The sequence below is a fragment of the Wocania ichthyoenteri Th78 genome (assembly GCF_000789235.1).
GTDB classification, from domain to species: Bacteria; Bacteroidota; Bacteroidia; order Flavobacteriales; family Flavobacteriaceae; genus Wocania_A; species Wocania_A ichthyoenteri.
The window spans coordinates 657,501-772,843 of sequence record NZ_KN525716.1; the positions used below are offsets into that span (position 1 = coordinate 657,501).

Annotated in this window: 82 protein-coding genes, 3 tRNA genes, 1 rRNA gene and 1 pseudogene (1 of these 87 only partly in view); 23 read left to right on the forward strand and 64 right to left on the reverse strand. The window is 32.6% G+C overall.

Annotation, left to right across the window (positions count from 1 at the left end):
* Positions 1–175: 175 nt before the first annotated feature.
* From RG22_RS02940 to RG22_RS02950, 3 genes are all read right to left on the reverse strand, one after another.
* A tRNA-Ala gene (locus RG22_RS02940) sits at positions 176–249 on the reverse strand.
* 106 nt (positions 250–355) lie between these two features.
* A tRNA-Ile gene (locus RG22_RS02945) sits at positions 356–429 on the reverse strand.
* Positions 430–520: 91 nt separating this feature from the next.
* Positions 521–2,042: ribosomal RNA gene (locus tag RG22_RS02950) — 16S ribosomal RNA — on the reverse strand.
* Between the two features lie 859 nt (positions 2,043–2,901).
* On the opposite strand from RG22_RS02950, the gene thrS reads away from it, so the two are divergent.
* The 6 genes from thrS (at position 2,902) to RG22_RS02980 (ending at position 10,108) form a co-directional block, all read left to right on the forward strand.
* Entirely contained in the window at positions 2,902–4,836 is a 1,935-nt protein-coding gene (thrS, locus tag RG22_RS02955; protein ID WP_034040726.1) for a threonine--tRNA ligase, read from the forward strand.
* 31 nt (positions 4,837–4,867) lie between these two features.
* A complete protein-coding gene (gene infC / locus RG22_RS02960; protein ID WP_202801147.1) occupies positions 4,868–5,413 on the forward strand; it encodes a translation initiation factor IF-3 in 546 nt (181 codons plus the stop codon).
* A gap of 111 nt (positions 5,414–5,524) precedes the next feature.
* Complete coding sequence (rpmI, locus tag RG22_RS02965) at positions 5,525–5,722, forward strand: 50S ribosomal protein L35 (protein ID WP_034040729.1); 198 nt, start codon at positions 5,525–5,527, stop codon at positions 5,720–5,722.
* A 98-nt stretch (positions 5,723–5,820) separates the two neighbouring features.
* Entirely contained in the window at positions 5,821–6,165 is a 345-nt protein-coding gene (gene rplT / locus RG22_RS02970; RefSeq protein ID WP_034040731.1) for a 50S ribosomal protein L20, read from the forward strand.
* A gap of 143 nt (positions 6,166–6,308) precedes the next feature.
* Complete coding sequence (locus RG22_RS02975; protein WP_034040734.1) at positions 6,309–9,596, forward strand: amidohydrolase family protein; 3,288 nt, start codon at positions 6,309–6,311, stop codon at positions 9,594–9,596.
* A gap of 77 nt (positions 9,597–9,673) precedes the next feature.
* Positions 9,674–10,108, forward strand: coding sequence for a hypothetical protein (locus tag RG22_RS02980; RefSeq protein ID WP_034040736.1), 435 nt, complete (start codon positions 9,674–9,676; stop codon positions 10,106–10,108).
* A 223-nt stretch (positions 10,109–10,331) separates the two neighbouring features.
* On the opposite strand, the gene RG22_RS02985 is transcribed toward RG22_RS02980, so the two are convergent.
* From RG22_RS02985 to tgt, 6 genes are all read right to left on the reverse strand, one after another.
* Positions 10,332–11,516 (reverse strand): hypothetical protein, encoded by a 1,185-nt coding sequence (locus tag RG22_RS02985; RefSeq protein ID WP_034040737.1) that lies wholly within the window; start codon positions 11,514–11,516, stop codon positions 10,332–10,334.
* A 134-nt stretch (positions 11,517–11,650) separates the two neighbouring features.
* Positions 11,651–13,192: a replicative DNA helicase gene (gene dnaB, locus RG22_RS02990; protein WP_034040738.1), complete on the reverse strand. Its 1,542-nt coding sequence runs from the start codon at positions 13,190–13,192 to the stop codon at positions 11,651–11,653.
* Between the two features lie 169 nt (positions 13,193–13,361).
* Entirely contained in the window at positions 13,362–14,315 is a 954-nt protein-coding gene (locus RG22_RS02995; protein WP_034040740.1) for an acetyl-CoA carboxylase carboxyltransferase subunit alpha, read from the reverse strand.
* Positions 14,316–14,481: 166 nt separating this feature from the next.
* Positions 14,482–15,378, reverse strand: a complete 897-nt coding sequence (locus RG22_RS03000) for a DMT family transporter (RefSeq protein WP_034040743.1) — start codon at positions 15,376–15,378, stop codon at positions 14,482–14,484.
* On the reverse strand, positions 15,365–16,441 hold the full coding sequence (locus RG22_RS03005) for an LptF/LptG family permease (protein WP_081997650.1): 1,077 nt from the start codon (positions 16,439–16,441) through the stop codon (positions 15,365–15,367). Before RG22_RS03005 ends, RG22_RS03000 begins: the two co-directional genes overlap by 14 nt.
* A 96-nt stretch (positions 16,442–16,537) precedes the next feature.
* Positions 16,538–17,668, reverse strand: a complete 1,131-nt coding sequence (tgt, locus tag RG22_RS03010) for a tRNA guanosine(34) transglycosylase Tgt (protein ID WP_034040747.1) — start codon at positions 17,666–17,668, stop codon at positions 16,538–16,540.
* Positions 17,669–17,967: 299 nt separating this feature from the next.
* Between tgt and RG22_RS03015 the strand changes: the two genes are divergently transcribed.
* From RG22_RS03015 to RG22_RS03025, 3 genes are all read left to right on the forward strand, one after another.
* Positions 17,968–18,846: a transketolase gene (locus RG22_RS03015; protein WP_262507884.1), complete on the forward strand. Its 879-nt coding sequence runs from the start codon at positions 17,968–17,970 to the stop codon at positions 18,844–18,846.
* A gap of 18 nt (positions 18,847–18,864) precedes the next feature.
* Complete coding sequence (locus tag RG22_RS03020; protein WP_034040751.1) at positions 18,865–19,818, forward strand: transketolase family protein; 954 nt, start codon at positions 18,865–18,867, stop codon at positions 19,816–19,818.
* Positions 19,819–19,958: 140 nt separating this feature from the next.
* On the forward strand, positions 19,959–20,546 hold the full coding sequence (locus tag RG22_RS03025) for an outer membrane beta-barrel protein (protein WP_034040753.1): 588 nt from the start codon (positions 19,959–19,961) through the stop codon (positions 20,544–20,546).
* Between the two features lie 83 nt (positions 20,547–20,629).
* Here the strand turns inward: RG22_RS03025 and RG22_RS17200 are convergent, their stop codons facing one another.
* Complete coding sequence (locus RG22_RS17200) at positions 20,630–21,679, reverse strand: FKBP-type peptidyl-prolyl cis-trans isomerase (protein ID WP_052143601.1); 1,050 nt, start codon at positions 21,677–21,679, stop codon at positions 20,630–20,632.
* An 81-nt stretch (positions 21,680–21,760) separates the two neighbouring features.
* On the opposite strand from RG22_RS17200, the gene RG22_RS03035 reads away from it, so the two are divergent.
* The gene (locus RG22_RS03035) at positions 21,761–22,132 is read left to right on the forward strand and encodes an RNA-binding S4 domain-containing protein (protein WP_034040755.1); all 372 of its coding nucleotides are present in this window, start codon (positions 21,761–21,763) and stop codon (positions 22,130–22,132) included.
* Positions 22,133–22,162: 30 nt separating this feature from the next.
* Entirely contained in the window at positions 22,163–22,666 is a 504-nt protein-coding gene (locus RG22_RS03040; RefSeq protein ID WP_034040758.1) for a phosphoribosyltransferase family protein, read from the forward strand.
* On the opposite strand, the gene RG22_RS03045 is transcribed toward RG22_RS03040, so the two are convergent.
* Entirely contained in the window at positions 22,658–23,179 is a 522-nt protein-coding gene (locus RG22_RS03045) for a shikimate kinase (RefSeq protein ID WP_034040760.1), read from the reverse strand. The two genes, RG22_RS03040 and RG22_RS03045, sit on opposite strands and share 9 nt — an antisense overlap.
* A gap of 146 nt (positions 23,180–23,325) precedes the next feature.
* Between RG22_RS03045 and RG22_RS03050 the strand changes: the two genes are divergently transcribed.
* Together RG22_RS03050 and RG22_RS03055 are read left to right on the forward strand one after the other, a co-directional pair.
* Positions 23,326–23,398: transfer RNA gene (locus RG22_RS03050), tRNA-Lys, on the forward strand.
* Between the two features lie 332 nt (positions 23,399–23,730).
* Positions 23,731–24,816 (forward strand): Fic family protein, encoded by a 1,086-nt coding sequence (locus tag RG22_RS03055; RefSeq protein ID WP_034040762.1) that lies wholly within the window; start codon positions 23,731–23,733, stop codon positions 24,814–24,816.
* 592 nt (positions 24,817–25,408) lie between these two features.
* Here the strand turns inward: RG22_RS03055 and RG22_RS03060 are convergent.
* The 6 genes from RG22_RS03060 to RG22_RS03085 form a co-directional block, all read right to left on the reverse strand.
* Positions 25,409–25,843 (reverse strand): hypothetical protein, encoded by a 435-nt coding sequence (locus RG22_RS03060; protein ID WP_034040765.1) that lies wholly within the window; start codon positions 25,841–25,843, stop codon positions 25,409–25,411.
* Positions 25,844–25,859: 16 nt separating this feature from the next.
* Positions 25,860–27,263 (reverse strand): sulfatase-like hydrolase/transferase, encoded by a 1,404-nt coding sequence (locus RG22_RS03065; RefSeq protein ID WP_034040768.1) that lies wholly within the window; start codon positions 27,261–27,263, stop codon positions 25,860–25,862.
* Between the two features lie 288 nt (positions 27,264–27,551).
* Positions 27,552–28,820, reverse strand: a complete 1,269-nt coding sequence (locus RG22_RS03070) for a purple acid phosphatase family protein (RefSeq protein WP_081997651.1) — start codon at positions 28,818–28,820, stop codon at positions 27,552–27,554.
* Positions 28,821–28,945: 125 nt separating this feature from the next.
* Complete coding sequence (locus RG22_RS03075; protein WP_052143602.1) at positions 28,946–30,745, reverse strand: RagB/SusD family nutrient uptake outer membrane protein; 1,800 nt, start codon at positions 30,743–30,745, stop codon at positions 28,946–28,948.
* A gap of 12 nt (positions 30,746–30,757) precedes the next feature.
* A complete protein-coding gene (locus RG22_RS03080) occupies positions 30,758–33,913 on the reverse strand; it encodes a SusC/RagA family TonB-linked outer membrane protein (RefSeq protein ID WP_081997652.1) in 3,156 nt (1,051 codons plus the stop codon).
* A gap of 102 nt (positions 33,914–34,015) precedes the next feature.
* The gene (locus tag RG22_RS03085; RefSeq protein WP_034040773.1) at positions 34,016–35,383 is read right to left on the reverse strand and encodes a Gfo/Idh/MocA family protein; all 1,368 of its coding nucleotides are present in this window, start codon (positions 35,381–35,383) and stop codon (positions 34,016–34,018) included.
* A 357-nt stretch (positions 35,384–35,740) separates the two neighbouring features.
* On the opposite strand from RG22_RS03085, the gene RG22_RS03090 reads away from it, so the two are divergent.
* The 5 genes from RG22_RS03090 to RG22_RS03110 all read left to right on the forward strand — a co-directional run bounded on the left by RG22_RS03090 (position 35,741) and on the right by RG22_RS03110 (position 49,346).
* Complete coding sequence (locus tag RG22_RS03090) at positions 35,741–39,841, forward strand: ATP-binding protein (RefSeq protein WP_162183630.1); 4,101 nt, start codon at positions 35,741–35,743, stop codon at positions 39,839–39,841.
* Between the two features lie 647 nt (positions 39,842–40,488).
* Positions 40,489–43,119: an alkaline phosphatase D family protein gene (locus RG22_RS03095; RefSeq protein ID WP_052143604.1), complete on the forward strand. Its 2,631-nt coding sequence runs from the start codon at positions 40,489–40,491 to the stop codon at positions 43,117–43,119.
* Positions 43,120–43,211: 92 nt separating this feature from the next.
* Complete coding sequence (locus RG22_RS03100) at positions 43,212–44,465, forward strand: DUF3472 domain-containing protein (protein WP_162183631.1); 1,254 nt, start codon at positions 43,212–43,214, stop codon at positions 44,463–44,465.
* 7 nt (positions 44,466–44,472) lie between these two features.
* Positions 44,473–47,802 (forward strand): glycoside hydrolase family 2 TIM barrel-domain containing protein, encoded by a 3,330-nt coding sequence (locus tag RG22_RS03105; protein ID WP_034040780.1) that lies wholly within the window; start codon positions 44,473–44,475, stop codon positions 47,800–47,802.
* 14 nt (positions 47,803–47,816) lie between these two features.
* On the forward strand, positions 47,817–49,346 hold the full coding sequence (locus RG22_RS03110) for a sulfatase (RefSeq protein ID WP_081997654.1): 1,530 nt from the start codon (positions 47,817–47,819) through the stop codon (positions 49,344–49,346).
* An 18-nt stretch (positions 49,347–49,364) separates the two neighbouring features.
* Here RG22_RS03110 and RG22_RS03115 read toward each other — a convergent pair whose 3' ends face one another.
* From RG22_RS03115 to RG22_RS03245, 27 genes and pseudogenes are all read right to left on the reverse strand, one after another.
* Positions 49,365–50,078, reverse strand: a complete 714-nt coding sequence (locus RG22_RS03115; protein ID WP_162183632.1) for an endonuclease/exonuclease/phosphatase family protein — start codon at positions 50,076–50,078, stop codon at positions 49,365–49,367.
* Positions 50,079–50,368: 290 nt separating this feature from the next.
* Positions 50,369–50,676 (reverse strand): annotated as a pseudogene (locus tag RG22_RS03120) (transposase); the annotation flags it as partial.
* Between the two features lie 182 nt (positions 50,677–50,858).
* Entirely contained in the window at positions 50,859–51,593 is a 735-nt protein-coding gene (locus RG22_RS03125; protein ID WP_034040788.1) for an ankyrin repeat domain-containing protein, read from the reverse strand.
* Between the two features lie 131 nt (positions 51,594–51,724).
* Positions 51,725–51,991: a hypothetical protein gene (locus RG22_RS03130; RefSeq protein WP_034040790.1), complete on the reverse strand. Its 267-nt coding sequence runs from the start codon at positions 51,989–51,991 to the stop codon at positions 51,725–51,727.
* A gap of 23 nt (positions 51,992–52,014) precedes the next feature.
* Positions 52,015–52,917 carry a sugar phosphate isomerase/epimerase family protein gene (locus tag RG22_RS03135; RefSeq protein WP_081997655.1) on the reverse strand — a complete coding sequence of 301 codons (903 nt, stop codon included), beginning with the start codon at positions 52,915–52,917 and terminating at the stop codon, positions 52,015–52,017.
* A 109-nt stretch (positions 52,918–53,026) separates the two neighbouring features.
* On the reverse strand, positions 53,027–55,411 hold the full coding sequence (locus RG22_RS03140; protein WP_034040795.1) for a glycoside hydrolase family 95 protein: 2,385 nt from the start codon (positions 55,409–55,411) through the stop codon (positions 53,027–53,029).
* Positions 55,412–55,642: 231 nt separating this feature from the next.
* Entirely contained in the window at positions 55,643–56,716 is a 1,074-nt protein-coding gene (locus tag RG22_RS03145; RefSeq protein WP_034040797.1) for an endonuclease/exonuclease/phosphatase family protein, read from the reverse strand.
* A 235-nt stretch (positions 56,717–56,951) separates the two neighbouring features.
* The gene (locus tag RG22_RS03150; RefSeq protein ID WP_034040799.1) at positions 56,952–57,158 is read right to left on the reverse strand and encodes a hypothetical protein; all 207 of its coding nucleotides are present in this window, start codon (positions 57,156–57,158) and stop codon (positions 56,952–56,954) included.
* A 485-nt stretch (positions 57,159–57,643) separates the two neighbouring features.
* Positions 57,644–58,348 (reverse strand): IS21-like element helper ATPase IstB, encoded by a 705-nt coding sequence (gene istB, locus RG22_RS03155; RefSeq protein WP_034040801.1) that lies wholly within the window; start codon positions 58,346–58,348, stop codon positions 57,644–57,646.
* Complete coding sequence (locus tag RG22_RS03160; protein WP_034040804.1) at positions 58,345–59,421, reverse strand: ankyrin repeat domain-containing protein; 1,077 nt, start codon at positions 59,419–59,421, stop codon at positions 58,345–58,347. Before RG22_RS03160 ends, istB begins: the two co-directional genes overlap by 4 nt.
* Positions 59,422–59,911: 490 nt before the next feature.
* Positions 59,912–60,520 carry an FISUMP domain-containing protein gene (locus tag RG22_RS03165; RefSeq protein WP_081997656.1) on the reverse strand — a complete coding sequence of 203 codons (609 nt, stop codon included), beginning with the start codon at positions 60,518–60,520 and terminating at the stop codon, positions 59,912–59,914.
* Between the two features lie 66 nt (positions 60,521–60,586).
* Positions 60,587–61,762 carry a serine hydrolase domain-containing protein gene (locus RG22_RS03170; protein ID WP_034040808.1) on the reverse strand — a complete coding sequence of 392 codons (1,176 nt, stop codon included), beginning with the start codon at positions 61,760–61,762 and terminating at the stop codon, positions 60,587–60,589.
* A 3-nt stretch (positions 61,763–61,765) separates the two neighbouring features.
* Positions 61,766–62,332: a hypothetical protein gene (locus tag RG22_RS03175; RefSeq protein ID WP_034040811.1), complete on the reverse strand. Its 567-nt coding sequence runs from the start codon at positions 62,330–62,332 to the stop codon at positions 61,766–61,768.
* Between the two features lie 89 nt (positions 62,333–62,421).
* A complete protein-coding gene (locus RG22_RS03180; protein ID WP_034040813.1) occupies positions 62,422–65,334 on the reverse strand; it encodes an FAD-binding and (Fe-S)-binding domain-containing protein in 2,913 nt (970 codons plus the stop codon).
* Between the two features lie 87 nt (positions 65,335–65,421).
* On the reverse strand, positions 65,422–65,805 hold the full coding sequence (locus RG22_RS03185; RefSeq protein ID WP_034040815.1) for a RidA family protein: 384 nt from the start codon (positions 65,803–65,805) through the stop codon (positions 65,422–65,424).
* A gap of 48 nt (positions 65,806–65,853) precedes the next feature.
* Complete coding sequence (locus tag RG22_RS03190; RefSeq protein WP_034040817.1) at positions 65,854–66,729, reverse strand: phosphodiester glycosidase family protein; 876 nt, start codon at positions 66,727–66,729, stop codon at positions 65,854–65,856.
* Positions 66,726–68,375, reverse strand: a complete 1,650-nt coding sequence (locus RG22_RS03195; protein ID WP_244462110.1) for an N-acyl-D-amino-acid deacylase family protein — start codon at positions 68,373–68,375, stop codon at positions 66,726–66,728. The genes RG22_RS03190 and RG22_RS03195 overlap by 4 nt, the downstream gene beginning before the upstream one ends.
* A 10-nt stretch (positions 68,376–68,385) precedes the next feature.
* A complete protein-coding gene (locus RG22_RS03200) occupies positions 68,386–69,513 on the reverse strand; it encodes a C40 family peptidase (RefSeq protein WP_162183633.1) in 1,128 nt (375 codons plus the stop codon).
* A gap of 105 nt (positions 69,514–69,618) precedes the next feature.
* The gene (locus RG22_RS03205; protein ID WP_034040822.1) at positions 69,619–70,635 is read right to left on the reverse strand and encodes a dipeptide epimerase; all 1,017 of its coding nucleotides are present in this window, start codon (positions 70,633–70,635) and stop codon (positions 69,619–69,621) included.
* A 1-nt stretch (position 70,636) separates the two neighbouring features.
* Positions 70,637–71,893, reverse strand: a complete 1,257-nt coding sequence (locus RG22_RS03210; protein WP_034040825.1) for an NAD(P)/FAD-dependent oxidoreductase — start codon at positions 71,891–71,893, stop codon at positions 70,637–70,639.
* 89 nt (positions 71,894–71,982) lie between these two features.
* Complete coding sequence (locus RG22_RS03215) at positions 71,983–73,437, reverse strand: SusD/RagB family nutrient-binding outer membrane lipoprotein (protein WP_162183634.1); 1,455 nt, start codon at positions 73,435–73,437, stop codon at positions 71,983–71,985.
* A 10-nt stretch (positions 73,438–73,447) separates the two neighbouring features.
* Positions 73,448–76,882: a SusC/RagA family TonB-linked outer membrane protein gene (locus tag RG22_RS03220; protein WP_162183635.1), complete on the reverse strand. Its 3,435-nt coding sequence runs from the start codon at positions 76,880–76,882 to the stop codon at positions 73,448–73,450.
* Positions 76,883–77,016: 134 nt separating this feature from the next.
* Positions 77,017–77,979: a FecR family protein gene (locus RG22_RS17205; protein ID WP_052143607.1), complete on the reverse strand. Its 963-nt coding sequence runs from the start codon at positions 77,977–77,979 to the stop codon at positions 77,017–77,019.
* A gap of 100 nt (positions 77,980–78,079) precedes the next feature.
* On the reverse strand, positions 78,080–78,655 hold the full coding sequence (locus tag RG22_RS03230) for an RNA polymerase sigma-70 factor (protein ID WP_052143608.1): 576 nt from the start codon (positions 78,653–78,655) through the stop codon (positions 78,080–78,082).
* Positions 78,656–78,686: 31 nt separating this feature from the next.
* Positions 78,687–79,496, reverse strand: coding sequence for an N-acetylmuramic acid 6-phosphate etherase (murQ, locus tag RG22_RS03235; RefSeq protein WP_034040830.1), 810 nt, complete (start codon positions 79,494–79,496; stop codon positions 78,687–78,689).
* Between the two features lie 135 nt (positions 79,497–79,631).
* The gene (locus tag RG22_RS03240; RefSeq protein ID WP_034040832.1) at positions 79,632–81,107 is read right to left on the reverse strand and encodes a sodium:solute symporter; all 1,476 of its coding nucleotides are present in this window, start codon (positions 81,105–81,107) and stop codon (positions 79,632–79,634) included.
* A gap of 217 nt (positions 81,108–81,324) precedes the next feature.
* Complete coding sequence (locus tag RG22_RS03245) at positions 81,325–81,810, reverse strand: Lrp/AsnC family transcriptional regulator (RefSeq protein ID WP_034040834.1); 486 nt, start codon at positions 81,808–81,810, stop codon at positions 81,325–81,327.
* Between the two features lie 662 nt (positions 81,811–82,472).
* On the opposite strand from RG22_RS03245, the gene RG22_RS03250 reads away from it, so the two are divergent.
* From RG22_RS03250 to RG22_RS03265, 4 genes are all read left to right on the forward strand, one after another.
* Complete coding sequence (locus RG22_RS03250) at positions 82,473–84,146, forward strand: amidohydrolase (RefSeq protein ID WP_081997776.1); 1,674 nt, start codon at positions 82,473–82,475, stop codon at positions 84,144–84,146.
* Positions 84,147–84,257: 111 nt separating this feature from the next.
* A complete protein-coding gene (locus RG22_RS03255) occupies positions 84,258–85,376 on the forward strand; it encodes a Zn-dependent alcohol dehydrogenase (protein ID WP_034040836.1) in 1,119 nt (372 codons plus the stop codon).
* A 9-nt stretch (positions 85,377–85,385) separates the two neighbouring features.
* A complete protein-coding gene (locus tag RG22_RS03260; protein ID WP_034040838.1) occupies positions 85,386–86,192 on the forward strand; it encodes an alpha/beta hydrolase in 807 nt (268 codons plus the stop codon).
* 12 nt (positions 86,193–86,204) lie between these two features.
* Positions 86,205–87,095, forward strand: a complete 891-nt coding sequence (locus RG22_RS03265) for a phytanoyl-CoA dioxygenase family protein (RefSeq protein ID WP_034040840.1) — start codon at positions 86,205–86,207, stop codon at positions 87,093–87,095.
* Positions 87,096–87,172: 77 nt separating this feature from the next.
* Here the strand turns inward: RG22_RS03265 and RG22_RS03270 are convergent, their stop codons facing one another.
* The 3 genes from RG22_RS03270 to RG22_RS03280 all read right to left on the reverse strand — a co-directional run bounded on the left by RG22_RS03270 (position 87,173) and on the right by RG22_RS03280 (position 92,520).
* The gene (locus RG22_RS03270; protein WP_081997658.1) at positions 87,173–89,215 is read right to left on the reverse strand and encodes a T9SS type A sorting domain-containing protein; all 2,043 of its coding nucleotides are present in this window, start codon (positions 89,213–89,215) and stop codon (positions 87,173–87,175) included.
* 183 nt (positions 89,216–89,398) lie between these two features.
* Positions 89,399–90,649, reverse strand: coding sequence for a serine hydrolase (locus tag RG22_RS03275; protein ID WP_052143609.1), 1,251 nt, complete (start codon positions 90,647–90,649; stop codon positions 89,399–89,401).
* A gap of 131 nt (positions 90,650–90,780) precedes the next feature.
* Positions 90,781–92,520 carry a glycoside hydrolase family 3 protein gene (locus RG22_RS03280; protein ID WP_052143610.1) on the reverse strand — a complete coding sequence of 580 codons (1,740 nt, stop codon included), beginning with the start codon at positions 92,518–92,520 and terminating at the stop codon, positions 90,781–90,783.
* Positions 92,521–93,850: 1,330 nt separating this feature from the next.
* Between RG22_RS03280 and RG22_RS03285 the strand changes: the two genes are divergently transcribed.
* The gene (locus RG22_RS03285; protein ID WP_034040762.1) at positions 93,851–94,936 is read left to right on the forward strand and encodes a Fic family protein; all 1,086 of its coding nucleotides are present in this window, start codon (positions 93,851–93,853) and stop codon (positions 94,934–94,936) included.
* A gap of 187 nt (positions 94,937–95,123) precedes the next feature.
* Here RG22_RS03285 and RG22_RS03290 read toward each other — a convergent pair whose 3' ends face one another.
* From RG22_RS03290 to gndA, 17 genes are all read right to left on the reverse strand, one after another.
* Entirely contained in the window at positions 95,124–95,792 is a 669-nt protein-coding gene (locus RG22_RS03290) for a bifunctional 4-hydroxy-2-oxoglutarate aldolase/2-dehydro-3-deoxy-phosphogluconate aldolase (RefSeq protein ID WP_034040845.1), read from the reverse strand.
* Between the two features lie 17 nt (positions 95,793–95,809).
* Positions 95,810–97,027: a 6-phosphofructokinase gene (locus RG22_RS03295; RefSeq protein WP_034040847.1), complete on the reverse strand. Its 1,218-nt coding sequence runs from the start codon at positions 97,025–97,027 to the stop codon at positions 95,810–95,812.
* Between the two features lie 54 nt (positions 97,028–97,081).
* On the reverse strand, positions 97,082–98,122 hold the full coding sequence (locus RG22_RS03300; RefSeq protein WP_034040849.1) for a sugar kinase: 1,041 nt from the start codon (positions 98,120–98,122) through the stop codon (positions 97,082–97,084).
* Between the two features lie 28 nt (positions 98,123–98,150).
* Positions 98,151–98,915: an SDR family NAD(P)-dependent oxidoreductase gene (locus tag RG22_RS03305; protein ID WP_034040851.1), complete on the reverse strand. Its 765-nt coding sequence runs from the start codon at positions 98,913–98,915 to the stop codon at positions 98,151–98,153.
* Between the two features lie 42 nt (positions 98,916–98,957).
* A complete protein-coding gene (locus RG22_RS03310) occupies positions 98,958–100,241 on the reverse strand; it encodes an MFS transporter (RefSeq protein ID WP_034045664.1) in 1,284 nt (427 codons plus the stop codon).
* A gap of 188 nt (positions 100,242–100,429) precedes the next feature.
* Positions 100,430–101,128 carry a FadR/GntR family transcriptional regulator gene (locus tag RG22_RS03315; RefSeq protein WP_034040853.1) on the reverse strand — a complete coding sequence of 233 codons (699 nt, stop codon included), beginning with the start codon at positions 101,126–101,128 and terminating at the stop codon, positions 100,430–100,432.
* A 121-nt stretch (positions 101,129–101,249) separates the two neighbouring features.
* Complete coding sequence (locus RG22_RS03320) at positions 101,250–102,170, reverse strand: polysaccharide lyase family 7 protein (protein WP_052143611.1); 921 nt, start codon at positions 102,168–102,170, stop codon at positions 101,250–101,252.
* A gap of 7 nt (positions 102,171–102,177) precedes the next feature.
* Positions 102,178–103,095, reverse strand: a complete 918-nt coding sequence (locus RG22_RS03325) for a polysaccharide lyase family 7 protein (protein WP_034040855.1) — start codon at positions 103,093–103,095, stop codon at positions 102,178–102,180.
* Positions 103,096–103,105: 10 nt separating this feature from the next.
* Positions 103,106–104,119, reverse strand: a complete 1,014-nt coding sequence (locus RG22_RS03330) for a PKD domain-containing protein (protein ID WP_244462111.1) — start codon at positions 104,117–104,119, stop codon at positions 103,106–103,108.
* A gap of 27 nt (positions 104,120–104,146) precedes the next feature.
* Positions 104,147–105,574: a RagB/SusD family nutrient uptake outer membrane protein gene (locus RG22_RS03335; RefSeq protein ID WP_034040858.1), complete on the reverse strand. Its 1,428-nt coding sequence runs from the start codon at positions 105,572–105,574 to the stop codon at positions 104,147–104,149.
* 31 nt (positions 105,575–105,605) lie between these two features.
* Positions 105,606–108,716: a SusC/RagA family TonB-linked outer membrane protein gene (locus RG22_RS03340; RefSeq protein WP_034040860.1), complete on the reverse strand. Its 3,111-nt coding sequence runs from the start codon at positions 108,714–108,716 to the stop codon at positions 105,606–105,608.
* A 527-nt stretch (positions 108,717–109,243) separates the two neighbouring features.
* The gene (locus RG22_RS03345; RefSeq protein WP_034040862.1) at positions 109,244–109,618 is read right to left on the reverse strand and encodes a cupin domain-containing protein; all 375 of its coding nucleotides are present in this window, start codon (positions 109,616–109,618) and stop codon (positions 109,244–109,246) included.
* A gap of 18 nt (positions 109,619–109,636) precedes the next feature.
* The gene (locus tag RG22_RS03350; RefSeq protein WP_034040864.1) at positions 109,637–111,898 is read right to left on the reverse strand and encodes an alginate lyase family protein; all 2,262 of its coding nucleotides are present in this window, start codon (positions 111,896–111,898) and stop codon (positions 109,637–109,639) included.
* Between the two features lie 90 nt (positions 111,899–111,988).
* Positions 111,989–112,759 carry an SDR family NAD(P)-dependent oxidoreductase gene (locus tag RG22_RS03355; protein WP_034040866.1) on the reverse strand — a complete coding sequence of 257 codons (771 nt, stop codon included), beginning with the start codon at positions 112,757–112,759 and terminating at the stop codon, positions 111,989–111,991.
* A 16-nt stretch (positions 112,760–112,775) separates the two neighbouring features.
* Positions 112,776–113,840, reverse strand: a complete 1,065-nt coding sequence (locus RG22_RS03360; RefSeq protein ID WP_034045669.1) for a polysaccharide lyase family 7 protein — start codon at positions 113,838–113,840, stop codon at positions 112,776–112,778.
* Between the two features lie 43 nt (positions 113,841–113,883).
* Positions 113,884–115,158, reverse strand: coding sequence for an Nramp family divalent metal transporter (locus RG22_RS03365; RefSeq protein WP_052143612.1), 1,275 nt, complete (start codon positions 115,156–115,158; stop codon positions 113,884–113,886).
* A 17-nt stretch (positions 115,159–115,175) separates the two neighbouring features.
* On the reverse strand, positions 115,176–115,343 hold the 3' portion of the coding sequence (gndA, locus tag RG22_RS03370; RefSeq protein WP_244462112.1) for an NADP-dependent phosphogluconate dehydrogenase. It continues 1,716 nt past the right edge of the window; only the last 168 of its 1,884 coding nucleotides appear in the window; its start codon lies off the right edge, out of view; its stop codon occupies positions 115,176–115,178.

Below are 115,343 nucleotides of genomic sequence, written 5' to 3' on the forward strand. Positions count from 1 at the left end.
CAAATCTTGTTTCTTACACCCCATAAACCAAACAATGTGATTAATTAGATATCGCTCGTGGTGATTCTAATTAATCCATAAATATTATTTTAAAATTAGATAAATCTAATCTTATTTTTATGTATCTTTTTTCAATATGTCAATGAACTTTCTAATTATCAATTGATAATTGTTGTGGAGAATATCGGAGTCGAACCGATGACCTCCTGCGTGCAAGGCAGGCGCTCTAGCCAGCTGAGCTAATCCCCCGTTTCTTTAAGTTAACAGTCCACAGTCTGCAGTATGCAGTCGCTTGTTGCCGACTTTTTGGTGGATAGTTCTCTTCTAGAATTTCCTTTGTTATTATAGTAGTTAGTAGTCTCAGGCAGACTCGAACTGCCGACCTCTACATTATCAGTGTAGCGCTCTAACCAGCTGAGCTATGAGACTCTACTATATTTATATTTTAAATTAACAGCAATGAGAATAAACTATTTATTGTCTTAGTTTTATTTACTTCCTTTTAGTCGTCTTTCTCTAGAAAGGAGGTGTTCCAGCCGCACCTTCCGGTACGGCTACCTTGTTACGACTTAGCCCTAGTTACCAATTTTACCCTAGGCCGCTCCTTACGGTGACGGACTTCAGGCACTCCCAGCTTCCATGGCTTGACGGGCGGTGTGTACAAGGCCCGGGAACGTATTCACCGCATCATGGCTGATATGCGATTACTAGCGATTCCAGCTTCACGGAGTCGAGTTGCAGACTCCGATCCGAACTGTGATAGGGTTTATAGATTCGCTCCTGGTCGCCCAGTGGCTGCTCTCTGTCCCTACCATTGTAGCACGTGTGTAGCCCAGGACGTAAGGGCCGTGATGATTTGACGTCATCCCCACCTTCCTCACAGTTTGCACTGGCAGTCTTGTTAGAGTTCCCGACTTGACTCGCTGGCAACTAACAACAGGGGTTGCGCTCGTTATAGGACTTAACCTGACACCTCACGGCACGAGCTGACGACAACCATGCAGCACCTTGTAGATAGTCCGAAGAAATAGCTATCTCTAGCTAATGCAATCTACATTTAAGCCCTGGTAAGGTTCCTCGCGTATCATCGAATTAAACCACATGCTCCACCGCTTGTGCGGGCCCCCGTCAATTCCTTTGAGTTTCATTCTTGCGAACGTACTCCCCAGGTGGGATACTTATCACTTTCGCTTAGCCACTCAGTCCGAAAACCGAACAGCTAGTATCCATCGTTTACGGCGTGGACTACCAGGGTATCTAATCCTGTTCGCTCCCCACGCTTTCGTCCATCAGTGTCAGTTGATTATTAGTAATCTGCCTTCGCAATTGGTATTCTATGTAATATCTATGCATTTCACCGCTACACTACATATTCTAACTACTTCATAATAACTCAAGATAACCAGTATCAAAGGCAATTTTACAGTTGAGCTGCAAGATTTCACCTCTGACTTAATTATCCACCTACGGACCCTTTAAACCCAATGATTCCGGATAACGCTTGGATCCTCCGTATTACCGCGGCTGCTGGCACGGAGTTAGCCGATCCTTATTCTTACGGTACCGTCAAGCCACTACACGTAGTGGTGTTTCTTCCCGTATAAAAGCAGTTTACAACCCATAGGGCAGTCTTCCTGCACGCGGCATGGCTGGATCAGAGTTGCCTCCATTGTCCAATATTCCTCACTGCTGCCTCCCGTAGGAGTCTGGTCCGTGTCTCAGTACCAGTGTGGGGGATCCCCCTCTCAGGGCCCCTATCTATCGTTGCCATGGTGTGCCGTTACCACACCATCTAGCTAATAGAACGCATACTCATCTTTTGCCGTAACCTTTAATATAGTCTCCATGCGAAGTCTGCATACTATGAGGCATTAATCCAAATTTCTCTGGGCTATTCCTCAGCAAAAGGTAGATTGTATACGCGTTACGCACCCGTGCGCCGGTCGTCAGCAAGTAGCAAGCTACCTCTGTTACCCCTCGACTTGCATGTGTTAGGCCTGCCGCTAGCGTTCATCCTGAGCCAGGATCAAACTCTTCATCGTTAATTTTTGTGTGACACGCTTAAATAAATAAGGCATCAACTTTTAACAACTAATAGGAATTTCTAGTACTCAAAATGGTCTATTCTCTTTGTTTAAATCGTATCGTTTCCAATACGATTCTTACGCTGTCAATTCAATATGTTTATGAACTTTTTTTATCTTTTCTAATCTCGTTTCCTCGTTTAGCGGGTGCAAATATAAAACCCTTTTTTTAACTCCACAATACTTTTTTAATCTTTTTTTGAAAAAAGTTTTTAATCCCTTTTCTTTTTATTAAATCCGTACTTTGAATGAACTCTCGCCTTACAAACTACTGCCCGTTTTAGCGGCTGCAAACATACAACACATTTTCCGTTTCAAACAACCTTTTTTAATCTTTTTTTTATTCTTTTTTTACACTCCCTTTAACTTCCTTATTTACCGTTATTTACAATACGACCTTTTATTAAACAGTTAGAAAATTCGAGGTAAGATTGAAGCTTTTTGGAATAATGCTCGCGGGTTTTTGGTGCTAAAACATAAAGTACTGATGCTAATGTAATGGAATTGTCTATTCTTTCGTTTTGAAATTTTTGCTTTGTATCTGAAAAATTACATCCTACATAATTATAAAGATTCTTATTCTTTTATTGTGTTAATAGTCTTTGCGCGTAGATTGAATGGTTATTTATATAATGTCTGACCGATATGCAACCGTTAGGGATTGTAATAGATAGCACACAGCAAGGTATGAGCGAGAATTTGAAACAGAAAACCAGAACCAAAAGGGGAACGCCCATGAAAAAAAATTATACCTATATATATATTGTGTGGATTTATTTATACTAGTATCTTTGCAAACTGAATTTAATTTATTTTAATGATACATATAACATTACCTGATGGCAGTGTGAAAACGTTTGAAGAAAACGTTACACCAATGGATGTTGCTAAAAGCATAAGTGAAGGATTTGCTCGAAATGTGATTTCGGCTAATTTTAATGGTACAACTATAGAAACCGTGACACCATTAACCACTAATGGCTCTCTGATTTTATACACTTGGAGAGAGGACGCAGGTAAAACAGCTTTTTGGCACAGTAGCGCGCATGTTTTGGCTCAGGCTATTGAGGAATTATATCCTGATGCAAAACTTACTATTGGCCCAGCTATTGAAAGTGGGTTTTATTATGATGTAGATTTTGGTGAGCATGCGATATCTGAAAAAGATTTTAAAGCCATTGAAAACAAAATGTTGGAAATTGCTAGAGGAAAACACGATTTTAAAATGCGATCTGCAACTAAAGCAGAAGCATTAGCATTATATAAAGGCAATCCATTTAAAACGGAATTGATTGAAAACCTTGAAGATGGTACTATTACGTTTTGCGATCACTCTACATTTACTGATTTATGTCGTGGTGGACATATACCAAATACTGGCATTATAAAAGCAGTTAAAGTTTTAAGTGTAGCTGGTGCTTATTGGAGAGGCGATGAAAACAAGCCACAGTTAACTCGTGTTTATGGTATTTCGTTCCCTAAGCAAAAGGATCTTACCGAATATTTAGAAATGTTGGAAGAGGCTAAAAAGCGGGATCACAGAAAGCTTGGTAAAGAGTTGGAGTTATTTACATTTTCGCAAAAAGTAGGACAAGGCTTACCGCTTTGGTTACCAAAAGGCGCTGCATTACGTGAGCGTCTAGAGAATTTTTTAAAGGCTGCTCAAAAGAAAGCTGGCTACGAAATGGTAGTTACACCACATATTGGACAAAAAGAACTATATGTTACTTCTGGACACTATGAAAAATACGGTGCCGATAGTTTTCAGCCCATTAAGACTCCAAAAGAAGATGAAGAGTTTTTATTAAAACCAATGAATTGCCCACATCACTGTGAAATTTACAAGAGTTCTCAGTGGTCTTATAAAGATTTACCAAAGCGATTTGCAGAATTTGGCACCGTATATCGTTACGAACAAAGTGGCGAATTACATGGTTTAACTCGTGTGCGCGGTTTTACTCAAGATGATGCGCACTTGTTTTGTACTCCTAACCAATTGGATAAAGAATTTAAAGATGTTATAGACTTAGTGCTTTATGTTTTTGGTTCTTTAGGGTTTGAAAACTTTACAGCACAAGTTTCTGTAAGGGATCCAGAAAATCCAGACAAATATATTGGTGATGTTAAAAACTGGGAAAAAGCAGAACAAGCCATTATAAATGCAGCTACTGATAAAGGATTAGATTTTGTAATTGAAACTGGCGAGGCTGCCTTTTATGGTCCGAAGTTAGATTTTATGGTAAAAGATGCTTTAGGAAGACGTTGGCAACTTGGTACAATTCAAGTAGATTATAACTTACCAGAACGTTTTGAGTTAACTTACAAAGGCAGTGATAACGAATTACATAGACCCATCATGATTCACCGTGCACCATTTGGAAGTATGGAGCGTTTTGTAGCATTATTACTAGAACATACAGGTGGAAATTTTCCACTTTGGTTGATACCAATTCAAACAATTATATTATCTATTAGTGAGAAATATGAAAAATACTCTGAAAAAGTTTTAAATTTGCTAGAAAATAACGAAATTCGCGCCCTCGTAGACCATAGAAATGAAACTATAGGGAAAAAAATTCGTGAAGCCGAAATGCAGAAACACCCGTATATGATTATTATAGGGGAGCAAGAAGAACAAGAAGGCAAAATTACTGTGCGTCAGCATGGTGGAGAAGATTTAGGCATGATTTCTGTTGAAGCTTTCACTGAAATAATAAATGAGGATATTAAAAAAACATTAAAATCATTTTAAAAAAATAAGTTTAATTTAAAACCATAAAGCCATAGCAATTAGAAGAAGACAGCAACCTAGAAGGGTTTCACAAGAGGATAAACATAAGATTAACTCTAAGATTACAGCGCAAAAAGTACGCCTCGTTGGAGACAATGTAGAAATTGGTATTTATACCAAAGGTGATGCTATGAGAATAGCAAACGAGCAAGAATTAGATCTTGTAGAGATTTCACCAAATGCTGATCCTCCTGTTTGTAAGGTTATGGATTATAAAAAGTTTCTTTATGAGCAAAAGAAACGTGATAAGGCTTTAAAATCTAAAGCAACAAAAGTTATCATTAAAGAAATCCGCTTTGGTCCGCAAACTGATGATCATGATTATGATTTTAAAAAGAAGCATGCTGAAAAGTTCTTAAAAGAAGGTGCTAAATTAAAAGCCTTTGTGTTCTTTAAAGGACGATCAATCATATTTAAAGAACAAGGTCAGATTTTATTATTAAGATTAGCACAAGACCTTGAAGAATTTGGCAAAGTAGAGCAAATGCCTCGTTTAGAAGGTAAACGTATGACTATGTTTATTGCTCCAAAGAAATAATGCTTCGACTGCGCTCAGCGACCCAGAAGCACTATTGAAATAAAAAAAGATGCTGAAATAAGTTCAGTATTAAAGATAATTAAGCGAAATAATTAAAAACTAGGAGAAAAAATGCCTAAAATGAAAACAAAATCTAGTGCCAAAAAGCGTTTCAAGCTTACAGGTACTGGTAAGATTAAAAGAAAGCACGCTTTTAAGAGTCATATCTTAACAAAGAAATCTAAAAAGCGTAAGCTAGCGTTAACCCATGATACTTTAGTACATAAGGCTGACGAAAACAATGTTAAAACCATGTTACGTTTAAAGTAATACCGTTTTAACCGGTTAAAACAATTTATAAACCCTGGAGTTAGGCATATTTAAAGCGTCGATTTTTCGTCCGCCTACTACAAAAAACAATTAAAATTATGCCAAGATCAGTAAATTCTGTAGCAAAAAGAGCCAGAAGAAAAAAGGTGCTTAAGCAAGCAAAAGGTTACTTTGGAAGACGTAAAAACGTTTGGACAGTAGCAAAAAATGCGGTTGACAAAGCGATGCAATATTCGTATAGAGACCGTAGAAACAAAAAAAGAACATTCCGTGCATTATGGATTACGCGTATTAACGCAGGAGCTAGAGAACATGGTTTGTCTTATTCTCAATTTATGGGAAAATTAAAAGCTAATGATATTGAATTAAACCGTAAGGTTTTAGCAGATTTAGCTATGAATAACCCTGAAGCTTTTAAAGCTGTAGTAGAGAAAATTAAATAAGGCGTTTCGCCTATTGTAAAACATATTATTCGCTTAATAAAAATCCGATTCTTAATTGAATCGGATTTTTTTTTGTTTCTAATTTGCTAAAGCTCCCATTCAAAAAATAACTATCTTTAAAAATCAATTTAAACTATCAACCAATGCATCATTTTAAATTAATTTTATTATCCCTCCTTTTATCTAATTTAAATCTTCAAGCTCAGAAAAAAGAAAAAGAAAAATGGGATGTAAATAACCCTAAAGGCAATTGGGGTTTTAAAGAATTAAAACTTTCTACCAATGAAGGTACTTGGATGAATTTAGACATAAGTCCAGATGGAAAAAAAATAGCCTTTGATTTATTAGGCGATATTTATATTATGCCTATTGAAGGCGGTGATGCCAAATTACTTAGAGAAGGTTTGCCTTTTGAAATTCAACCGCGTTTTAATCCTGATGGTACAAAACTTTCTTTTACAAGTGACGCTGGTGGTGGCGACAACATTTGGACCATGAATATTGATGGTACTGATGCCAAACAGATAACTAAAGAAACTTTTAAATTATTAAATAATGCGATTTGGACACCAGATGGTAATTACTTAATTGCGCGTAAACATTTTACATCGCAACGTTCTGTTGGTGCGGGAGAAATGTGGATGTATCATATTACTGGTGGCGTTGGTTTACAATTAACCAAACGTAAAAACGATCAACAAGATGTAAATGAACCATCCATATCACCAAATGGCAAGCATTTATACTACAGTGAAGATGTTTACCCTGGTGGATTTTTTCAATATAATAAAGATCCTAATAGTCAGATTTACATAGTTAACCGCTACGATTTTAAAACTGGGAAAACAGAAAAAGTAATAGGTGGAGCTGGTGGAGCTGCAAGACCTCAAGTTTCTAGGGATGGTGAAAAACTAGCTTTTGTAAAACGTGTTAGAACAAAATCTGTTCTTTATATCCATGATTTAGAAACTAGTGAAGAATGGCCAATTTATGATGCTTTAGACAAAGATCAGCAAGAAGCATGGGCTATTTTTGGAGTATATCCTAATTTTAGTTGGATGCCTAACAACGAAGAACTTGTTTTCTGGTCTGGCGGAAAAATTAATAAGATAAATATTAATTCATTAGATGTTACAAACATCCCTTTTAAGGCTGAAGCATCAATAAAAATTGCAAAAGCTTTAGAGTTTGATACCCCTGTTGCTCCTGAGAATTTCACAGCAAAAACAATACGCAATACAGTAACATCTCCTGATGGTAAAACTATTATTTTTAGCGCTTTAGGACATCTTTGGACAAAAAAACTTCCAAACGGTAAACCCAAAAGACTTACTAATACTTCAAATTTTGAGTTTGAACCATCATTTTCTCCTAACGGAAAAGAAGTTGTTTATGTAACTTGGAATGATGAGCAACTTGGAAGTATCTATAAAACGAACATTAATAATGGTTCGTCATTAAAACTCACAAATACAAAAGGCATTTATAGAACACCTTCGTTTTCTAACGACGGAAATAAAATAGTGTATCGAAAGGAATCTGGAAATAGCGATCAAGGCTTTACATATACTAAAAAATCTGGTATTTATGTTATGGATTCTAACGGAGAAAATCCTCAATTCATTTTAAAAGAAGGAGCAAATCCTGTTTTTAATCTTGAGGGAAACAGAATTATTTATCAAACTGGAGGCACGTATTTTGGTAGTTTAACTAAAATGCTAAAAAGTGTTGATTTGAATGGAAAAGATGAAAAAACATTAGTATCGTCAAAATATGCAAATCAATTAGTCGTAAGTCCAGATAATAAATGGTTAGCATTTTCAAATTTACATAAAGCTTATATTGCTCCTTTGCCAAAATCTGGAAAAACGTTAAACTTCGATTTAAAGAAAGGTGCTAAATCATTCGTTCCTATCTCACAAGTATCAAAAGACGCTGGTGTAAGCATTCATTGGTCTAAAAATAGTGATAAAATTCATTGGACTTTAGGCGATGAATATTTTACAAACCATGTTTATGAACGTTTTACATTCTTAAAAAATTCACCAGATAGCATTCCGCCTATTACAGAAAAAGGTGTCAAAATTAATTTAGTTTCAAAAACCGATAAACCAAAAGGTGTTATTGCATTTACTGGAGCTAACATTATTACAATGGAGGACAGTAAAGTTATAAAAAATGGAACTATTATTATTCGAGAAAACAAAATTGAAGCTATTGGGGGTTCAGGAATTACTATTCCTTCAGAAGCTAAAATATATGATGTAAAAGGCAAAACCATAATGCCAGGTATTGTAGATGTACACGCTCATGTTGGCGGTTTTAGAGCTGGTATAACCACACAAAAACATTGGCAATTATATGCTAATTTAGCTTACGGTGTTACTACTTCACATGACCCTTCGGCGAATACTGAATCTATATTTACTTTATCAGAACTTATAAAAAATGGGCAAATGGTTGGTCCTAGACTATACTCTACTGGTGCCATTTTATACGGAGCAGATGGTGATTTTAAAGCTGTAATAAATAATTTAGATGATGCCCGATCTGCTATTCGTCGTACCAAAGCATTTGGTGCTTTGTCGGTAAAAAGTTATAATCAACCAAGAAGAAACCAACGACAACAAGTTATTCAAGCGGCTAGAGAAGAAGAAGTTTTTGTTGTACCAGAAGGGGGGTCTAATTTTTATCATAACATGAGTATGATTATGGATGGACATACAGGAATTGAACACAACATTCCGGTAACTAAAGTTTATAAAGATGTTTTAGAGTTATGGGGAACTAGTAGTACAGGGTACACACCTACACTTATTGTAAACTACGGTGGGTTAAATGGTGAATTTTATTTTTACGAACATGATAATGTTTGGAAAAATGAAAAACTACTTAAATATACACCTAGAAGTATTATTGATTCTCGTTCTCGCCATCGGATGAAAATACCACAAGAAGAATATGAAAACGGACATATTTTGGTTTCTAAAACTTGTAAAGCATTAACAGACGCAGGGGTTAAAGTTAACTTAGGTGCGCATGGGCAATTACAAGGTCTTGGAGCGCATTGGGAATTATGGATGCTTTCCCAAGGCGGCATGACCAATATGGAAGCCTTAAAAGCTGCCACAATAAATGGTGCAGATTATATTGGTGCGAGTAAAAATATAGGTTCTTTAGAGGTTGGTAAATTAGCAGATTTAATTGTAATGGATAAAAACCCTTTGGATAACATCCGAAATACTGAAAGTATTATTTACACTATGGTAAACGGAAGGTTATATGACACTGAAACGATGAATGAAATTGGAAATGAACCAAAAGAACGCTCAAAATTCTATTGGGAGAATAACAAATATAACAGCTCATTTCCGTGGCATGAAAACACAGAAACTATTGGTCATTGTAGTTGTAATTCTAAAAGCCACTAAAATATTTTTTATAAAGTTTACGCAACCATTAGCCTTTTTTTTCATCTATATATAAAATCCTAAAATATTTAAAATAAATGAAAAAGAGTGTAGTTCTAATTTTAAGTTGTTTTTTTATTTTTTCAAGTTGTTCTAATGATGGAGACCCTATAGATCCTCAAAAAATAAAATACTTGTGGCACTTAGTAAAAGTAACCGGTGGTGTTGCTGGAATAGATGAAGAATTTAATCTTGAAACTATTGTATGGGCTTTTAACGATGCAAACAAAACCCTTGTTGTTGAAAATAATAATGATGATGATACTATTGAAGATGGTTTAGATTCAGGAACTTATGAATACTCTGTTTTAGATGTAGATGGAAAAAACTATCTTACAGTAAATGATAATGAACTTGGAAGTTTTGAAATTTCTCAAAGTACATTAGTTATTAATCAAAATATAATGTCGACAGGCAACGGTGCTGATGGTTTTATTTACACATTCCAAAGAACCATTTTATTAGTGGATTAAGTTGTTTTTAAAATCAACTAACTTTTATTTATTTCATCGATAACAATACCACGGATGAAACTACTTATCTCTAGTGTCTTAAACAGTTTAACTATTTCTTTTTTGATAGTTTTTTATTCCTACTTTTATCAAAAAGATTAGTTATTACAATTTGAATTTTCTTGAGTATTTGTTTTTTGAAGCCATAATTAAACTCTTGTATTTTCTAAAACTTACAAAAAAATTATGTTTTCTGCTTTTTCTTTCTAGCAGCAGGAAACAAGACATTATTTAATATAAGCCGGTATCCTGGAGAAGTTGAGTGCAAATCTAATTCGGTTTTGGAGTCTCCTACTCTATGCTGATAATCTTCTGGGTCGTGACCACCATAAAAAGTAAAAAAACCTTTTCCTTTTATACCGTGAATATATTTTGCTTCTCCATTAGATTTATTTTCACCCATTACTAATACATTAGATTTTATTTCATCTCTTGTAAACGATGTTGTTTGCCCCATAAATCCTTTTACTAAAGCCGTGTGATTTTGACATAACATAGTTGGAATGGGGTCCCACTTAGCTGAGAATTCCATAAGCGAAAAATAATCCGTTGTTTTAGGAATCATCCGTTTTCTGGTCATATCTATTGAAGAAAATTCATAAATGTTCGGGCTTCTTTCTAAAGTATAATCTGTAAAAGCAAAGGTTTTATTATAGTCTATTTTATTTTGATACCCAGGCGTACTTCCATCGCCATCAAACATAGGCTCGCAAATATCGATACCTTCGGCAGACAATGCAATATCAAAACTATCAGTCGCACTGCACATAGCAAACATAAAACCACCTCCAATAACATAATCTCTAATTTTTAAAGCAACATCTAATTTTTCGTCCGAAACTTTACTATAGCCTAACTTTACAGCCAATGCTTCGGCTTCCTTTTTTTCTTGAATATACCAATTTGTAGCTCTATACGCGCCATAAAATTTACCAAACTGTCCCGTAAAATCTTCGTGGTGCAAATGCAACCAATCAAACAATAGCAAACCATCGTTTAAAACTTCTTCATCGTAAACGGTTTCATAAGGAATCTCTGCATATTGCAAAACCATAGTTACGGCATCGTCCCATGGTTGTTTTCCATAAGGTGTATAAACGGCTATTTTTGGTGCTTTTTCTAAAACTACAGCTTCCATATTTTTACTTGGACTGCTAATATCTTCTAGAATGCTTTCTGCTTTTGAATTAGAAATAACTTCAAACGACACCCCACGAATTTGACATTCACGCTGGATCTCCTCTGTGTCAGGCAATAAAAAAGAACCGCCACGATAATTAAGTAACCATTTTACTTTAAGCTGTTTATCAAGTGTCCAATAAGTTATTCCGTAAGCTTTTAAATGATTTTTTTGAGTTTCAGCATCCATCGGAACGAGAATGTAGGATGCAAATACATTAAATGAAATGAATAGGAATATAATGATTAACAGGGGCTTTTTCATAGACCGAAAGATAATCAAAATTTATTTTTAATATGAATAGTTTAACAGGAGTTTAATTCTTAAAACGGCACATCACTCTCATCATCATCATTAAAAGAACTACCAAATGCTTGATCTGGACTTGCTTTAAAATTGTCTGCTTTAAAGGTATCATCGTTTGCTGCAGCATTCATTTTAGAATGAAATTCGAAAGGTGAATCAAAATCATCTAAATTATCAAACTTACCTAAATGTCCAACAAATTTTAATCTAATATTTTCTAAACCACCGTTACGGTGTTTAGCAATAATAAATTCTGCTTGACCTTCAGTTGGAGAACGTTCATCGTCATCCCATTCATCAATTTTATAATATTCTGGTCTGTAAATAAACGATACAATATCGGCGTCTTGCTCAATTGCACCCGATTCACGTAAATCTGATAATAACGGTCGTTTACTTCCTCCACGGGTTTCAACAGCACGCGATAACTGTGATAATGCGATCACTGGAACATTCAACTCCTTTGCTAATGCTTTTAAATTTCTTGAAATCATCGAAATTTCTTGCTCTCGATTTCCGCCATGACTGCTTCCCCCAGTCATTAATTGTAAATAATCAATCATGATTAATTTTATACCGTGTTGCGATGATAAACGTCGTGCTTTTGCACGCAAATCGAAAATAGAAAGTGATGGTGTATCATCAATAAACAATGGTGCTTTTTCTAAACCTTTTACTTTTACGTTAAGTTGTTCCCACTCGTGTTTTTCTAGTTTTCCTGTACGTAATTTTTCAGAAGACAACCCGGTTTCACTAGAAATTAAACGGGTTATTAATTGTACTGAAGCCATCTCTAATGAAAAAAAAGCCACTGGAATATTTTGATCTACAGCAATATTTCTTGCCATAGATAATGTTAAAGCTGTTTTACCCATACCAGGACGGGCAGCAACAATAATTAAATCGGATGGTTGCCAACCCGATGTTAACTTATCGAGTTTATTAAACCCAGTTGGAATACCACTGAGTCCTTCTTTATTTGAAATTTCTTCAATTTTCTTTTTGGCTTGAATTACTAAATCTTGTGCCGTTTCACTCGATTTTTTAATATTTCCTTGAGTGACTTCGTATAATTTAGCTTCGGCTTTATCTAATAAATCAAAAACGTCCTTTGTTTCATCGTAAGAATCTTCAATAATTTCACTTGAAATTTTTATTAAACTACGCTGAATAAATTTTTGTAAAATAATACGTGCATGAAACTCGATATGTGCCGAAGATGATACTTTTTGAGTTAAAGAAATCAAATAAAAATCGCCACCAGATAACTCTAGCTTTGAGTTTTTCTTTAACTGTGTTGAAACGGTTAATAAGTCGACTGGTTCGCTATTTTCAAACAAATGAAAAATAGCTTCAAAAATATGTTGATGTGCTTCTTTGTAAAATGCTTCTGGACTCAAAATATCGATAACCTCATCAACTCCTTTTTTATCAATCATCATCGCTCCTAACACAACCTCTTCTAAATCAAGTGCTTGAGGCGGTATTTTTCCTTTTTCAAGACTAATAATAGTACTTTTATCTACTTTATATCCTTGGAGTTGGTTAGGTTGCTTCATAACTACGAAAGTAATTAAATTGAATGTGTTTTATTATGAAAAATGAATCTTGATTGTTAACCTGTCGTTAACAATTTAACTGTTAATAACTTACAAATATTGTCGATAACCATAAAAAAAATCTGAAGTTGTTAACTTCAGATTTTGCTATGTTATGGTTTTAAAAGGTTTACCCTTTATAAACTCCCATTTGTGCATATTTATCCATACGCTGGGACACTAAATCTTTTGGTGATAAGTTTTTAAGTGCCTCAAAAGTTTTTAAAATTGTTGCACTAACAGTTGTAAATGTTTTTTCTCTATCTCTATGAGCCCCACCAAGTGGTTCTTTAATAATTTCATCTACTAGCTTTAATTTTTTCATATCGCTAGCGGTTAGCTTTAAAGCATCTGCAGCTTGTTCTTTAAATTCCCAACTTCTCCAAAGAATAGAAGAACATGATTCTGGAGAAATTACTGAATACCAAGTATTTTCAAGCATAAGCACCTTATCGCCTACACCTATGCCTAATGCACCACCAGACGCACCTTCACCAACAACTATAGTTATAATAGGTACTTTTAAACGGGTCATTTCTAAAATATTTCTAGCAATAGCTTCTCCTTGTCCGCGTTCTTCTGCTTCTAAGCCAGGATAAGCTCCGGGTGTATCTAAAAGTGTAACTACTGGGATTCCGAATTTTTCGGCAGATTTCATTAAACGTAATGCTTTACGATACCCCTCAGGGTTAGCCATACCAAAATTTCTATATTGGCGTGTTTTAGTATTATAGCCTTTTTGTTGACCAATAAACATAAAACTCTGATCACCAATTTTACCTAAGCCACCAATCATGGCTTTATCATCTTTAAAACTTCTATCGCCATGGAGTTCTAAAAATGTACTACCACAAATGGCATTAATATAGTCCATAGTATATGGCCTATTAGGATGTCGCGATAATTGTACACGTTGCCAAGGCGTTAGGTTTTTATAAATATCTTTTTGGGTAACTTTTAATTTCTTTTCAATTTGTGAGCAAGTTTCAGTAACATCTACTTCACTTTCTTCTCCAATTACTCTGCATTTTAGTAACTGATCTTCTAGCTCTTTTATAGGTAATTCAAATTCTAAATATTCCATAAGAATTTTTGTTTCGACTGTTAATCTTGGTTAGGATACAAAATTACATATTTTATTTTGTTTTAAAATTACAAACAAAACGAAATAAAATTTTAATTTCACGAAATCTTAATTATCAAAATAGTATGATTTGAGTAAATATAAAAACTTTAATTTTGTTACACGGCTAAGAACGTTTTCTTTTTAATGTTCTTATATTTTTTAAAATCCCATTTAACATAACTGTTGCAATAATTACAAAGGCTCCATAATAAAACTCTGGAGTCATTTTTTCTTTTTCAGGAAAAAGGATAATGGCTAGTATAATACCGTAAATGGGCTCTAAATTATAAGTTAACACTACAGTATATGGGCTAATAAGTTTCATTACATAAACAGATGCAATAAAAGCATAAGCCGTACAAATGGATGCCAAAATGAAAAGGTAACCAAAATCTGAGGTGCTTAGATTGAAAAAATCGCCTGTAAATCCTTCACCAAAAAAGAGTATATAAATTGATATAAATAATACGCCACTTAAAAACTCATAAAATGAAATAACTGTAGCCGTACTTTGTTTTAAGAAACTCCCATTAAGGACTGCAAATAATGATGAAAAAAAGGCAGACGATATACCTAAAATAATACCATTAATATATTTAAATTCACTTTGTGTAATTACTAAAACTCCAATAATAACAAGTATTCCAAAAACAATCTCGTACCAAATAACAGCTCTTTTATAAATAATAGGCTCAATAAAAGAGGCAAAAAAAGCGCCTGTTGAAAACATCGCAAGTGTGATTGAAATATTGGATGCATCGATAGCTCCAAAAAAGGTAATCCAATGCAAAGCAATAATGATACCAGCTAATGAAAATTTAATAATGGTTTTAGGTGAGGCTCTTAATTTAACCTCGGCAATTTTGATATAAACAAGCATTAAAATGGATGCCATAACCATTCTAAACCAAACTAAAGCAATCGCATTTATTGTAATTAGCTCGCCTAAAATAGCTGTAAAACCTGCAATAAAAACTAAAAAATGAAGATGTAAATAGTTTTTAAGTTTAGCGTTTGGCATTGCGTAAAAGATATATTGCTAAAATACCAAAAATGATATTAGGAAACCACACTGCAATAATAGGTGGGAAATTTGACTGTTCTGCCATTACACCAAATATTTTATCGAAGAACACAAAAACCATGGCGATACATATACCTACAGCTAAATTAACCCCCATACCTCCTCGCCTTTTTATAGACGATACTGCTACTGCAATAATGGTTAAAATAAATACTGAAACTGGTAAACTCCATTTTCTATACAGTACCAATTGGTAGCGCCCAATATTTGAAGAACCACGTTTTTCTTCTTTATCAATAAAATCTGTTAATTCGTTATAAGAAAGCGTTTCTGCAATATATATAACAGGTGTTAAATCTTCAATATCAAAAGTAAATATAGTATCCTTCTTTGGAGCTCTTTCAATAATATCATCAAATTCACCAACCGTACGTTTTACATAATTTCGTAATTGATAAGTACTGTCTTTTTCAATATATTTTATAGTACTCGCATTTATTTTATATATAAGTTTATTGTCTTTAATATGCTCTAAAGTAAAATTACTGCCTTGCTTATTTTTAAGATCGAAGCTACTTACATAAATAAAATCGTTATCGTTAATTTGTCTAAAAACATTCTGGTTTTCGGCAACCTTCCTACCTTTTTTGAAATATTTATAACTAAAATCATTAAATCCTTGGCTAGCTTTTGGTGCTAAATACAAACCTAATATAAGTGCTAAAATTGCTACAAAAAAAGCACCAATTAAGTATGGTCTTAAAAATCTTGAGAACGATACTCCAGAGCTTAAAAAAGCAATAATTTCAGTATTGTTTGCCAATTTTGAGGTAAACCAAATAACTGATAAAAACAAAAACAACGGAAATAATAGATGTGCGAAGTAAATAGTGAAGTCTAACAGGTACAACATTACGGCATCAAAAGGCACTTCGTTTTCAAGAATTTTTCCAATTTTTTCTGCAAGATGCACTGTTATACCTATTGGAATAAACAATAGCAGCATCATAAAAAATGTAAACAAATAACGCTTTAATATGTACCAGTCGAGTATTTTCAATTCAATTTCATATTTATTTTTGAGAATAAAGAAAAGAGATTTTATAAATTAAACTCATTTCTTCTTTGTTCTATCTTCTCTTATCTAAAACCTTTTTTAAAGGCGGTTATTCATTTGTTTTACCATGTTATCTTTCCAAATTCTAAAATCTCCTACTAATATATGTTTTCTGGCTTCGCGAACCAACCACAAATAAAATCCTAAATTATGAATGGTCGCTATTTGTTTTCCTAACAATTCATTAACTGTAAATAAATGTCTTAAATAGGCTTTACTATATTCTGTATCAACGAACGTAATTCCCATCTCGTCAATGGGCGAAAAATCATCTGCCCATTTTAAATTCTTAATATTCATTGATCCATGTGCTGTAAACAACATTCCATTTCTGGCATTACGTGTTGGCATTACACAATCAAACATATCTACACCTAACGCAATATTTTCTAAAATATTGATTGGCGTACCAACGCCCATTAAATATCGTGGTTTATCTTTTGGAAGAATATCGGTTACAACTTCGGTCATGGCATACATTTCTTCGGCTGGCTCACCTACAGACAAACCTCCAATAGCATTACCAACAGCTCCAGAATTTGCAATATATTCAGCAGACTGCTTACGCAAATCTTTATACGTACTGCCTTGTACTATTGGAAAAAATGCTTGATTATAATCGTATTTTAATGGCGTTTTTTCTAAATGATTTATACAGCGGTCTAACCAACGATGTGTCATGTGCATCGAGCGTTTGGCATAATTATAATCACAAGGATATGGTGTACATTCATCAAAAGCCATAATAATATCTGCTCCAATAGTACGCTGAATTTCCATAACATTTTCTGGTGTGAACGTATGATAGCTTCCGTCTATATGAGATTTAAATTTTACACCTTCTTCTTTTATTTTTCTATTTGCAGAAAGTGAATATACTTGATATCCTCCAGAATCAGTTAAAATGTTTCTATCCCAATTCATAAATTTATGTAATCCACCAGCTTTTTCAATAATATGAGTTTGCGGACGTAGATATAAATGGTAAGTATTTCCAAGAATTATATCAGGATTAATTTCTTCTTTCAACTCACGCTGATGCACCCCTTTAACCGTAGCAACCGTACCAACAGGCATAAAAATAGGTGTTTCAATAACACCGTGGTCTGTAGTAATTTTTCCTGCTCTAGCTTTACTTTGAGAATCTTTAGCTTTTAATTCAAATGTCATAATCAAAAATCTGTCGTCGGCAAACCTACATATTTTTTTAATTCTAAATTAATTTTAATGCCTAATTATTGTAGGTTAACTGATTCCTGCTTAAAATAAAATATAGAAGTAAAGATAAATAACAAAACGGCTTATGCTCTTAAACATTTAATAAATTTTATACTTATAAAACATCTTTTACTAAGCGTAAAAACATTATTCATAATGAATTTCAAAATAAAATTTTCAATTGTTAGCAAATCATCATAATTCGTTAATAAATGCATCATTTCAATTTTGTTAAGGGTATTTAAAAGATTATTTTTGTCGCGCAAAAAACTAATAATTTAAACATGCCAAACACACAACAATTAGAAGATTTAACAACGCAGGTTCGTCGAGATATTTTACGAATGGTGCATAAAGTAAATTCTGGTCACCCAGGTGGTTCATTAGGATGTGCAGAATTTTTTGTTGCACTTTACAGTGAAATTATGGATAGAAAAGACCATTTTGATATGGATGGTATTGGTGAAGACCTTTTCTTTTTATCAAACGGACATATCTCACCAGTTTATTACAGTGTGTTAGCAAGAACAGGTTATTTTTCTGTAGATGAATTAAACACATTTAGATTGATTAATTCGCGTTTACAAGGTCACCCTACTACACACGAAGGTTTAGAAGGTATTCGTATCGCTTCTGGTTCATTAGGCCAAGGCATGAGTGTAGCTTTAGGAGCAGCCCAAGCAAAAAAATTAAATGGCGATACCCATTTAGTGTATTCTTTACATGGTGATGGTGAATTGCAAGAAGGTCAGAATTGGGAAGCTATTATGTATGCATCAGCTAAAAAAGTAGACAATATAATTGCTACTGTAGATTTAAACGAAAAGCAAATTGATGGTGCTACAGATGATGTTTTACCAATGGGAAGTATTAAAGCTAAGTTTGAAGCTTTTGATTGGACTGTTATAGAAATTGAAGAAGGTAATAATATTGAGGCTATTTTAAAAGGGATGAATAAAGCTAAAGCAGAAACAGGCAAAGGAAAACCTGTATGTGTTTTATTAAAAACCATGATGGGTAATGGTGTTGATTTTATGATGCACACTCATGCGTGGCATGGTAAAGCTCCAAACGATGAGCAATTAGCTAGTGCTTTATCTCAAAATGTAGAAACTTTAGGCGACTATTAACCATCAATCCAAAGAAAAATGAAAACATATACATACACAGAAAAAAAAGATACACGAAGCGGTTTTGGTGCTGGATTAACAGAACTTGGTAGAACTAACCCTAATGTTGTAGCACTTTGTGCCGATTTAATTGGATCTTTAAAAATGGATCAATTTATTAAAGAAAACCCAGAGCGTTTCTTTCAAATTGGTATAGCAGAAGCAAATATGATGGGCATTGCAGCTGGTTTAACTATTGGAGGAAAAATTCCTTTTACTGGAACGTTTGCAAACTTTTCAACAGGTCGCGTTTACGATCAAATACGTCAATCTATTGCATATTCAGGTAAAAATGTGAAAATATGTGCATCGCATGCAGGCTTAACTTTGGGCGAAGACGGAGCAACACATCAAATTCTTGAAGATATTGGATTAATGAAAATGCTTCCGGGTATGACAGTGATTAATACCTGCGATTATAATCAAACCAAAGCTGCTACTATTGCTATTGCAGAACACGACGGACCAGTATACTTACGATTCGGACGACCTGCAGTTCCTATTTTTACTCCAGAAAATCAAAAATTTGAAATTGGTAAAGCCGTAAATCTTACTGAAGGGACAGATGTTACAATTGTAGCCACAGGTCATTTAGTTTGGGAGGCTTTAGAAGCTTCAAAAGTATTACATGAAAAAGGAATTTCTGCTGAAGTAATAAATATTCACACCATTAAACCACTAGATGAAAAAACTATTTTAGATTCTGTTGCAAAAACTGGTTGTGTAGTTACTGCCGAAGAGCATAATTTTTTAGGTGGTTTAGGAGAAAGTGTTGCAAGAACTTTAGCATTACACAAACCAACACCACAAGAGTTTGTAGCTACTAATGATACTTTTGGAGAATCAGGTACACCAGCTCAACTTATGGAAAAGTATGGTTTAAACAGTGCAACTATAATTGAAAAAGTACAGGCTGTTATTAAAAGAAAATAACAATACTATAATTTAGAAAAGGGTTCTTTTATTCAGTTAAAAGAACCCTTTTTATTTTAAAATAAATATTTATTAAAGAAATATTTTTCGTTTGGCAACGTTTTTGATATTATACTCGAAATCACAAAAAACGAACAATTATGAAGAATTCATTTTTTATTACCTTATTATTTTTAGTATTAATATCTACAGCTACTTACGCTCAAACTGCTAGTGGCTTTGGTTTTAAAGCAGGTTTAAATTACAATGCGAATGGCAATTATTTTGAGTCTGTAAGTAACAATGCCGAAAATCCTGACAGAAATATTGGGTATCACCTTGGGGTATTTGGAAAATTTGGAAAGCAAGTTTATTTTAAACCCGAGCTCGTTTACACGAGCACAAAAAGTGATTATGCAAATGATGACTTTAAAATGCAAAAAATTGATGCTCCTTTATTAGTAGGTCTAAAAGTTTTAGGTCCTATTAGTGTTTTTGGAGGGCCATCATTTCAATATATATTAGACTCTGAGTTTGATGGAATCTCTATTAACGATATTGATAACGATTTATCTGTTGGACTAAACTTTGGCATAGGTCTTAACCTAAACAAACTTGGCATAGATGTAAGATACGAAAGAGGATTTAGCAATAACGAAGCTAAATTTTTAGAAAACAATAATGTAGGAACAAGTAGATTAGACACACGTCCAGATCAGTTAATTTTAAGTTTATCACTTATTCTTTAAGCATAATAGATAATATTTTAAATAAAAAACCTCGCTAATAGCGAGGTTTTTTAGAACTAGTCAACAAAAAACTTTATATACCCTTATTCGTTGTAGTTTATCGCAATGTCTTTATCAAGATAATCATCAAGACCATCACTATTAGAATCTTTAATTGTAACAGTCTTTAAGGTTATAACACCTTCACTTTCGGATCTGCTAATTTTAAACTCTTTAGCACCGAGAACGGGTTCTTCTTCTCCCTGGTTGGTATCAATAATATATGTTTTAGACTCAAGCTCATTAATTGTTGGTACACCATCTCCATCATCATCTAAATCAAAATAATTAGGAATATTATCTGAGTCTGTATCATCTCCATCTTTAGTATCTGCATCAGTGTTTATAGTAAATTCGCCATCACCATTTAAGTCTTCAATATAAGAAGGCACACCATCATTATCATGGTCATTCTCGGCTATTTGTAACAAATCAAACTTAAAAGCAATTGATGTATATGATGGAATTCCACCTGTAGCATTACTAAAATATCCTAGCCCTGAAGGTAAAAACATGACACCTACACCATGATTCATAAAATCAACTGTTCCGTCTCCATTATTAGCAAACGTTTCAGCCCCTTTAAAATATGGCATTACTTTTCTCCATCCTGGAACTAACGATACTAAATCAAAATCTACTGGTGTTACGGCACTATCAAAAACTTTATTATCTAATGTAAAACCTTCATAGCTTACGCGAATTTGGTCTGAGAACTTAGGAGATTCTCCACCAGCACTTGGGTTTAAATCCAGAATGTAAAACTCATAAGCAGTATCAGAAAAAGTTACAGTTTTTAACTCAACTGCATCCATTAATAATTTGTTATTATCTGGATCTGGCACAACACCATCAGACGGAAGCTCGCTAATTATTAAATCTGAAGTACTTGGGTCTGGGTTAGATACAAATGCACTAGCATTATAATAATGTCCGTTTAAATATTTAACTAAAGAATCTTTGTCTTTAGCTTGTTGCTCTGTTCGGTCTCTTAACTCAACCAAAGTAATATTATCGCCTCCGTCATCTTTATTACAAGATAAAAACCCAACTACTAAACATAAAAAAGATAAAGCTATTTTTCCTTTTCTCATTATTAACTATTTTTGAGGCGCAAGATACAATTTTAATATAGTTTTGCACAACAACATTAACGTAGTTTTTAGAATAATTGTATGCGTATAGACAAGTATTTATGGTGTATTAGGTATTACAAAACCAGATCGATTGCAACAACGGCTTGTAAAAAAGGTCAGGTTAAAGTTAATAACAATGTTGTTAAACCAAGCAGAGAGGTATTTGCACAAGATATTATTGAGTTAAGAAAAAATCAAATTAATTATAAATTGAAGGTTAATGATATTCCTGAGAGTAGAATTGGCGCTAAATTGGTTGATATTTACAGAACAGATATAACACCTAAAGGACAGTTTGAAGCCCAAGAACTCTTAAAGTATGCAAAGGATTATTACAGAAAAAAAGGTGTTGGTAGGCCTACAAAAAAAGACAGAAGAGATATTGATGATTTTACTGAAGAAAATGAGTAATTTTAAGCTTTAATTTAACTTACAGAGATTATGACAGCAAAGAATAATGTGATTTTAACACACAACGAAATTAATCATAAAATAAGACGCATAGCTTTTCAGATATACGAAAGCAATGTTAACGAAACTGAGGTTATTTTAGCTGGAATTGGTAGTAATGGCTATATACTTGCAAAAAAATTAAAAACAGTACTCAGCAAAATTTCAGATATTAATCCAATACTTTGTAAAGTAAGTATTGATAAAAAAAATCCTTCAGTAGAAATAAAAACATCTATCTCTGCAAATGATTATAAAAATAAATCTTTAGTTTTAATAGATGATGTTTTAAACTCTGGCACTACACTAATTTATAGTGTAAAACATTTTTTAAATGTGCCATTAAAACAATTTAAGACTGCTGTTTTGGTAAATAGAAATCATAAAAAATATCCTGTTAAAGCAGATTTTAAAGGTATTTCATTATCTACCTCCTTACACGAACATGTAAGTGTGGTTTTAGAAGGTAAAAACTTTGAAGCTGTTTTAGAGTAGTTGAAAAAGTAAATCTTCAATAATTTCATGCCCCGTTTTATTATCTGTTGAAATAGTTTTTTTAGCTTGATTATAAAACTGTGAGCGCTCAAATAAATGCTTTCCTATAAATTCAGAAAGTAAATCGTCAGTTTTAATATGTGCAATTAAAGGACGCTTAGCTTTTTCGTTTTTCAATCTACTAACCAAAGTTGGTATTGATGCTTTTAAATAAATGCTAACTACATCATCATGTTTTAATACAACATCCATGTTATTACCATAACAAGGTGTGCCACCTCCTAAAGATAAAATAAGCTTTGCTTTGCTCTTTAAAATATCATTTAAATATTGGGTTTCCTTTTTTCTAAAATATATTTCCCCTTTCAATTTAAAGATATCACTAATCTCTGCATTCTCTTTTTCTTCAATATAATCATCTAAATCAATAAAACTATAGTTTAATGTTTTAGCTAAAATCTTACCTAAAGTAGACTTTCCAGAAGCCATATATCCAATTAAAACTATGATCATTATTTCGCTATAAATTGATTATTAAAAACATACGTTTAAGAGGTGCAAAAAAACGAAAATTTATTTAAAAAAAGTATTGTTTTATTAATTAAACATTTTATATTTGCACCCGCTAACGGTAATAAGGTTGGCACTATTTAAATAATGACCTGGTAGCTCAGTTGGTAGAGCATCTCCCTTTTAAGGAGAGGGTCCTGGGTTCGAGCCCCAGCCCGGTCACTTAAAATCAACTAAAAAGCCCCAAAACGTATGTTTATGGGCTTTTTTCATTTTAATTAATATCAATTATTAGCAGTAAATAGGTGCGTTAATCGGTGCGTCTTTTTTAAAATAAAAACACGCACCGAATAGAACTTAAAACTCTAATTTATAAGTATTTACAACTAAAATTTAATATATATCATTTCGCAGTATCTCAAAGATCAATCAATATATTTACACTAATTAATAATTACTAGTGTAATATTTACTCTTGACGTTGTAACGAGGGTAATATTTTAGTATATTTACCTTTGTTAAAGAAACGAGTGTAATTTTTACTCCTGTTAATCATGACTACTTTTAAAAAAAACAAACCTTATAATAGTTTACCTCTATTACCTCCAAAAATCGCATTGGAAACTACAAAAGTTTTACGTAAAACTATTGAAGCAAGTAGAGCATTAGCTCAACTTAATGGTAGACTAACAAATTTACCCAATCCGACACTATTTTTAGATACAATCCATTTACAGGAGGCAAAAGCAAGTTCTGAAATTGAAAACATTATTACTACCAATGATGATTTATATAAGGCAATAGTGGCTGATAAAAAGTTTGACAACCCAGCTACCAAAGAAGTTATAAGTTACAAAGAGGCTCTATGGAATGGGTTGAAAGCTATTGAAAATCGCCCTTTTATATCGACTAATTTGTGTATTGACATCGTACAAAGTATTAAGAAAAACACCGCTGGTATTAGAACGACTCCAGGAACTGCTCTTAAAAATGTTAAGGGTGAAACTATTTATACACCTCCTACCGGTGAGACTATTATTAGGGATAAATTGGAAAACCTTGAGGCCTTTATTAATGGAAAAGGTACTATTGACCCTTTAATTAAAATGGCATTGATGCATTACCAATTTGAAGCTATACATCCTTTTAGTGATGGTAATGGTAGAACAGGTCGTATTTTATTATTGCTTTATTTAAAAACGGCAAACCTTTTAGATACGCCCGCATTATTTTTAAGCGAGTTCATCATTAAAAATAAAACGGATTACTATATGAAGCTACGAAATGTTACGGAACATCAAGATTGGGAAGCATGGATATTGTATATGCTTGAAATGATTGTTTTCACTGCTAACAAAGCTCTGAAACGTTTAAACATGGTTACAGAGCTCATTCAAGTGATGTCTGAAGAAATAAAAATTTCATTACCTAAGGTGTATTCAAAGGAATTAGTAGAAATATTATTTAGATTACCTTATACCAAACGTCAATTTTTAATAGATGCTAAATTAGGTACGCCAAAAACTATTGGCAATTACTTAATTGAATTAGAAAAAGCAGGGTTTTTAATTTCTGAAAAAATAGGTAAAGAAAAACTATATCTTAATCATAGATTAATGGCTATTTTGGAGAAAAATTGATATTGGCTAAGGTGCGTGAATCGGTGCCTATATTTGTGAAGTACGTTTTATACTTTTGAATATCAATTGTTTAAAAAATAGGTTCGAACCCTGCCCAACTTAACTCTAAATCTCGCAATCTTATGTCCAAGCTACTATAGTAAGTCCACTAATGATTGTTTACACAAAATGATACACCGCTCTGTTAAACAATGCATATTACTTATTTTACTTTCTAGGGCTTTGAGATTATGCTCTAGATCTGATAACAGTTTGTAGTAGGCTTCCAAACTCCAATTTTTATGATTAATAATTTATTTATGTCATAGTGTACATTGTTTTTAAGGAGAACTATTATTGCTATTATATTCTGTCTTTACTTAGTAATACTACTTTATGTTGTTTTAAAAATTCTTTTAACAGGATTAGCGCCTATGCATTGTCCGAGATGTAAAAAGGTATAGTGATTTATTTTTTCTTGTGCTTTTTGGTTCTAATTTCTTTATTTTCGATGTCGAAACCTATATGTAAATGCTTCTTGCTTTGTTGTTAAGTTTTATACTTAATAGTGCTAGAAGTGGATTCAATAATTTATGATTCATTGATTTAAAAATCATGAATGGTTCTTTATATTTTTATTTAAAATTAATAGATACAACACTAAAGGTGCAAGCCAATTAGATCCTCTTTCTATAAATGCCCAAATAGGCTCACCTGAAATAGGTCTAATTAGTGCTGCAGAAAACGCCCATATTACTGTCCATAAAACAAGATATCTATTAGGTCTTAGCAAAATAATTAATGCTATTATAATATCTAAAGCACCAATATAAAAAATTAGCTCATCTGAAATTTCTCTAGAGAACCCAACAGTTTCAAGATAAACTAACCAATGTTCATTACCTTTTATAGCAACAATCCCATGTCCAAAAAAAGTTAAAAACACACTCGTTCTTAAAAGGAGTTCTAATAATTTACTAATGTCCTTTTTTTCTGTTTCAAACTTTTTTAATAACACCTTGCTTATTTTAAATTTTCTTAATACCATTAATACATACTAAAAATCAGTCTTCTTTTTGTTTCTTATTATACTCTTTCATCCCTTTAACATCTTTAAATTTATTAAGCATAAGATTTTTATGTATTCTATAATTGATATTCATCCAAAACCCTTCATCCCATAAAGGATCCATTAAACCAGATTCCCATGCTTCCAATTCATCTGTTAAATCGTCATAAGTTTTTGGAGCTAACTTAGACAAATCGAAAGTCTCTCCTAGGTCATTTTTTAAATTATACATTCTACTTCCAAAACTGTCTAATCTAATAAGTTTTTCATTTCCAATTCGAACTGCTGCCGTATTTAATTTTCTCCAAAATAATTTTTTATGGGGATCCCCTTTTTTATTGCCCTTCAAATAAGGCAACAAGTTTACGCCGTCCAATTCTAAATTACTATTAATGCTCGCAGCAGCAATGGCTGTAGTAAAAATATCTAATGACGAGGTTAATCCGTCAAAAGAAATGTTCTCTTTTATTTTGTTTTTCCAACTTACAACAAAAGGAACTCTATGCCCTCCTTCATATTTATTACCCTTAAAACCTTTTAAAATTCCATTATTAGATTGGTTGGTGGTTGCACCTCCATTATCACTTAAAAAGAATATAAGCGTATTCTCCAATTGCTTTGTAGTTTCTAATTTAGCAATCAATTTTCCAATATTCTCATCTAAAGACCAAGTCATAGCAGCCAATTTTTGCCTTGGATGATTTTGAAACATTTTCAGGTGTTCTGGCTTAGCTTCCATTGGAGTATGTACGGCATTATAAGCTAAGTACATAAAAAATGGCTCATATTTATTTTCTTCAATGTATGTTAAAGCTTTATTAGTTAACACATCTGTTAGATAGCCTTTAAATTTTTGCCGAACACCGTTATGTTGTAGCATATTCTTTTCAGTAGGATTATCTATCGGAAAATAAGATCTACTTCCCGATAAAAATCCATAAAAATCATCAAAACCTCTTTCATTAGGATGATCATCTTCATTATATCCTAAATGCCATTTTCCTAATGCAATAGTTCTATAATGGCTATTTTTAAAAACATTTGCTAAAGTTGGCACACCATTCGGTAGACCAATTTCTCCAGATTCTTTATTCCCTGTTCCATTCGCTTCAAAACCAAATCGTTGTTGATACCTTCCTGTTAACATACCTGCTCTTGAAGGTGCGCATACAGACGCAGAAACATGTGCATCGGTAAAGACAATTCCATTTTTGGCCAGATTATCTATATTAGGGGTTTGTAAATCTTTACATCCCATAAAGCCAAAGTCTGCATATCCGGCATCGTCAATAAGAATTACTATTATATTTGGTTGCTTTGATTCATTTATCTGTCCAAAACAATAAGATTTTGGAATTGTAAATAGTACAACTAAAAAAAAACAAATTTTTAAATTCATATAAGGTGGTTTTAATTAAGAATACAGATTTGGCTCACTATCAGTCTAGACATATAATTAAGGAACTCTATCTAATAAAAAAATCAACTTTGAATTATGTAGATTTTTTCAGGACTAAACAGGTTTGTTGGAAGTTTGATAAGCTTAGGTTTTTATCAAATTAAAAAACATTTTCCGTTGATACCTCGATGGATCTGCTTCGGACTAGTTCATTTAAATAGTCAATATTTCCAATTGATTATATTTTAAGTGTTTACCGAAATTTTACTTTCTAAAATTTATAAACGTTTATTTTTCTATAGTAAAAGTGTCAAATATTTCTCCTGTAAAAGAGTTATATGCATTAAGTTTCAATGTTTTTCCATCAATTGAAAACACACCAAAACTAGGTACGTGCTCTGCATGGGCTACTATATTTCCGTCTTTGCAATTCTTTTGATTAGTTGGATCCGCATGCCATCTTTCGTTTATTTTACCTCCAGCACCAATGGTTATTGAAATAAATCTATCTTTTAAATGGCCATAAGAAGAATGATCAATAGAAGCATTTACATCTACATTTCCATTAGCATCAAAAGGTTTTAATCTTTCATATGTATGTGCGTGACCATTTAATACTAAGTCCACATTATTACTGGTGAAAATTTGGTATAAATTCATTACATGCTCATAATCTTTTTTATAGGTACATGTTTTTCCATTGTGATGTAAATACACAATAATCCAATCGTATTTTACTTTTTGCTCTTTTAATGTTTCTTTTAACCATGCTACTTGTTCTTCTCTATTGTATAACCCCCCATTATGTGAGTCTAATCCAATAAATAGTGCGTTCGAATAAGTAAAGTAAAAATAATGTTCATTACCTGGTAATGACCACTCTTTTTCAAAATTCTTTTCTGGGTCTGATCGCCAATCATGATTTCCTACTACAGGATAAAAAGGTGTGTTTTTAAAAACCTTTTCAAAAGGTTTAAATAACTGACTGTCATACATACTACTTTCGCCCTTTGGGTATACAATATCACCAAGTCCTAAGCCAAAATCTGGTTTTATTTTTAATTCTGTAATTCTATTTGCTGGTTCTTTAGCAAAACTTTTAGGTAGTACATCACCTATATCACCTAAGGCATAAAAATTAAAGGCTGTTTTAGTATTGTTAGGTGAAGTTTTAAAATAATAATCTTTGCCACCTGCCAACAAATAGCCATTAGAATAAATGTTATAATAATATGTTGTTTTAGGATTAAGGTTTTTGATAACAACTTCATTAAATATACTTCCTTCGTGGCTAATTAAAGTACCCGTTACTAAAGATTTTTTTGCTTTATTTGCCTCGTAAAATTCGACTTGGCATTTTTCTACAATAGTGTCAGTTTTCCATGTAACTGTTACAGTTGTTGGCCTTACCATTTGCAAATAAGGTTGACGTAAAAGCGTTGGTTTTTCGCCATAGGCTTCAATTAGTATAGACCTGACTGCTTGTCGGTGTGTTACCTTACAAGATGATAGTAAAATTACTAATAGCATTGCTGAGAAAAGAGTTGATTTACTCATAATTAGTGATATATCTTCCTATTATTAGCTGTTTTAAATTATCTAGTATTTAATTAAAAGAGAATGTATGCTTAGCATACATTCTCTTTTTTAAAACTAAAACTAAAATTAAAACGTACAATTATTTAATTGTATCCTGGGTTTTCTTTTATTCTTGTATCTGCAATAATTTCAAGGCCAAATGCATAGTAATAATTTCGTTCTGTATGAGACCTTATTCTTCCTTTATCTCCATCAGCTATAGCAATAGTATAGGTGTCATTGTCAAAATCATATCTAAAATGCATTCTATGCCTAACAACCCCATCTAATTCCTGAACCGCAATTCTCCAACGTCTTAAATCCCAAAACACATGTGATTCAAAAGCCAATTCCACTCTTCTCTCATGTCTAATGGCATCTTCAGTAATTTCTCCTATTGATAAAGCCGGCATACCCGCACGATCTCTTAAATCATTTATTGTAGCAGCCATATCTCCATTAGGATCCCCTAAATAATAGGCGGCTTCAACATAGTTTAAATAAATTTCACCTAATCTAAATATGAGATAATCGCTCCCAGAAGTATCATTGGTCAAGAAACCTATTGTTTCATCCGAACGCTTTTTAACTAGTAAAGCCGTAGGGTTACTCCCTGCGCTTATATTTCTTCTTGGTCCAGCTCCTGGCCAGCCGTTAGAGCCTGGTATAATAAATGTATTACTTGTAGAAGTTTCTCTAAGACCAGAATTTGGATCTGTATAATCTGTGCTTCTATGAAAATAGACTTGCGTTCCTCTCCATTTCGTTCCAGGATAAAAAATAGAGGCCCGCATACGAGGATCTCTTTGTTCAAAATACCAATCGGGGTCTATAGGAGTAGTATCGTCATACATTGCTCTATCCACCATACCTGAGGAGCCATCAATAAAGTCAAATTGTTCCAATGTTTCCAAATAGACGGGGAAATTAGAATTCCAACCAAATCCATACCCATCTGGGTTAGCTAAATAATCCCAAGAATGTGCTTTTCCTGAATCTACATTCCACTCTTCAACAAAAATAGCTTCTGGGTTATTATTTTCATCTACAAACATTTTTTCAAAATTTAAAGATGGGTCTGCCTCTTTACGATAAAGTGAAAATGACCCTTCAAACATAATTTCTCTTGATGCAGTTAATGATTGTTGATAATAACTATTGGCATCACTATTTGGAAACCCAAGTAATCCATCCATTTGTTGCGTACCAAAATTAGCTACAGAGGCGGCATATAACATTGCTCTACTTTTTAAAGCTAATGCGGCCCATCTATTTACACGTCCTTTTATAGAGCTTGAAGGCAATATATCAACAATAGCATCCATTTCAGAACCTATAAAATCATATATTTCCTTTTCAGAATTACGAGGAATAAATAGATCTTCTTCTGGAGTATTAACAGGGAGTGCTTTTGTAGCTAGAGGAACACCTCCATAACGTTTGACCATTTCAAAATAAGTAAAAGCTCTAATAAACCTAGCCTCTGCAACTTTAATTGCTACAAAATCTGGATCTAAAACTGTAGATTCAGGCACCTTCTCAATAAATACATTCATCTCTCGTATATCATCATAAGGCCAATATTCTAAAGCTCCAGCCCCATTATTCTCATCAAAAATACGACCGACAGCACCACCAAATGGTGTTTGCCAAGGCGCAAAATTTCTAGCTTCACCGCCAAAACCATTTATTAAATTTTGATTGTTGTTAGACTGTCCACCTCGAGGTTCAAACAGAGCCTCATCATAAATCTCAGTAAGAAATGCATCTACTAAACTTTCGTCATCAAAAACAATATCTTCTGATATAATGTCTGAGGGTGTTAAGCTAAAAGGGTCTTCACAAGCAGTAAAAAAAAGTCCAAAAGCAAAGGCTAGACTAAAATAATTTATATATATTTTCATAGTATTAATTTTTTAAAAAGTTATATTCATACCCAATGTATAGCTACGTACCACTGGTAAATCACTTGAAGGATTACCTTCTGCCGATTCAGGGTCAAAAGAGTTCTTATAAATACCTAAATTACTAAATGTGAACAAGTTTTCTGCTCCCAAGTACAATTGAAGATCCTTAATTCCAACCTTATTAATAACCTCTTTTGGTAAGTTATAACTAAGGTTTAAAGATTTTAATCTTACAAAGGTTACATCCTTTCTCCAAAAATCTGAGTTCAAATTATTATTACTACTTCCTGTAGCGGTAATAGCTGGTAATTGAGCATTTGGATTAATGTTTATATCTGGGTTATTGGGATCTGGTTGCCATCTTAAATCATAATGATATGACAAAGGTATTGACGTATTTGAAAATGCTTTTCGAGCTGCTCCTGAAATGTTTATACTATATCTGGAAGCGCCTTGAAATAGCATATCAAAACTAAAATTCTTATATTTTGCACCTAAATTTAACCCAAAAATAATCTCTGGTAAATCATCTTCAAAGGCAATTACATCTTGGTCTCTAAAGTTTATTTCTCCGTCATTATTCCTATCTATATATTTAATATCTCCGGGGCGTAATGTTGAATTACCTTGTGTATCTTGGTCTACTGAATGGTTATCTATTTCTTGTTGTGACATAAAAATACCATCAGATTTGTAACCGAAATTACGATTTGCCCATTGTCCTCTTCTATCATTAATCCTTATTTGGTCCTCATCAGTAAATTCTTCCTGATCAAAAACTTTATCAAACTTCCTTCTTGTATATGTGAAATTTGGAGAGATGTTAAGTTTTAAATCACCAATGGTTTGTAAAAAGTTTAATTTAAGATCAATTCCTCTATTATTTTCTGTATTTAAATTAACTAATGGTAAGTTACCCCCAAATGTGGAAGGTATGTCTGCTGTATTTGGTCTGAGAAGATTTGTTCGTTCTCTATAATAAACATCAGCTTCTAGTTGCAATCTATTATTTAAAAAATTAGCTTCTATACCCACATTATAACTCGTAGCTTCTTCCCATGTAAGCCTTGGATTAGCCAGCCCCAGGGTACGTATAGCCTGATATGTAGTCGTGTCAAACAAATAGCTTCCAGATAAGCTATAACCTGTTAAATAATCAAAAGATCCTATACCACTAGCGCGAGCATCACCCGTTTCAGAATAAGATAATCTAAGTTTAAGATGATTGATAGCCTTACTCTCTTTTAAAAAGTTTTCTTTAGACATTACCCAACCTGCCGAAAAACTAGGAAAATACCCCCATCTTGCCGTTGGCGAAAATAGCACATCACCATCTGCTCTTAAAGTGGCCTGAAATAAATAACGGTCTTTATATCTATAATCAAATCGCCCTACTAAACTTTTTGAACCTATATTTGCTCCAGATGAGCCTCCTGTTGTTTGAAAATCTGTATTTCCAACAAAAATTTCAGGAATGGCAGTTGTAAGTAAATCTTCTCTACCTGCAGACAATGTTGAGAATTTTCTAGATCTACTTTCACCAAGTAAAAGACCTTTTACAAAATGATCACCGAATTCATTTTCATATTGTAATGATATAAGTGGGAAAATTTGATGCCTTCTGAGTTGACTTTCACTTATAGAACTAAGTCCTCCTGCAATGGCCTGCTCTATATAAGTTCCATCTATAGGGTTATACTCTACAAGTGGGTATTGTTTTCTTAAGTTTTTGGTATTTCTATTTAAAGAAATAACATTAAATTGGGTTTTCAATAGCAAACCATCAATCCCCGGAATTTTATAGTCTAATCCTATTTTACCTGAAAAGGTGTTATCAAATCTATTTGTAAACCCAAAAAAATCCTGATTGCTTTGTGTTATTGGATTCCGATCTGAAAAACCAGAATATGCCGCGCCTTGAGATGGATCGGGTAATTCAGTTGGATAAATCGGTTGTGCTGTTCTTAATTGTCCAAAAATATTATTAAGATCTGATGCTCTACTTCTAAAATCATGTCTGAAAGACAAATCTAAATTAAAACTTAAGCTTTCACTAACTTTAACATCTAAATTAGATCTTACATTATAACGAGAATAATCATGGTCTCTACTAGCAAAATAACTCTCTTGTTTTGTATATCCAGCGGACGTAAAATACTTAACATTTTCACCACCTCCAGATACGGATATACTATACTTTGTTAAAGGCGCATGATTAGAAATCAATCCATCTATCCAATTACCACCTTCAAAACCAGGAGCGCCAGACTGATAATTTGCTAGCTCCTCAGACGTAAACTGCAAAAAGCCATTACTATCTAGACTTGATAACGTTGGTAAAGGATCACCAGTTATTCTTGCTGATGCCGCTGCATCGTTAAAATCTGATTCTCTAGATAATTCTACAAATTGCCCCGCATTTACATGCTCGAAAAAAGAAGTAGCTTCTTGAAACGAAATCGAATTGCTAAAGGTTATTCTTGGCTCTCCAGAACGACCTCTTTTTGTTGTTACTAAAATTACACCATTCGCCGCACGTGATCCGTAAATTGCTGCTGCTGCATCTTTTAAAATAGAAATAGTTTCTATATCATTTGGATCTATTCTAGAGAACCCCCCATCTATCTCTACCCCATCTACTAATATATAAGGCGTACCAAAACCTCTTATACTTATATCAACTCGCTCGTCACCTGGTAGTCCTGAGTTTTGTTTTGTAACAATACCTGGTATTCTACCGGTTAAGAGTGAGGTGGAGTTGGCTACAGGTACTAAATTAAGTTCCCTACTTTTAACGGTTCCAACTGCCCCCGTAAGATTTATCTTTTTTTCTGTACCATAACCTACAACAACAACCTCGCCTAGGTTTGCCACATCAGATTGCATTTGTACATTGATTGTAGTTTGACCATTAACAGCAATTTCTTGAGTTTTATACCCTAAATACGATATCACGATGGTAGAACTAGTGCTTATATTTAGTGTGTAATTCCCATCAAAATCTGTTTGATCACCATTTGTAGTGCCTTTTTCTATAACGGAAGCCCCTGGGAGCGGTATGTTATTTTCGTCTGTTACTTTTCCTGTAACAGTTTGACTTTGAGCATGTGTAAAGTGTATGATGCTCAGCATTAAAGTCATTAAACAAATAATATGTTTTTTCATAATCTAATTAGTTTTTAAATTGGTAATTTTTTTATAATCTATTATTTTTAAGTTAGTTATTTTTTTATCATAAATCGCTGTTTTTAAGTTAGTTAATTTGTTTTAATAAGAATCTTTCATCCAATTGAATGGTTTTCTTTTAATCCAGTTTCCTCTAGTAAAATCAGGGAAATCCTGTGGTTCTCCGTTGTTTTCTATAGAGAGTTCTGATAACGGAGTCACTGCACTCCACGCCGCAGCATCGTACGCATCCATTGGTGGAGCCACATTTTCCTTGGCTGATTCCACAAACGCATTCATTACAAAGAAATCTATACCTCCATGTCCTGCCTTTTTTGCTCCTGGACCATGTTTTTTCCACAATGGATGGTCATATTTTTCTAACCAAGAATCCATATCTTCCCAACCATGGCCTTTTGTTGTACCTTCTACATGAATTCGCTTTGTATGATGATCAAATTCTGAGATACCACTTACACCTTGTACCCTAAAGCCTAATGAATATGGTCTAGGCAGATTACAGTCATGTGTCACTATTATTGTTTCGCCCATGGCCGTTTCTATGGTACTGGTGATTACATCTCCTTGTTTCCACTTAATCTTGGCATTAGGGTGCTCTTTACCTCCTTCTGGGTGATTGATTATATAATTGTGTAACCCTAATGATTTTGATGCATGAGACGTTAAGGACACTAAACGATTTCCTCTATTTACATCAGCCATTACTGCTATTGGCCCAAGACCATGAGTTGGATACACATCAGCATTTCTCAATAGCGAATGTTGTGTACGCCATGCAGCTTCTGAGATTCCTTTCTCTCCAAATTCTACTCCACCACCATAGGCCTGCTTTCCATTGTTAAATTTCACGAACCTAAGATCATGCTGATAACCACACCTAAAGTGTGAAAGCTCCCCAAAGACATTTTGCTTTACCATATTCAATACTGCTAAAACATCTCTTCTGTAATTGACATTCTCTAAAATCATTAAATGAGAACCAGTTTCTTCATGGGTATTAACGAGATCCCAGCATTCTTCTAGGGTATTTGCTGCTGAGACTTCCAATCCTGTGTATTTACCAGCTCGCATAGAATCGACTGCCATTCTAGTGTGCCATAACCATGGTGTTGAAATTACAACTGCATCAACCTCTTTCAAATCAAGTAGATTTAAGTAGTCCTTATCGTCTTTTCCAAATATTTTCGGTTTACTCTTCCGTGACTTGCTTATTTTATTGAGTGAAATTTCTATTCTGCTTGGGTCTATGTCGCAAATTGCTGTGACCAGCACATCATCTCTTTTCAATAAATTATTCAAATGATTTGTCCCCCTTAAACCAACACCTATAACTCCAACCCTTAACCTGTTCGAATTGTTTTTTGTACCTCCAAAACTCATGTTTGGTGCTAGGATTATTCCAGCTCCAGTAATTGCTGACTTCTTTATAAAATTTCTCCTTCTATTCATCTATTTTAATAGTTTATATTATTATAATTTATAGTGTTAAATTTCTAATTAATTCAAATTTAAATAGACTCAGAATTAACCTTTATTTAATAACAATCGTTAAGCTTACCGACTGGTTTTAATATGTTTACGCAGATAATGAGACAAAATTGAATGAAAAAATTCTAAACTAAGTGTACATTTTTAACATAGTATGGTTAAATTTTAAGCATAACGTTTAAAATTTAAAATTAACCTTACATCGGTGTCCAAGATTGAACAATTCTGAAAAAATAAATTAGTAATTTTGTCTGTACCACCCTTACGATCCACATCAAGTAAAATAGAGCTATGCTTATAAATCAAATTCATAACCTTATGATATTACTTAGAATAAAATCTTCCTTAAATACCTGTATTTGGATTCTTTTATGTGTGCAACTATCTGCACAAAACAGAATGAACTTTGATCATTTAGCTCCTAAGCTGGATAATCAAGTCATTCGAGTAAACAAAAGTATTCAAGATACTTTGGGCTATATTTGGTTTTCCAATAAAAAAGGTCTGTATAAATATGACGGATATAACTTAGCATTTACTCCGTTTTCTCATTATTTTGGAAAAGCCTTCTCCAATAGACAAAAAGTATATTTTAATAAAGATTTAAATGGAAATTTTTGGCTAGCTACTAATAGAGATTTACTAATGATTAATCTTGATGGAACTTATACATCTTTTAAAAAAGATATAGGAAACAAAGAAATTTCAGTTATTGAATCAAATGAAGATACCATTTATTTTGGAACAACACTTGGGGAGATCTACATTTATAATCACGATAAAAGCACATTTGAAAACCACACAACTCTACCGAAAGCAAATAAACAGCCGCAAACTATTTCAGGTTTAGTTTTCACGAAAGATGGGGAATTATGGATTAACACTGATGTAGGGAATATTTATAATTTATTAATTAAAAATAATGAGCTGATTCCGCTAAAAACTCCTTTTACCAATACTAGTACTAATACCAATCAAGTTAAACTCGTATCAGATAAAAAAGGGAAACTCTGGATTGCTACAGAATTATATGGCTTATTTCAATATGATATTCGGACAAAAGCTTTTAAAGAGTTTAGTGCCCCTAATGCTGGGAATAACTCCAAATACCCTATGTACTTATCCTTGTTTTGTGATAGAAATGGTGCTATTTGGGCCGGTACTGACGGAGATGGTCTTTTTAAAATAGATTCTGAAAAAGGTAGTATTTATACGTTCAAACATAATAAATCGAACAGGTTTTCAATAAGCGATAATTCGATTACACATATCAATGAAGATTCCTTTGGAAATTTATGGCTTATAGATAAAAAAGGGGTTGTAAATGTTTTGCCGTATAATAATTCTAAAATAAAATATTATAGTGGATCTAATAATAATACTCCGACAGTTTCATTATCTGTTTTAAAAGCTTCTGATGAATCTTTGTGGATTGGTACAGATGGTGAAGGAATTAGTAGAGTCTTTTCAGATGGAAATTCTATACAATATTCAAATTTTAGTAAAGGAAATAATTATTTTGATGGGAGATATATTTTACAGGTTACAGAAGCGACCAATAAGAATATTTGGATAGCTACTTATCAAAATGGTTTATTTGTTTATGATAATAAGTTAAATAAGTTCAATAAAGTTGAATTAAAAGATGAATTTGGAAAACCATATCTACATATCCGTTTTGTTTTTAAGGATTCGAAAAATAGAATTTGGGCAGGTCATAGGGATGGAATTCATTTGTTAGATGAAAATCAAAATATAATCACAAATTTTAATTTTAAGTCTAATGAATTATCGGGAAAAATTTTAGGAAATATTATAGAAACCAAGAATGGTGAAATTTGGTTAAGTAGTAATCAAGGAGATTTATACTTTTTTGAAGAAAATAACAGTAAAATTGAAAATTCTAATTTTAAAAAAATTAATTATCACAATGATAGCGAAAATAACGACTATAATATTACCCATATGTCTGAGGACATTGAGGGAAACATATGGCTTATTATAAAATCGGATTTTTTAATTCGTTTAAATATTAAGGACTACAGTTATGAATCATATGAAAATAAAGAAAACATAAAAGATATTGGGTTTCATAATATCATTGTTGATGATTCTAATAGATTATGGTTGGGTGGTAGTAATGGTCTGCACCAATATATACCACAAACAGAAACTATAAAATCATTTTATGAGGTTGATGGTTTACAAGGAAATGTATTTACAAGGTTAGGAGCTTATAAAGATAAAGCTGGAGTATTATATTTTGCAGGAAACAAAGGAGTGTCAAGTTTTGATCCTGATAATATTACAGAAAAAAACACCCCTTCAGCAAACTTGTTTATTAATCAAATAGATGTACTTAATAGACCTGCAAATACAATAATTCCCGATCAACTTATTGGCGGAGTGGAAAAGGTAAAGTCCCTAAAACTAAAGCCGAACCAATCCTCTTTTTCATTTCAATTCTCAGTGATTGAAAATGTCTTAAATTCTAATTTTTATTACACTTATCGCTTACAAGGGTTTGATAAGGAATGGATTGTTCCGCGTGAAGGACGGGTTGCCACATACACAAATATTCCTCCTGGTGATTATACCTTTGAAGTTAAGGCCGGTTCTAAAAAAGGGATATGGGATATTAATCCTAAAAAAATTAATATCAATATAGCTCTACCTATTTGGAAAAGACCATGGGCATATGTGATATATTCTATGATTTTAATATTATTTATTTATGCCATTTATAAATGGGTAAGCCTTAAGAAAAAATTTGTTAGAGAAGAGCTCAATCATAAAAATGAAAATGAACTTTATGCATTGAAAATGAACTTTTTTGCAAAAATGTCACACGAAATTCAAACACCTTTAACTTTAATATTGGGTCCCATTGAAAACTTACTTGAAAGTGCTATTAATAGTGGAAATACCATTCAAAAACAGCGCCTATCAATGATTTTAAATAACGCCAAAAGATTATCAAAAATTGTTTTTCAACTTACAACATTTAGAAACAAAGAACTAAGTCAACTCAGGTTGAGGGTTACTAAAGATAATATAATTACGGATTTAAAAAACATAACAGCATCATTCAAAGAACAAGCAGATTTTAGAAAAATAAATTTCAGATGCTATTATCCAGACACAGAATTAATGGTTTGGTATGACAAGGATAAAATAGAGCATATATTCTATAACTTACTTGCCAACGCTTTTAAATTTACTCCCAAAGAAGGAACTATTGATTTCGATGTTAAGATTTTAGATTCTCAAAATATTATTAAAATATCGGTAACAGATTCTGGCCCTGGCATATCAAAAGATGAATTATCTAATATTTTTAAATTATTTTATCAATCTGATATTGGTAAGAAAAATATTGGAACAGGAATAGGTTTGGCTTTGACAAAAGAGCTCGTTAAACTACATAAGGGAAGGATTGAAGTTGAATCTGCCTCTGAAAAAGGAACATGTTTTTCAGTCTACCTGTCTACCAATGAAGATGAATTTCCAGATGAACAAAAGATTTTTGATATACCAAAAAACAAAATCATAGAAAGTAGCGACTCGGAACTATTAGATAATACGGATAGTAAACTTTTAGAAAAAACTATCCTTATTGTTGAGGATAATTATGAAATGCAAATTTTTCTGGAAGATATTTTTAAAAATCAATATAACATTTTATTAGCAAATGATGGAGAAGAAGGCTTGTATCTTGCAAAAAAACACCTACCTGATCTAATTATTAGTGACATTATGATGCCTAATAAAGATGGACTAGAAATGTGTAACGCATTAATAAAAAATAAGGTGACATCACACATTCCAATTATTTTACTTACCGCAAAAGAATCACCTAAAGCAAAATTATTAGGGTTAATGTCAGGAGCCATTGAGTACATCAATAAGCCTTTTAATTCTAATGAGCTTGTTTTTAGTGTTCACAACATTATATCAAGAAGTGAAAAGCTGCTGTCAAAATACAAAACTGATTTAATTAGCACTCCAAAACAGACTAAGGCAATATCTCCAGAAGATGCTTTTTTACAAAATGTTATGGCTATTATTGAAATGGAATATAAAAATCCTAATTTTAAACTAGAAGAAATTTCGGATTCGCTAAATATGAGTTACTCAACAATATATAGAAAATTCCAATCTATTACCGGAAAAACATTGGTTGATTTTGTACGGTCTGTTCGTTTAAAAAAAGCTGCTATATTAATTATTAAATATAATTATTCAATATCTGAGGCCACATACTTGGTAGGTTTAAATGATCCAAAATATTTTACAAAATGTTTTAAAAAACAATTTAATATGACTCCTGGAAAATTTAAAAAGCAATCACAGATAAATGGAGCAGATGCACTAATAGAAAAGTATAATTTGGAACAAATGGGATTTGAAATAAATTAATTCTAATCATAATAAAACACCTTGCAGTTTATAACGATCTAACTGTTTCGTTTAAGAGGATTAACTAAAAACTGAGCAGATACATAAGGAGATACATTTGTTAATTATGCACTTCCTTTTTAATTTTTCGGATATAAAGCAGTAACTATTCTTGTTTAGACTCGCAACAAATAGTTAGACAAATTCCCTTAGACCTTTACAACATTTTTTATTTGATAAAATTCTAATTTCATTGCTTTATACATTTTTCGTAATTATTTTACCGTTAAAAAGCCTGGTTCTGGATTTTCGCAAATTATTCGAGTTGTTGATGCTCTCTATTTATAGAATAGTAACACTTGAACAAACACAGACTCGTTTGCTAATTCTTTAATATTTTTTTCCTGATAACTTAATCGGACAGTTTCTGATTTAAATTATGTGCTATAACTCGTTTTTTCATTATTCTAATGATATTTGTTTTAATAGTTTATGCCCAAGTAAATGCAATAACCCCAATTAGTTATTTGAATAAAATGAACAATGAAATCTATAAAGTTATGAAAGTGGTCAAGATTCCAAAAAAGAACACTAGTTATGCTTAAAAATTCTACTTATAATTTTAGTTATAATAGTAATATTGTGTTAGTATAAAATTTAATAAATTCATGAAGAAAAACACACTAATTAATTTACTGTCCTACTTTATTTTATTTAATATTGGAATAACCCTCTTTAATTGTACTACTAAAAAAGAACAAACTTTCAAAAGCGATTTTGGTTCAAGAAAAGCTCGAACATGGGTAGGACCAGAATACTGGACAAACCCTATGCAAGATTGGCAAATACGCAATGGTGAATTAGAATGCCTAGTAAGTAAGCCTAATAGAAATACACATATACTAACAAGAAAACTAGATAAAGTTCTAGGAAATCTAACTATGAAAGTTAGGATAAAGCTTTTTGATGCTGATACTACAATTTTAAGGGAAAACTGGGTAGGTTTTAGTATTGGTTCAAAAGGTGAATTTAATGACTATCGTGACAGTGCTGTTTTTGGAAAAGGCCTAGATATAGGGGTTACGACTAGAGGAAACTTATTTATAGATAAACTTCCAGAAGAGAATCGAGTAAATACTGAAATTCAAAAAGCATTATTTAATGGAATTATTTTAGAATTGGATCTTGTGTTTTCTAAACCTAACCTTTTATTTGAAGCAGGGGCTTATAGGTTAGTCGTATCACTTAAGGATGGCCAAACTGGAAAATTAATTTCTACCCTAACTAAAAATAATGTTTCTCCTGAAGCATTAACTGGAGACTTAGTATTAGTAAGTCATTTTAATTATAAAGGAGAAAAAGCAAATAAAAAGAGTGTGTCGTTTAAAGATTGGGAAATTTCCGGAAGTAAGGTCTCGACTCATAATAATTATGTTTTTGGACCAATTTTATTTTCTCAATACACATTAAGTAGAGGCACTATGAAATTGACTGCGCAAATGGCTCCAGTTACAGTAGATGAAGAAAAGGTAGAACTACAAATAAAAAAAGAAGGAAAAGAGTGGGAAACCATTAAAAAAGCAGACATACATAAACATGCGCGTACAGCTACATTTAAAGTTAATAACTGGGATTTTAAAGAAGATATTCCTTATCGATTAACATATAAAGTTGACAAAGGAGCTAATGTTTCTAAAGAAACGTTTTACTGGGAGGGAACTATAAGAAAAGACCCTGTAGATAAAGATCAAATTGCAGTTGCAGGTTTTACAGGTAATGATCATTTAGGATTTCCTAATACAGACATTACAGATCAAATTAAATATCAGAACCCAGATGTACTCTTCTTTTCTGGAGACCAACTATATGAAACATCAGGGGGGTTTGGAGCTCAACGTTTTCCAGATGACAAAGCCATGTTAGATTATTTACGTAAATGGTATATGTATGGATGGGCCTTTAGAGATGTTATGAAGGACAGGCCAACGGTAAGTATTACAGATGATCATGATGTGTATCATGGTAATATTTGGGGAGAAGGAGGCCGAGATATTCCAGACTCGTTAGGCCAGGGGTCTAATGCGCAAGATTATGGAGGGTATAAAATGTCTCCTAATTGGGTAAATATGGTAGAACGAACACAAACTAGTCATTTGCCAGATCCTTACGATCCAACACCTGTAGAGCAAGGTATTGGAACTTACTATACCGATATGGTTTATGGAGGGATTAGTTTTGCTATTCTTGAAGATAGAAAATTTAAATCAGCCCCAAAGGCCATGCTACCTAAAGCTGATATTTTTAATGGATGGACAAGAAATAAAGCATTCAATATAAAAAAAGAAGGTGATATAGCTGGAGCAAAAATGTTAGGAGAAAGACAATTATTGTTTTTAGAAAACTGGGTATCAAATTGGGATTATCAAGCGCAAATGAAAATGTTACTATCTCAAACTATTTTTGCAAATGTGGCAACCCTGCCTAAAGCAGCTCTTACAGATGTTGTTGTACCTACATTAAGAATTATGAATAAAGGAGATTACCCTCCAGATGATGTTTCTGTAGCAGATTTAGATTCTAACGGATGGCCGCAAGCAGGAAGAAATAAAGCTGTAAAAATAATTAGAAAAGGTTTCGTGTTTCATTTAGCAGGAGACCAACATTTAGGTTCAACCATTCAATATGGTACTGATACATGGAATGATGCTGGTTTTGCACTATGTGTTCCTTCAATTTCTAATCATTGGCCTCGTCGTTGGTACCCTTCAGTAGAAGGACAAAATAGAGACTTGGAGCAACCTAAGTATACAGGAGAATATAAAGATGGTTTTGGAAATAAAATGACAGTACATGCAGTATCTAATCCTACTTTTACAAATAAAAAGCCCTCAAAACTTCATGATAGAGCTACAGGCTACGGAATTGTAAGGTTAAATAAGAAAAGTAGAGATATTACATTAGAATGCTGGCCAAGGTTTGCAAATCCTAAAATGGGAAATACAGAACAATATGAAGGATGGCCAATTACAATAAATCAAGTAGATAATTATGGTAGAAAGCCTTTAGGGTATTTACCGGAAATAAAAATAGAAGGTTTAAAAAATCCAGTAATTCAAATCATTAATGAATCCAGTAAAGAACTTGTTTACTCGCTTCGTATTAAAGAGCAATCCTTTAAACCAAAAGTGTTCAATATTAATAGCACGTATACTGTAAAAGTAGGAGAACCAGATACAGATACATGGAAAGAAAAGAATAGTATTACAATTAGTGATGGAGAAATTAACTTTAAATTTTAATAATAATGATAAATAAAAAAAACGTTTATCAGCTTGTTATATTTTTTTCTATAACATTAGTTTTAATGGGGAGTTGTGTGAATTCACAAAAAGTGAATTCATTTACTATTGAGGATTTACATATTTCCATTCCTTTTGCAGCAAACAGCTGGATGGATAATAACCCTGATAAAATGCGTTCAAAAAAATCCAATTCCAATATTCAAAATTGGACAGATGGAACTAAAAAAATAAAATCTTACTTTAAAACAGATAAAACAGGTCAATTACATTTAGCGTTAAAAGCAAAAGTTGATCAAGGAGGCTCTAAACTAAAAGTAACATTAAATGGTGTTTCAAAAGACATAGAGCTTAAAAGTACTCATTTAGATACGGTAATAGTTGGAACATTCGATGTTAAACAAATAGGATATCAGTCTATAGAAATAGAGCGATTAAATAAAAAGAGTGAAGCATCTATCGTTATTGATCAATTAATGATAGGAGGAGATGCTACAATAGGAAATTTGTATTATATAAAGGATGATGTATATTGGGGAAGAAGAGGGCCATCTGTACATTTAAAATATCCAATACCAGAAGCAGCAAGTGATATCGAATGGTTTTATAGTGAAATTACAGTACCTAAAGACAATGATATTGTAGGGTCTTATTTTATGGCTAACGGGTTTAAAGAGGGGTATTTTGGAATGCAAGTAAACTCAGAGACTGAGAGAAGGTTTCTGTTTTCGGTATGGAGTCCATATAAAACGAATAACCCAAGCGAAATTCCAAAAGACCAGCGAATAACATTATTGAAAAAAGGAAAAGATGTGATCGCAGGAAAATTTGGGCATGAAGGATCCGGAGGGCAAAGTTATCGTAAATATCTATGGAAAGCAGATACCACATATAAGTTTTTGTTGAAAGGTGTTCCATCAATAAATAATTCTACAGATTATACTGCTTTTGTTTTTGCTCCCGAAGTAGGGAAATGGGAATTAATGGTAAGTTTCAGGCGTCCAAAGACGACGACCTATTTAAAGCGCTTTCATTCATTTTTAGAAAACTTTCAACCAGAAATGGGAGATAAAACTAGAAAAGCATTTTATACAAATCAATGGGTTTATGATACTAAAGATAGTTGGTATAGCATAACAAATACTCAGTTTGCAGCAGATGCTACTGCGAAAAAAAATGCCCGACTCGATTATTCAGGAGGGGTAGAAAACAATAAGTTTTTCTTAGAAAATTGTGGGTTTTTTAATCACACTACCGCTATTAACTCTGTTTTCAAAATAGAAACAACTAAAAAGGAAGAAGCACCAAATATAGATTTTCATTTACTGGAAGGTTTAATAGAATAATAAACTTATGAAAAATAACAAAACAATACAAAGATTAGCATGTATACTATTGATCACATTAAATAGCTTTGGTCAAGAAATTAATGTGTGGGATTATATTGAAAACGAACAAGTTATAAGCGAAAACAAAGAGCCTTCGCATGCAACGTTTACGTCTTATACAACAGTAGAAGACCTTGAGTTAAACACCCCTAACTTTAAACAATCACTAGATGGTTTGTGGAAATTTAAATGGGTTCGTGTACCTACGGACAGACCTACAATTTTTATGAACCCTGATGAAGACCTTAGTGGTTGGGACGACATTAAGGTGCCGTCAAATTGGGAAGTAGAAGGCTATGGTGTCCCTATATATGTAAACCATCAATATGAATTTGCCGATAACAGAGCACGTGTTTCAAAAGATATTGAATTTACAGATCCAGAATCAAGTAGATCAACACCAAAATATCCAGGAAAAGTTCCTCATGATTATAATCCAGTGGGGTCTTACCGAAGGGACTTTACCATAACAAAGGACTGGAATGAAAAAGAAATATTTTTGCACATTGGAGCCATGAAATCTGGAGGTTTTGTATGGCTTAATGGACAGTATGTAGGCTATTCACAAGGAAGCAAATTGCCAGCAGAGTTTAATATTAGCAAACATGTAAAACCTGGAAAAAATACAGTTGCCCTACAGATATTTAGATGGACAGATGGCTCTTACCTAGAATGCCAGGATTTTTGGAGAATAAGTGGTATTGAGAGAAGCGTATATATTTATGCGCAGCCCAAAGTTAGAATTAAAGATTTTGAAGTCGTTTCTACATTAGATAAAGCTTATACCAATGGACTATTCAATTTAGATGTAGAATTAAAAAACCATTTAAATAAAGAAGAAAAGGTTAAAGTTACTTACAAAATATTAGATAATAATAAAGTAATAAAAGAAGCAAGCCAAGATATATTAATTGACAAAAATAAATCGAATACAGTCTCATTTAAAAACCAATTAAATGATGTAAAACAATGGAATGCAGAACATCCCTATTTATACCAATTAATAATTGAAATTAGAGATAAAAAAGGACAACTGTTAGAAACAACCTCTAATTTAATAGGCTTTAGAAGTGTAGAGATTAAACAAGGCCTTTTATTAGTTAACGGGCAACGCATTACATTAAAAGGCGTAAATACCCAAGAACATAATCCAGAAACAGGTCATGTGATTTCTAAAGCACAAATAGTAACAGATATAAAACTTTGGAAAGAGAATAATATAAATGCCGTACGATTGAGCCATTATCCCCAGCCAGACATGTTCTATGAATTATGTGATTTATATGGGATCTATGTCGTAGATGAAGCGAATATAGAATCGCATGGTATGTATTATGGAAAGTATTCATTAGCAAAGAATGAAGCTTGGGAAAACCAACATGTAGATAGAATGGTTCGTATGGTAGAACGCGATAAAAATCATCCATCAATAATTATATGGTCAATGGGTAATGAGGCTGGGAATGGCGTCAATTTTTATGCAGGTTATAAAGCCATTAAAGCTGCAGATAAAACCAAGAGACCTGTGCAATACGAACGTCCCTATAAAGACCATGATGGTAATTTATTTGATATGGATTGGAATACAGATATTATTGTGCCACAATACCCCTCTCCAGCACAATTTGAAGAAGTTGGAAAAAGCAAAACAGATAGACCATATATACCAAGTGAATATGCACATGCTATGGGTAATAGTACAGGGAATTTTCAAGATTATTGGGATGTAATAGAACAGTATGATAATTTACAAGGCGGGTTTATTTGGGATTGGGTAGATCAATCTATTTGGAAAACAAATGAAAAGGGAGAACGGTTTTATGCCTATGGAGGCGATTTTGGTGAAAATATGCCTACAGAAAATAGTTTTTTGAATAACGGTATTGTTTTTCCAGATCGTACCCCCCAACCCGGACTATATGAAGTAAAAAAAGCCCATGAGTATATTAACTTTAAAGATAAGGGTATTAATAGGTATAATGAATTGAGGGTGTTAATAGAAAATCTTTATGATTTTACCAATTTAAACCAATTCGATTTTATAGCAACAATAAAAGCAGACGGAACCGTGTTAAAAACGATTCCTATTGAAACTATAAATGTAGAAACGCATACTGGAAAATTGATACGTTTATCATTAGAAAATTTAGATTATCAAACCAATACCGAGTATTTTGTTGAAATTTCTGCAATAACAAAAAGGAATTGGGGGATGTTACCTAAGGGTTTTGAGGTAGCTCACGAACAATTTAGATTAGATAATTTTTATAAATATAAAAAAGCACCAATTGATAATGGGACCAAATTAAATGTTGAAAAAAAGGGAGAAACAATTCGTGTTTTTAATGCTTCAGTAGAGCTGATATTCAGTAAAGATAAAGGACGATTAACCTCTTATAAATATAAAGGAAACGAACTAATAAAAGATGGTCAAGGGCCAAAACCAAACTTTTGGAGAGCTGTGACTGACAATGATGCTGGAAATAAAATGTATAGAAATAATATTAAATGGAAAGAAGCGTCCTTATTCTCTAAAGTCGAAACAATTACCGCAAACACCATTAACGAAAACTTAATAGAATTGAAAGTAGTATATCACTTACCAGGTGTAAACACAAAAATTTATAGTACCTATCGCATTAAAGGAAATGGAATCGTTGAAGTAGAAAACATTCTAGACAAAACGGATTATCAAGCAGATATTCCAAGAATAGGCATGCGTATGCAATTACCAAAACAGTATAATCAAATGACTTATTTTGGAAGGGGACCTTGGGAAAATTATAAAGACAGGAACGTGTCTGCATTTGTAGATCTTTATACGTCTGATGTAAAAGACCAATACGTTCCATACATAAGACCACAAGAAAATGGCTATAAAACGGATGTAAGGTGGGTTGCTTTATCTAACAAAACAGGAAACGGATTACTTATAGTATCAAAAGACATTAAAAAAGGGTTAGGGATAAGTGCTTTACATATGACAAATGAAACTTTTGACATGTCTGAGACCCTAGATTATGGAAATGCTTCAAAAAAAGAAATTGAACACCGAATAGATGGTGTTCCTGAGTTTAATAAAAGCAAACATACCATAGATGTTAAAGAACAAGACTTAGTACAATTAAATATAGATTTAGAACAAAGAGGCGTTGCAGGCAACAATAGTTGGGGAGCAAAACCAGAGGAGAGGTATCTTATTAAAGGAAATATTGCTCATAGTTATACATATTACTTGGTGCCTTTTTCCGAAAATACCACAGAAGAATTAATTGAAATTAGTAGGCGGTTTTAAAAAAATTAGATAAAATGAAATTTAAACTACCTGTTTTAATTGTGTTATTATTTGGTACGGTATCGTGCGTTGCGCATACAGTAAAAGACGGCAATCCTCCAAATATAATTGTTTTTTTGGTAGATGATATGGGATTAATGGATACTTCAGTACCATTTATGACAGATACGGAAGGTAATCTTGTAAAGTATCCGTTGAATGATTATTATCGAACACCCCATATGGAGAACCTAGCAAGACAAGGGGTGAGGTTTACAAATTTTTATGCGCATTCAGTTTGCTCTCCTACACGCGCTTCAATTTTAACAGGACAGAACTCGGCACGTCATGGTGTAACTAATTGGATTAATTCAGAAAACAATAATAGAACAGAATTTGGACCACAAAATTGGAACTGGAAGGGGTTGACGAAAGAATCTGTAACGCTGCCACGAGTATTACGGCAGAATGGTTATAAAACCATTCATGTAGGTAAAGCCCATTTTGGTCCCTTTGGTAGTGAAGGAGAAAACCCCCTTAATCTTGGCTTTGATGTTAATATTGCCGGGAGCTCCATTGGACAACCAGGTAGTTATTATGGTTTGGATGGTTTCGGGTATATTAAAGGTAATAAAAAAAGAGCAGTACCAGGTTTAGAGAAATACCATGGTAAAGATATATTTTTGACAGAAGCATTGACACTAGAAGCCAATTTAGCTATATCTAAAGCCAAGGAAGAAAAGAAACCATTTTTTCTTTATATGGCCCATTATGCCGTACATGCGCCTTTTCAGCCTGATGCTCGTTTTGCTAATCAATACAAGAATTCAGGTAAATCTGAAAAAGCACAGGCATACGCAACTTTAATTGAAGGGATTGATAAATCGTTGGGTGATATTATTCAACATGTAAAAAGTTTAGGGTTAGGAGAGAATACAATAATCTTCTTTTTGGGAGATAATGGCTCAGATGCACCCTTACCCATTATAGATGATTACAGTAGCTCATCACCACTAAAAGGAAAAAAGGGCAATCATTGGGAAGGGGGGATGCGAGTTCCGTTTATTGCTTCGTGGGTTACGCCAAATGAAAAAGAATTTTGGCAAAAGAAATTGCCTATAGCTCGTAATACAATACAACATCAGCAAGGTACAATTTTAGATGTGTTTCCTACAATTAGTAAATTACTTAGTTTACCATTTCCCAAAGACCATATTTTAGATGGATTTAACCTTGAAAATCAACTTAAAGGTCAGAAAAATATTGAAAGAAATGAGTTGTTTCTTAATCATTTTCCACATGGTAATCATCGTTCAAATTATTTTACAAGTTTAGTTAAAGCAGATTGGAAAATTATCTATCATTATCAAATTGAAGGTCCACCACATTGTGAATTGTTCAACTTGAAAGAAGATCCATTTGAAACAAATAACTTAATTAATGAAAACCCTGAACAGTTAAAAATTATGATGGAAATCCTTGCTGACGAAATAATTAAAAAGAAAGCGCTCTATCCTGAAAAAAGAAAGGAGCCTTTGAAGCTGATTATGCCAAATGTTTATTAGAAGATTCCTTCTATTAAATTATTTACTGTTTAAAGCTACATCAACAAATACAGGCAAATGATCGCTACATATTTGTTCGAATTTGGCTAGAGATTCATTATAGTGTTCTGGTCTAATAACGTATGATAATTTGTTTGCTACACGAGACCATGCAATATTAGAAGCATAAATATGATCGATATTCGAATTTCCTCGAGTAACAGTCCCCTTTTTATCAGGTTTCTTAATCAAGTACAATAATTTATTTTCATTCTTAGATTGAATGGCTGTGTGTGGATATTGACCAGGTTTACCATTCATATCACCCACTAAAAAAATAGATTTAGGATAAGTCCCATCTTTTAACATTTTTTCAACCAATTCACGATAAAAACTCCCTTGAGCCTTTCTGTGCTTATCTGCTTTTACACTATTACGTGGATAAGAATGAGTGCTTATTACAGTAAACGATTTACTATCTTTGGCATTAGGTTTAAAAATTCCTGAAAAAGGAGGTCTATTAGTATAGCGGTATCCTTCAATCCAAGCCTTATATTCTATGCAGGTTACTTTGGATGTGTTCCATATTAAGCAAGTTTCATCTTCTTGAGTGCGACCAACATCCCAACCTGCTTCTGGATTGACTTTCCATTCTGGACCAAGCAGTTTAACAAGTTGATGCATGCGTTCATTATTTTGAATCTCTTGTAAAGCAATTACCGAAGCATCCCAGTTTATAATACGCTCTGCCATAATTTTTAAGTTCAACATCTGTACGCAATGGTGTGCGACTTCCCAAAAACTGAATATTCCAAGTAACCACACGAATATGATCATTGGAAACCTCAAAGGGAATTGTACTTTTTTGAGCAGCTAATGGAAAAATTGTTATTAAAAATAAGAAAAACCAATATTTTTCATCAGGCTAATATGGAAGTCTTGAAGAATGCTAATTTTATTTGTAATCATAATGGTTAATTTTTTTGATTTAACATTTTTAATTATTGTAAAACAGTCTTTATTTAATCGCAATTTTTTCATAACCTATATTTTTCCTGTCGCTCTCGGAGAAGATGCTGATCGCCTTTTTTAAGATATCACGTTCTAACTGCATATCTTTTAATTGTTTCTTCAAGTTGGCAATCTCACGTTGTTCTTCTATTAATTTTGGCTTGCCGCGTCCTGGAAAACTGTTTTTAGCATATTCACTAAATTCTCTTCGCCAACGACTCAGTACGGAGGAAGGAATATCTAATTCTCTGTATACTTGGGCTATACTGCCTCTAGAATAACTTAATTCTATAGCTTTTTTCTTAAAGTCTGTGGTGTAATTTCTTTTGCGTTTTGACATAATTCAAAGGTAAATTATGTGCTATAATTCCCTTAACCTAATGTCCAGTCAAATATAGTATGTCCAATTTTTTTCGCCAAGATTTTTTGTCCTCAAAATTAAAACGTGTTTGACCCATCCTATCGATCAAGGTATCACACACCCTTAGGGTAGATAGGAAAACTTATGCTGGGCTTGGTGCTTTATAAAGCATTCTTTATCATGGCCTTGATTTCAGGCACCTTACTTCTTTTTGCCAATTGCCAAGTAGTTCTTCCTTCAGGATCAAGTAAATCAAGCGGTGCATTGTATTTCAAGGCAAGTTCTACCATGCGAGGATTCTTTGTTTTGATAGCCTCATGGATTACACATTTTCCATTTTTGCCAACGGCATTTACATTTGCCCCATTTTTAAAATAAAACTCGGCAATATCATATTTTCTGGCACGTAATGAAATCAACAATGGTGTTTTCATATCGTAAGGAGTAGATTCCATGTCGGCACCATAGCTAAGCAATAATTTAACCAACTCTACGGAACCTCCTTGAGAAGCATACCTTATAGGTTGCCGGTCTATCGCCCATACTACTTTTGATTTCCAATTTACATCGGCACCTTTTTCCAATAAAATCTTTACACTCTCTACTGAGTTTGTCATACAGCCCACTACTATGGCAGGCACGCCAGATCTGTTCGGTACGTTTACGTCCACGCCATTACTCAAAAGTAGGTTGACCGCAGTAGTGTCATTTTTGAATACAGCTATCCAAAGGGGTGTAAGCCCGTTTCTGGTCTGCTTTTCGATATCTAGACCGTTCTTGATTTCTTTTTCTAATCTTTGGTGGTCTTTTTTCTCAAGTAATTCAAAAATATCTTGGCCAAATAGGCTTGAACTAACAAATAGTAAGACAATAGGGATTTTAAGTATACTTCTCATTTTTATATATTTAGTTTATTAAAGCTAATATTTATACAACCGCTGGTTGAGGTTTTAATATACTCTTAATTATTATTGGATTAAGATTATGCGAAACCGATTCCAAGAGCTTTGTATTGTTTTTAAAATTGTTATGTTGCTGTAGACGGAAACAGGTCGTATTGTTTCAAAGGAAATGTGCTTCCACAAAATGTATTGTAGGCCATAACTCTAAGCTTGTCGTTTGTTGGTAAGTCAGGCTCTTTATCAAATTGGCTACCCAACAATGAGTTGGGCTGCCCAACTATATTTAAAATATCATTTTTTTGATAGTATAAACATAGCAATACGGTGATGGCAACTAAAAATAATGCATCAAAGAGCGTTTTTAAATGTTTCAGCTTTTTATTAGTGTTCATAATTTAATTCTTTTTTATAAAACTTACTTTTTTTGCTCTAAATAGCGCTTATAGTTGGCTTTTAATCCTTTCCAACATTCCGCTTTTTCCTTAAAGGTACCTGCCGACTCAAAAAGGAACGGCCCGTCATAGCCAACAGTGACCAGACCATCAATTAGCTCATTCCAATTTATAACTCCCTTTCCTGGCAACCAATGACGTTCGTTGACACGGTCATAATCTGCTGCATGCATGGTAGCTACATAAGGTCCTATCTCTTCAACAAACTGTTCATGGGTATCATGCAGTAAATGGTTTGTATCAATACATACTTGCAGGCCTTTAACTTTTAAAAGAAATAACAAATCCTGATTGGTGTTACCGAGACATTCCCTTGGCATGCACTCAATGGTGTATCTGGCGTTATATTTAGCGGCATGCTTTACCAATTTTTTAAGTGATTTTTTACAGGCTGCTAATGTTGCATCCCTATCCTCATCGGCCACATTTCCAAAACCAGGGTGCATAACAAATTTTTCAAGCTCTAATTTCTTACAGGCATCCATAATTCTAGTGACTTCTTCTATAGCTATTTTTCTTGTAGCCTCATCTGTATGGGAAACATCAATGCCATCTCCGTAAGGTATGTGTACAGACCATGCGTTGATATTGTACTTTTTTAGTATTGGCACTACAGAGTCTATTTTTGCCAATACCCTGTTAAGATCCTCATCTGTCCTTATCCTACCAATACCAAACTCGACATCGGTAAATCCTGCATCTTTCAACTCTGCTGCCGTTTTTTCGTTCATTCTCATTAAGCTCGTAGATGTAGCAAGTCGCCAACTTTCAACAATTTTGATTTTATCATTCATCGAATTAAATCCGAATGATGAAAACAACAAAATACCCACCAACAATACCTTGAATTGATTTTCTTTATTCATATTTACTATTTTTAGTTAAAATTATATTAGATATACTATTTAAATTTGCTAGAAGCCAATCGCTTTTTTTAAGGTTTTGCGCCTTTTAATTTTTTATATCGAACTTAGATTATAGAGGCAATCGATTTAAATTTCCGTCTAGTTTTATTACTTCTTTAAGTTTCATTTTAATCTGTACTGTTTTATCATTATAGCGTATTTTGCAAACACCTCCAGTATTCGATTTAATTCTAACAGATACTAATTCACCATCATTCCATTCTATATCAATAGTATAATTCCCTCTAGCTTTCAGACCTTTCACAGATCCTTTATTCCATACTTTTGGGAGAGCCGGCAATAGATGAGCTTCTTCATTTTGTGATTGCAATAACATTTCCGAAATACCTGCAGCTGTTCCAAAATTTCCATCAATTTGAAATGGTGGATGCAAACAAAATAAATTATTTGCTGTTCTATATCTTAACATATTTTCTAGTAGCTTGTGAGCTCGATCTCCATTTAAAAATCGGGCCCATAAGTTTATTTTCCAACCGATACTCCATCCTGTAGATCTATCTCCTCTAAATTCAAGTGATTTAATGGCTGCATCTGCTAATTTAGGTGTTATTATAGGGTTAATTTGTCTGCCCGGATATACTCCAAATAAATGTGAAACATGTCTATGTTGATTTTCTGGGTCATCTCTATCTTCTTTCCATTCTTGCAACTGCCCATGTTGCCCAATACGATCTGGACTAATCTTTTTGGACATATTTTTCCATTTTTTTGCAAGATCTAAATCTACTTGTAATATGGTTGCGGCTTCTGAAGCAAACTGTAATGCTTCTCTAGCCATTTGATGGTCCATAGTTGCGCCAACAGAAACTTTTCCATGTTCAGGAGACCAAGATGGGTTTGAAACTAAAGTGCCATCTTCTGGATCTTCTACTAAATAATCAGTTAGAAATTGTGCTTGGCCTTTTAAAATGGGATACCCCATTTCTTTTAGATACTTCTTATCCATTGTAAATTCATAATGACCCCATATATGTTGTGTTAACCAAGCACCACTCAATGGAAAATAAGACCAAAACATATAATTCCCATTATTAGGAGCTGTAAAGCCATAAGCATTTGTTGTAATATTTGAGTTCCAACCATCTGCATTAAAGTAAGCTTTTGCAGTTCTTCTTCCTTCTTTACTTAAATTTTCAATAAATTTAAGCATAGGTATATTACACTCACTAAGGTTTGCTTGTTCTGCATTCCAATAATTCATCTGAAGGTTTATGTTTAGATGATAATCTGCTTGCCATGCAGGAACTATTTCGTTACTCCATATGCCTTGAAGATTTGCTGGCAAATTGCCTGCTCTGGATGAGCTAATAAGCAAATATCTTCCATAATTATAGTATAATTCCTCTAATCCATTATCAGTCGCGTTTACTTTATATGCGTCTAACCTTTCATCTGTAGGTATATTGCTTTTATCTCCTCCATTTAAATTTAGCTTTACTCTGCCATACAATCTACTGTAATCTGCTATGTGGTTTTCAAATAATTTCTGGTACGTTTTTTTAGCTGTTTCGGCTATTATATTTTTTGTATTCCTAATTGGGTTTTCACCAGAATAGAAAGGAGGTTCTAATTTATAATCGGTATCAGAACTTAATAAAAAGACAACTTCGTCAGCTTGTGTTATTTGTATTTTATCACCAACACTTTTTATATTCCCTCCCTTTACTTTTACCTTTATTCTAGATACTAAAGGCATATTATTATACTCTAAGTTTCCTTCAAATAAGACCTCATTGTTTGAATAAATTGTTTTGTTCTTATGCGGGGAATTTATACAAAAAACTATATTTTGTTGCCCTGCTTTATTTGCTGAAAACTTAATAACCATTACTTGATCTGGATAAGAAACAAAATACCTACGTGAAAAAAGGGCATCATTATATTTAAAATCGACACCAGATATGCCCTTCTCCATATCAATAAATCGCTTGTAATCTACTACTTTATTATCCTCTATTCCTGTTTTGAAATAGCATTCTCCAAAAGTTTGATATTTTCCAAAATACGGGTTATCCATTTCACTATTCTCATAAGTGCCTTTTAAATGTTTAGAGGCTAAAGCTTCTGCCTCGTCGTATTTTTTTTCGAAAACCAATTTTCTTATTGCCGGTAATTGTTTCCAACCACCTGATTTATCTGAAGGATGATATCCTTTAACACGAGGACCGCCTTCCCAAACAGTTTTTTCATTAAATTGAATGCGTTCCTCTTCTATACCTCCAAATACCATGGCTCCAATAGAACCATTTCCAATAGGTAGTGCATAATTCTCCCAAGCTGGATCGGGATTACTTTTATGCCTTCTGTTAAGACTTTCTTTTAGCCAACTTTCTTTTCCTTCATTACTAGCAGGTTTATCGTACCATAATAAATTCTCTTGAGCATAACTAGAAATGAAAAAAAGAGAGACTAAGAATAATTGAAAGTGTTTCATATTAGATTTTTTCTGATAAATATCGAGACGGAGACTCGAGGAATTCTTTAGATTAAATAGTCTTAAAATTTATGTCTAAGTAAATGTATTAACTCTAATTGGTTGCTCCTTTGATAAGTCCACTTAAGTTTCAGATCGATACCACAAATTTAAACTAAGAAACTATGTTTACACAAACCCAATAATATTCGCTAGTAATTAGCAAAGATTATTGGGTTTGTATAACAATTTTTAATTTTTAATTTCGAAATCAGACACCACCGGTAAATGGTCAAAAGACACTTGGCCATCAAGTGGTTGATTTGGATTCTTAGCACTATCATTGCGTTTTAATCCAAAACGATCGAGTGTTTTTTGATCTAAAACTAGAGTATTCAATATAAAACTATTTGTCATTTCCAATGCGCCTCCAGAAAACAGCATATGATCAATTGACTCTCCTGTAATTTTTACTGAATCACCTGCGAATATTGCAGACCCACAAGTAATACGATTATTACTCTCTAATTGATAAGGTCTCTTATCTTTTAATTTTGGTTCATATGAATCGGATTCTCCAATTGATGAATTAAGAGAGCTAATAATTTTGTAAGGATGCCCATTGTATGAGGTATTATAGTCACCAGCTACCAAAACCATTGAATTTGAAGGAACCTCAGGCACTTCACCTCTCTTAACTTTATTGATAAGATCTACCACAAGTTTAGCATTCTTGGCCCGACCTTCACGAGGAGAGGATGGTAAATGCACATTGAACATTAATAAATCTTCTTTTGAAATGCTATCAGGAAGATCTATTAAAACTGCTAGAGAGAGAGATAATTTCTGAGACCATTTAATTGGGTACTTACTAAGTACAAGTTGCCTTTGAACTTTGTTTTTAGCAGAATACCATTTTTCAGAAGTCATTTTATTAACATACTCCACTATTCCTTCTTCAGTTGCCAATGTACTATCCCTGTGAACCCACGCCTCTTGTATAGACATTATATCTGGCTCAAATGCATTATATAATCTAACAAAATTAGGAATTCTATTTTTAACGTTCTGTCTTAAATTACCAACACTTGGAGCATCACCATTATCTAGAGGAAACATACTACCACAAAATGTATTGTAAGCCATTACTCTTAACTTGTCATCTTGAGATAAGTGATGTGCGTCTTCTAATGAGTTGTCCGATGAAAGATTTACTGGATCATTTTTATTGCCAGCATTATTTCTTTGATAAGAAAATAAGAACAAAGAAATTACAATTAATAATAGGAAAGGTATTCTCTTTGATTGTTTGTTGTTTTTATTCATAATAATGATTTTTTATTAGTAAAAAGTTTTTCTAATTGAATGTCTCAAAATTGATAAACAGTAAAACTGTTATAATAATTCAAAAAACATAATGACTGGGTATAATCTATTTACATAGACACAAGTGCAAAATTGAATGAATAAATCCTAAACTAAGTGCACATTTTTAGCTTTATAGGGTTAATTTTTAAGCATAAAGTTTAAAATAAAATATTACACTTACATACCTGCCCGTTTATGAATAATTCCGAAAAAATAAATTAGTGATATTGTCCATGTCATTCTTAAAATCTATATTATATCCATTTAAACTTGTTTTATCAACTTCAAATAGCCATTCATCTGGGTTTTTATTTTGGCCTCCAACCGTTTTAGCAATGCAAAGCACTATCAATGTTATATTAATTTCTTTATTTGATGTGAAATTGTTTTGTACTGGCAATTTATCATGTTAATGCCTTTAAAAGTTCTCTTTTTGCTGACACTAAACATCAACAAGACGGACCATAGAGATATTTCACTGGTTTCATTAGATAAGACTATAGCTACTTTCTCACCTGTTATATTTCCTCTAACTTTCAAAGGTTTTACAGTTTTAAGTTCAAAATCCTTTTACGGTTCTATTGCATCTATTAAAAAGACTAAAATCACTCTGTAAATATTCCAATTAGGCAGTTAATGAATAACGGCGTTAAATAATTTCTATTAAAAATAGTATATGTAAGTACATTAACTATCTTTGAATTTTGAATGCAATTGCATTCATTTAAGTTCATTTAATTTTTAAAATACAGTAAGGTGCGTTAATCGGTGCCTATATGTGCATATTCTTGTGAAGTTGACCCATGTATTCCTATTTAAATTGAGCATAGTAAACCAGGTCCAAAAAGTGTGTGTTTCAACATTTTAAAAGTATTAAATTTTCTGTTATAATTGTTGTCTTTTTTTTCTCATCGATTCCCCTTTTAAATCAATTCTATGAGCTGAGTGTACCAATCGGTCTAAAATAGCATCTGCGATGGTTTGTTCTCCAATGATTTCATGCCAGTTAATCACAGGTAATTGCGAAGCAATGACGGTTGATTTCTTCCCATGTCTATCTTCAATAATTTCCATGAATGCCTGTCTTTTAGTGTTGTCGAGTTGCTGCAACCCAAAATCATCAAGTATAATGAGGTCTTGTTTTTCTATTCTATCAATTTCTTTTAAATAAGAACCATCAGCTTTGGCACTTTTAAGCTTCCCAAAGAGTTTGTTGATATTATAATATTTAACTTTATAACCTAAAGTACACGCTTGGTATCCTAAGGCAGAAGCAATAAAACTCTTCCCTACACCTGTGCTTCCTGTAATAAGGATGTTTTCTTTATTTTTAATGAAATCACCTGATATAAATCGCATTAATTGATTTTTATCAACACTTCTTCCATTATTAAAAATAATTTCTTCCGTACTGGCTTTGTATCTAAACCTAGCTGATTTGGTTAATCGCTCGATTTTTCTGTTTTGCTTATCATCCCATTCAGCTTGTATTAAAAAAGCAATGAGTTCGTCATTGGTATAATCAACACCAGTTGTTTCTAATGTTGTTGTAAATGCGCCATGCATGCCATAAAGCCTTAAGAGCTTCATCTGTTTTTTTGCAAATCCTTTTCTTCAATTAGTTTTATTAACCTTTTATTTTTGTAATTTTTAGCCATATCATAGGCAGAATACATGTTTTGTTCCATGGCCTTTTCATGGTAATTAGCTCCATTATCAATAAGTAATTCAACAAAATCAGTATTACCATAAAATATAGCCCAATGCAATGGAGCTGCATTATTAATTACATCTTTATGGTTTATTAGAACACCATTACTAATAAGTAATTCTCCAATAGAGGCATGGCCTCCAACTGCAGCTCCAATTAATGAAGTTAATTGATATTCTTGATCTGTTTTATTAGCATCTGCTCCTTCTTTCAACAAATATTGAACAACATCAACATGACCAAAACGCGATGCCCAAGTAAGAGGCGTCTGCCCAACTCTATTAATACAGTTTATATCTGCACCATTATCAATCAAAAAACTAACCATCTCTAAATTCCCCTTTTGTGATGCTAGCTGTAACATGGGAATTCCTATTTCATCTTTTAAATTGGGAGAAACCCCTTTTTTAAATAACTTTTTAAGAGCATTATAATTTTCCTCATTAAGTGCCTTAACGAACTTTTCCTCATTTTTTGAAAGCATTTTTGCTTGTTTAATGGATCTGAACACATCAGCTACCGAATCATCATGCCACAACCTTTGAGAAACATCTAAAGCTGTTCCATGCTTGCTCTTAATGCTAAGGTCAGTACCATTTTTAATAAGCAATTTCATAACAGCAATATGACCATAAAAAGTTGCCCAGTTCAAAGCGTGATCTTTATTAACGTCCAATTGATTAATATTTTCGTTATTTTCAATCAATAGCTTACACAACTCTATATTCCCTGTAGAAGCGGCGTACATTAATGGTGTGCCCTTTAGTCCTTTTTTTTCTGCCAAATTAATATTAGCTCCTCTTTTTATAAGAGCTTTTACTTCATCTAATTTTTTACTTGAAACAGCTATTATTAATGCTGTTTTCCCGTTTTCATCAAATGTGTTTATATCTATAATAGAGTCTTGTGCTCTTGTTTGATGTATGTTTATAAGGCAAATAAGAATTAGCATGTAGCTCGTTAATTTCTTAGTTTTATGATTAAAGAATTGGAATAAAATGTAGGTTTAATGTTCAATTTTATAATGCTCATAATTATTTATTTTACTTTTTTCAGTATAATTTATTTGCCTAAGGCTAGTCCTATAATTTATTTTCAAGAAATTCGCTTAATGGCTTTATGGAATCTTCAAACGCTTCCTCTTGAACAAAATGCCCGCAATTGAATTCAATTATTTTTGCATTTTTAAGAACGTTCTTCCACCTTATAAGTTCTTCTTTTTTTATAAATTGATCTTTTGCTATTAGATAAAGCATCATTGGAATGGTAATCTATAAATCAACTAATATTAAAATAAAATGTTAGGTACATTATCATTGTCAACTAAATAGAATAATATTAATAATACCATTGGAATAATTTCAGGTATAAAGTATAGCGTTAATTTTTTAGTTAAACATTTCACTTTTAAGAATTGAACAAAAACCATAAAACACTATGCTTTAATTGCTTACGCACTTACAGTTTAAATATAATCTTGAAAAGTTTTCTTTGGCATAAACGTATGTTGGTTCTATATTAAAGGAATCTGTATCTTTTTTATTATAGATATGCAACCCAATTAGATGCCGTTGCAAACCATCTTCAGGTTTTTTGTAATATGTTTTCATAGTATCAGAACTTGTCCAGTAAAATCCAATTTGTTCATTCCAGTTTACTTTTCGGGATGCACTTGAAAGTCCACCAAGCTTAAAGCCATATTTGTCCAGCTCTTTTTTACTAACAATCTTCCCTCCTAGTTCATTATGTGTTCCTTTCATTTCCTTAACTAATAATTTGAACTCCTGTATTGTAATTGGATGGAAACCTTCAGGACAAGCATCCATTGCAGAATCATAACTATAATATGCTCCATATTTTTCAAAATAATCTTTGATTTTTAATGAGTGAGTTCGATTTGCTGAAGAATCTTCAAAAATAAATTTTAAATTTTCCTTGAGCCATGTTTTGTTTCCAACTCTAATAGTATGATAAACTACATTATCTCTGCTGTCAACAAACATATTGACTGCAAAAAATAAAGTAACTGATAGCAAAATTATTTTTTTCATTTCTATATTGTTTTGTAATTAACTTAACTTTTAATAAGCTTATTTCTCATAAGACACAAGGCTTCATTAATTAAACATTAATTGAAGAACTTCATTATAAATATTAATTCTCGCTTGGTTTTCGTATGAACCGCTATTTACAAGTAATACAAATGTTTTATCACTTTCTGGGAAATATTGTGCAATACTCAAAAACCCATCAATGCCTCCTGTGTGTCCAACAGAGTTACCATAAGTCGTTTGGTTATACTCCAAGCCATAACCATTTTGAAAGTGCCCGAAATCTTCATCTACCCAATCTTGTGGCAATGCAAACCAATTTATCATTTCGTTTAATGAATTTTCAGAAATTAGGTTTTTATTGAACAAGCCCTCAAAAAATAATCCTAAATCGTATGCATTCATTGCAATCCCTCCGTCTGCAGTCCCTAATTCATCTTTATATAGAAACTGACTCTCGACATACTGACCATTACCATATAAATCTACATAACCTTTCACTGTGTCATCACTTATAGGATTATTTGCACTATAGTAACCACTACTTAAATTTAATGGATTAAATATTTTTTCATCGTAGATATCTTCAAGTAGTTGTCCTGAAATACGCTCTAATATAATCCCTAATAATAAGTAATTAGAATTTGAGTACTCGTAGGTCTCGCCTATAGCATTTGTAGCGTCTTGATTAAAAGCATATTTAATAATATCATATTGTGTCCAATTATTATAAACTTCATTTATGCGATCTAATTCGTAATTTATGGTATAATAATCAGGAATACCACTAGTATGATTTAATAAATGCTTTATTTTAGCTTCTTTACTATTTGTCAATTTATTATAAATTGATATTGGTAAATAATCTTTAGCTTTGTCTTCTAAGCTCAATACTCCTTGATCTATATATTTAAAAATTGCTGCTGCGGTAAATGATTTTGTTATGCTCGCAATTAAAAACCGATGGCAAGGTTTTATATCTACATTTGAAGCAATATCTGCTTTACCAACAGCACCGACCCAAATGCCATCATCATCTCTTATCATTAATGATGCACCAACGAGTCCTAGTCTTTGATTTCTATTTAAAATCTCTTGATATAATGCTGCCTTTGGGTGTGAGAACATTTCTTCTGGAATAATACTCTGACAACTATACTTATCTTCACTGAATGTTTCTGGTTTTTCACAGGATAAAAAAGTGAGCGCTATAAAAATTATGATGTATTTATTAGTTTTCATAGTTTATTTTTTAAAATTATACTTGATTCCCAGTTTTAAAAATGAATGTGGAACAAATGGAATTCCATTTGCAAATGGCGTTTCTCCCATAAGTTCATATTTTATAAATGGTTTAACTCTTCCTGAACTTAAAACCGTAATGCCTAAACCAGCATTTGCAATAGCATGAGGTCTTCCAGTTTGGTTAATTTTCTCAAAATCACCATTATTATTTTGTTCGTAAAGATGTCCTGGGTAAAATGTATGCATATAGCCTAATCCACCATGCAAATCAATTGCCAAAACATCCTGAAGTTTTATCCCAAATGAATAATCTCCTCTCAAATAAAAAGCCGTTTCAACTTTTTTGTGATAATAGCCTCCTGCATAAATATTGAATTCAGAAAAAAAGTATTTTCTGTCTTTCTTTTTTAGGGTCATACCAATTTCTCCCCCTGGATTAAAATTGTTAAACCCTTTTGCCTTGTAATGAATGTTTTCATTCATAATTGAAATGGATAGTTGTTTATTGTCTTGAGCATTTATAGTAGTTGAAATAAATACAGCTGCGACTATAATTAATTTTTTCATTTAATGATTATTGTTAAAAATTTGAATATTTTTGGTTAACTAAATATGTCTTTACTTTTCATAGTAAGTCGATTTTGTGTCAACTTAATTCAGGACGAGACAAAAGATTTAAACAAAATAGTTGATGGATGATAAGCCTTTTTACCAACAACATCGTCAATTTGATGTCTGCAACTAGCTCCAGAAGCAGCAATGATAATGTCATCATCTATATTTCTGATTTTTGGAAATAATGTATCTTCTCCGATTTTAACGCTTATATCGAAATGCTCTTTTTCATAACCAAATGATCCTGCCATTCCACAGCAACCCGAATTAATAATGGTTACTTTATAATTTTCAGGAATTGACAGCACTTTAAATGTCGGCTCCATGCTACTTAAAGCCTTTTGGTGACAGTGGCCGTGCACTTTTATGACTTGTGCCTCTTTTGTAAACTGATTGGACGAAATATTGTTTTTTTTAAATTCACGCAATAAAAACTCTTCTATTGTGAACGTGTTTTTTGCAATTTTTTCTGCAGAAACCTTATCAGAAGCTAATCTCAAATATTCATCTCTAAATGATAATATAGCAGAAGGTTCTATGCCTATTAATGGCTTATCTTCTGTAATATGGTCTTTAAAAAAATTGACATTAATATCAGTGATTTTCTTTGCCTTGTTTAAGACACCTTTAGAAATAGCGCTTCTGCCGCTTTCTTTATGGTTGGTTATATTCACTTTATAACCCAATTTTGTTAACAGTTCCATGGTATCTTTTCCAATAGCAACATCATAATAATTAACAAATTCGTCAATAAAAAGAAACACTTCACCTTTTTTATTTGGAAGATTTCTAAATCTCTTTTCATTCTTTCTGTACCAACTTTGAAAAGTTGAATTAGATAATTTTGGAATACTTCTTTTTGTGGAAATGCCCATTATTTTCTTTGTGGTATTGGCATTTAATATATAATTGGTAAGAGACGGGGCAAGACTTCCTATCTTGTTTAATTTTACATTATGTGCAAATATTTTTGATCTAAATGGGATACCATTCTCCTTATGGTATTGATGTAAAAACTCTGTTTTTAAGGAAGATACATCAACGTTACTTGGACATTCACTTGCACATGCTTTACAGCTTATACATAAGTCAAATATGTCATGGAGTTCTTCATGATTGAATTTATTCTTCTTCTCAGAAGTGGTCAGAAACTCTCTAAGCGCATTTGCTCTGGCACGTGTTGTATCTTTTTCTTTTCTTGTTGCTCTATAACTAGGACACATAGTACCGCCAGATTCGGGTAGTTTTCTACAATCACCCGAGCCGTTGCATTTTTCAGCAGCTCTTAAAATCCCTAAACTATCTGAAAAGTCTTGAATCGTTTCAATTGCTGGTTCTTCTCTATCAATTTCATATCGAAGGTTTTTATCCATTGGAAATGGATCAATGATTTTACCTCTATTAAAAATATTATTTGGATCAAAGGACTGCTTTATTCTTTTTAGAAGGGCATAATTTTTATCACCTATCATTTTTGGAATAAATTCCGCTCTTACAATACCGTCACCATGCTCTCCACTAAAAGACCCTCCATATTTTTTCACCAATTGGGCAGTCTTATTTGTTATTTCCCTAAACAGGGCAACATCTTCTTGCTTTTTTAAATTAAGAATTGGGCGTAAATGCAATTCGCCTGCACCAGCATGGGCATAGTAAACAGCTTCTTGACCAAATTCTTTCATCATTTGGGAAAACTCAGATATATAATCTGGTAAATCCTTTACTTCAACAGCTGTATCTTCAATACAGGCAACCGCTTTATCATCACCAACAATATTTCCTAGTAAACCCAGTCCAGCTTTACGAAGTTCTAAAGCTTGATATATTTCAGTGCCCGTAAGTTTTGGATAAGCATATCCTAATTTGTTTTTTTTTAAATCTAAAATTAATGCATTAGCCAACATATTAGATTCGTCCTCATCATTTGTACAGATTTCAAACATTAATATGGCTTTTGGGTCACCTTCTACAAAAAACCTGTTTTTAAGCTGTTCTCTATTGTTTTTAGTGCAGTCTAAGATTGTTTTATCCATCAACTCACAAGTATAAAGGTCATGTTCCATAGCAATAACAACAGCTGCCATACTTTCTTGAATACTCTTAAAATGACCAGCCACAACGATATTATTTGAAGGTGGTAAATCATCTAATTGTAACTTTATTTCTGTTGTAAATGCTAGAGTCCCTTCGCTACCAGTTAATAATTTTGATAAGTTTACAAATGAATCATTTCCTCCAAATAACTTTGATTTAAGTAGTTCATCAACCGCATAACCACTATTCCTTCTGTGAATGGAACTCTTCGGGTATTTCTTTTTAATTTCTAATTGATTATCAACATTATTAAGTTCGTTGTAAATAGATTTATAAATAGTGCTCTCTAAAGAATCGCCATCCATTTTCGAGAAAAAGTCTTCACTTTTAAGATCGTTAAAAACAACTTCAGAGCCATCGCTTAATATAGTTTTAAGTTCAATGACTTTATCTCTGGTAACACCATATTTTATAGAGGTTGTTCCTGAAGAATTATTCCCTACCATGCCACCAATCATACATCTATTACTTGTTGAAGTATTGGGTCCAAAAAAAAGATTATAAGGTGCCAAAAAATCATTCAATTCATCTCTAATAACCCCAGGTTGTATAGTAACTGTTTTACTTTTTTCATCAAAGCCTAGTATCTTTGTGAAATATTTTGAAATGTCTACAATAAGACCATCTCCAACACATTGCCCCGCTAAGGAAGTGCCAGCTGCTCTAGGTATAAGAGGGACGCTATTTTTTGAAGCAAAATCAATTAATGTTTTTAAATCTTGACTGTTTTTAGGATATACTACACCTAAAGGCAATTTTCTATAAACGGAGGCATCGGTTGAATAAATAAGCTTATGCAACAAATCGATATGCATCTCACCATTTATCTTTTTTTTCAATTCTGCTAATAGTTTCCTCATATTAGGGTCTTTATTTCTCCTTTATGCAGTTGTTATAGAAATGTCAGCCAATTAATCACATCACCGTACTTAAAACTTGAATTGACCTTATTGTTTTATCGCAATCATCGATATTTCCACATTAACATATTTGGGTAAGTTCGAAACCTCTATTGTTTCTCTGGCAGGCGCAGTTTCACTATTAAAATAACTACCATAAACCTCATTTATATCAGAAAACTGCTTCATATCCTTAATGAAAATAGATGTCTTTATAACATCTTCAAATGACATACCTGCTTCTGATAAAATAGCTTGTAAATTTTCCATACACTTTTCCGTTTCGTGTTTTATAGTTTTATCTACTACTTCACCCGTTTGGGAATCTATAGGTAATTGACCTGAGATATACAATATGTTATTGACTAACATGGCTTGGTTATAAGGCCCAATTGGAGCCGGAGCATTTGTTGTGTTAATTATTTTTTTCATATTTATTTTTTAAACATTCTATTTAAATTCATTAAACTCTAAATTCATTCAATTATTTTCGGTAAAAACTAAACTATTTGCGACCTTTCTTTCCCCTTCATGATCAAATATTTCATTATCGCTTGGATAATTTAAGACCCCCTTCGATTCACCAACATTAACCCATAATGTAGAAGACCCTCCTCCGTCTAAATTAATAGCTGCATTACATCCCAGCGATTTCATCATCAAACTTAACTCCCGTATAGTCATCCCAGATGCTTCTTGACGATAACCATCAACAACAAAAAGAAATAATTTATTCTTTGAAATCCCCAAAGCTGAACGTGCATGTCTATCAGTAATAAATGGAATGTTATCCTGCTCTAATATATTTCCTTGCCATATTAATAAAGGACCAGAAGAAAGAATCGTATTATAATTTTTGACAGTCTCCCAACCTGCCATAGGTTTTTTGAGAATATGCAACGATTCATTAGCATCAATGGCAATAGCGCCTTCATCTAACATTGGCAAAAACAATAATTCTTCTGGATCCGGCTTAGAGTTGTTAATTAAAGTATCATTTCTTTTAAAGTAACATACGGAACCACCATTATCTATATCAAAAAAATTTCCATTTATGGCGAACATTCCATTTAATTTGCTACCCCATGTTGAAGGTTTAATAAACTTTTTACCATCAAATACAACTATAGGTTTTAGATTCATTATTCTTAAATCTATTTCTAATACATTTATTGTTTGTTTAGAATTAAAAAGTTCTTGTTTTAAAATGCTTTTATGAATTATACCTTCATTCAATTCTTTATTATCCCAAACTATATTAACATGTTTTTGAGTTTTAGTGTAATTTGTTTTACAATTAATCAATAATAAAAAGATAAACAAAAGACTAAACTGTTTAATTAACATATGTATCATTTATACTTAATTTTATTTTTATTGTAACCAGGACCACGGATTATTTCCCCAGGAAAAATATTTTGATGTTTCCCATCATCCAAAGCCATTTTTCCGTTAATTATCACATTCTTCATCCCAGTACTATATTGGTGAGGGTTAGCATAGGTTGCTTTATCATTTATTTCATCCAAATCAAATACTAAAACATCGGCGTGCCATCCTTCCAAAATGGCTCCTCGCTTCTCAATACCAAAATTTATAGCAGGTGACAACGTTAATTTACCAATAGCTTCTTCAAGAGAAATAACCTTTTCATCTCTAACATACTTTCCCAATAATCTTGAAAAATTACCATAAGCCCTTGGATGAGGGTTTGAATTAAGAGCATCTCCTTCGGGCGCTACAGCATATGAATCAGAACAAAAAGTCATATAAGGTAGCTTGATTTTCTTCTTAACATTCTCTTCAGACATTAAAAAATATACGGCATTTACATCCTCTTTATTTCTAATGATTAGTTCCACTATAGTTTCTTCAGGACTTAGGTTTAAAGATTTAGAAATTTCTAATAAACTTTTTCCAGTATACTGCTTAAGACTCTCTTCTTTAAATCCTGTAACCAATATTTTTTCAGGATCCCCAACCGCAGTAAAAAAGTTTTCCCACTCTCCATTAACACTTCTTATTTCTTTTAATATTAAATGTCTTAGGTTTTTATCTTTTAACCTATTTAACCATTCATCAAATCCGCCTTTTTTAACCCAAGGAGGCATACAAGCGTTAAGTCCCGTTGCTGCTGCGGTATATGCATACATATCAGTTGTTATTTTTAATCCATTGGCATTAGCAGAATCTATTTTCTTTATAACATGGTCCAATTTGTTCCAATTGGTCTTACCCGCTGCCTTTAAATGATAAATTTCACCTCTAATGTTAGCTTTTTCTACAACCTCAATAAACTCATTTACTGCAGACTCAAAATCATTTCCTTCGCTTCTTATATGAGATGTATAAATTCCTCCGTAGTTACTGACTATTTTAGCCAATTCAATTAATTCTTCTGTGGATGCGTAATTAGCTGGTGTATAAATTAAAGCTGAGGAAAGCCCCAAAGCCCCTTCTAACATTGATTGTTCAACCAAATTTTTCATTTTATTCAATTCCTCTTTATTTGGAACGATACTATCACTCCCTAATACATTGATTCTAATCGTTGTAGCTCCCACCATTGATCCAATGTTTTGTGTAACACCTTTACTTTTAGAATATTCTAAAAATTCCCCCAATGTTTTCCAGTATGGATGTTCCCATTCTTTTTGCATAGATTCGTTCAAAGGACCTCTGGAAATGCCTTCACCAAAAACCTCTGTAGTAACTCCTTGTACTAAATCACTCATACCCCTGCCATCTTCAAGAAGTGAAAGATCTGCCCAGCTTAATACATTTATAAATCCAGGAGAAACTTCCAATCCTTTGGCATCGATAACCCTTTTTGCTGTCTTTTTCTCTAAATCTCCAATTTTAATTATAAGACCATCCTTAATTCCTATGTCAGAAATATATGGTTCACTTTGAAGACCGTCATATATAGTTCCCTTTCTTATAATAATATCGTAGTGAATATCTTTATTACAGGAAAATAAACCAACGAATAATAAAATCAATACTATACTTTTATTCATAAATAAAATTTTTAAAGAAATTAATATCTACCGAATCATTAACATTATGATTACGTATATTTAAATATCGTTTAGCTGCGATATACTTTTTATACTCTTTAAGACTAAAATCCGGTTTGGTTGAATCTAAACTATTTACTTTCACCATACCTTCTCCAGAAGCATGAATGAACTTACTTTGACCAAGTGAAATACCAACATGATTAATCTTTATTTTATCCTTTTCCCTTCGCCCGAAAAAAATCAAATCACCTTTTTCCATTGCACTAAAGTTGCCAATAGAATCAATAAAAACTCCTTTTCTAAATTGTTGCGAAGCATCCCTTGGCAACCTTCCGCCATTAAAAAAATAAATAAACTGAGTAAAACCGCTACAATCGACTCCTTTGTATGTCGATCCGCCCCATAAGTATGGAATGCCAATAAATTGATTTGCTAATTGTATAATATTAGTTCCGTTTAGGTCCAGTGAAGATTTCCATTCCTCAAAATCTCTTGTATTCTCTTTTAATACCATTGCTTTTCTCCCATCAGGATATTCAATCTCATGGTGCTTATCAAGTGAACTAGAACTTAGTTTTAAAATATTGCCTGCAGTAAGATTTGATATAACCGGTGAATCAACTCCAATTTCTTTATATGAAAAACAAAATGGATTCGTAATGATTACTTTTGGATTTAAAGTCCATTCCTTAAATTCGGCTCTATCCATTGAAATAATTGATTCCTTATTTATCCAACCAATATAATTGTCTCCAGTCTGAACTCTTAACCAACCATCTTCATTCATTAAAATCAAAACAGGATGGCCTAGTAATATTTGCGAACTAAGTTCAGCACTGTGATCAGGAATAGCTCTTATATTTCCAACTGAGACATTGCAGACCCCATATATTCTATTGGTAGAATTAAATTCAGGAACCAGATTTACAAAATTGTTTACCTCAATAAAATTCTTTAATCTCTCTTTAATATCTAAAAAAGCATTCTTTGAAGTAGTCACACCAGTTAAATTAATGATATCTTGGTCTTCATCAATAACTAATTCATATAATTCATTTTTTGAATCATTAATATGTAGTTTCTTAACTTCTTCAATTGTCACTTCTAATTTATTCATCACGGTTTTATTATGATTCGAACATTGAATATTCATATAAATAACAAAAGTTACCAATACAGTATTTCTTAATTCAAAAAACATACTTTAAAATTTTATTTATTTTCAAAAGATTTCTTTTACACTTATTCCAAGTCCCGAACCTTGAGGTACTTTTATTAATCCATTTTCATAGATGAGTCCTGATGCCAAATCATCGTTAAGCAATAATGGACCATCTAGATCCCCAAAATCAGCAAAACTTAGCAAGGGTAAAGCAGCGGCAGTTGCGATTGTCGATTCAACCATGCAGCCTATCATTATTTTTATGTTTTTATTCTTAGCTATTTCTATCATTTTCATTGCTGGAGTTATACCGCCGCATTTAGCTAATTTTATATTAATTCCGTTAAAAACTTTTGCGCATTTTTCAACATCCTCTAATATGATGCAGCTCTCATCAGCAATAATTGGTAAATGAGCTTTTGAACTAAGCTCTTCCATTTCTACATAATTATCAGATTTTAAGGGCTGTTCAATAAAAATGACACCAAGACTTTTTAACTCTTTAGATTTATAAATAGATTCATTTAAACCCCAAGCGCAATTTGCATCGACTATAAAATCAGCATTTGAAATTTTTCTTAAGCCTTCAATAATCTCGATATCATTTTCAGTTCCCAATTTTACCTTATATAAAGGCCATTTATTATCTCTAATTTGCCTTGTCATCATTTCTAAAGAATTGATTCCGATTGTATAACTAGTTGGGTAGCCATTCTTACTAGCACCGAGCATTTGATGTATAGAAATACCCTGTAATTTACCCATTAAGTCATAGGCTGCAGCATCTAGGGCACTTAGTACAAAATAATTATCATGTAGTATAGCCTTTAATTGAATCCAAAATAATTCTGGATTCACAAAATCTATTCTCTCGATGAAGTCTTTATTAATGGCCAAACAATTAACAATATCATTAGTAGTTATATTATAATAGCTATTAGCACTAACCTCTCCATAGCCTTTAAATCCTTTATGTGAAAGTTCAACGATAACTGTCTTCCTTTTAGAGTAACTATGTCTTGATATACTAAACTTTTGCTTAAGTTCAATCTCCTTTATTGTCCATTTTAAATACATATCAAAAACGTTCAATAGAATAAAATGATGAATCGAGATGCAGCCTTTGACCAATAATGATTTCTGAAATTAACTTCCCTGTGGCTGACCCCATACTCATTCCTAACATATTATGCCCACAACCTAAAATTAAATTACTATATTTTCTTGATCGCGATATTATTGGCAGTCCGTCAGGAGTCATTGAGCGCCAACCCCACCATTCTTCAATTATGTTATTATTGTATGGATTAATTAAATATTCCTCGCTTGAAGTTTTCAAAGCCTCTAATCTTCTTCTGTTTAAACCTTTTTGATATCCGGAAAACTCCATAGTCCCTCCCAACCTGTAGCCCTTATTACCCCAAGGTGTAGCAACTGTTTTCCTTTCTTGTAAAATACATGGTATTTTTGGAGCTCCAACAGGGCTATCCATAGTGATACTGTAACCTTTTCCCGGTACAATAGGAATATTGATTTCAAGTGTTTTTAGTAGTTTGGGTGATAATGCCCCAGAACATATTATCAAATTATCTGACTTTATTCTATGGTTTTCTAAGGATACACCTAAGACCTTATCATTAGTTGTATCTATTTTCTGTACTTCGATATCATTTAAAAATTTAACACCTTTATCAATTAGTATCTGAGTTAATTCAGATATTAGTTTGTCAGGTTTTAGATGCCCATCCATTTCATATAACCATCCGCCATAGATATCTTCTTTAATTGCTGGTTCCTTTTTAATAAGTTCACTACCAACAAATGATTTAGCGTTTAAACCGATTTCTCTTTTAGTATACCCTATATTCTTAGCCATATGATTGAATGTACTTTCTTTTTTACACACAAATAAAATCCCTTCTTCTTTCCAACCACAATCTATATTATGCTTAATGAACATCTCTTGGTATAGTTTTTTAGAGCTTTCCATTAACTGATACCGACCAATCATGGATTTATGAATCTGAGTATTATTGGTTTTCAAGGTAAAATTTACAAACCATTTTAAAAGAGAAGGGTCTAATCTCGGTTTAATATAGAACGGAGAGTTAGATTTAAGTATCCAAACAAGAGCCTTTTTCATTAAATGTAGATCATTTAATGGTAAAGCATGGCTAGGACTAATTAAACCACAATTACCATGTGAAGCAGCCTCAATTTTGGGCCCTTTATCTATTATAGTAACATTACACCCTTTCTCTACTAAATAATAAGCAGTACAAAGCCCAATAATACCCCCTCCAACTATAAGCTGTTCGGCATGCACGTAATTCATATAACACAAATAAATTATTAAACTAGTGCCCCAGAAATGGGGCACTTGATCAAAAAAATTAAAACTAAACTAACTCAAAAACTAACCTTTTATTCCTCTATATCCCACCATACTTTTTTAATCATATAGTCACTATCATTTCCACCAATACGCTCTACTTCGGCTGGATTGTATTGAATTTCTGTCGAGAACACTTCCATTCGTCTTATCCATTCTCCTCCAAAAGCAGCATTAGGATTATCTGGTTGCTGTAGAGCTGGGTATATATTTGTACTATAATCATGACGTCTCATATCAACCCAAATTTCAGGGTTAAACCCAAGAGACAAATATTTCTGCATCATAATGTGGCTTAGTGTTAAAGAAGCAGTTGTTTGTGGAAATACAGTGGGATTTGCTAAATAAGCATCAATATCTACCTGAGATACTCCTACTTTTAGCATATTAGCAATTACGCCAGATTCTAACGCACTTAAAGCACGATTTTTATTATCTGCTAAAAAGGCTGCTTCAGCTTCTATAAATTTTACTTCTTCAAACGTCATCAAAGGATAAGGGGTTGTATCAGTGGTATAATATTTCCCAAAAGTAGGACTAACCATGTCTGCATTCATACCATCTAAGGTATTCCCATCTTTGACTCCTCTATATTCTCCGTCAGCTGCTGCTGTATTAACAATGAAGTTAATTCTTGGATCTTCAACACCACCTAAATTATCTCCTTTTAAATAATCAACAACTGTTTTATGCCAAAATGTACTGTAACCTCCATAACCGTCTGAACTCCCTGTTGGTCCCCAAGGATTAGATTGCTCCCAAGCTCCTGAGTAAACAAATCCAGCATCATCTGTTGTACTTGTAAAACCCTGATCTACAAGACTCAAAACTTCAGAAGGGTCATAGTAGGATTTTTTAGTTAAGTGATTTAGCAATCTAGCCTTTAAACTATATCCAAAACGAATCCATTTATTCAGATCTCCATTATACATAATATCGCCTTCAGATAATGGTCTAAAATTATTATTACTTTGAAGATCCGAAATACCTTCATCACATAAATTTAGTAATTCTCTATATACAAATTCTCCATCATCAAACTTAGGTTGACTAACCCCTTTAAAAGCATCTGTATAATACACATCACCAAAAAAATCTACAGTTACACTGAACGCAAAAGCTTTTATAAGTTTTCCTGCTCCTCTATAATGAAGCGAACCTTCTTCTTCTGCAAACTGCATCATTAATTCATTGTTAGACCCTACACGCCAATAATTGTTTTGAAACGAATAATTAGTCCATGCAAAAGTAGACCAGTCGTTAGGTACTCCCCAAGTAAAAGAACGATGCTGTGTAATTGTTGTAGTAACGAATGATGTTAGCCCCATCATATTCATAGTTCCGTCTATAACACTTGGCATCATTTTATCTGGTGTTGTTGACGTAGGTCCATTAGGATCTTCATTAATATCAAAGAAGTCATTGGAGCAAGATTGAAATACAATTGCCAAAAAAGCAATTGCCAATATATTTTTAATAATTTTCATAACATTATTTTTAAAATGAAACATTAATTCCTAAAGACACACCTTTTGTCGTAGGTGTACCTGCATAGTCTATACCAATAGAACCAGTGCCTCTAACACCTGCTCCACCGGAATCTACTTCTGGATCACTTCCTGAATAATCAGTAAACAAAAGCAAGTTTTTACCTGTAAGATTCAATGAAGCACTTTTAATTGGCAACTTGCTAATTATGCTTTCAGGTAAATTGTAATTAAGAGAAATATATCTTAGCCTTACCCAGCTTCCATCTTCAATGAAATTTTGAGCATTTCTTGCATATATGTTTTGATAATAATTTTGGTCTAAAACAACTTGTTGAGTGTTAGGTGATCCATCAGCTAAAACTCCATCAAAGACTGTAGTGGCACCTCTATCAATTGTTTTAGTGCTTAAACCGCTTTTAACTAACTCATGCTCAGTACCATTAAATATATCCCCTCCTTGTCTGAAATCAAATAAAAATGATAAACCAAAATCTTTATATTTAAAAGTATTCGTAATACCTCCAATCCAATCTGGCTCTCGATTAGCATTTAAGTTTTGATTAGTAAGAACTATAGGGTACCCGTCTGCTCCTATAACTAAATCACCATTATCGTTACGTTGCCAAGAAGAACCTTCTAATCCAAAAAATGTTTCTCCAACAAAAGATGCTCCTTGAGCTAAACCAGAAACAGTTATAGCATCAGATTGCACAAAAAGAGGTAACTCTGAAGGAAGGCTTACTAATTTACTTTTGTTAGTACTCCAATTAACATTTACATTCCAACTAAAATTGTTATTTCTTATTGACACGGCATTAAGAGCAATTTCATATCCTTCATTCTCTACTGTACCACCATTTACTAATAAGAATACAAAACCAGCTCCTTGGCTTACTCTAGGTTGTGTGATTTGGTCATTACTCTCTATGTTATAATATGTAAAATCAACTCCCAATTTATTCTTAAAGAATCTAAGGTCTGTCCCTATTTCAAAAGATGCGGTTGTTTCAGGTTTTAAAAATGGATTATTACCAAAAAATCCGGTTCTAAAACCTCCTCCAGTACCAGGATTGTTTTCTAAACTAGAAGCAAGTTTATGTGCTGGTGCATCTTTACCTACTTCTGCCCATGTTCCCCTTATTTTACCATAAGAAAGTAACGATTCTTCTCCTAAATCTAAAAGCTCAGAAAATACCAGACTTGCCCCTACAGAAGGATAAAAGAAGCTTCTATTTTGCCTAGGCAAAGTAGATGTCCAGTCATTACGCCCTGTAAAGCTTAAAAAAGCAATTCTTTTATAGTCAAATTGTAAACTACCGAATGCACTTACAATACGCTTTCTAGTTATAAACTGATCTGATAAAACATTACTTGTATTTCTAATTCCTACAAAATCTGAATTATTAAAATCAGTCCCAAAAAGCGTAGTAGTACTAGTATTAGTCCATTCCACATTATTACCCAATAATAGGGTGGAGTTTAAACCATCTACTATTTCTTTATTTAAAGTGAAAATTAAATTTGAAGTTTTAATTTTACTAGAATTTTCTGATAAAAACAGCCCTCCGTCTTGGTTTCCTGTTAAAGTAGTTCCAGGAGTACGCAATCCTTCAAAATGCTGATTATAAAAATCTAAACCGTATTTATAAGAAATGTTTAACCAATTAAAAGGATCATAGCTCATGTTGTATAGACCAATGAAACGATCTAATTTGTCCTTATTAGTATTGTTACGAGCCGACCAAATAGGGTTATCTATTGACCCAAAATTTCTCGGGCTATTATCTGCGTTTAGATAGTTTCTCACATCATCATTTTTAGGCCAATTGATTAAACCAATCATTACTCCACCTGAACCTCCTAACACACCAGGACCTTCTAAGGGTTTCAAACTATTAGAATTAGTATAATTAGCGGAACCGCCAATAGTCAAATTTTTTAATACCTTAGTATTGCCTTTAATTTTTACTGTAGTTCTATCATAATCCGTATTAGGAATAATTCCTTTTTGATCAGTTCTTGAGCCACTAAAGTAAAATGTTGCACTTTCAGAACCTCCACTAGCACTCAAATTATGAGTTGTTAAATCACCCGTAGTAAAAAAATTATCAAAATTGTTATACGCAGTTCCACTAAGAGCTGGTCCCCATGATAAATGAGTATCAGTATCAACCCCACCTATTCCTTGTTGAAAAGCACTTTGAGTATCTGGAACTTGATTTACAGACATAGTCTCAAACGTGCTACTATAATTAAATTTGGTTACACCACTTTTTCCACTTTTTGTAGTAATAATAATAGCTCCATTAGAAGCCCTTATGCCATACAATGCTGCTGCAGCTGGACCTTTTAGCACAGAAATAGATTCAATATCTGATGGATTTATATCTAACGCGCGATTAGAATTTGATACAGTTCTTGCCAATTGTCCACTTGCACCGATTGGTTCCCCAAGAGTTTCATTATCTATTGGAAGTCCATCAATAACGAATAAGGGCTGATTATTACCATCAATAGACGTACCTCCTCTTATTAGAATGCTAGATGAAGCTCCTGGAGTGCCTCCAGAACTTGTTACTTGTACCCCAGCAATTTGTCCCTGCAAAGTATTTGCAACATTAGGCTGTTGAGATTCTTCAATTACATCTCCTTTTATTGTTTGCACAGCATAACCTAAAGAACGTTTTTGTTCTTTTCTTCCAAACGAAGTAACGACAACTTCATTTAAAACAGCTATATCTTCCTTCAAAACAACATCAATCTCACTTCGATTTGTTACTACAACTTCTTCAGAAATCATTCCAACATAAGAAAATACAAGGACTGCATTATCACTTGACACTGTTATGGAGTAATTCCCATCAAAATCTGTTGTTGCTCCATTAGATGTTCCTTTCTCAAGTACAGTCGCACCTGCCAAGGGCAATCCATCATCTGTAGAAACCTTACCCTTGATAGTTAGTTGATAATTATTTTTATCAGTTAAATCCTTAATTGTTAAACTTTTAATTTGAGCATCTAAATCTCCAGTAGCATCATTTCTATTTTCAAAAAAAGAAGTGTTTTCAGCTTTTTTATTAATTTGTTCTTTAATAACAATATGTGTCCCCACTTGCTCGAATGTCATATTTGTAAACTTCAAGACAAACTTTAGCACACTACTTACAGACGAATCAGTAAATGACTTAGTCACATTTTGAGAATTTTCAAATTTTTTCGGATTATATATTAATCTAAAACCACTTGTGTTTTCTATTTTCTGTAAGGCTTGTTCAATTGGTTCTTTTTTAAATTTAATATTTACATAAGTGTCATCAATATTCTGCCCTATACTTTCGTGAGCAAAAATTGAAGTTATTAAACCAAAAAAAACAAAGAGATGTAAGGAGAGTTTCATGAGGTATTTGATAGATTTACTAGAAATCTTAAAAATATTTTTCATAATTTTGTAGTATTCGTTAGTACTAATTAAATGCCATTGGCGTGGCGTTTGATTAAAATGAGCCGGAAGAATCATCTTCCGGTTTTTTTTGTAATTGTTGAGTTATTTCATATTTAAGTGGGTTTTTAAGTTATTTAGTCATTACAAGATTTTCCAGATATTTTTATTTTACCGTCTTTAATTTCATAATCAAATTTTTGTGCTGAACTCAATAAATCCAAAGCTTTAAAAATTGTAACATTACTTTCAATATTAGCTGTATAAACACATTGTTTTAACTGTGGATTAATAAACTCAAATTTCACATTATACCATTCCTCAAAGCTCTTAGAAATAGAAAGCAGCGTTTGATTATTAAATTTCAACTTGTCTTCATGCCAAACGATTTTACTAAATTGTTTTTTATAGCTATTATCTTGTGTTTTATTATAAACCAATTGATCATTAGGTAATAATATTTGTTTATTAGTATTATTATTGTTCTTAGATTTTTTATCCACAACTGCTACCTTCCCTTCCTTTACTGAGATAATTATAGAATCTTTTTGACTTCTAGCATCTACATTAAAACTTGTGCCTAAAACCTCAATATCTAAATCTTCTGTATGTACAATAAAAGGTTTATCTTTATTCTTAGTGATTTCAAAAAAAGCTTCGCCTTTCAAAAAAACCTCTCTCTTGTTACCATCAAAACTCTTAGGGTATTTTAATTCACTAGATGAATTTAGCACTACGACACTTCCATCTGTTAAAACAATGCGGGATCTTAAAGCATGATCAGTTACTTTCATGTTTAAATCATTACCATGAATTGAGTAATAAGATAAAATTCCAATAGAGATAAAAATTAAAATAGACGCCGCAATACGAATACTCTGGATATTTTTATTAAACCAATTTAATTTTTTTACTTTAATAACGTTTTCAAATATCCTCTTTCCTAATAAATTCATTTCTGCTTCATCCAAATTCAGATGCTCTGAGCCTGATGACTTTTCTAGACCGTCATACCAAATCTCAACAATTTCCCTTTCTCTTTCTGAACAAATTCCAGAAAGGTAATTCTTAATCATTAGCTCTGTAACTTTATTTTTCATGTGAATTGATAAATATAATTAGTAAGTCAGTTCAAAATCAAAAACCCCCTATATGCCTTTAATCTTTTTATGTTTTCTTATATAAAAAGGTTTGTTATTTTTAGAGTATAAATAATGATAAAACCTCTTTAAGATGAAGTCTTAAAACCTTAATAGCTTTAGTAATTTGATTTTCAACTGTTTTTGGTGATATCTCAAGCTTTTTTGCTATTTCCTTGTTAGATAAATTTTCATATCTACTCAATCTAAAAACCTCAGCACACCTATTTGGCAGATTATTAACCTCATTCTCAATTGCAGTATATAACTCATTATAGGCTACAAGTCTTTCAGTATTATAACTATTAATATTTTTGATTTTTGATTTTTCAGCAGAGTACTTTCTTCTAACATTTATTGCATTAAAATGATTTATAATTACATACTTTAGTGCAGTATGAAGGTATGCGGATAACTTTTTACTTAAAATAATTTTTTCTCTTCTAACCCATAGATTAGTAAAAATATCTTGAATTATATTTTCACAAATATCTTTATCTCCAATTTTAGAATATGCAATCCTGAACAAATTTAACCAATAGCGATTATATAGTTCTTTGTATGCAGAATGATTTCCGTTTTGCATTAAAAGAACTAACTCCTCGTCTGATATGGTTTTTATATTATCGGAATTCAAAGCTACATTTTAAGGATTAAATATAATAAACTTAACATTGATCTAAAACATTTTTAACAGAACCATATTTTGAAAGAAGTCTATAAGCCTCGATGTCATCAATATTGAGCTCTTCCATAATAATACCTACTCCTCTGTTTATCAACTTTTTATTGTTAAGCGCCATATTCACCATTTTATTTCCTTTTACCTTTCCCATTTTTATCATAATAGCGGTCGAAATCATATTAAGAACTAATTTTTGTGCTGTTCCTGCCTTCATTCGAGAACTACCTGTTAAAAACTCTGGACCCACAACGACTTCAATAGCGAGATCAACTAATTCAGAAATAGGTGCATTTCTATTACACGACATGGATCCAGTGTAAAGACCTTCATCCTTAGCCTTTTTAAGAGTGCCGAGAACATAAGGTGTTGTGCCAGATGCAGCGATTCCTAAAAGACTATCTTTAGAATTCACATTTTCACTTTGTAAATCCTTCCATCCCTGATCCTTATCGTCCTCAGAATTTTCAACGGCGGTTTGAATAGCTTTCTCTCCTCCCGCTATAAGACCAACGATCATATCTTTTGAAACTCCGAAGGTTGGAGGACATTCTGAAGCATCAAGGATTCCCAACCTTCCACTAGTTCCTGCTCCAATATAAAACAATCGTCCACCACGACTCATCCGATCTACAACTTGGTTAACAAATATGGTGATTGATGAAATTTGCTTTTCAACTGCATATGCAACCTTTTTATCTTCATTATTAATATTTAGCAGCATGAGGTTTGTATCCATTTTCTCTAAATTTTTATAACTTGATTCTTGTTCTGTTGTTTTAATAAAATGTTCCATAATTACATATTAAATTTTCATGCCTATAATATAAAGCAAAGGCATATATCAATTAAAAATTAGGTATTACTTTTAACTTACAACCATATTTATAGTAATATCCGCTTAATTTGTTTAACATTTGGTTGAATAAAATTATTTAAAAATTGATTTTGAAAATAGCGCTTTATCTTTGATCATAAGCAGCAAGAAAAAAGTTATTAATCCATTAATAGGCAGCACCAGAAAACCTATATTAAAATTCAAGAAATCCAAAGTAAATTCACTAATACCGAATGTTAAAATGGGAGATAAAATACAGATAAAAGGAACCTTAGTTTCTTTAATTCTATAATTTGTAACTAAACCAAAAGTAAATAACCCCAATAAAGGACCATAAGTATAACCAGCCGCTAATAGAGCATAGTTTATAATACTATCATCCTTAATATAATAGAAGCACAGTATGATGATTAAAACCACAAAAACCACAACCATGTGAATTTGTTTCCTTAGCTTCTTTGGATTTTTCTTTACTTTAAAAAATAAATCTTGATATGCAGAAGTTGTAAGTGCCGTCATAGATGAATCTGCACTTGAAAAAGATGCGGCAATGACACCTAGTAAAAATATGATTCCAATCCATTCAGGAGTATGTTCTAATGCCAGAGTACCATATATTTGATCCGTATTAATGAATTCTCCCGAAACATCTTTTGGAAAAGAAATATTTCTGAATTTAATAAATTCAAAAAGTAAAAACCCCAAGATTAAGAACAATAGATTAGTTAAAAACAAAGCGATACTAAAAAATAATATATTTTTTTGTGACTCTTTTATGGATTTACAAGCAAGTGATTTTTGCATCATATTTTGATCTAGTCCAGTCATAGAAATTGCAATGAACACCCCTGCAATAAATTGTTTGAAAAAATTTGAGCCCTCATTAAACTCCCAATTAAAAACTAATTCGGGCAATTGAGATATCAGAATATTGGATAAATCGACAGAAGTAACATTGATCTGATCCATTATATATATCAACATGGTAAATAAGGCTATTAAAATAAATAACGTTTGTAGCGTATCTGTATAAATTATGGTTTTAATACCACCATTTTTTGTATACAACCAAATAAAAAATAATATAAAGATAACAGTAGCTTCAAACGGAATATTCAGGTTGTCAAATAATATTTTTTGAAGCACTAAGGCCACAATTAACAACCTCAATGACGCACCTACCGCCTGAGAAACTAAAAAGAAAATAGCTCCTGCTTTTTGTGAAGTTCTACCGAACCTGTTACCCAAATACTCATAAATGGAAACTAATTTAAGTTTGTAGTATAATGGAATTAATATATAGCTAATTACAGTATAGCCAACCATATAGCCAATTACTATCTGTAAATAGTAAAAGTTGTTGTTACCGACTTCTCCTGGAACAGAAATAAAAGTGATTCCGGATAGTGAGGCACCTATCATTCCAAATGCAACAAGGCTCCATTTGGCGTCACGATTAGACGTGAAAAATAAATCATTATTACTCTCCTTGTCGCTTGATAAATATGCAATCAATAAAAGTATTGATATGTATATAATAAAAATTGCAACCCCTATTGACGTCCGCATACTTCAAAAGACAGTTTAAATTGAACATCGAAAAAAGGCGACTTAAATATAGTCTTAATAAACACATGGAATTTGGGAATGAGAAAATCATTTTTGAGTAGATACAGCAGACTACTCTTAGATTTCCTAAAATCTAAACTAGTTAACATTATTTGGCGTAATTCGTTAATACTCATTCTACATATAACATGTAGAATATTTTTAAATAATCTTTAATTTAGGGTTTATCAATTGGTGACCATGATACATTCTGAGAAGCCCATTTATACACTTTAAAATACACAGTAGTGTTCGTGTTATGAACCCCCTTTATTTTATGAATTTTATTTTGAATCATATCCACCATTTGAACATTATCCTTACATAATACATTAATTTCAATTTGATAGTTTCCTGATATCAATGCTAAAAATCTAACATCACTAATTTTCATAAGTGCTGTTACCACCTTATTAAGTTCCAAGGCAGGTTTTACCTCAATATTTACTCTAGCATATGAATTAAATCCAGCCTTAAGTGGATCAGTCCAGCTTATAATATGAATTATTTTATCACGTACTAATCTATTGTATCTATTACTAACTGTTCCAACGGCCAAATTTAACTTTCCCGCTATCTCAGAAAAAGATTTTCTACCATCGTTTTGTAATTCTGAAATAATTTTAACATCAATAGTGTCAATTGAGAAGCTATTTCTATCCATTTAAAAATTTATCAATGCACAATATTATGAAATAATTTTAATAATTCACATATTAAATGAAATATTTCCAATAATTATAGCTAAAACGTAATTTTTTTAAATTTATTCACATTGTTGATCTATCAACTAAACTGATAAAAACCATTATTCAAAATTTGTTATTTACATAAAAAAACTAAGATAACACCTTTATGCCCCACCTTAAATGTCTTTAAATTTGAAGTAGTTAATAAATCTTCTGGTCTAGAGCCTTAATAATTATTCTTTAGCTCAAAAATAGGGGCTTTATAGATTTGAACTGACTTATAATATAACCAAACTAGCATTGAAGTCCATGAGAATTATTTGCTATTTACATTAATAAAAAATCGTATTCATTAACTATCATAGTGGATATCTTGTATGAACCCAAAAACACCAAATCTAGTATTTATAAATGATTGATGGAGTTTCTCTAAATACTAGCCAAAAAAGGATTTAAATACAATGTTTCAGGTTACCAACTGGTTAAATCCACACAAGCTATAATATGAAATTAGTCTGTAAAGAATAGAAAAAACTTGATACTGTTTTTCGATACGGGTATCGATTAAGTCAACAATTAATAACACTAAAGGTCAACTATGGATTTGAAAATAAAAGATCTAATCAAAATAACTGTTATGGTACGAAAATTATTATTGTTTTTAATATTATTTACATTCACTTTTGCCCTATTTGAAGCATGCCAAAATAAACCGCCAGAGGCCGATAAAATTATTATTAACGCAAAAATATGGACTGGGAATGACAAACAGATTACTGCACAAGCCATGGCTATAAAAGGGGATTCAATACTAGCAATAGGAAACAATGAAGATATTTATAAATACAAACACTCTAATTCCAAAATAATTGACTTTAAAAATGCTTTTGTTACACCAGGTTTTATAGACTCTCATGTACATCTAATGCAATCAGGACATAGTCTTTCGAGTGTTCAACTCAGACTGGCAAATTCAAAAAGAGCATTCACTAATACTATTGAATCTTATATACAAGATAAGGATCCGGGCACATGGATTTTGGAAGGGAATTGGGATCATACTCTTTGGGGTGGTGAGCTACCACATAAAGAATGGATAGATAGCTTTTCAAAGAATAATCCTGTTTTCATTTGCCGATTAGATGGACATATGGGATTAGCAAATTCCTTGGCTTTAGAATTAGCTGGTATAGACAAGAACACATTAGATATTGAGGGTGGAACTATTGTTCGAAATGAAGACGGAACACCTACGGGAATCCTAAAGGATAATGCCATGTTCCTCGTACTTGATAAAATCCCATCATACAGTAAAAATCAAAATAGAAAAGCTTTGGCAGAAGCCACTGAATATCTGTTTTCGAATGGTGTAACATCAGTACATGACATGGGTACCATTAGTGACTACCAAACGTATCAAACGGCACAGCGTGAAGGTGCATTAGATTTAAGGATTTATTCGGTAATGCCCTTAGACAAATGGCATGAAGTGAAAGAACTTGTTCATAAACATGGCAAAGGAGATAAGTGGCTTCAAATAGGAGGTCTAAAAGGTTTTGTTGATGGATCACTTGGATCACATACTGCAGCATTTGAAAACCCCTACATAGATACCCCAGACGATTCAGGGTTCTTTGTAAATGACGAGTCATATTTGTACAAGTGCATCTCAAATGCTGATAAATCTGGACTTCAAGTTATGATTCACGCCATTGGTGATAAAGCCATCAACTCACTTTTAAATCTGTATGAGACCATTTCAAAAGAAAACAACTTACAAGACAAGAGGTTTAGAATTGAACATGCCCAACACATCTCGGAAAAGGACATTGCTAGATTTTCAAAATTGAATATTATTCCTAGCATGCAACCATATCACGCAATTGATGACGGAAGATGGGCAGAAAAATTAATTGGTCCTAAACGTATAAAAACCACATATGCCTTCAAATCGCTTATAGATTCAGGTGCCTTGATAGCCTTTGGAAGTGATTGGTCCGTAGCTCCAGCAAATCCCATAGAGGGAATTTATGCAGCCGTGACCAGAAGAACTCTAGATGACAAAAATCCTAACGGTTGGGTTCCTGAGCAAAAAATAACCGTAGAACAATCCTTATTAGCATATACAAAGAATGCTGCTTATGCAGCTTTTAACGAGTATAAAACTGGCACCCTTGAACCAGGTAAATTAGCAGATTTTGTTGTTTTAAGTGACAATTTGATGGCAATAGATCCTAAAAAACTAAATAAAGTAAAAGTATTAAAGACCTATGTTGGTGGTAAAAAAGTTTTTGATATAAGTGAAAAATAAAAACATCGAATTATGTAATTACCATTTACCTAAAAAACAATTTAAAGTCTAGTCTCGAATAGCGGCTATTAGAATAAAATAACAATCAATAAAGTAATTAAAACATATCCTATGCGTCTATCTTGCAATGCAGCCATATCTAAAGGTAACGGTACATTTTCTATAGAAACTATTGACATAGAAAAACCTGAGGATGAAGAAGTTATAATACAAATAAAAGCGGCCAGTCTGTGCCATACAGATCTTAATTCTTTACATTGGGGTAAACCTTTGGTCATGGGACACGAAGGTTCAGGGATCGTTACTCAAATTGGCAAAAAAGTTAGAAGTGTAGCTATTGGAGATCCTGTTATTTTAAACTGGGCAACTCCCTGCGGACATTGCTATCAATGCCATAAAGAAAACGAACATCTTTGTGAAAACAACTCTCCTGTTATTGCAGGTTCCAATGGGTATAACTCTGGTCACGCACATTTAGAAGGAACTAAATGGAAAGGACAACCTATATTGCGGTCTTTTAATATTGGAACACTTTCAGAATATACTTTAGTTAAAGAGATTGCAGTTGTAAAAAATCCTTTGCCGAATATGTCACATGCATCAGCTAGTATGATAAGCTGTGGCGTTATGACTGGATTTGGTTCGGTTATGAATGTTGCTAAAATAACGGCTCAAGATTCCACAGTTGTTATAGGTGCAGGTGGTGTTGGCTTAAATATTATTCAAGCGGCTAAGCTGTGTAAGTCCAAAATGATCGTGGCCATTGATGTCCATGAAAATCGTTTAGCAATGGCTAAAGAATTTGGGGCAACTCATACGATATTAGCAAGTAAAGACGATAACGGGCTTATCAAGACTTCACAGGAAGTAAGAACATTAACTAATGGCAGAGGAGCAGACTATGCTTTTGAATGTACAGGCATACCCAAACTTGGAGCGGCACCTCTTGCGATGATTCGAAATGCAGGAACCGCTATACAGGTCAGTGGCATTGAAGAGCAGGTATTAATAGATATGACTTTGTTTGAATGGGACAAAAAGTATATAAATCCTTTGTATGGCCAGTGCAAACCTCAAACAGACTTTCCTAAAATCATTGAATACTATAAACAAGGAAAGTTAATGCTCGATGATATGGTTAGCAAAACTTACTCAATCGATCAATTACAAGACGCTTTTGATGATATGGAGTCTGGTAAAACAGCAAAAGGAGTCATTGTTTTTAATTAATGGATCACCATGGGTAAGTCTAAATTTAAATCAACAGAAATATCAAACCCTGAGTTCGAAAGTAATAATCTTCGTTTTATTACCGTAAAAACTCCAAATTTAAAAGGAAGAGGAGATATCTGTGTATTTGTGCCTCCACTAAAAAACTTAAAAGACATCCCTATAGTTACACTATTACACGGTGTTTATGCAAGTGCTTGGGCTTGGCCATTTAAAACGGGGGTTCATCTCAAAGCTTGGGACATGATGCAAAAGAACATAATCAACCCTATGGTTTTGGTGATGCCTTCAGATGGCTTATGGGGTGATGGATCTGCATATTTACCTCATAACGGATTTAATTTTGAGCAATGGATTACCGAGGATGTTATCGAAGGCATAATAGAGAACATCGATATGACTAGCAATAAATCAAGTTTATACATTTCTGGCTTATCTATGGGAGGATATGGTGCACTCAGATTAGGTGCCAAATATCATAAAAAATACAAAGCCATTTCAGCCCATTCATCCCTTACAAATATTGACCAAATGCATTTGTTTGTTGAAGAAGATATCACATTATATAATCAATCTGGTAAAGAAGAAACCGCTATTATTGAAATCATGTTAAAGCACAAAAACAAATTACCACATATTAGATTTGATTGCGGTAAAAATGATATAATGATAGCGCATAATAGACTATTACATCAGCAACTAGAAAAAGCACAGGTGCCACATAAATTCTATGAATATGATGGCGTTCATGAATGGAAGTACTGGGAAAAACACATTAAGGATACATTAATATTCTTCAATCAATTTAACAATTAAAATAAACGAGTTATGTCTAAAATTAAAGATTTATCTAAAGTTCATGGTTTAATTTCTGATTTTTTTAAGTGGCCAGAAACATCCCAAGAATGGGAACAATACAAACTGTCCAACGAACAGGTCGCTTTTTTCAAAGAGTTTGGTTATTTAGCCAATATAAAACTACTTGAAGAATGGCAAGTTGACCAACTCAATGAAGAACTTGCAAAGATTCAGGATCCAAATCATCCTGGTAATGATTTATTTCATGAATTCCACACCAATGAATCTACAGATCCAAACAAAACTCTTTTTCATTCATTGGGACACTGGCGCGTGACTCCAGGTTTTCACGACGTTAATTGGAATCCCGCTTTTGTTATGGCGGCTAGTCAATTACTAGACAATCGCTCCGTACGCTTTTGGCACGATCAGTTATTCTGTAAGCCAGCCAAACATGGTGGTGTTGTCGCGTGGCATCAAGACTATTCCTATTGGACTCGAACCGTTAAAATGCAGCACCTAACTTGTTGGACTGCACTAGATGATGCAAACAAAAGTAATGGATGCCTACAATATATCCCAAAAAGCCATACGTGGGGTCTACTAGACAAACCTGTTTTAACCGGTCCCATGGATGAGTTTAAGAATTTCCTAAATGATGAACAGAAATCAGCATTCAAAAACAAAGTTGCCGTAGAGATAAAAAAAGGACATGCTTCATTTCATCACCCTCTTATGGTACATGGATCTTATGAAAATAGTTCAGAATTCTCACGACGTGCCTTTGTGTTAAACGTATTTGCAGATGGGACAGTTTCAGATTCAAACGATCCCTTATTAAAAGGTGTTCCAATAGTCAAAAAAGGGAATAAAATGGAAGGTCAATTTTTTCCTTTATTATTAGATACTGCTAAGTTTTAATAAAGTACCACCTGAAGAAATAAAAAACAAAAAAAGAGCGGTATATCCGCTCTTTTTAATGATAATAACTTATTCTATTAATTCTTTAACAACTTTCCTGTTTGAATGTTGTTACCTATTCTTAATTTATAAACATAAAGTCCTTTCTTTACTTTTCTGTTACTACTATCACTAGCGTTCCAAATAATATGATTCTTGCCTTTATTATTACCGGTTACTTCTACCTCCTTAATCTTAATCCCTTGTAAGTTATAAATTTCTAGTTTCACATAGGTATCATCTTCAGGCACATCATATGCTAATGTCACTTCATCTTCAAAAGTATTTGGGTAAGCCTTAGCTATACTGACTTTAGATTCATTTAAGTTAGCGGTATAAGCACTCTTATTTGTACCACCAGAATAAGGGTCAAATCTTAGGGATAAGTCATCTATAGCAAAATCACTACCATTAGCAATACAATTAGTTGAATAAATTGTAATAGTTACACTATCGTTCGCATGTATATTTGGAAAATCAAATGAAACCAACCCCCAATCACAAGTGGTCATATTTGGGATAAAACTTCCTGCGTAAACCTGTCCAACGCCATTATCAAAATTGTAATAAAATTCCAGCTCAGGAAGCTGAGATGTTGAACTCACATCCAAGACATTGGTTACTCGGCACTGAAATTTCACTAATCCGAAATTTGCTGGTATGGTTGTCTCTTGCTGCCATACAATTTTTTGATCACAGTTTGAAGTATCAAAAGTGTTTACAATCATAATATTGCCGAAATCTCTGGTAGGGTCACCACAACTAGCAAATCCGGAATGAAATGAGGAAGCGTAAGGTTGTATGCCATATTTACCCTCATCATTTCCAGTATTATTATAGTCTGTATTAAAATTTAATGCTGTTAAATCCTCAAAGTCACCATTCTCTAATAAATTACAATTTGAAACATTAACGTTAAAAAAGTCAGAGTAGAAGATCTCAGCACCTTTTTCAAGTTTTACTCGAAAACTCTCATTTCCAGCCAAACTACTAAAGTCTGCATCTTCCCAGCTATAAAACCCGTCATCATTAGTACTCCCCAATGACAAGGATCCACTATTGTTTCCCTCAATAGTTATCTCAACAAATCCAGATAAAGGGTCATTAGAAATCCAATTTATAAATAGTGGTGTCCCATTACATGCCACACTTGTAAGTGCATTTGGTGATTGTATTAGAATAGAAGGAACAGTAGACACAAAAGGCGAATTACTTACCTTTTTTCTGAACCCCATGAAATTTGGTATTTTCCGGTAAGGTACTGGATAAAAAAGTGAGTTTCCACTTGGAGTAAACCATGTAGACGACCCTCCTCCATCTATTACTGCCATATTCCCCTCAGTTATTGACGGAGAAACAGAAATTAGTTTGGATTTAAGGATGTCAATACTGTGATCACCAGGTTCGAAAATCCGTTCTCCTATTATTAATAAAGTTTCTTTACCAGCAAAGGCATCATTATCTATTGCTGTCAATAATGTAAACCTATTACCATCAGACATATCTGAAACGCTGTACAATTGCACATCAAAATCTGAACTAGGGCTAAAATTACCTATTTCAACATCATTCTCATTAAATTTTAGAGTTTTTGGGCCTTCGAAAGTAGATCCTCCTCCTGTTAAAACAGGTTCAGAAGATGAGTATTTTATTGCTGTAGATAATTGAGTCACAAAACTATTTGATTCAAAAAAGGATAAATTGACCATTCCACGGTATTCAGTACCAGTAAATCCAGAATACCTTGAATAGGCTGCAGGGTGATAATACTTTTGAAAAGTGGGACTATAAGCATTTTGAATACTTGTTCCTGAAGGCTTTCCCATTTGAGCAATGCCGCCATTAAAAATATCAATTTGAATACAATTTAAATTAATGACATACATATATGTTTCATAGTCATAAGGATCAGTAGTATTATAACGGTATAAATCGACGCCATCTCCTGTTGATTCTTGAATGGTCCAGTCTGAAATCGGTGGAACAAAGGAACTACCACATTGTGCTATCATTTTAGATGTATATAGCATACTAAAAAAAACCATTAAAGTTTTACTTATTCTAATTAATTTTAATTTCATAATTTGTCGTTTTTTTGATTAATATATAGTAATAGGTCAAGTCAAACTTAAAAATCCCCTACTTACCTATTAATTTTAAACTAGTTTCAATTAAAAAGTCAAGATAATCAACATGCTTTTTAAGAAAACATTTAGCCAATAGACTCAATTATTAGAACCAAATTGAATCCTTAATTCTCCCAACTAAAAACAAAAAGCCTTCAAGTTTGGCAGTTTTTTCCTTGGTCTTTGTAATTCATAATCATAAATGATTTGACCTAATTTTTCAAAAAATGGCAAACCATCGGTTTCATAAGCATAGTTATTGTCATCATAAATTTGATTATTATTAACATTAATTACAGCAGAAACAAAAAATTCTATTTTGTTTTTCAAATCTATGATATAGGCATTATCAACTAAAAACCCATAAGCTGCACCTGCTTTATTAAAAATTTTAATATAATCTGGAATCTTTACATCAGAATTTCCAAACATAAAATATTTAACTCGGGAGTCTTTATAGCTATTAACTGGTTTACCATAACCTGACTCTCTTGGTAACATTGACATATATTTATATAAAAATTTATAATCTGAAGAAGCCAGCAATAACTTTGAATTACTAGCATTAACTTTTGGAAACATAAGTTTTTTCAAGAATTCATGTTGATTACTAATCCCAAATTTACTCTTAACATTAAAATCCTTTGGGCTCATAATAAGCGAATCATTATCATAATAACCCACGCCTTTCTTTAAAGATACTTTATCAAAATATAAATGATCTTTTTTCAATGGTTTATAATAAACAGTATCTCCGTTTTTCTTTAAAAAAACTACTGGATTTGTGTAACTATTTTGAGTTACGGTAAACGGTGTAGATAATCTATGCCTAATATTCACTTGATTGTAGCCTAATGTTTTCAACCTTTTATTAATATATTCAGGTCCAAGAAACTCATAGAGCCTGTTAAAAGCATTATTATCGCTATAAATAAGCATTTTTTTAATATGATCTGCAACAGTGGGAAACCCTTGTTTCGTAGTTTTATCTTGATACATTCTAGTTTGACCAGCATAGGCACTATCATTCTGCATAATAGTATACTTGTTCAACTTTCTTTTCTCAAGTAAATGAAGTTTTTCTAATGCCAGTACAGCTACTGGTAGTTTTACAGTACTTGCAGGGTAAAAATAATTTAAGGAGTCCTCTTGAAATAAGTACGTAGAAAAAATAGGACTATTACCTCTAGTTCTATCCACTTTAGTATAAATAATCTGAATTTCATAAGTATTATTCTTACCAAAATACTTATTATAAAATGTTGTGTCTTGTTTCAATAATGTTTCTAAAAAGACATTTTTTTTCTTATTTTCATCAACTGTTTTCTGTGCAAAACAACTTGTATATAAGAAAACAGCAATTGAAAATAAAAGAGGTTTTGTTTTCATTGTTTATCTATTTTAATGGCTAAAGAATATTTCTGTTGAATAATTGCAAAACTGTTTTATTAAATAATTGATATGGATAAAAACCATATTGTAGTTTGGTTACATTGGCCACATAGGATGTGATTACAAACCTACTCAATTATAATACCTATTCCTGATTTATACCTGCTATCAATATCAAATGGTAAAGTCCCCAAACTGGGTGATTTTCCAAAAATCATATCAGCTGATGTTTCTTCAAGAAAGTCATGATTTTGATATGTTAAAACAATACTCTCAGCTTGTTCGAGATTATCAAACTTTTTAAGTGCGTAAGCATTCAAAAATGCCACAACAATGGTCTGATTGTCTGCACATACTTGATGAACTATTCTGGTAGTTGCATCAGCGATACCATAATCGTCAGTACTTAATACTGATTCACTGTGAATCCCTAGTATCACTTTATCATAAGATTTTAGTTTATTTAGTATACTGTCTGTTTCTTTTAAACTTGAATTATAAGGAATCAAATAGTGATCCATATCAGTATGCTTTGAAAGTCTTTTTTGAAATATTGTAAGGCTATCAACCCCTACAGATAAAGAAGCTATTTTTAAGGAATCTAAGTTTCGCATTGGAATAGCATTGTCTTTATTCGACAAAGTCGTAATAGCATGTTCAAATAATTTTCTAGTGATATGGGTATATTTAACATTATTAAGATCATCATGTAATCCATCAATATTTATAGAATCCATACTATCTAAACCGACCCATTTTTTAAGTTTTAATACGCTTTTACATTTAGAATCAATAACATCTTGAGATATGATGCCCGCTTTAACAGCCTCTTCAATTTTATTAATTCCCAGATTAATATCTTCTGAAAACAATAAAACATCATTCCCCGCCAATAAGGCTTTAACTTCAATATCACCTGGGGCAAAATATTTAGTGACCCCTTTCATATTCAAGGCATCCGTAAATACAAGTCCCTTGAATCCTAATTTAGATTTCAGCAAATCTTTTATAATTTCTGGTGATAAAGTAGAGGGAATATTCTTTTTGTTTTTTTGTAGATTAGGTACATTTAAATGTGCAACCATAACACTACCTGCCCCTTTATTAATTAAATTTTTAAAGGGGAATAACTCCAAAGAATCCATCCGCTTCATATCATGTGTCAAAACTGGTAGATCTAAATGTGAATCGGTATTTGTATCACCATGACCTGGAAAATGTTTAATATTGGCTAAAATATTTTTACTGTGCAATCCTATCATATATTGATAAGACTTTTCTGTTACATTGTATTTATTACTCCCAAATGACCTAAAATTAATTACCGGATTATCTGGATTATTATTAACATCAACGACGGGTGCTAAATTGATATGAACACCTAGTCTATTCATTTGTTCCCCAATAGCTGTACCCATATCATTAATAAGTTGATTATCAGATATGGCACCGAGAGTCATTTGATATGGATAATTTGAAATACTATCTAATCGCATCCCCATGCCCCATTCGGCATCCATAGAAATGATAAGTGGAACTTTCGAATTTTTTTGTAGCTTATTTGTTAGCTTTGCTTGACGTTCTGGACCGCCTTGAAAGAAAATAATTCCTCCTACTTTATCTTTACCTACTTCATTCATTAAAGAATCAACATATGATTCATCTCTATCCGAATAGGCCTGAATAAAAAAAAGTTGAGCAATTCTTTCTCTAGGAGATAACGATTTCATAATTCCATCTACCCATTTATCATTATCTTTAATTTTAGACAAAAAGTCAATATCTGCTTTTTGATTTTGTCCAAAACAATTCGCATAAATGCCGCTAAAAACAATTACAATAATTTTACTCCAATAATTCAATTTCATATTTAATGATTTAATGTTGCTAATTTTAACATACTCAGATTACAACTTCCAATAAAAACTAACAGGTTTTAACTTTGAGTTTCGGAAATTTTCTACTATGATTATGATAAAACTTTCTAAATATATTCTTATAACTAGTAAGTCAGTCTAACATAACAAAACCCCTATTAAGAATATTATTAATGTTTGTAAAACTCTCTAGCGATATATTTTTAATTCATCATCTTTTTTTTAGTTCATAAAAAAGTATACAATTAGATAAGAGATTGTCGCTAAACTATTAGTATGCATTTCTAATTCAAATTAATTTAGCAAGCCACTGGGAGAACTTTAAATAAAAACAATCGGACGTATTCCTATAACGGATATTTATAACAAGTAAATAACTGAAAAACAACAATTTACAAGTTTTTTGAGATAAATTTCAAAATCAAGATGTATCTAATTGATAATCAATAATATAAATAATAAATTCATCCATTATAGGGATAAGTGCTAAAACAATTGAAGTACAAATATTAAATTTAGGATATAAATAAGAAAACAATAAAAAATTGACTCAAAACAAGCTAAAACATATTATAAATGTTAAAGTTTTCATAAAAAGGGGCTAATTCGGTGTCACTAAATTTAAAGGGTCTTTTTAAGCCCTATAAATACTATAAAAATGAGATTTTGGATAGTTCCTCTTTATCTGGAAGGATTAAATTTTTCATTCATTATAAACATTATAGTACAAGTTATTTGTAAAACAAATTTGACTCCTATAGCTATTTGCTCATTAATATTTTTATTAAAGAAAAATATGTATATGTAATGGAAAATATTTATAACTATATTAATTATCTTTGAATTTTGAATGCAATTGCATTCAATTAAGTTCATTTAATTTTTAAGATACAACAAGGTGCGTTAATCGGTGCCTATATTTGTTAAACGTATATTAACTTTTTGAATATCAGCTATTTAAAATAAGTGTTCGAGCCCCAGCCCGGTCACTTAAAATCAACTAAAAAGCCCCAAAACGTATGTTTATGGGCTTTTTTCATTTTAATTAATATCAATTATTAGCAGTAAATAGGTGCGTTAATCGGTGCGTCTTTTTTAAAATAAAAACACGCACCGAATAGAACTTAAAACTCTAATTTATAAGTATTTACAACTAAAATTTAATATATATCATTTCGCAGTATCTCAAAGATCAATCAATATATTTACACTAATTAATAATTACTAGTGTAATATTTACTCTTGACGTTGTAACGAGGGTAATATTTTAGTATATTTACCTTTGTTAAAGAAACGAGTGTAATTTTTACTCCTGTTAATCATGACTACTTTTAAAAAAAACAAACCTTATAATAGTTTACCTCTATTACCTCCAAAAATCGCATTGGAAACTACAAAAGTTTTACGTAAAACTATTGAAGCAAGTAGAGCATTAGCTCAACTTAATGGTAGACTAACAAATTTACCCAATCCGACACTATTTTTAGATACCATTCATTTACAGGAGGCAAAAGCAAGTTCTGAAATTGAAAACATTATTACTACCAATGATGATTTATATAAGGCAATAGTGGCTGATAAAAAGTTTGACAACCCAGCTACCAAAGAAGTTATAAGTTACAAAGAGGCTCTATGGAATGGGTTGAAAGCTATTGAAAATCGCCCTTTTATATCGACTAATTTGTGTATTGACATCGTACAAAGTATTAAGAAAAACACCGCTGGTATTAGAACGACTCCAGGAACTGCTCTTAAAAATGTTAAGGGTGAAACTATTTATACACCTCCTACCGGTGAGACTATTATTAGGGATAAATTGGAAAACCTTGAGGCCTTTATTAATGGAAAAGGTACTATTGACCCTTTAATTAAAATGGCATTGATGCATTACCAATTTGAAGCTATACATCCTTTTAGTGATGGTAATGGTAGAACAGGTCGTATTTTATTATTGCTTTATTTAAAAACGGCAAACCTTTTAGATACGCCCGCATTATTTTTAAGCGAGTTCATCATTAAAAATAAAACGGATTACTATATGAAGCTACGAAATGTTACGGAACATCAAGATTGGGAAGCATGGATATTGTATATGCTTGAAATGATTGTTTTCACTGCTAACAAAGCTCTGAAACGTTTAAACATGGTTACAGAGCTCATTCAAGTGATGTCTGAAGAAATAAAAATTTCATTACCTAAGGTGTATTCAAAGGAATTAGTAGAAATATTATTTAGATTACCTTATACCAAACGTCAATTTTTAATAGATGCTAAATTAGGTACGCCAAAAACTATTGGCAATTACTTAATTGAATTAGAAAAAGCAGGGTTTTTAATTTCTGAAAAAATAGGTAAAGAAAAACTATATCTTAATCATAGATTAATGGCTATTTTGGAGAAAAATTGATATTGGCTAAGGTGCGTGAATCGGTGCCTATATTTGTGAAGTACGTTTTATACTTTTGAATATCAATTGTTTAAAAAATAGGTTCGAACCCTGCCCAACCCGAAGTCAAAACCTTTCTAATTTTATTACCCATACTGATTAATCAATAAATTGTTTTTATCGCAAGAAGAAATAAAATGAATTAGTATTACAAAAGTATTCCTTTAATAATATCTATAGTCTTTTTGACATCTTGTTCTAGCTTATCATAGTCTCTATTGGCTATAATGTCTTTAGATATTAATTTAGACCCCATCCCAACACATGTAACACCAGCATCAAACCAACCTTTTAAATTCTCTTCTGTTGGCGATACACCTCCTGTTGGCATAATACTTGTCCATGGCTGTGGCCCTTTTATTCCTTTTACAAATTTTGGTCCGTATAAATCTCCTGGAAATAGTTTTACTATTTCACAACCTAACTCTTCGGCTCTTGCTATTTCTGTTAAACTACCACACCCAGGTGACCAAAGTACTTTACGTCGGTTGCAAACTATAGCTATATCTTCTCTTAAAACTGGAGTGACAATAAAATTTGCGCCTAATGCCATATATAAAGACGCTGCTGCTCCATCAGTCACAGAACCTACACCCATAATCATTCCTGGTAATTCAGTTATGGCATATTTTGTTAACGCACCAAAAACCTCATAAGCGAAATCGCCTCGGGCAGTAAACTCCATTAATCGTGCTCCACCATCATAACAGGCTTTAAGCACATTTTTACTCAGTTCAATATCATTACTGAAAAACAAAGGAATCATACCTGTTTCTTTCATTCTCTGTGCTACTTCTATTCTTGTAAATTGTGCCATTATCTGTTAGTTATTTTTTAATTCCAATTTAATATGTCACGAAAATTATAATTCTCTGGGTTGTTGATATAATCCTTTGCAGCATCATAATCTTGTTCTTCTATATAAAAAAGATTGTTCATAAATAATTGTGCCATATCTGATTCTATATCTACAAGTCGAGGAGGAACCTTACCATTCTCATCTTCAAAATCTTTAAGGTATAATGGTGTGATATCTCCATTTGAATTTGCACTAACAATACAGCCAGTTTCTCCTTGTGCGAAAAGTTTTTTTACACCAATTGCTAGCAAAGTACAAAGTGTAATATCGAAAGCGATTGGGTTACAACAACGCAATTCATAACCTATTTCTACAGGACGTGTCTTAATATTAATATCCAATTCCTTTAACTTTAACTGAAGCAGGTAATTAAAAATATGTGATTTATTTACATTTCCTAATTCAGGATGTCCATGATCATCATAGGTAAAGTTAATACCTGAGTTTTTAATTTCTTCTTCATCCATAAAATGAAACACTCCTTCGCTAACTAAAGCCACACCGTAATTAATATTTTGAATTTTACTTTTAATTATTGAGGAAATTATTAGATTAATCAATTTATCAAAAGTAATTTTCGTTTTATTAAACATTTCAGGGATAATCATCATAGGGAAGTGACATGCCGAAGCGATGCCAAAGGCTAGATGACCAGCAGAACGTCCCATCGTTGAAATGACAAACCAATTTTCACTAGTTCTGGCATCTTCATAAATCGTATTACCTATTCGAACTCCTTCATTTTTTGCAGTATGGAAACCAAACGTTGGGTTTCTATCTGGCAAGGGTAAATCATTATCTATCGTCTTAGGGACGTGAATATGAGAAATCTCAACATCGCTTTTTAATAAAAACTTTGTTAACCTATTGGCGGTAGACGCTGTATCATCACCACCAATGGTAACTAATAATTTAACATTTTGTTTTTTGAAAAAGTCAGACTTAAAACTGGAGTCTTTAGGTTTAAATCGACTCATAATAAGTGTGGAACCGCCTCTGCTAAAAATTCTGTCTGCATGAGCAAAATCAAATTCTTTAATTTCAGGCGCTTCTGAAAACAATCCTTTGTAACCATAATGTACACCTAAAACTCTAAAATCATCTTTAAGAAAAGTTTTAGCAAGTGTACTAATAACGGCGTTAATACCAGGTGCTGGTCCTCCGCCACAAATAATTACTATTGATTTTTTCATATTAAAAAAGATGCAACCAATAATGAATTAGGTTATTATCTTCTGATATTGAATTTAACGTGCTACTCTTCCAGAAGCATCGCCTCCCATTAATTTTTCTACTTCTGCAACTGTTACCAAATTAGCATCGCCTTTAATGGTGTGCTTTAAACATGAAGCAGCTACTGCAAAATCTAAAGCGTTTTGGTCATTTTCTGGATATTTTAATAATCCATATATTAAACCTCCCATAAATGAATCGCCTCCACCTACTCTATCAACAATATCTGTTATTTGATATTGTCGAGTTTCATACATTTTTTTACCGTCGTATAAAACACCTGCCCATGTATTATGAGATGCCGAAATAGAACCTCTTAATGTTGTTATTACTTTTTTAGCCCTTGGGAATTTTTTCATCATTTGCTTACAAACTGATAAAAAAGCTTCAGCCTTTACGTCGTGTCCTTGAGTAGTAATATCTAATCCTTCTGGTTTAATTTCGAAATGTTTTTCTGCGTCTTCTTCATTTCCTAAAATAACATCACAGTATGATGTTAACTCAGTCATAATTGCTTCGCGATCTCCACCGTATTGCCATAGTTTTGCACGGTAATTTAAATCGGTAGAAATAGTAATACCTTTATCACTTGCAGCTTTTACAGCTTCTAGACAAACATCTGCAGCTCCTTGTGAAATGGCTGGTGTAATTCCCGTCCAATGAAACCATTCTACACCTTCAAAAATAACATCCCAATCTATCATTCCAGATTCTATTTCTGCAATGGCAGAATGCGCTCTATCGTAAACTACTTTACTCCCTCTAGAAACTGCTCCAGTTTCTAAAAAATAAATTCCTAAACGGTCACCTCCATAAACAATTTTATCTACACCAACACCGCGTTTGCGCATTTCCATCATAGCACATTCACCTATGTCATTTTTAGGTAAACGTGTAACAAAATCTACCGAAACTCCGTAATTTGCTAATGAAACGGCTACATTCGATTCTCCTCCACCATAAATAGCATCGAAATTATTGGCTTGTGAAAATCTTAAAAATCCTTGTGGAGCTAATCGCAACATGATTTCTCCAAATGTGACTACTTTACTCATTATCTATAAAAATTTCTAGTAATTAATTTTATATTCCCAAAGCTTGCCCACCGCCAATTTGGATAGTTTCTGCAGTTAAGAAAGCTGAATCATTACTTGCCAAGAATGAAACAACAGATGCTACATCTTCTGGTTGCCCTAATCTTCCTAACATAATATTGTTTGCCCAAGAAGCAAATACGTCTGGTTTAGTTGCTTTAATTTGTGCATGGAATGGTGTATCTATCGTACCAGGTGATACCGCATTTACTCTAATTCCATATTCAGCTAAATCTTTTGCTAATGCTCTGGTTATTGCATGAACACCAGCCTTAGATGTTCCATAGATTCCTGCTCCAGGTCCTCCTGCTGTCCATCCTGCGTTTGATGTATAGTTAATTATTGTAGCGTTTTCTCCTTTTTTAAGGAAAGGTATAGCAGCTCTAGAAGCAAAAAAGACTGAATCTAGATTTAAAGCCATTACAAATCTGTAAAAATCGGTTGTCATTTCTTCAAACCGAGACCGACCACCTAATCCACCAGCATTATTTACAAGAACATCAATTCTCCCGTACTTTTCACCAATTTTTGTGATGTTTGCAGTTACTTCTTCTTCTTTTGTAACATCGAATCCGTAATATTCTGCAGTAATGCCTTCTTTAGCAAGCTCTTCAACTCTTTTAGCTCCTGCTTCATCTTCGATACCATTTAATACAACAGTGTATCCATCTTTACCCAATCTTTTTGCTACAGCAAAACCAATTCCACCTGTAGCTCCAGTAATAATTGCTATTTTTCCGTTTATATTGCTCATCTTTTAATATTGTATTTTATTATGTTATATAATTTTTATCTTTTAATTTTTTGTGTTTACTACTAATTTTACTTTTTTGATTAAAAAGAAAATGGATAATACAGCTAGAACTACAGACAGAGTAATAGCTATGAATGCAGGCGTATATGATCCTCCTTTAGTTATACTACCAATAAACCAGTTCATTATAATAGGTGAAAATGCAGCTACAGTCCCAGCTAATCCTGCTAATGTACCTACTGATGGTCCTCTAAATAAATCGCTTGATAAAGTTTGAATATTACCTATGGCAAATTGAAATCCAAAAAGTGCTAACCCTGCTAGATAAATGAATGTCATATAATTAGAATCATTTACAAATAATATAATAGAAACAAAGCCAATTATTATTAAAATACTTCCTAACACTATACTTGCTTTCCTTCCAAAATCTACAGAAGTACGTTTTATTATTGCTTCCGTAAATAAGCCTCCTAATATTCCTCCAGCAGCAGCCATGAGATAAGAGATCCACATTGTTTTTCCTATTTCTTCTATACTTAGTCCAAATTTCGAATTCAGATAGATTGGCATCCAACCCGCAAAAAACCACCAAATAGGCTCTATGAAAAACCTACATAATAAAACTCCCCAAGGTTGTTTATAACTCAATATTTCGCCAACACCCAAACTTTTAGCGCCTTCAACAGCAATATCATTATTTTCTATTCGATCATTAAGTATCAAGTTTCTTTCGTCTTCAGTAATCCAAGGATGATTTTCTGGTTTTGATTTGTTTAAGATTAGCCAAGGAATAATCCAAAGTAATCCTAATCCACCTAATATTATGTAGGTAGACTTCCATCCAAATTGAGCATATAGAAAAACTATAATAACAGGAGCTATTACATTACCTATAGAAGCACCCGAGTTAAAAATCCCTTGTGCTAACGCTCTTTGTTTTACAGGAAACCATTCTCCATTACTTTTTACGGCACCAGGCCATAATCCTGCTTCTCCTAGTCCAAGTAAACCACGTACTATTGACAATGAAATTATTCCTCTTGCTACTGCATGAAAAGCTGCAGCTGCTGACCATACTACAATAGATACAACAAAACCAATTCTAGTACCGATTTTATCGTACAATCTTCCAGATAAAAATTTACTTGCAGCATACGTTATCATAAAAACATTAAGCATTAATGCATAATCAGAATTATCCATGCCAAGATCTTCACCCATTTGTGGCCATAATAATGCAAAAGCAGTTCTATCTATATAATTTATAACGGTTGCTATAAAAATTAATATAATAATCCACCAACGTATGCCTTTGATTTTCATAGTTTTAAATTTAAACGTTAGCATTCTACATAATTATTTAAATTATATACTAGAATGTAAAAACTTGTTTAGCTCATTAATTGCTAAACTTTAAATGTGAAGAAATGCTTTTATTGATTTCTTCCCTCCTAATCTTTTTATTTTGAAAAATAAAATCGTGCAACTCTATTTTTCAATTATTTTTATTTCTAACTGTAGCAGTATTGATATAATACACTAAAATGATCTTTCATTTTTTCTTTTGCCAAATCAGTTTTTTGCGCCTTAATGGCTTCATAAATTTCTGTGTGCTCCTTTATGCCTTTTACTGCTTGGTTTTTATCGCAAACATGGTACTTTTCAAAATCTATAATTATTTGAGGTGTTATTGTTAGCATGAATGTATTCATGGTACTATTTCTACTTGCTTTTGCTATAGCTAAATGAAATAGTAAATCTTCTTGTACTGCATCTTCTCCTAATAACGCTTTTGCTTCGTATGCATCTAACGTTTCTTTAATACGTATTAAATCATCTTCATTACGTCTTAACGCTGCCAATCGAACTGTTTTCAATTCTAGCAAAATTCTTGTTTCTACTAGTGATTTAAAATCTGGTGATTCTAATCTTAAAATATCTTCAATCATTCCATTCATAGCAACAACTCCAATATTTGCTACAAATGTTCCGCTTTGCGGAATAGACTTTAATAATCCATAAAATTCTAATTTTTGAATCGCATCACGAACATTGCTTCTACTAACTTCAAATTTATCAGACAGCATACGCTCTGATGGTAATTTGTCGCCAGGTTCTAAGTTTTTATAATTAATTAAATCTCTAATCTTAGCGATTATAGTATTTTGAGTTTCTCGATTGTCGCTTATTGTAAGTACCTCTAACTTCATATATTCTATTTATTTACTAGCCCCTCTTTAACTGGTTAACCAGAAATTATTGTTCAATTTAAAAAAACTTATGATTCTAAACTATTCTACTTATGATTTTAAATTGATTTTTATCAAATTATTAATGTGTTACTTCAAGTTTGTAATATTTAACTCTAGCAAATGCACTTTCTTGAGTTGTAACTAAATAGTTTCCTGCTTTAAAATAATTTTCAAAAACATTCCACTTTTGAATATGAACATTATCATAAACTACAGATTCCTTATCATTTAAAATTACTTCCATTTTTCCACTTTCCACTTTAACTTCCAAAGTAAATTTATCAAATCCTACTTCTTCAGAAAATGTATGTCCATCATCATCCTTCCACGAGCTTGTATAAAGTATTTCTGTATCTGATGCATTTAAATCTTTTAACTCTTTTGTTTTTACTCTCACTTTTCCATTATTCCAATAAATCTTCAGCATTGGTGGCGCATTATTATCATCCTCACCTATTAAATCGCGTTGTTCATTAGTTAGCCTACCATGAATTTGCATGATAATAGTTCTGTGGTAATTCCCTTGAGAATCTTTAGATATTTCATCCATTGACAAAGCCCCTTTCATATTACCTCCTTGAGGGAAAGTCCAGTTTGTTTTACCTCCATCACTTGGATTCATTAACTCTCTTAACTCAGTTCTTGAATACGATGAATTTGTTGTTGAAGCTCCAGGGTATGTATAAAATACTAATGCTCCATTTACAGAATCGTTGTAAAAAAATGGTTTTAATGTTTCGTTAGTTGCATAATCTATAATTTCCGGCGGTTTAACTTCTGTAGGATTGCCAATCGGTAATGTTACTTTCCAATTGTTTAAATCTATACTAGGCAAATTGTACGTTGGAGTTACCGGTTCTTCTTCTTTTTCTTCCTCATAAACTCCAACTGGTCTATCTTCAATCTCTGTGTTTTTGCTACAACAAATACAAAGCACGCCAAATACTACTATAAAATATAGTGGTTTCAGTATATGTGATATGTATTTTATTTTTTTCATTTTTGGCTTAATGACTTACTTCTAATTCGTAATACCTCACTTTTGAAAACGAACCTTCATCTCTGGATTGAAAATAGTTTCCTGCTTTAAAATAGTTTTCAAAAACACCCCATCTACGTATATGAATATTTTCGTAAACTTTATACTCATTTTTATTTAAAATAATGACCATTTTACCTTCTGAAACCTTAACTTCTAAAGTGAATTTTTTAAAACCTACTTCTTGCTCAAAATTAAAACCTTCGTCATTACCCCAAGCATCTTCATGTAAAATTTCTTCATCTGAAGCATTTAAATTTTTAAGTTCTTTTGTTTTTATTCTTACTTTACCTTTATCCCAATATATTTTTAACATTGGTGGTGCATTATTATCTTTTGCTCCTATTAAATCTCGCTGTTCGTTTGTTAAACGTCCATGTATTTGCATAATAATGGTTCTATGATATTTTCCTTCTGAATCTCTAGTGGTTTGATCCATAGCTAATTTACCTTTCATATAAGCACCTTGAGCAAAAGTCCAGTTTACATTATTGTTTCCAGGTACCATTTGTTCTCTAAGCTCAGAACGGGTATACTTGGTGTTTGCCGTTTTAGATTCTGTTGGCATGGCATGAAAAACGATAGCGCCTTTTGTTGAATCTATATACATATAGGGTTTAGCTTTTTCATTTTTTGCAAAACCCAAAATTTCTGGCGACTCAATCTCGTAAGGCTTCCCTTTTTCGTTAGTTACTGGCAATGTAACTTTCCAATGACTTAAATCTATATCAGGTAATCTTACTTTTCTTTTTTTCTTTTTCTTCTTCTTTTTTTCAATTTTAGATCCCGATTCTGTAACGCTACCTTTCTTAGTTTGACAAGTAGCGTTAACAGATAGAAATATTGTTAATATAAATACTAATAGTTCTTTTCGGAAAATCTTCATGTTTATCAATTTATTCAACTGGATCAACAACAACAGAGTCAACTCTTATTTCTTCTTCACCACTGTTCCATAAGAAACCTTTATCATCACTTGGCGTACCATCACCATTAACTCCTCTCATTACTAAAGCAACGCTAGAATTATTTCCTGTATTGAATGAATAACTATATGTGTTATAACCATCATCACCTGGGTTATCTACTACTCTAACTAAAAGATTATTATCAGCATCTTCCATCTGAGCTACAGAAGTATAACCAAAATCATCTTGAGGATATTCAGCAGCAGTAGCAAAATATGCTGGAGTATAACCAGATTCGTACCCTGAACCAGATAAAACCCTTATTTCAAGTTGACTAGGAAAGGTACCTGTTTCTATACCTTTAAAGGATGCAACTACTGTTATCGTATAATCTGTATTAGGTGTAATTTCAACCTCTTGATATGTTAAATCTTGCTCATCATTATCAAATTTAAGTACATTATCAGATCCTCCATTACCTGAAGAAGACTCTCCTTGTGCTCCTAAACTTTTATTAATCCAACCAGAACAAGCGCAGTCAGAACCAGAAGATTTAGGTAGCTTGTCAAAATCAGCATTAACAATCACTGGGGTTATAGCGGCTGGGGCAGGTGGCTCAACCACTTCTACGGTTAATGAAAATGTACTTGTTACACCTAATTTGTCTGAAGCTGTTAAAGTAACTGTATATGTTCCTTCTCCAGAAAAAGTATTTGCTCCATCAACTCCTGTTGATGTGTTTCCATCACCATAATCCCATGCGTAATCTGTAGCACTGCTTGATGTATTACCAAATGTCCAAGTTAAATAATCAGCAGTTACTGATGCTGAAAAACTAGCAGTTGGAGGTGTTGCATCTGCCTTTGAATTTGCTTCAGGCAAATCGTAAGACAGCCAATCTATTGTTGGATCGCAAGATGAAATTGTAACAACTGTTACCATTGCAAATACGCTAATAATCGCAGTATAAACTCGTTTTTTTATTTGATTTATATTTTTCATGTTTACTTTTTTTAAAGTTATAATCTATTAATACCCAGGATTCTGGTTCATTACTCCTTTACTTAAGTTTATTTCTCTTTGAGGAATTGGTAACAACAAGTCTGACGACGAGTAACCTAACCCGTTAGCTGCTGAAAATGCTGAAAACACAGATTCCGCTTCGCCAAATCGAACTAAATCAAAAAATCTATGGTTTTCAAATGCTAACTCTACACGTCTTTCTAATAATAATTCTGCTTTTGTAATCGTTCCATCATCATCATCAGCTAAACCTGCACGGTTTCTTACCATATTAAATGATGTCAAAGCATTCGAACTTGAAGTATCTGCACCTCCTGCCATAATAGCTTCAACATGCATTAATAATACATCTGCATAACGTAATACAATCCAATCATTTCCAGCTAAAGTAGCGTCAGAAACAAATGTTTTACCATCTGCCCCACCAGACTCTCCATTTGGAAGATATTTTACTACTTGATTTTGCGTAGGCTGAAAAGGATCTATTCTATAAGAATATTGTGCTCTATCTCCTCCAAAATCAGTTAAAGCGGTTACAGCATCTGTAGTTACATAATTAACACCACTGGTTCTTCCAACGGCATTCATCCATTCTGCTGAAAAATTTTGACTATCTGCACTTAAAGCTGATTCATAGCCAATTGCAAAAATAATCTCGCTATTTCTTTCGTTATAAAAGATATCATTAAAATTAGATTGTAGAACAAAACCACTACCCACTACATCTTCACAAAGTCCTTGAGCTAGAGAGTATTCTCCTATTGTTAAATATACCTTAGCTAACATTGCCTGAGCAGCAGCTTTTGAAGCTCTGGTTTTGTATGTATTATCTAGCCCTGCAACAGCGGTTATTAAATCACTAACAATTAGATTGTAAACTGTAGAAGTTGCTACTCTTGTATATTGAGTTTCAGTATCTAATGGTGGAATAACTTTATCTATTAATGGAATATCTCCAAATAGTCTCACTAAATTAAAATAAGCATACGCTCTATTAAATTTAGCTTCAGCTTCAAAAGCGGCAGCTGTGTTTGCATCTGCTATAACTCCTAAGCTTTCTAAAACAGTATTGGCTCTAAAAATAACGCTATAAAAGCTGGCATAATAATTTGCAACTATACCATTAGTAGCTTCCACATTATAAAACTCAAATTGTGCTGCTTCTCCTTCTTGACTTTTAGTTCTGGTATTATCGCTACGCATTTCAGTAAGATAAAACTCGTACTGAACCCCATGATTGTTATTTAAATTGTTGTCATTTACTCCTTGCAAAGCGTCATAAATACTGATTATTCCTGTTTCAACTTCACTTTCAGTCGTATAGTAAGATCCAGATGTAACGCCAGAACTAGGTATAGGTTCTAAAAAGTCACTACCACAAGAAGTAAAAATACTTCCTATCATTAGTAAAACTATATATTTTATTTGTTTCATAATATTTATATTATTTATTAAATGCATCTCCTTAAAAATCTAGATTTAAACCAAAAGATATGGTTCTAAAAATTGGCGATCCTGCTCTTTGATACCCATAAGTAGTGGGTGATTGTCTATCAATTGATTCAGGATTAAACCCTGTATAATTATCTGCTGTTTTATACATTAAGTTTTGTCCTGCTGCATATATTCTTAAACCTGAAATATTATACTTTGACAAGAAATCTTTTGAAAAATTATATCCAATATTTACATTACGTAACGCAATGTAAGACGCATCTTGAATAATATCATCAGTAAATATTTTTTGCTTTATAAACTGTTGATCTGGTGTGCTAGAAATAAAATCTTGAGCGCTATTAAATTGGTTGAAGATATATTGATCTCCCATATTTCTAATTTCTGCACCATGGCTTCCTTGGAACATAAAACTAAAATCAAAGTTTTTAAATTTAAACTCATTAGAAAAGCTCCATACTAGCTCTGGATATGGATCGCCTAAAGCAGCTTTATCTTCATCATCAATAATACCATCACCATTTAAATCCTTAACATACACATCTTGTGCTTCTCCTCCGATTGGATGATAAGGGTTTGATAAATATTCCAATGGAATATCTCTATCAACAACCCATCCGTAATATGTAGAAATAGGCTGGCCTTCTAAATTAATCCATTCTGCTGCCCTTTTTGGATCAACATTTTGTATTTGCCCATTTGAATCAGCAAAGTCTACAAGTGTATTTTTATTAGTTGTTGCAATTATTGTAGAGTTCCAACTAAAGTTTTCTGTAGCAACATTTTTTGTTCTTAATTCAAACTCGAAGCCTTCATTTTTAACCTCTCCTAAATTAACCAAAGCGCTAGAGAACCCTGTTGTTACTGATACTGGATTGTTTAAAAGTAACTGATCACTCGTTCTTTGATACCAATCTATTGATCCAGAAATTCTGTTGTTAAAAAGTCCAAAATCAATACCAGGATTAATTTCTACTAATCGTTCCCATTTTAATTCTGGGTTAGCAATATTTAATGGTGAGAAACCTGGTTGAACACTTCCACCTATACTAGATGTAGTTGCGTTTAATAAAGCTAAAGAGGGGTAATAATCTACCAAAATATTTCCCGTACTTAAAGCACTAGTACTACTACTAACATCTGGATCGACGCTACCTGTATTTAATCGGTCGTTACCAGTAACACCATAACTTGCTCTAAATTTTAAATTACTAATTACATCACTATCTTGAAGAAAGTCTTCATTAGATATATTCCATCCAACAGAAGCTGCGGGGAAATTACCGTATTTAAAGTCTGAACCAAAAATAGAACTTCCATCACGTCTAAAACTTATAGAAGCTAAATATTTATTATCGTATGCATAATTAATTCTAGATACATATGATATTCCGTTTTTTTCCCATTCAAAAGCATCAGCTGCAGATATTACTGATGCATTAGTAATTTGTTTAACAGCATCACTAGTGTATCCTGTTCCTGAAATGCTTGAGAAAAAACTATCTCTGGATTCAAAAACGACTCCAACTGTTGCACCAATATCATGATTCCCAATTGTTGTATTATAATTGAAGAAATTATCTGAAATTAAATATATTTCTCTTTGAGATATTTCACTCATTTGTGCTGCAGAAGCTCCATTTCTATTAGATTGAACTCCTTGCCATCTTGATCTTTTAGTATCTTGGTATGAACCTGACATTGTTGTTCTGAAACTCAGGCCTTCAATAATTTCATACTGCCCATAAAGACTACCAAACATTTTAAACTTTTTATCAAAACGCTCTCGCTCTAGCACTTTAGCAGCAGGATTGGTATTAGATGTATTACTTATATCTGTACCACCTGAAGCAACTGAAGCACCAGCATCTAAATCATAATCATCAAAATGACGCTGTGTTGCATAATCACCAATTTGTACATCAGGGTATTTAAATCTATTTACATACTGAATGGTATTTGCATCATGATATACTGGCAACCAATTTGTTTGTCTTAATATATCGTGTGTAGACCCATCAAAACGTCTTCTTTTTGTATAAGAAGGACTAAAACTAGCACCAATTTTAAACTTATCGCTTACTTTGGTGTCAACTTTAAGTCGCATCCCATATTTTTTAAAATTATCTGTTAACAAAACACCCTCATCATCAGAATAATTAATACTCGTTGTAAATTTTGTTTTATCATTTCCTCCTCTTAGCGAAAGTGAATGACTTGTGATGGTTCCTCCATCAAATATTACATCTTGCCAAGAACGATCTATACCTATAAGTTGTTTGTATCTAGTTCTATCAGAAATTACACCATTTGCAGCAAGTTCTGCTGCTGCTGTCTCAGCAATAGAGAACGTATACGCATCGCTATGTCTAGCTTCTTTAAAGCCAGTGAAAGTACTATAATTAATTCGCGCTTTCCCTTCAACACCTTCTTTCATACTTATCATAATAATTCCATTAGACCCCTTAGAACCATATATTGAAGATGATGCTGCATCTTTTAAAATCTCAAAAGATTTAACATCGTTCATATTTAAAGATCCTAAAAAATCTGAGTCTACAATAACTCCATCTACAACGATTAATGGCGTAGAATCGCCTGCCATAGAACCTACACCTCTAATGGTAATTGTTGGTGCTGCACCAGCTTCTCCATCGGTTGCTTGTATATTAACTCCAGATACTTGACCTACTAAGGCATCATCTACCCTAGAAACAGCAATCTGATCTAAATCATCATTAACGACTTTAGAAATTGAACCTGTTAAGTGTGATTTTTTTTGTGTTCCGTAACCAATAACAACAACTTCATCTAGTTTAGCCAAATCTTCAGCTAACGATATGTTTATTGCTGTTTGAGCATCTACAATTACTGTTTGAGATACAAACCCAACATATGAGAATTGTAATACTTCTCCCTTATTTACTTGAATTTGATAGTTTCCATCAAAATCAGTTGTTGTACCTCTAGAGGTATTTAATACTACAACATTTACTCCAGGAATAGGAATATTATCTGTTGCAGAAACAACAGCGCCTTTAATTAAGGTTCCATTCTGAGCAAATAAAGTAATATTGAATACCAATAATACTATTAAAAATAGCTTAGTTTTTAAATTCATAATTAGTTTTTTTATGTTTAAAGTTAATTAGTAGCCTTACTACTTTTGATTAGCTGTTAATTATTCAGCTAAAAATCACTTTACTAAAAACAACTGTTCTGATTAAATTTTTGTAATTTTGCAGAACACATGTTTTATGAAAGTAATACATGCTTGAGTTTTTACTTCCCTCCTAAAAGAAGTAAATCATTTAAAAGGATAGGCGTGCACCTGTCCTTTTTTTATTCAGTTTATTATCATTTAAAAAGGTGGATTTTTTGAAGGTTATACATTTAGTTTAGTTTTTTATAATTGGTTTACCAGATTGGTTTACCAAATATATACTAATTTTTTGTTAAAACAAATTAATTTCTAATTTTAACATCTCTATTCCATAAAATCTTCGCGGATTGGGCTAAATACATCAATTAATATTCCTTTTTCTGTACAAATTGCTCCATGCAAGATATTTGGTGAAATATACACTGAATCATCATAATCAAATAAAACTGTTTTTAACCTCTTGTAATTGTTAGCAGATTTTTTTCTTATGATTTATCTCCAAAATAGGATACCTCTCCTCCACTTAAGAAATCTTCTCTTACAGGGCTAAATGTGTCAATTAGCATCCCTTCTTCCAAACAAACAGCACTATGCATTAAATTAGGTTCAATATACACTCCATCTCCAGCTTCAACAATTTTCTTTTCTCCATCAATTTCAAATTCAAATTTACCTGAAACACAATAAGTAGCTTGTGTGTGAAAATGTTGGTGTGGAGAACCTAATGCTCCTTTCTCAAATTTCACTTGCACCATCATGATTTGGTTATCGTAACCTAAGAATTTTCTTGATACACCTCCACCAAGTTCTTCCCATTGCATGTCTTTTGTGATGACGTACTTTTCGCTAAATCTTTTCATAATTTTAATTGTTTTGTTTTATTTGAAATAATAAGAACCTGACCACTCATAATTCTTATGGTTTATTTTTAAGTTGTGTTTTGCTTCTTTTGAAGCTTCTGTATTTACAGTTATAAACAGTTTTGCATTACCATTTAGATTGGTGATTTGTATTGCTGTGTAAGTTTCAGTATCTAAAACCACTTTTAATTCTTTTAAACTACTATTTGAGTTTACTGCAGATTCTGTAATCGGACTATAACTTCCGTGTGCTTCAATTGCAGACACAAAAAGTGTGTTTTTAGCATTTTTTCGTCTTAACATTAAAGCTGCTTCTCTTCTTAAATTAAATTCTGGATCATTTGCTCCAATTCTTGTAAACAACAATTCATCATTAGTATTCGTTAGAGTTGTTAAGGTGTAAAACTTCCCTTTATTTAACCATGATAATTTACTATTGTCGCTAAACGCTTTTGCTGTGCCTTCTACAAATAGATGTTGATACCCGTTTTTGTCTCCCAAAGTAGTTAATGTTTTAGGCGTTTTGTAGTCAAAGTTTGTTTGTATTACTTGCCCTAAGAAGTAATACGGAAAGTCATATTTGTTTACTTTATTAGAAGTTACCTTCATAATATCTAACATATATGGTTTTTCAAAATCTTCGTCTTTTATAATTGCCATAGTACGAAGCATTTCTGTTCCTGGATATGCATTACTTTCTTTTGCACTTGCAACTTGAATGTTTTTATTTTCTGAAGAAAAATAGTTTAGTACCGAATGATGCTGACTTCCTATTTCATACTTCCCATTAAAATGAGAGGTTTCATTTTGTGTTACTGTATTATGTGCAATGGTTTGTTTTGCCCAAGTTTTGTTTTCCTTTAGATAATTTCCACCACCTTTTTGTTCGATATTAACAAATCGTGATAAGCCATAATCTTGAAGAATTTCTTCGCCTTTTTCATATAACGAATAAGATAACTTATCATAATGACCATGACTAGATCCTTGTGCAGCATATTTAAATACTAGCTCAATATCTTCATGTCGCAATATAGCAACACCTCCTTGTTCTCCATTCGGCCCATCGGAAAGGTTAATAGATTTTTTGTTGAAAGGCTCTGCTTTTCCATTTTTAATACCAAGCGCTACTGCTAAACCAGAATCGTCTAACAAAACACGATCTTGTTCTTTAGCTATGCTTAACAAACCTGGATCTTGTGTTCCAAAATGATACGAAATATCTACTGCTGTAACTAAAGCACTTGTGTAGTACGACATTCCTTTTTGACCATCGTTAAGCGGGAAAAAATCTCCATCGGCATCAGATAAATTCAACAATGCATTTATTGATTTTAGTAAAACACCATCTTTATATTCAAAGATTTTCAATTCTGGTCTTACGTTATGTAAACCTTCAGCAAAAATTAAAAAAGGATACATTGCATAACGCTGATAATATGGTCCTTCATTATAATAACCATCAGGGGAAAAAGGTTCTTCAATATTGGCCAAAAAACCAGCTTTACCATCTTTATTTAAAAATCCACCATCATCATCTTTTTCTTTAGTATCTAATTTTAAGTCTTTAATTCCATACAAAGCACGATCGATTAACTCTTGATCATCCATTACTAATCCAATCATTCCTACAGCTGCATTCCCCCAAGTACTATGGTTGTGGACTCTTTGGTAAAATTGCGGGCTATCTATTGAAATATGATCTGCAAACGGTTTAAATAAATTATTTTCTAACTTGTTTCGTTCTTCATCAGATAAATAATTATAGATACAATCGTATGCTTGACTTACATATACTAACCAATTAGAATCGTTTAAACATTGCCAAAATAATTTTCCTCTAGCGTATGATCTTGTTCTAGGATGCAATGGTAATGTTTTGTACAATTCCTCATATTGCATTAACATGTCTTTTACATATTTAGCATATTTTTCATCCTCTAAAATCTGATACAACAAACCAGCTTTTTGTAACACAAACCAATTACGTTTATGCTTAACATGAGTGTAACCTCCAGAATAATCTTTTGGAACAGGTACGTCTATTCCTGCTTCAATTTCAGCATCTATTTCAGCTTTAATAGTTTCCAATGTTTTATCAAAAATTGGAATATTACCCAATTGTGCTCTAATAGCTGTAACACCTTGAGCTGTTAGAATAAGTTTTGGGTGTTGTGATTGTGAAATAGAATCTGTTTTAGTTACAGATTCATCATTACAAGACACCACTAAACATATAATTGAAAAAAATACTAAGTAATTTTTAAGCTTCTTATACATACTTATTGTTTATAAGTTTAAATTGGTTAACCAATCTGGTAAACCAAATATACAATAATCATTTAACTATGAAAAATTAATTAAAAAAAATCACATGTTATACACACCACCATTAATATCTAATGTCGCCCCGGTTATAAAGCCATCGTATTCTGATGCTAGATACAAAACTGCTCTCGCTACATCATCTGCGTTACCTGCTCTTTGAATTGGAATACCAGCAGTAGTTGCCGCCGCAGATTCTTTTGTTGTATGTGTATTATGAAACGAAGTTCCAAGAATGAGACCAGGAGCAACAGCATTGACTCTTGTACCTTGAGGACCCAATTCTGTAGAAAGCGCTCTTGTTAGCGTTAAAATAGCTCCTTTACTTGTAGAATAGGCTAAAGATCCTGGGTGACCTCCTTTACGTCCAGCAAGCGATGCCAAATTAACAATACTACTGTTGTCCTTTTTTGCTAAATAAGGAGATGCAGCTCTGGTTACAAACATCATGGATGTAAGGTTGATATCCATTACCCTGCGCCAGAACTCCGTCTCTATGTCGTTTAACAACCTACGGGCTACAAGTGAACCCGCGTTATTGATTAGTATGTCCAAACTACCAAAAGCTTCCACTGTTTTTTCGACCAATGTATTCGCATCTACTTCTTTTGTTAAGTCCCCACTTATAGCAACTGCTTTTTGCCCTTTACTAGTTGCGTATTTTATCAATTGATTTGCAGTATCAGCACTGGAAAAATAGTGGATAGCGACATTGGCTCCGCTATCAATAAAGTGCTTGGTAATTGATTCACCTATGCCTTGAGCACCAGCTGTGATAAGAACATTTTTATCAGTTAATTTATCGTTGATTTTCATATTGTTTCTAAGTTAATTAATCATTTTTAGTAAAATAACCTTGATTAGATACAGAGGTTTCACTAACAGTTATACTTGCTTTTTGAAACCAAACTTCTGCATAGTTTCCATCTTCATATTGTTTTTTGATGTCTCCACCATGTGTTTCGGCTCCAGAGCACCAGTTTTTATTTACGGTTGGTGATTTGCCGTTGGTTTGATTATAAGCTCCAAGTTTAAAAAAACAGCCTTCACCTGTATAGGCTACTTTTCTTTCCACGCCATCCTGACCAATTGGTACAAACAATTCTTGAGTCTGCTGAGGAATATCAGTAGTAGTTGCATATTCTGATTCAATTAGGTTTTTCGTAAACGATTTAGTTTCATGCCCTTTACTCATAAATTTCAAGTTCATAATACCATCCTTAACTTCAATTTCATAACTAAATTCTTCGCCTAATGCAATCCCATCTTTAGGCTCTTCTGGATATGTGTTTTCCTCTTTTCCAACAACAGAAAAGTTATTTCCCCAAACAGCAGTTGAATAATCCCATCTTCCTGAATTATCATCACCTTCCGTATTGATTTCATAATGCCAAAAAACAGAACCTTTTGTATGACTAGGGAATTTCTTGTAGAATATTTTGAGCGGTTCATTCTCATGTCCATCTGCACTATGAATTTGTCCTACAACTACAGAATAAGAAGCCGCTACTCGAGCATCACCAGTAGTAGATACATTCATTACTTTAAGTGTAGCTGTCAATTTATCATTAGCAGTTTTTGGATACCACTTTTTAGTTTGAGCCAATTCAGTTCTTGTATTATTTGAGGTTCCATGTGTGTCTCCACCATTTGGTGTCTTAAAAACGATCCAATCGCTATTGCCATCATTTGCGGTATAAAAGAAATCTTTGTTTTCAAAATTATTTGCAACACCAGCATTTGAACCGTCTCCTAAAATCAATTTCCAATGATCAAAAAATGGAATTATGTCACTTGCATAAATGGTTTTTTTAGCAGTATTTGTACAACTATTAAGTATTAGAAAAACACCAAGAATCAAGAGCGTTGATACTGATGTAACAATCTTTTTATTCATTTTTTTATTGTTTTGTTTCATTTTTTTTGATCTCAATTAATTATTAGAAATAATTCAAAAGTGCTACTATACCATTATATGAAATCACTAAAGAAAAGAACAAGGCTGCATACAATCCAATATAAACACCTAAACTAGTTTTATAGTCTTTCATTACTTTATTACTCCTTAACATCAATATTATTCCGAGTATAACAATTGGCAATACAAATACATTAAATACTTGAGATAGAATTTGAATCTCTATTGGGTTTGCTCCAAATGCAGGTCCAATTAAAGCAACTAAACAAGCAACAGCGGTTATAATTCTGAATTGCTTAGAATTAGTATCTAGTTCTCCCGACTGATAATCCGCAATCAATAATGGTGCTATTAACAGGCAAGGAAAAATGGATGACAACCCAGCACTTAATGCTCCAAAAAAGAAAATAGTTACTGCCCATTTACCAGCAACTGGTTCTAAGGTATTCGCCATATCCAGCACATGAGTAACCTCTTTGCCTTGGTAAAATAAAGCACCAGCAGCTACTGCCATTATAGTACCACTAATTACAAATATTAAAACAGCAGCTGTAATTGCATCTCTTTTTTGTTGGTTTAAATTTTTAATTGTCCATCCTTTTCCTTTTACAAATAGTGGACGAGATAAAAACGTTGCTGCAGCCATAGTGGTACCAACAAACGCAGCTACTAACATTTTACCTCCGTGTACATCTGGAATTGTAGGGATTAAGCCTTTAACTACATCTACTGAAAGTGGCTGAACAAAAAACAATGAAAGCAGGAATGACATACCCATTAGGGTAACAAAGATGACAAGTATCTTTTCAAAAAACGTATACTTACCTACCAACATTAACAAGTAGAAAATGACTATTACTACAATAGCAATTATTAAAACGGTCTCGTATTCATATCCATTTAAGCTTTCAAAATTTAACACCAATATTTCGAAAATAATATTTGATGAAATTCCTAGAATTCCCATTAAAGAGTTCCATTGTCCAAAGGTTACACCTATAATAATTAAGATGGCTAAAACTTTACCATACTTCAAATGTTTCTTAAAACCATACAAGGCTGTTTCTCCTGTTAATAAAGCATAGTTTCCATATGCAAACATCAATACTCCTGAAAACAAACAACTTAATAATAATACCCACAATAATTGCATATTAAATTTGCTGCCAGCAACAATCATAGAGGTTACACTACCTGTACCAATGGTATACCCAATAGCAAATATTCCAGGGCCAAAACCTAATATTATGGCTATAATTTTTTTAAGAAATGATTTATTAGTTGTTGATGCTTCCATAATACTAATTGTTAGTTTTAATTCCAGTTAGTGTGGTGACTATTTAATGAATCATCATCTAGTCTTTGATATGTGTGAGCTCCAAAATAATCACGCTGTGCTTGTATGATATTTGCTGAAGCATATGGTGTTGTAATCCCATTTAAAAACTGAATCGCTTCAGCCAAAGTTGGAGTTGCAATATC

Bases quoted from the DNA above. Each gene is read 5' to 3' on its own strand.
- thrS (WP_034040726.1), top strand. From the start codon at position 2,902: ATGATACATATAACATTACCTGATGGCAGTGTGAAAACGTTTGAAGAA.
- rpmI (WP_034040729.1), top strand. From the start codon at position 5,525: ATGCCTAAAATGAAAACAAAATCTAGTGCCAAAAAGCGTTTCAAGCTT.
- rplT (WP_034040731.1), top strand. From the start codon at position 5,821: ATGCCAAGATCAGTAAATTCTGTAGCAAAAAGAGCCAGAAGAAAAAAG.
- RG22_RS02975 (WP_034040734.1), top strand. From the start codon at position 6,309: ATGCATCATTTTAAATTAATTTTATTATCCCTCCTTTTATCTAATTTA.
- RG22_RS02980 (WP_034040736.1), top strand. From the start codon at position 9,674: ATGAAAAAGAGTGTAGTTCTAATTTTAAGTTGTTTTTTTATTTTTTCA.
- RG22_RS02985 (WP_034040737.1), bottom strand. From the start codon at position 11,516: ATGGATGCTGAAACTCAAAAAAATCATTTAAAAGCTTACGGAATAACT.
- dnaB (WP_034040738.1), bottom strand. From the start codon at position 13,192: ATGAAGCAACCTAACCAACTCCAAGGATATAAAGTAGATAAAAGTACT.
- RG22_RS02995 (WP_034040740.1), bottom strand. From the start codon at position 14,315: ATGGAATATTTAGAATTTGAATTACCTATAAAAGAGCTAGAAGATCAG.
- RG22_RS03000 (WP_034040743.1), bottom strand. From the start codon at position 15,378: ATGCCAAACGCTAAACTTAAAAACTATTTACATCTTCATTTTTTAGTT.
- tgt (WP_034040747.1), bottom strand. From the start codon at position 17,668: ATGACATTTGAATTAAAAGCTAAAGATTCTCAAAGTAAAGCTAGAGCA.
- RG22_RS03020 (WP_034040751.1), top strand. From the start codon at position 18,865: ATGAAAACATATACATACACAGAAAAAAAAGATACACGAAGCGGTTTT.
- RG22_RS03025 (WP_034040753.1), top strand. From the start codon at position 19,959: ATGAAGAATTCATTTTTTATTACCTTATTATTTTTAGTATTAATATCT.
- RG22_RS17200 (WP_052143601.1), bottom strand. From the start codon at position 21,679: ATGAGAAAAGGAAAAATAGCTTTATCTTTTTTATGTTTAGTAGTTGGG.
- RG22_RS03035 (WP_034040755.1), top strand. From the start codon at position 21,761: ATGCGTATAGACAAGTATTTATGGTGTATTAGGTATTACAAAACCAGA.
- RG22_RS03040 (WP_034040758.1), top strand. From the start codon at position 22,163: ATGACAGCAAAGAATAATGTGATTTTAACACACAACGAAATTAATCAT.
- RG22_RS03045 (WP_034040760.1), bottom strand. From the start codon at position 23,179: ATGATCATAGTTTTAATTGGATATATGGCTTCTGGAAAGTCTACTTTA.
- RG22_RS03055 (WP_034040762.1), top strand. From the start codon at position 23,731: ATGACTACTTTTAAAAAAAACAAACCTTATAATAGTTTACCTCTATTA.
- RG22_RS03060 (WP_034040765.1), bottom strand. From the start codon at position 25,843: ATGGTATTAAGAAAATTTAAAATAAGCAAGGTGTTATTAAAAAAGTTT.
- RG22_RS03065 (WP_034040768.1), bottom strand. From the start codon at position 27,263: ATGAATTTAAAAATTTGTTTTTTTTTAGTTGTACTATTTACAATTCCA.
- RG22_RS03070 (WP_081997651.1), bottom strand. From the start codon at position 28,820: ATGAGTAAATCAACTCTTTTCTCAGCAATGCTATTAGTAATTTTACTA.
- RG22_RS03075 (WP_052143602.1), bottom strand. From the start codon at position 30,745: ATGAAAATATATATAAATTATTTTAGTCTAGCCTTTGCTTTTGGACTT.
- RG22_RS03080 (WP_081997652.1), bottom strand. From the start codon at position 33,913: ATGAAAAAACATATTATTTGTTTAATGACTTTAATGCTGAGCATCATA.
- RG22_RS03085 (WP_034040773.1), bottom strand. From the start codon at position 35,383: ATGAATAGAAGGAGAAATTTTATAAAGAAGTCAGCAATTACTGGAGCT.
- RG22_RS03090 (WP_162183630.1), top strand. From the start codon at position 35,741: ATGATATTACTTAGAATAAAATCTTCCTTAAATACCTGTATTTGGATT.
- RG22_RS03095 (WP_052143604.1), top strand. From the start codon at position 40,489: ATGAAGAAAAACACACTAATTAATTTACTGTCCTACTTTATTTTATTT.
- RG22_RS03105 (WP_034040780.1), top strand. From the start codon at position 44,473: ATGAAAAATAACAAAACAATACAAAGATTAGCATGTATACTATTGATC.
- RG22_RS03110 (WP_081997654.1), top strand. From the start codon at position 47,817: ATGAAATTTAAACTACCTGTTTTAATTGTGTTATTATTTGGTACGGTA.
- RG22_RS03115 (WP_162183632.1), bottom strand. From the start codon at position 50,078: ATGGCAGAGCGTATTATAAACTGGGATGCTTCGGTAATTGCTTTACAA.
- RG22_RS03125 (WP_034040788.1), bottom strand. From the start codon at position 51,593: ATGAGAAGTATACTTAAAATCCCTATTGTCTTACTATTTGTTAGTTCA.
- RG22_RS03130 (WP_034040790.1), bottom strand. From the start codon at position 51,991: ATGAACACTAATAAAAAGCTGAAACATTTAAAAACGCTCTTTGATGCA.
- RG22_RS03135 (WP_081997655.1), bottom strand. From the start codon at position 52,917: ATGAATAAAGAAAATCAATTCAAGGTATTGTTGGTGGGTATTTTGTTG.
- RG22_RS03140 (WP_034040795.1), bottom strand. From the start codon at position 55,411: ATGAAACACTTTCAATTATTCTTAGTCTCTCTTTTTTTCATTTCTAGT.
- RG22_RS03145 (WP_034040797.1), bottom strand. From the start codon at position 56,716: ATGAATAAAAACAACAAACAATCAAAGAGAATACCTTTCCTATTATTA.
- istB (WP_034040801.1), bottom strand. From the start codon at position 58,348: ATGAAGCTCTTAAGGCTTTATGGCATGCATGGCGCATTTACAACAACA.
- RG22_RS03160 (WP_034040804.1), bottom strand. From the start codon at position 59,421: ATGCTAATTCTTATTTGCCTTATAAACATACATCAAACAAGAGCACAA.
- RG22_RS03165 (WP_081997656.1), bottom strand. From the start codon at position 60,520: ATGAAAAAAATAATTTTGCTATCAGTTACTTTATTTTTTGCAGTCAAT.
- RG22_RS03170 (WP_034040808.1), bottom strand. From the start codon at position 61,762: ATGAAAACTAATAAATACATCATAATTTTTATAGCGCTCACTTTTTTA.
- RG22_RS03175 (WP_034040811.1), bottom strand. From the start codon at position 62,332: ATGAAAAAATTAATTATAGTCGCAGCTGTATTTATTTCAACTACTATA.
- RG22_RS03180 (WP_034040813.1), bottom strand. From the start codon at position 65,334: ATGAGGAAACTATTAGCAGAATTGAAAAAAAAGATAAATGGTGAGATG.
- RG22_RS03185 (WP_034040815.1), bottom strand. From the start codon at position 65,805: ATGAAAAAAATAATTAACACAACAAATGCTCCGGCTCCAATTGGGCCT.
- RG22_RS03190 (WP_034040817.1), bottom strand. From the start codon at position 66,729: ATGATACATATGTTAATTAAACAGTTTAGTCTTTTGTTTATCTTTTTA.
- RG22_RS03200 (WP_162183633.1), bottom strand. From the start codon at position 69,513: ATGAATAAATTAGAAGTGACAATTGAAGAAGTTAAGAAACTACATATT.
- RG22_RS03205 (WP_034040822.1), bottom strand. From the start codon at position 70,635: ATGTATTTAAAATGGACAATAAAGGAGATTGAACTTAAGCAAAAGTTT.
- RG22_RS03210 (WP_034040825.1), bottom strand. From the start codon at position 71,893: ATGAATTACGTGCATGCCGAACAGCTTATAGTTGGAGGGGGTATTATT.
- RG22_RS03215 (WP_162183634.1), bottom strand. From the start codon at position 73,437: ATGAAAATTATTAAAAATATATTGGCAATTGCTTTTTTGGCAATTGTA.
- RG22_RS03220 (WP_162183635.1), bottom strand. From the start codon at position 76,882: ATGAAAAATATTTTTAAGATTTCTAGTAAATCTATCAAATACCTCATG.
- RG22_RS17205 (WP_052143607.1), bottom strand. From the start codon at position 77,979: ATGAAAAATAAAGTTACAGAGCTAATGATTAAGAATTACCTTTCTGGA.
- murQ (WP_034040830.1), bottom strand. From the start codon at position 79,496: ATGGAACATTTTATTAAAACAACAGAACAAGAATCAAGTTATAAAAAT.
- RG22_RS03240 (WP_034040832.1), bottom strand. From the start codon at position 81,107: ATGCGGACGTCAATAGGGGTTGCAATTTTTATTATATACATATCAATA.
- RG22_RS03245 (WP_034040834.1), bottom strand. From the start codon at position 81,810: ATGGATAGAAATAGCTTCTCAATTGACACTATTGATGTTAAAATTATT.
- RG22_RS03250 (WP_081997776.1), top strand. From the start codon at position 82,473: ATGGTACGAAAATTATTATTGTTTTTAATATTATTTACATTCACTTTT.
- RG22_RS03255 (WP_034040836.1), top strand. From the start codon at position 84,258: ATGCGTCTATCTTGCAATGCAGCCATATCTAAAGGTAACGGTACATTT.
- RG22_RS03260 (WP_034040838.1), top strand. From the start codon at position 85,386: ATGGGTAAGTCTAAATTTAAATCAACAGAAATATCAAACCCTGAGTTC.
- RG22_RS03265 (WP_034040840.1), top strand. From the start codon at position 86,205: ATGTCTAAAATTAAAGATTTATCTAAAGTTCATGGTTTAATTTCTGAT.
- RG22_RS03270 (WP_081997658.1), bottom strand. From the start codon at position 89,215: ATGAAATTAAAATTAATTAGAATAAGTAAAACTTTAATGGTTTTTTTT.
- RG22_RS03275 (WP_052143609.1), bottom strand. From the start codon at position 90,649: ATGAAAACAAAACCTCTTTTATTTTCAATTGCTGTTTTCTTATATACA.
- RG22_RS03280 (WP_052143610.1), bottom strand. From the start codon at position 92,520: ATGAAATTGAATTATTGGAGTAAAATTATTGTAATTGTTTTTAGCGGC.
- RG22_RS03285 (WP_034040762.1), top strand. From the start codon at position 93,851: ATGACTACTTTTAAAAAAAACAAACCTTATAATAGTTTACCTCTATTA.
- RG22_RS03290 (WP_034040845.1), bottom strand. From the start codon at position 95,792: ATGGCACAATTTACAAGAATAGAAGTAGCACAGAGAATGAAAGAAACA.
- RG22_RS03295 (WP_034040847.1), bottom strand. From the start codon at position 97,027: ATGAAAAAATCAATAGTAATTATTTGTGGCGGAGGACCAGCACCTGGT.
- RG22_RS03300 (WP_034040849.1), bottom strand. From the start codon at position 98,122: ATGAGTAAAGTAGTCACATTTGGAGAAATCATGTTGCGATTAGCTCCA.
- RG22_RS03305 (WP_034040851.1), bottom strand. From the start codon at position 98,915: ATGAGCAATATAAACGGAAAAATAGCAATTATTACTGGAGCTACAGGT.
- RG22_RS03310 (WP_034045664.1), bottom strand. From the start codon at position 100,241: ATGAAAATCAAAGGCATACGTTGGTGGATTATTATATTAATTTTTATA.
- RG22_RS03315 (WP_034040853.1), bottom strand. From the start codon at position 101,128: ATGAAGTTAGAGGTACTTACAATAAGCGACAATCGAGAAACTCAAAAT.
- RG22_RS03320 (WP_052143611.1), bottom strand. From the start codon at position 102,170: ATGAAAAAAATAAAATACATATCACATATACTGAAACCACTATATTTT.
- RG22_RS03325 (WP_034040855.1), bottom strand. From the start codon at position 103,095: ATGAAGATTTTCCGAAAAGAACTATTAGTATTTATATTAACAATATTT.
- RG22_RS03330 (WP_244462111.1), bottom strand. From the start codon at position 104,119: ATGAAAAATATAAATCAAATAAAAAAACGAGTTTATACTGCGATTATT.
- RG22_RS03335 (WP_034040858.1), bottom strand. From the start codon at position 105,574: ATGAAACAAATAAAATATATAGTTTTACTAATGATAGGAAGTATTTTT.
- RG22_RS03340 (WP_034040860.1), bottom strand. From the start codon at position 108,716: ATGAATTTAAAAACTAAGCTATTTTTAATAGTATTATTGGTATTCAAT.
- RG22_RS03345 (WP_034040862.1), bottom strand. From the start codon at position 109,618: ATGAAAAGATTTAGCGAAAAGTACGTCATCACAAAAGACATGCAATGG.
- RG22_RS03350 (WP_034040864.1), bottom strand. From the start codon at position 111,898: ATGTATAAGAAGCTTAAAAATTACTTAGTATTTTTTTCAATTATATGT.
- RG22_RS03355 (WP_034040866.1), bottom strand. From the start codon at position 112,759: ATGAAAATCAACGATAAATTAACTGATAAAAATGTTCTTATCACAGCT.
- RG22_RS03360 (WP_034045669.1), bottom strand. From the start codon at position 113,840: ATGAATAAAAAGATTGTTACATCAGTATCAACGCTCTTGATTCTTGGT.
- RG22_RS03365 (WP_052143612.1), bottom strand. From the start codon at position 115,158: ATGGAAGCATCAACAACTAATAAATCATTTCTTAAAAAAATTATAGCC.